This is a genomic window from Pseudomonas pseudonitroreducens (assembly GCF_021603645.1).
Taxonomy (GTDB): Bacteria; Pseudomonadota; Gammaproteobacteria; order Pseudomonadales; family Pseudomonadaceae; genus Pseudomonas; species Pseudomonas pseudonitroreducens.
This window is the reverse complement of record NZ_BQHJ01000002.1, coordinates 454,196-567,610: the sequence shown is the minus strand read 5'-3', so window position 1 is coordinate 567,610 and position 113,415 is coordinate 454,196. Positions and strand designations below refer to the sequence as shown.

Genomic DNA, 113,415 nt, shown 5'->3' with positions numbered 1-113,415 from the left:
CAGGAGGTGCCCTGCCAGTTGTCGCGGATGTTCTGCTCTTTCTCGCGCAGGGCTTCAGGGTGGTTGCTGTAGTACTCGATGCGATCGGCCCAGCCCATCACATCTAGCGGGTGGATGTAGTCGGGGAACGTGCCGCCGATTTCGCGCAGCGGTTCGACATCCGACGCCAGGCACAACTTGCCGTAACTGAGGCCTTCGGGCATCGGCAGGCTCCAGCCTTCATAGAAGCTGGGCAACATGGTGAAGAGGCAATTGCGATACAGCGCATCCAGTTCGGCATCGCTGGGCGACAGGACCAGGAGCTTGCCGGCCACGCGAGGGTCGCGCTTGATGGTGTCGATCAGGTCGCCCGTACGCCACCCCGGCTTGCCGGCGAAGACCATGGTGGGCAGGTTCTTGGCGCCGCGCTCGATGAGCGACACATAAGCCTTGTAGAGCGTGTCGTGGTTCTTGCGCACCTCCACTGTGCCGACGGTGAGTATGAACGGGCCTTCGATGCCAATGCTCTTCAGCAGTTGCTGGTCGTCGCCATCGCCGGTCTTCTTGGTGAGATCGGTACCGCCGTAAGGAATGGCGATACTAGCCGGCGTCGGCCAGCCGAATTTCTTCTGGTAGTACTCGCCATCGCGCTGCGGGCTGCGGCCGCCATAAAGGATGAAGTCGCAGTTCTCCGAAATCCATTTGAAGTAGGTGCGGAAGCTTTCTTCTTCTTGGGGGCGATAGAGGTGGTGGGTGGATTCGCCCAGGAGGATGGTGTCGTAGCACATGTAAGCCAGTGCCACGCCCGGCTCGCGCTCCTTCACCTGGGTATAGAAACGCTCCTTGCCGCTGTCGAGCCAGCCTAGACAGACGACCAGGTCGCCGCTCTTGTACGGATAGCTGAGGGGGGCAACTGCCGACAGTGGAGCCGCAACTGGCGCAACGCTCTGAACCGGAGCACTGGGCAACGCTTTGCGTAGCAGACTGTAGCTGCGAATGGCCGCACCCAATGCCTTGCGCGGCAGCCAGCTCAGCGCGAGTCCGGTGGGTTGATAGCGATACGGCAGGGCACTGGCCGCTAGCAGCATCGCACGCTCAAGGCGCAGCGAGCGGCTAGGAGTCTCGGCCTTCAGGTTGGCCAGGTAGTTGTCTACTTTGCTGTTCTGTTCGGCCGCTTCTAGTTTGGCCAACTGCTGGCCTTTCTGGTTGCGCGTCTCAAGATATTTTTCGGCGACGTTGTGCTCGCCGTGGAGCCAAAGCAGTTCGCTTTTGGCGATCTCGACGAAACGTCCATTACTGAACATGCTGAAGCGCAGTTCCGGGAACTGCCGATTCAGTGCTGCGGCCACTTCAAGTTCCGCGCGCACGATTCCGACGACGCCACCAGGCCATTGCATGGAAGTAGTGATGTCCAGCCAAATGCTATTCGTGTTCAAAGTACGGTCCCGATTGTTTCTAGTGCTTTCCATGGATAGTGAATGAGCCGCTTTACTCGGTTGGCCTCAATTGGCTCAGCTCAGTCTCCAGCGATTCGATCTGCTCCAGTGCCTGGAGTCGCGCGCGGTCCAGATTCTCTGCGTAGTCCTGCACCTTTTTCAGCGCTTCCTCAAGGTCAGCGGAGTAACTTTGCAGGCGTGATACCGCGTTGTCATAGTCGGCGATCTGCTTTCGTGCTGCGTCGCCGTGATCGTTCAGAAGCTTGATGGCTCGGTCCTGATTGGCGATGTGGTCGCTAAGGCGCTGCAAAGTATCCTGCAGATTGAGGTTCTCGTTGAGCACCTCCGCACGGCGATCCAGCAAGCGCAATGCCACTCCGCGAATGTTGGCGGCCGCGCCGGACACAGACGTCCTGTCTTGATCCTGGATCTCGTCGATCATGGCGAAGATGGTCTGGATATCGCTGTAGGTGAAGCCGTTGGTCTTGAAGACGTTTGCGACCTCTTCCTCGATTTCGCGGAAGAGCGCGGCTTCCTCGGAGGTCAGCCGGATCAAAGGGGAGCGGCTATCCGAAAGATCGATATCGTTGATGCCTAGTGCGCGAAACTCCACCAGTTTGGCGTCACGATAGGCTGCGTCCTGGGAGAGGCGATCGATACTCAGGTCAAGATCGGCCTGTTGCCTGAGCTCAAGCTGTGCGTACAGCCAGAGTGCGAAGAACGCTCGGTAATTCTCCCGCCATTTTAGTGGGCTCCGCTCGGCCTGCGCGCGGGCAGTTCCCAGGTTTTCGCTAGCGGGCGGATTAATTCTGCAAGAGGTCTTGATTGCCTGAAGCGCCGGCGGCAGGTGTGCCGCGCCGTAGATCAACTGGGTGGCTGCATCGAAGTAGTCGTTGATCTTGAACGACCACCATTGGCTGCGAGGTTCGCGCCAGAGATGCACATGTATACCGCCGAAGAGCGACTTGAATGCCTGCGGCTGGCCGAAGCTTCGACAGAACTGGAACATGGTCCGTGCGCGTGAGGCCTCAATCAGCGCTTGGTAGTAAGCCCGCTGGTCCGCGGAGAGTTCCTCGAGGAACAGATCGTCGAAGCAGAAGCTCTGTTTGAATAGTCCCCTCAGCGAGTCGCGAACCTCATGGAACTCCCAGAAGTAGGGCTTGCCGATGTCCGGGTGATGAATGTTACCGCCGTTGTTGGTTGTCACGGCGAGCAATGCCTCGGGCTTGTTGTCCAGCTCCAGGAGCCATTCGTTCTCCGGCTCCTGATAACACCAATAATTCCCAGTCCGCCGAAATACGTTGAACAGGTAGGTGCTGCCGGAGCGGAACAGCGAGTGGATGAAGATCGGGCTGTTATTCATGGCAAAGCTGCACGCTGGCAATGGCTTGAAGATCGGTCAGGCCCGCAAGAGCCGTGGAGCTTTCACTGCTGGTGACTCTGAACATCGCCACATCCACCCTTCTGTGAAGGAAATCGGTATCGGATTCGCTGGGGTCGCGAACGCCGCAGTTGATGTAGTAGATACCCGGCAGTAACGCAGCCTTGAATGCGAACTCCACCTGCACGGAACTACCCGCTCTGACGTCGCGAAGTTCCTGCTTGAGGAATGCTGAATCCGTTCCAAATATGGCGATTCCTTCTCTGGTTTTTACCAGGCAAGTGAATATGGGATTTCCAACGGCGTGATGGAAGTTCACGGTGAAGAGGATTTTCATCATCTCGTTGCACCGAAGGACATTGGCCCGGATACCCTCACTGTTTGCCAGCGCGACATCAGTGATCAAGGCCCGGCCATCGCCGTACGACAGCTCGCAGTCGCTTACCAGCGCGGCATCCACTACCGGTTGCGCCTGCGGGGGGGCAGCCTTTGCCGGTGTCCGGCTGAATAGGGCCTTTTCGTAGCGATCACAAACGGGTTTCGCCTCGCCGACCTCTACCAGCGCTCCCGCTTCGATGTGGACGGCGCGTTGGCAGATCTTCTTGATGCTCTCGATATCGTGGCTGACGAACAGCAGGGCCGTTCCCTGCTCGCAAAGCTCCTCAAGACGGCGGAAGCATTTGCGCTGGAAGGCGGCATCACCTACGGCGAGTGCCTCGTCGATGATCAGGATGTCCGAACGGAAGCAGGTGGCCACTGCAAAAGAGACACGCGATTGCATGCCGCTGGAATAGATCCTAACCGGCTGGTCGAAATACTCCCCGATATCCGCGAAATCCTGGATTTCATCAACGGCGGATTCAATCTGTTGCTGGGTGAAGCCCATCAGGCCCGCTGCGTGGAAGACATTCTGGCGGCCGGTGAGTTCAGGATTGAATCCCATGCCCAGTTCCAGAATCGCCGCCACACGACCATTCACGGTCACTGTGCCTTCGCTGGGTTGCAGCGTGCCGGTGATCATTTTCAGCAGTGTGCTCTTGCCGGCGCCGTTCTTACCGAGAATCCCTATCTTTTCGCCAGCGGACACTTCGAAATCGATGCCGCGAACAACCCAGTGCTCTTGTGCGGGCGTGGTGGGAATGCCAAACCAGCGGGCGAACCGCTGCCATTCGCTGCGGTACTGCCGATAGGATTTTCCGAGGTTGACGACAGTCAGGAGGCTCATAGCGAGTCCACGATTTCAGGCGCGGCGCGGCGGAAAATGAACAGGCCGAAAGCCAGCAGTCCGAGTGCGAACGCCAACAGGATCAGGGCGGTAGCGTCTAGTTGTGGCGGGGCATTGTAGAGAATGACCTGATGATAGGCGCCAATGATGTGGTAGAGCGGGTTGTATTCCACAAGGCCCTTCAAGCTTTCCGGAATGATGTTCACGGGATAGACGATCGGGGTGAACCAGAAAAGAATCTGCAGGAAGATTGGTACGACCTGTCCTATGTCCCGCACGAAGACGTTGAGGATGCCTAGCGTCAGGCCTGCGCCAACGGAGAGAGCAATCACTAGCAGGGTCAGCGGGACCAGCCAGAGCATTTCCAGGCCTGGCGGATGACCCAGCACAAAGAGTACGGCCACCATGGCGATTGCCAGCAACGCGTTATTGACCAGGCAGGCGCCGACGGCAATGGCAGGGAGCGTGATTCGGGGGAACAGCATCTTCTTAATCAGGTTTCCCTGATCGGTGAAAATGGTCAGGCAGCGACTAACTATTTCGGAGAACAGATTCCAGCCGAGCATCCCTGCCAGAAGGTAGATTGCGTAGGCATAGTGATTGCTGACGCCTGGCAGCTTTGCTGCCAGCACATTGGACAGCACCAGCGCATAAATTAGGACCTGGGTCAGCGGGTGGACCAGCATCCAGAGTGCGCCCAGTCGGCTTCTCGAGAAGCGGACCAGGAATTCGTTCTTGATTGAAGAAAGAATGAAGTGCCGGTAAAGCCAGATGTTCTTGAGTAGTCCGATCATTCTACGGGCCCAGCAAGGATCCGCATCGCCGTCCTGGAGTTCCCGTTACCGCAAGGGATGTCATGGTCAGGCTTGGATGCAAGGATGATCCTGTTCGATGAATGCAGAGCAGGCCAAGCGGCCTGCTCGGGGCGTTGCAATGGCCTGATCGCTGTGCGTTCGGTGCGCAGCGATCAGTGACTCGGATCAGCAGGGAGCGCGGCCGTAGTTGTCCTGGAAGCGCACGATGTCATCCTCGCCGAGGTAGTCTCCACTTTGCACTTCGATCAATACCAGATCGATCACGCCGGGATTCTCCAGGCGGTGTTTGTGGCCAGCAGGAATGAAGGTCGATTCATTGCTGTTGAGCATCATGGTGGTCTCGCCATTGACTACTTGCGCCATGCCGGTCACTACGATCCAGTGCTCGCTGCGGTGATGGTGCATCTGCAGCGACAGCGACGCCCCGGGCTTCACGACGATGCGCTTGATCTTGAAACGGTGGCCTTCCTCGAGGGTGGTATAGGTACCCCAGGGGCGGTGAACCGTACGATGTAACAGGTGTGCGGTGTGACCGTTCTTCTTCAATTGTGCGACGATCTGCTTGACGTCCTGGGTGTGCTCTTTGTGGGCGATCAGCAGGGCGTCGGGCGTATCGACCACGATCAGGTTCTGGACGCCAACCAGGGCCGCCAGGCGCTCCGGGCTATGTACGTAGTTATTGTTGGCGCCGTGGACTAGGACTTCCCCTTCGCAGCGATTGCCGTTCCCGTCTTCGACCGTCAGCTCGCTCAACGCGTTCCAGGAGCCGATGTCGCTCCAGCCCAGATTACAGGGAACGGTGGCGACCTTGTTGGAGCGCTCCATCAGTGCATAGTCGATGGAAATGTCGGGGACGCGCTTGAACAGCTCGCCTTCCAGGGAAAGGCAGCGATGCGACGGGGCCTCGGTCAGGCGGGACTGTGCCAGGGTGGCTGCCACGGCATCATGAACTTCTGGTGCATGAGTCTTCATTTCTTCCAGCAGGGTTCCCACGCGGAAGCAGAACATGCCGGAATTCCAGAAATAGTTGCCTGCGGCGAGGTATTCCTCGGCTTTCTCCAGGCTTGGCTTCTCGACGAAACGTTTGACTTTCAGGCCGCCATCGAGCACATCGCTGTCGCTTTCGATGTAGCCGAAGCCGGTTTCCGGGTACTGCGGCTGAATGCCGAAAGTCACCAGCCAGCCTGCGGCTGCCAGTCGGGTCGCGTTCGCAACCGCTTCGGCAAATGCATCGGTGTGCTTGATCAGGTGATCTGCCGGTAACACCAGCATCAGAGCTTCGGGGCCGTGAGCCTGATTCAGTTGCAGTGCGGCCGACAGGACAGCGGCAGCGGTGTTGCGGCCGAACGGTTCGAGCACATAGCTCAGGCACTCAGCCTGATGCTTGAGCGAACGGTACTCGTCCTCGGTCTTGAAGAACAATTCGCGGTTGGTGACGGTCATCACTTCCGACACGCCATCCAGGGCGACAGCACGGAGCAGCGTTTTCTGCAGGAGATTCTGCCCATCCGGAAGGGGCATGAAGGGTTTGGGGTGCGCCTCGCGCGAAACCGGCCACAACCGGCTGCCTGCGCCGCCGCAAATGATCACTGGGATCAGCATCTATGAAAATTCCTTTGCAAAAGTCGTCCTGCGCTGCGTCACCTGGCTGTGAGCCCCAATCCAGTGGATGGCGAAACTCGAACCTCCAGGCGAGCGAGTAAGATTACCGCAATGGCACCCGATGCTCATAGACCATCCGACCACTGAGCCGGTAATGCGCAGTTACTCCAAGTTTTGGAGTGCCCGGAAATGGTTCGGTTCAAAATGCAAAAAGCCCACCGACCGGTGGGCTTTCTTGAAGTTTGGTGCCGGCACCAGGAGTCGAACCCGGGACCTACTGATTACAAGTCAGTTGCTCTACCAGCTGAGCTATACCGGCAAGGAGGGCGGCCATTATATCTACGCCGTCCTTGGTGTAAACCACTGATTTGTCAGAATGATCCGACCGTTTCTGTCAGTGTCCTCCGGCTGCGGCAGCGCCGGGCTTGGCGCCGAAGGGCGGCTTGGCCAGGCAGATGATCACCAGCATGGCGAGGAACAGCCAGCCGAGCAGGGTGAAATAGTCGATGGTGCTGATCATGTAGGCCTGGCTTTCCACCATGCGCTCCAGCAGCGCAGCGCTGTGCTGGCCGGGGCCGCCGAGCTGTTCGACGGTGGCGCGTGTGGCCGGGTCGTACTGGCTGATGTTCTCGGTCAGGTAGGCGTGATGCATGGTGGCGCGGCGGTTCCAGATCCAGGTGGTGAGGGACGCGGCGAAGCTGCCTGCCAGCGTCCGCAGGAAGGTCGCCAGGCCGGAACCGTCGGCGATCTGGTCCGGCGGCAGGTCCGAGAGCAGGATGCTCAGGATCGGCATGAAGAAGAACGCCACGCCCAGGCCCATGAACAACTGCACCAGGGCGATGTGCATATAGTCGACTTCGGTGGTGAAGTCGGCGCGCATGAAGCAGGTCGCCGCCATTGCCAGGAAGGCCAGGCCGGCCAGCAGGCGAAGATCGAAATTGTTCGCGTAGCGTCCGACGAGCGGTGAGAGGAAGACCGGCAGGATGCCGATCGGCGCCGCCGCCAGTCCCGCCCAGGTCGCGGTGTAGCCCATCTGGGTCTGCAGCCATTGCGGCAGCAGCAGGTTCATGCCGAAGAAGCCGGCGTAGCCGCCGACCAGCGCCAGGGTTCCGACGGTGAAGTTGCGGTGCACGAACAGTCGCAGGTTGACGATCGGGTGCTTGTCGGTCAGTTCCCAGATCACGAAGACCGCCAGGGCGATCACCGCGATGACCGTGCCACCGATGATGAAGCCGGATTCGAACCAGTCCAGGTCGTTGCCCTTGTCGAGCACGATCTGCAGGGCGCCGACGCCGATCACCAGCATCGCCAGGCCCATGTAGTCCATGGGCGCGTGCTTGATCACCACCGGGCGGGCGCGCAACTGCTGGTAGACGACCATGGCGGCGAACAGGCCGATGGGCACGTTGATGAAGAAGATCCACGGCCAGCTGTAGCTGTCGGTGATCCAGCCGCCGAGGATCGGCCCGGCGATCGGTGCCACCACCGTGACCATTGCCAGCAGTGCCAGTGCCATCCCCCTTTTCGCCGGGGGATAGATGGAGATCAGCAGGGTCTGGGTGATCGGGTAGAGCGGCCCGGCGACAAAGCCCTGGATGGCGCGGAAGCCGACCAGCATGCCCATCTGCTGCGCTACGCCGCAGAGGAACGAGGCAATCACGAAGAGCAGGGTGGCGGCGATAAACAGGCGTACCTCGCCGACCTTGCGGCTGAGCCAGCCGGTGAGCGGCAGGGCGATGGCGTTGCTCACCGCGAAGGAGGTGATGACCCAGGTGCCCTGCTCGGAACTGACCCCGAGGTTGCCGGAGATGGTCGGCAGGGCGACGTTGGCGATGGTGGTGTCGAGCACCTGCATGAAGGTCGCCAGCGACAGGCCGATGGTCGCCATGACCAGGCTGGGCGGGCTGAAACTGCTGCTGTTGGGCTGGCTCATGGCGGCGGTCGGATCAGCGCTGCGCGGTGCTGTGGTTGGCGTCGGCCAGGTTGGCCTGGATCAGCTTCTCGATCAGTTGGTCCGCAGAGGCCAATTGTTCCTGGTAGATATCGGTGGAGAACACCGCCTCGTGCGGTGCCTGCTGCGCCAGAGCGGGGCCGCTCTGGTCGTGCAGGCTGACGTTGACGTCCATGGACAGGCCGATGCGCAGCGGATTCTTCGCCAGCTCCTCGGCGTTGACGCGGATGCGTACCGGTACGCGCTGGACGATCTTGATCCAGTTGCCGGTGGCGTTCTGCGCTGGCAGCAGGGAGAAGGCGCTGCCGGTGCCGACGCCGAGGCTGTCGACGGTGCCGGAGTACTTCACTTCGCTGCCGTAAAGGTCGGAGCGGATCTCCACCGGCTGGCCGATGCGCATGTGCTTGAGCTGGGTTTCCTTGAAGTTGGCGTCGATCCACACCTGGTCCAGCGGGATCACCGCCATCAGCGCAGCACCCGGCTGCACGCGCTGGCCGACCTGCACGGTGCGCTTGGCGACATAGCCGGTGACCGGCGCGATGATCACCGCGCGCGCGTCGTCCAGGTAGGCCTGGCGCAGCTTGGCAGCAGCGGCTTTGACGTCAGGGTGGGAGGCAATCACGGTGTCGTCGACCAGCGCGCGATTGGTGTCCAGTTGCTGTTCGGAGGTGGTCAGCGAGCTGCGTGCCGTGTCCAGCGCGTCGCGGGCGTGGGCCAGCTCCTCCTGGGAGATGGCGCCGTCGCTCGCCAGATGTTGGCGACGTTTGAAGTCCGCCTCGGCCTTGGTCAGCGCGACTTTCTTCGCGGCCACATCGGCCTTGTAACCGTCGACGTTGCTGAACAGCCCGCGCACCTGGCGCACGGTGCGGGCCAGGTTGGCTTCGGCCTGCTGCAGGGCGATATCGGCGTCGCTCGGGTCGAATTTCACCAGTACCTGGCCCTTGTGCACCAGGTCGCCGTCATCGGCGCCGATGCTGACCACGGTGCCGGTGATCTGCGGTGTGATCTGCACGATATTGCCGTTCACGTAGGCGTCATCGGTGTCCTCGTGCCAGCGGCCGTAGAGGATTTCCCAGGCGATGCTGGCGAGGCCGGCGAGGATGACGACGGCGAGCAGGATCAGCAGCCAGCGCTTGCGCTTGGGATTGCTGTTCGGGGTTTCTTGGGTGGCGGTGCTCATGTCGGGTGCCTCGTTCAGTGCGCGGCGGCCGCGTTCGCCTGGGCGAGCGGGGCGGGAGTGGAAGTAGTGTCGGGCTGGTAGCCACCGCCCAGGGCCTGGACCAGCTGCACCGAGAGATCGATGCGCTGGGCGTCCAGGCTGGCCAGTTGGCGCTCGGCGAGGAGCAACTGCTGCTGCACGCTGAGGGCGTCGAGGTAGTTGCCGACGCCTTCGCCGTAACGGCGCATGGCCAGGTCGAAGTTGGATTTGGCGATGTCGCGGGCATCGCGCTGGTCGTCGAGCTGCTGCTCCAGCGAGCGCAGCTTGCCGAGATCGTCGGCGACCTCGCCGAGGGCGTTGACCAGGGTCTTGTTGTACTGGGCGACGGCGAGGTCGTAGTCGGCGTCCTTCCCGGCCAGGCTGGCGCGCAGGCGTCCGCCATCGAAGATCGGCAGGGAGATCGCCGGGGCGATCTGGAAGAAACGGCTCGGCGCCTTCAGCACGTCGCTGGTGTGCAGGGCGGCCAGGCCAACCATCGCACCCAGATTCACGTTGGGGTAGAACTCGGTCTTCGCCGAGTCGATGCTTTTCGACGCGGCTTCGACCCGCCAGCGCGCGGCGACGATATCCGGGCGGCGCCCCAGCAGCTCAGCCGGCAGGTTCGACGGCAGGCTCAGTGCGCCGGGCTTGAGCGCCTGGGGGCGCTGCAGATCCAGGCCACGGTCCGGACCCTGGCCAAGCAGGACGGCGAGGGCAATGCGGTCGCTGGCGATGTCCTGCTCCGCGGCGGCCAGTTGCTGCTTGGCACTGGCGACCTGGGTTTGCGTCTGCTGCAGTTGGACCTTGCTGTCGAGGCCGGCGTCCATGCGTTTCTGGCTGAGCTGGAACAGATGCTGGGAGCGGTCCAGTTCGTCGCGGGCCAGGTCACGCGCAACGAAGGCGTGGGCCAGTTCGCTGTAGGCGCGGGCGACATTGGTCGAGAGGGTGATCGACGCGGCCTGGCGATCCACCTCGGCGGCGTTGGCCTGGCCGAGGGCCGCTTCCCAGGCGTCGCGCTGGCCGCCCCAGAGATCGAGGTCGTAGCTGAAGCTCATCGACAGGTACTTGACCGCCGAGTAGCGACCGCCCGTCGGTGCTGGCAGGACGCTCTCCGGCGCGCGGATACCGGCGTAGCTGGCGCTGCCCTTGACGCTGGGCATGCGTGCGGCGTCCTGCGCTTGCGCGGCGGCGATGGCCTGGTGGGCGCGGGCGCTGGCGATATCCAGGTCCGGGGTGCCGCGCAGTGCTTCGCCGATCAGGCTGTCCAGTTGCGGATCACCGAGGCTGGTCCACCAGTGCTCGCTGGGCCATGCGGCCGGCGATAGCGGAGTGCCGTCGAGGCTGACACCCGCCTTCAGGCTGGCGGGGTCGACGGCCTTGCCGCTGGTATCCAGGCCCGAGTAACTGACGCAGCCGGAAAGTCCCAGCATCGCAGCGAACACGGCGGCGGGCAGCAGGGCGATACGAAGGTGGTTCATGTTCATTTCTCCTGCGCCGCGCAATGGGCCGCGGCGCCGTGGGCGCGCAGGATCTTGTCGAGCAAGCCGGTGAGGGTCTGCAGTTCATCGCGGGAGAGGCCGCCAACCAGCTCGTTCATCGCGGCGGCGGCGATGCGCGGCGCTTCGTCGTTCACTGCCTCGCCCGCGTGGCTGAGGCTCAGGCGCACACTGCGGCGGTCGTTCTGGCAGGGTTCGCGAATGAGCAGGTCCTTGCGCGCCAGGCGATCAAGCATGCGGGTCATCGAGCCGCTATCGATGGACAGCTCGCGGCACAGCTCGGCCGAGGTGTTGGCGCGCCCCTGGCCAACGAAGAACAGGACCTTGAACTGGGCGGCGGTGATATCCAGGTGTGCCAGGTGCTTGTCCATCAGACGATCCTTGAGGATCGCCGTAGCGCCCAGCAGCTGGCCGATGGAGCCTTTGAACGGAAAGTCCGCGACGTTGTAGTGATTCATGTCAAAACAGAAAGCTGCTTAGGCAGTGAAATGTTTCGAAATGATACTGCCTAGGCAGCGATTGACAAGGCTCAATTGTCGCGATTACGCAACAATCCGTTCGACGAAGCGCTATTGGTTCAGGATTGGCAACACGAATAGCCGATTTCCTACACCGTCGACGGCTCTTTATGCACAAGCAGGAAGGCTATAGGGCGTAAATCGCATATGAGATGTGATAGCAATCACGCAATGCGATAACTATTTGTTTCTAAAGGATTAAAATCAGCTGTACAGAAAATGATCAGATTGTGGCGAGGCGGTCTAGGTGCCCGGCAAGAGGATGTTTTTCCCGGCTTACCAACAGAGTTATCCACAGGTGCTGTGAGTGAATCTCTGGAACGCCCGTCTCAGATGCGTTCGGCGAGCAACAGCAGGTTGCGTGGGGTCATCCGGGCGGCGCAGAAGGCCCCCAGGATGGCGCGATAGCCTTGCTCTTCGAGGAATAGTGCGCGGTCGAGCAGCAACCATAATTCCATGGGCCGGCGGAACAGTCCGCGCACCAGTTCCAGGTTGCGGACCTGAGCCAGTCGCTGCCAGCCCCTCGCCTCCAGGTCGTTCCAGTCTGCGTCGGTAGGCAGTTCGAGTCCCTTGAGCGCGGCGAGGTCGCGGCAATAGTCGGCGAACGGTTTGTCCAGCCAGGCCGGTGGTAATGAAGGGGTAGGCAGGTAATCGCCGCTGCGGCGGATATCTCGTTGCAGCAGGTCGAAGGCCAGTCGACGTGCCATCGAAGCGTCGCGCTGGCGGCGCACGCGGGCGCCGGCGGTCACGGTTTCGGCCAGCGGCAGGCGCAGGTCGTCCCGCGAGAGATGGAGGACGGAGCCTTGCGCGGCATGTGAAAGCGGCTGGTAGTGCTCGCTATCGATGCGGTTGTAGCAGCACGGCGCCACTGCAAGTTGCCGGCAGCCATGGCGGCTGGCGAGCTGCAACAGGCGTACGTGCAAGTCGCCGCAAGCGTGCAGGGCGACCGCGGTATGCCCGGCTTGCAGGTGCTCGTGGGCGCTCGGGGCGAGCACGTCCTGCTGGCGGTGGCGGGCCTGCAACTGAAGCCGGTCGCTCAGGCGCTGGCCGTCTTCCACCAGTGCGCTGTCGAACTCCAGGCTCAGCAGCGGCTTGCCGTCGCGGGCCAGCAGGCGGCCCAGATGGCCTTTGCCGGCGCACCAGTCGAGCCATTGCTGCGGCGCTTCGGTGAAACCCAGGCAACTGGCGAAGGCTTCGATCTGCTGCCATTTGCGGCCGGGAACATCGACGGTCAGCTGGTTTGGCAGCTTGCCCAGCGGCGTTGCCGGGAATGCCCCGATGGCGGAAAGCCTGGCCGCCGAGGCGGCCAGGGCGGGAAAGGGCGCAGGGGCGTCGAGATGCTCTGGCTCGTTGTGCACGGCGTCAGCGTCTTCGAGGCTGCGGCTGCGCAGCCAGACGGCCAATTCCGGGTGGTCGCGTTCCCAGGGTATCTCCTGCATCGTGAAGGGTTTCGGTCGCCACAGTGCCTGGTGTTCCAGCAGGAAGCTGTCCAGCGCGAGGAAGCGCTGGAGCAGGTCGGGGCCGGTGAGGAGAGTGTCGTTCGGAAGCACGATACGAAGCGGGGGCAAACCACGGGGCGCGCATTATAGCGGCCCCATGGGCGAGTGGTGCGCCGGTCAGCGGCCCTGCATGGAGTCGACCTTCAGCCAGCGTTCCAGCAGGCGGAAGATGCGGGTCAGCAGCAGGGTGATGACCAGGTAGAACACCCCGGCGAGGCAGAAGAACAGCATGGCCTCGTAGGTGCGCGCGATGATGGTGCGGGTCATGCCCATGATGTCGAACAGGGTCACGGTGTAGACCACCGCGCTGGCCTTGAGCATGAGGATCACCTCGTTGCTGTAGGCCGGCATGGCGATACGTGCGGCACGCGGCAGGATGATGTGGAACAGCGCCTGGCGGCGGGACATGCCCAGCGCGCGGGCCGCCTCTACTTCACCCACCGGGATGGCGTGGATGGCACCGCGCAGGATTTCGGCGATGTAGGCCGCGGTGTGCAGGGTCATGGTCAGCAGCGCGCACCAGTACGGGTCGCGCAGGTATGGCCAGAGCGGCCCCTTGCGCACGCTTTCGAACTGGGCGAAGCCGTAGTAAACGATGAACAGCTGCAGCAGCAGCGGTGTGCCGCGAAAGAAGAAGATGTAGGCGTAGGGCACGGCGCGCACGTACCAGTGCCGCGAGGCGCGGGCGATGCCCAGCGGTACGGCGAGGCACAGGCCGGCGACCACGGCGATGGCCAGCAGCTCCAGGGTCAGGGTGGCGCCCTGGAGCATCTTCGGCAGCCATTTGAGGATCAGCTCGAGATCGGTCATAGCTCGTTCCTCACGAAGCCACGGCCGGCGCGACGCTCGAGGAAGTGCAGGGCGGCCATGATGAAGACGGTCAGGCCCAGGTAGATGAAGGCCGCGGTCATGTAGAAGGTGAAGGGTTCCTTGGTCGCATTGGAGGCGACCTGGGCCTTGCGCATGATCTCATCGAGGGTGATCAGCGAGACCAGGGCGGTATCTTTCAGCAGGATCAGATAGAGGTTGCCCAGGCCCGGTAGCGCCACGCGCCACACTTGCGGCAGGACGATGCGCCAGAATATCCGTGGTGCGGAGAGGCCCAGCGCCTGGCCAGCCTCGCGATGGCCCTTGGGGATCGCCAGCAGCGCGCCACGGAAGACTTCGGTGGCGTAGGCGCCGAAGCACAGGCCCAGGGCGCAGGTGCCGGCGGCGAAGGGCGAGAGAGCGAATTCGGGGTAGCCGAACAGGTCACCGATGGCGTTGAGGCCGGCCACGGTGCCGAAATAGATCATCAGTACCCAGAGCGTCTCGGGTACGCCGCGCACCACGGTGGTGTAGAAGCCGCCGAGCATGCGCAGGAAGCTGTTGTTCGAGGTCTTGGCGACGGCGCCGAGCAGGCCGAGGATCAGTCCCACGCAGACTGCGGCGAGCGAGAGCTTGAGCGTCATCCAGGTGCCGGCGATCAACTGATCGCCAAAGCCGTGCAGGTCGAAAATCATGGGGAGTCACGCCTGAAGGCGCGCGCCGCCCGGCAATGGGCGGCGCGGCACGTGCATCAGTAGATGCTGAAGGGGAAGTACTTGTCGTTGATCTTCTTGTAGGTACCGTCGTCGACGATTTCCTTCAGAGCGGCGTTCAGCTTGTCACGCAGCGGGTCGCCCTTGCGCACGGCGATGCCGATCTTGTCGTTGTCGAACACCGGCTCGCCCTTGAACTCGAAGTCCTTGCCGGCATCGCTCTTCAGCCAGTCGTACTGCACGAACTTGTCGGCCAGCACGCCGTCGAGGCGGCCCGAGGACAGGTCGAGGTAGGCGTTTTCCTGGGTGTCGTACAGTTTGATGGTGACGGTGTCGGCCATGTTGTCCTCAAGCCAGGTACCGGCGATGGTCGCGCGTTGCGCACCGATCACCTTGCCCTTGAGGTAGCCCTTGTCGGTCTTGAAGTCGGTCGACTTCGGCGCCACGAACTGCAGCTTGTTGGTGTAGTAGGGGTTGGTGAAGTCGACGGCCTGCTTGCGCTCGTCGGTAATCGACATGGACGCGACGATGAAGTCGAACTTCTTGGCGTTCAGTGCCGGAATGATGCCGTCCCAGTCGGAGGTGACGACGTCGCATTCGGTCTTCATCTTGGCGCACAGCGCCTTGCCGATCTCGATGTCGAAACCGACGACCTGGCCGCTGGCGTCGATGCCGTTGAAGGGCGGGTAGGCGCCTTCGGTACCGATGCGCAGTTTGTCCGCGGCGATGGCCTGGCTCCCCAGTGCAAAGGTGGCCGCGATAGCCAGAACGATCTTCTTATAGTTGTTCATGCAGTGATGCTCCGTTAGCGGTGGCTGGACATGAATTGTTTACAGCGTGCCGATTGCGGGTTGTCAAATACCTGCTGCGGCGGTCCCTGCTCTTCTACCAGGCCCTGGTGGAGGAACACCACCTCGCTGGACACCTGGCGGGCAAAGTTCATTTCATGGGTCACCAGCAGCATGGTGCGACCCTCCTCGGCGAGCGCGCGGATAACGCTAAGCACTTCCTGGACCATTTCCGGGTCCAGTGCCGACGTCGGCTCGTCGAACAGGATGACCTTGGGCTGCATCGCCAGGGTGCGGGCGATGGCGGCGCGTTGCTGCTGGCCACCGGAAAGCTGTGCGGGGAAGCTGTGGCGCTTGTCGGAGATGCCGACCTTGGCCAGCAGGGCCTCGGCGATCTCGGTGGCTTCGGCCTTGGTCTTGCCCAGCACACGGCGCGGCGCCTCGATGATGTTGTCGAGGATGCTCATGTGCGGCCAGAGGTTGAAGTTCTGGAAGACGAAGCCCAGTTCGCTGCGCAGTCGGTTGATCTGCTTGCTGTCGGAGGCGATCAGCGAGCCGTCCTTGGACTTCTTCAGCTTGAGTTCTTCGCCGGCGACCAGGATCTGGCCCTGGTGCGGGTTTTCCAGCAGGTTGATGCAGCGCAGGAACGTGGATTTACCGGAACCGGAAGAGCCGAGAATGGAAATCACATCGCCGTCGCGGGCGGTCAGGGAAATGCCTTTGAGCACTTCCAGGTCACCGTAACGCTTGTGCAGGTTACGGATTTCCAATGCGGGTATGGCCGTGGCCATAGGGGGCTCCTCTATTGTTATTCGGACGCTTTCGCAGCAGGCTTTCACAGCAGTTCGCTGCAGAATCGGGGCCATCCTGGCGAGGGGCAACCTAACACGCACTCCGGGGTGCGCCAAGCGCCCATCTGCCGCGGTCGTCGGCTGTAGTGGCAAGTTGTCGCATTGCCGCTCGGCGTTGTCGCCTGGGCTGAACTAGCTGCGCCGGATCAGGGCGTCGGCTGATGGCGCGGGGGCGCGATAGTGCCAGTTTGGACCGACCAGTAAAAGCCCGGCGGCGCTGGGGCCGCCGGTTCGGTCACTGCATCATCTGTCGCAGTTGCGGGCTCGGGTCTTCGATCGCTTCGGCGGGGGTGATGTCGTCCTGGGATTCCGGAGGCTGGCTGGCCATAAGGTTCGGGTGCCCGGACAGACGCGGGATCGGCAGTGGCTTGGCGTCGGCCAGGCCGGTACCGCCAGCCTCGGTGGCATTGATCGTCGATTTGCGCGGCTGGGTCAGCACGTGGAAGTCGGTGATCTCGATGATGCCCTTGCCTTCGGCCAGCAGGTGGAAGGAGAAGGCCTTGCGCGCCTCCTCGTTGTCGAAGCCGAAGGTCACTTCCAGCGGCTGGTTGCGCTTGACCAGCGGGAGTTCGGGAATCTCGATCGGCACCGGCTTTTCGAAGGAGCGCGTCTTGAGCGTCACTTTCGCCCCATTGGCGTCCATCTGGATCGCGCGGATCTTCAGGCTCACGGTCGTGTGGGTGTTGGCCGGGAACTCCAGGTACTGCGCGCCGATCAGGTTGTCGGTGTACTCGTTGTCGATCTGCGGCTTCAGGCGGATGCGTTCCTTGGTCGCGAACTGGTATTCGCGGGCCGACTGCGCCTTGGTTACCGACTGGTCGAGGATATCGGCGCGGGCGGTCATCAGGCGGGCGTCACGGCCACTGAAGCGGCCGACGAACTTGGCGCTGTCGGCGATGAAACCGTCACTCTGGTAGCGCCGGCAGACCTGCTGGAAGTCGCACTCGGTGAAGTTGCCCTTGCCGTCGTGGTAACGCTGCATGCCGTTGGTGAAGGAGACCATCTCCCGTCCATTGGTGTATTCGCGGAACAGCGAGCGGCCGGCGATATCCTGCGGCGCCTTGATGGCGAAGTAGTCGAGCACCGAGGATTCCAGGTCGACGTGGCCGTAGACGCCAGCCTTCACGGGCGGCAAAGCGGCCTGTTCCGGTGCAAGGATCAGGTTCAGGCCCCAGGCCGAGGCAAGGCGCACGTTGTCGATGCCGTGGGATTCGTCGGAGGTGACGATCACCAGGGTGTCCTTCAGCACGCCTTTTTCTTCCAGGCCCTTGAGAAAGGCGTCGACAGCGTCGTCCAGGTAGGCGACGGCCGCCTGGCGTGGCGTCAGGTACTTGGCCAGGTATTCCGGGGTGGCCGAATACGGCTGGTGGGTGCCGACGGTGAGCAGGGTGAGCATCCACGGCTGTTTCTTCTGGCGTAGCTGGCCGACATAGTCCAGCGCCCCTTCGAAGAAGGCCTTGTCATCCATGCCCCAGGCGAATTCCAGGTAGGGCTTCTTCTTGAACCAGTCGCGGCCCAGGGTCTTGTCGAAGCCCATGACCGGCATCACCTTGTCCTTGGCCATGAAGCGCAGCCCTGCGCCTTGCAGGAAGTGGGTGCTGAAGCCGGCCTGGTGCATCTGCGCCGGCAGGCATTCGGCGGCACGGGTCGGATTGCCCAGCAGCTCGACGCCCTTGGGCGTGCCGTTGTCGAGCTTGCTGTAGTCACCGCAGAGCATGGCGTAGAGGCCGCGGATGGTCTGGTGGCTGTGCACCACGTAGTCCGGGGTGGTCATGGCGCGCTCGGCCCAGGTGCTCAGGCGCGGCATCATGGATTCTTCGTAACTGCTGCTCAGTGCGGCACGGTTGGTGGCCACGTAGGCGCCGGGAATACCTTCCATGGCGATGATCAGCACGTTCTTCGCCTGGCCGCGGCCGGCCAGCAGCGGAGTGCCGTTGAGGTCATGCTGGGTCAGGCCGGTGACGTCCGGGCGGACTTCCGGCAGGTCGCGGTCGCGCCAGTCCTGATAGGCGATCTCGCCGCTGGTGACAGCGCGGGAGACGAGTTGGTGCGGCAGGTTGAACTGCTTCCACATTTCCGCATCGCTGGGCTGGAAGTACTGCACCGCGGCATGGCTTGCCAGCAGAACCGCCGGCACGGCATAGGCGTAGCGCGGCAGCGGCTTCTCGCGGCGGCGCCAGAGCAATGCGCTGAGCAGGATGCCGGCGCCGATCAGGATCGCCAGGTGCAGGTGGTTGAGGCCGCCGCCCTCGGTGGAGTTGGCGACGAAGGTCGGGTCGGCGAGGAAGTGCAGGTCTTCCGGTGCGGGCATGCGGCCCACGGCGCTGACCAGCTCGGCGGTGCCGATTACCGACAGTGCCCAGACCAGCATGAGCGGAAGGGCGATGAACAGTCGACGGTTGTGCAGGGCGACGACCAGCAGTGTGCCGAGCGCCAGGTCCGACAGGTAGCCCAGCGGGGAGCCCCAGCCAAGGCTGTAGCGCCCGACCAGAGGGACCAGCAGGAAGAGGGCAGACAGGGAAACCAGGTTGCCCCGGGAATTCCACCAGCTAATGAGTTTGCGCACAGTGACTCCGCTACCAAACATCGAATCCCGGAGGGTATCCCACTGATGTGTGGAAATCGCCCGGATGGTCATGATTCTGAAAGATCGGTGTGCTATGTGCCAGTAGACACTGTACTTAGGCAAACATTCGATACGAATCGCGGGAGCGAGCCAGGGCGGGGGAGTGACTTGTTCGGACGGGAATGAAAAAGCCCCTGAAATCTCGCGATTTCAGGGGCTTTTCGGAAGGCTTGGTGCCCAGGGACGGAATCGAACCGCCGACACGGGGATTTTCAATCCCCTGCTCTACCAACTGAGCTACCTGGGCAACGTGGCGCGCATTAAAAGGGTTTTCGAAAAGGGTGTCAAGCGTGCCGCGAAAAAATTTTTCAAATAATACCGAAGCTTACGCGCTGGGCGGGACGTAGCCCTCGGCCTGTGCGTATTCCTCGCCGGAGAGGAACTTGTCCATTTCGGCGGTGAGGAACTTGCGATCCTCGGCGTTCATCATGTTCAGGCGACGCTCGTTGATCAGCATGGTCTGGTGCTTCTGCCATTCGTCCCAGGCTTTCTTCGAAACGTGTTCGAAGATGTCCTGGCCCTTGGCTCCGGGATAGGGCGCGCGATCGAGGCCGGGCAGCTCTTCTTTGAATTTGCGGCACATCACCAGTCGGGTCATGACATTTCTCCTGCGTTCAACACGTCGGCGGCTCGTTTGAGCAGCTTCTTCACCGGGGCGGCAAGGCCGAGCCGCGGCGGGGTGGCGAGGTTATACCAGAGCCAGTCGGCCTCGGCCACGGCGGGGGCTGCGTCCTCGACGCGCACCAGCCAGGGCTCGATGGCCAGCTGAAAGTGGCTGAAGGTATGGGTCAGGCCGGGCAGTTCGCGGCGCTCGCCCAGGCGCAAGGCGTGGCGCTGGGCCAGCGGGGCGAGGGCGGCCAGGTCGTCCAGCTCGGGGAAGCTCCACAGCCCCCCCCAGAGACCCGTCGACGGGCGGCGATAGAGCAGGATGTCGCCCTCGCGGTTGGCCAGGATCGGCATCAGCGTGCGCTTCTGCGGCAGCGCCTTGCGCGGCTTGGACACCGGGAAGTCGGTCTCGCGGCCGAGGAAGTGCGCACGGCAGCCCTCGCGCAGCGGGCAGAGCAGACAGCTCGGCTTGCTGCGGGTACAGAGGGTGGCGCCCAGGTCCATCATCGCCTGGGTGTAGTGGTTGACCCGCTCCTGCGGGGTGAAGCGCTCGGCGGCCTCCCACAGCTGCTTGGCCACCTTGGGCTCGCCCGGGTAGCCGTCGCAGGCGAGGTAGCGAGCCAGTACGCGCTTGACGTTGCCGTCGAGAATCGGCGCGCGCAGGCCCATGGAGATGCTGGCGATGGCGCCGGCGGTGGAGCGGCCGATGCCGGGCAACTCGGCGAGCTGCTCGACGTCACGGGGGAATTCTCCGCCGTGCTGTTCCATCACCGTCTTCGCCGTCTTGTGCAGGTTGCGGGCGCGGGTGTAGTAGCCCAGCCCGGTCCACAGGTGCAGCACTTCGTCTTCCGGCGCGTTGGCGAGATCCGCCACCGTCGGCAGCGCCGTCATGAAGCGGTCGTAGTAGCCCATCACGGTGCTGACCTGGGTCTGCTGCAGCATGATTTCCGAAACCCACACCCGGTAGGGCGTGATGTTCTGCTGCCAGGGCAGGTCATGGCGGCCGTGCGTGTCGAACCAGTCGAGCACGGCCGAATTGAAGCTTTGCGGGGTCACTTCTTGAACAGCCCTTTGAGTGCGTCTTTGAGTTCGGGACTGACCTTGTCGCCGAGCTTCTCTTCGAGTTTCTGGTTCAGCCGGTCCCCGGCCAACCGTGCGGCGATCTTGCCGATGCCGTCCTTGTCCAGGCGGCAGGCCTTGGCGCCCAGCTCCAGCGGGCCGCGGCAGCGTAGCGGCCATTCGATGCCGACGTAGCGCTTGTTCACTTCGCAGGCCGGGTCGGGCATGTCGCTCTTGTCACCTTCGATGGTCACGCCGACGCGATAGTCCATGCCCAGCACGCGCAGGTCGAGGTCGCCGTCAGCCTTGACGGTCAGGCCGGGGATGCTGGCCTTGAGGTCGGGGTTGCTGGCCACGCCGTTGCGGAAGGTGAGGTTGCCCTGCAGTTCGCGGAACGGCGTGTCCTTGCCGCCGTGCTCGGCGCTGAGCGACTTGCGGTTGAGCGTGGCGATGCCCTGGCACAGCTGTTGTTCCAGGTTGGCATTGAGCAGCACGCCCTGAGTCAGGACGATGCGCGCGGTGCCGTTGAGGTTGTCGATCCAGGCCTTTTGACTGTTGCCCTGGGTGCTGATGTCGGCATCCAGGTCCAGCAGGCCCTTCACCGGCGGCTTCTGGCCCTGGGATTCGAGCAGGCGCTCCACCGGCACGTCGGCGATATGCTTCTTCGCCTGCAGGGTCGGTACGTCCTGGCGCACGTCAAGCGTCGCGGTAGCGTTGAACTTGCCGTCGTAGAGCTCGCCGCGCAGGTCGTCGAGGTTGAGCAGGCCGCCCTGGCCGCGCAGCTTGAGCACGGCGTTGTCGATGGGCAGCTTGTCCAGGGTCAGTTGGCCTAGGGTCAGCCCGGCGTCCAGGTCCAGCGCGCGCAGGCGGGCGACAGGCAGCAGCGGGGCGTCGCTCCAGGCCTGCTGGGTCGGTTGGCTGGGCAGCGGGGTGTCGCCCTTGATGGCGCTTTGCTCGGTGCTGGCGACTTCTGCCTTGCGTGCGCTGTTGCTGGCGTTCTGGGCCTGCTTCACCTTGGCGGGCAGGTAGCGGTCGAGATTCAGCTTGTCGCCGGCCAGCTGCGCGCGGATTGCCTGCTTGCTGAAGTCGGCGAGGCCAAGGCTGCCGCTGAAGGTGCTGTCGTCCAGCTTCAGCTTGATATCGTTCAAGGCCAGGCTGTTGCGGGTGCCGCTGATGCGAGCGGCCAGCTCCAGCTTGGTCAGGGTGGTGGTGTCGGCCATTTCCGGCAGGGTCTGGCCAATGCCTTCAAGGAACTCACGCAGGTTGAATGGCGCCAGGGACAGGCCGCCATCGAACTTGGGCTCCTTGTCCAGTTCGCGGGCCTTGATCTCGCCCAGTGCGCGCAGCTGATTGACGCTGACTTTCAGGCCATTCCACTCGGCAACCTGGGCCGCCTGGTCGAGTACCAGCTGGCCCTGGGCGCTGTAGTTGGCGGTCTTGCCCTGGAACGGATCGCCGGAGACTTCGCCGGAAAGCTTGGCGTCTTCGAGCTGATAGCGCTTGAGCGCGCGGTCGAAGCGCAGGTTGCCGGTCAGCTCGGTGCGGGCGCGGATCACCGGCTGGTTGGTGCCCAGGTAGGCGCTGAGCTTGAGCGGGATGTTGCTGCCTTCGCGGATCGCGCCGGTGCTCAGCTCGATACCTTCAACGCTGTAGTTCTTGCCGCTCTGGGCGTCGGCGTAGTCGATGCGGGCGTTCTTTACGCTCAGGCTGTCGATATCCAGTTTCATCGCCTGGTGGGATTGCTGTGCGTCCGCCTTGGCCTGCTCGCTTGGCGCCGGAGCTGGCTGTGCCGCAGGGGTGGTGCCATTGGCAGGCGGCAGGGGCTTGCCGATACTTTCCCAGTTGCCGACGCCACTCTTGTCCTTGTTCAGGGAAAGCGTCAGGCCTTCGACGCGGATATCGCTCATCTGCACTTCCTTGCGCAGCAGCGGCAGCACGCGCACGGACATGGCCAGCAGCTGGGCGTCGGCGAATGGCTTGTCCGGCGCCTGCAGGCTCGCCACGCTGGTGTCATGCAGCTCCAGGCCGAGCCAGGGGAACAGGCTCCAGCCGATGTCGCCCTTGAGGTTCAGTTCGAGGTTGGCCTTGTCCCGGGCGAGCTGGCGGATCTCGTCCTTGTAGTCGTTCGGATCGAAGAAATGGGTCAGCACGAAGCCGGCGGCGACGATGAGCAGCAGCAGGACCAGGGCAATGATGCCGATGATTTTGCCGAACGCTTTCATGGACGGGTCCTTGTTCAGGCGGCGAATGGAATGGCGAGAAAGTATACCAATGACGGGCCGGCACCCCAGCCCGCAAGGCAAGGTGCCGCTACTGCGGGTTTGGAACGGGGACGCGGCGCTCGGTTCCCGCCCTGAGCGAGATCAGGTCGTTTCCAGTGTCAGGCCGAGATGCTCGGCAAAGGCAGCCACGTCGCGCTGGTCGTCCGGTGCTGTCAGCCGCAGTGCGGCGCCCTGCAGCACGGCCAGGCGCTGCGCTTCTTCGAGCAGGCGACGGGCCACGCCGCGATTGCGGGTGAGCTGGCGTACACAGAGGCGGGAAAGTCGCCAGGTATCGCTGTCACGCTCGATCCAGGCGGCACCGAGCAGGCGATCGTTGAAGCGCCCGCTGAACAGCCGGCCCTCGGCAAGCCCGCGCTCGACCAGTTCGGCGGCGTCGGCGAAGGGCGCCAGCAGCCATTGTGGCGCGTCGGCGTAGATCTTCAGCAGGTCCTGGCGGTCCTGGTCGCTGGGCTGGGTCAGGTGCTGGGCGACGACGGGCATGGGCGATCCTCGTGTTCGGGGCGCGCAGTTTAGGACCATCGGCCAGTGCCGACCACCGCCCGTAGCCGCGCAGCGCCCGGCGCGCCTATAATGCCGGCCCTTCTTATAATTACGTGCAGTGTTAGCTGTGGAGCTGGTGATGGCCGAACGCAAGGCATCCGTCGCGCGCGACACCCTGGAAACCCAGATCAAGGTTTCCATCGACCTGGATGGAACGGGCAAGGCCCGCTTCGATACCGGGGTTCCCTTCCTCGAGCACATGATGGACCAGATCGCCCGCCACGGCCTGATCGACCTGGACATCGAGTGCAAGGGCGACCTGCATATCGACGACCACCATACCGTCGAAGACATTGGCATCACCCTCGGCCAGGCCTTCGCCAAGGCCATCGGCGACAAGAAAGGCATCCGTCGCTACGGCCACGCCTACGTGCCGCTGGACGAGGCGCTGTCGCGCGTGGTCATCGATTTCTCCGGACGCCCCGGCCTGCAGATGCACGTGCCGTTTACCCGCGCCAGCGTCGGCGGCTTCGATGTGGACCTGTTCATGGAGTTCTTCCAGGGCTTCGTCAACCACGCCAACGTCACCCTGCACATCGACAACCTGCGCGGGCACAACACCCACCACCAGATCGAGACCGTGTTCAAGGCCTTCGGCCGTGCGCTGCGCATGGCCATCGAGCTGGACGAGCGCATGGCCGGCCAGATGCCGTCCACCAAAGGGTGCCTGTAATGCAGACCGTCGCCGTCATCGACTACGGCATGGGCAACCTGCACTCGGTGTCCAAGGCGCTGGAGCGCGTTGGCGCCGGGCGCGTGCTGGTGACCAGTGACGCCAACGTGATCCGCGAGGCGGACCGCGTGGTGTTCCCCGGCGTCGGCGCGATCCGCGACTGCATGGCCGAGATCAAGCGCCTGGGCTTCGACAGCCTGGTGCGTGAAGTCAGTCAGGACCGTCCGTTCCTCGGCATCTGCGTCGGCATGCAAGCGCTGATGGAGCGTAGTGAAGAGAACGACGGCGTCGACTGCATCGGCCTGTTCCCCGGCCAGGTACGCTTCTTCGGCAAGGACCTGCACGAGGACGGCGAGCACCTGAAGGTGCCGCACATGGGCTGGAACGAAGTGGCGCAGGGCGTCGACCACCCGCTGTGGCACGATATCCCGAACAACGCGCGCTTCTATTTCGTGCACAGCTATTACATCGAGGCGGGCAACCCGCGCCAGGTGGTTGGCCGCGGCCACTACGGGCGTGATTTCGCCGCCGCACTGGCCGATGGCTCGCGCTTCGCCGTGCAGTTCCACCCGGAGAAGAGCCATACCCATGGCCTGCAGCTGCTGCAGAACTTCGCCGCCTGGGACGGGCGCTGGTAAGCCATGGCTCGGCAGAAGGACAAGCCTGCGATCCTCGAGCTCGATGGCGCCCAGCGCCAGAGCGCGGCGCGGGCCATCCAGCGTTTTCTCGAAGACCGCTTCGAGCTGGATGTCGGTTCCTTCGAGGCCGAAGAGGCGCTGGATTTCTTCCTGCGCGAGTTCGGCCCGCTGTTCTACAACAAGGCGATCTTCGACGTGCAATCTCTCCTGAAAGACCGGTTCGAGAGCATCGAAAGCGACTTGTGGGCGCTCGAGAAGAGCTGACCCGACCCCATTCATCTTTGGATTCGAGCAGGTTCAACCCATGCTGATCATCCCCGCAATCGATCTGAAAGACGGCGCCTGCGTGCGCCTGCGCCAGGGCCTGATGGAAGACGCCACCGTCTTCTCCGACGACCCGGTATCCATGGCCGCCAAGTGGGTGGAGGGCGGCTGCCGCCGTCTGCACCTGGTGGACCTGAATGGCGCCTTCGAAGGCAAGCCGGTCAACGGTGAAGTGGTCACCGCCATCGCCAAGCGCTACCCGAACCTGCCGATCCAGATCGGCGGCGGCATCCGCTCGCTGGAAACCATCGAGCACTACGTCCGCGCCGGCGTCAGCTATGTGATCATCGGCACCAAAGCGGTCAAGCAGCCGGAGTTCGTCGCCGAAGCCTGCCGCGCCTTCCCGGGCAAGGTCATCGTCGGCCTCGACGCCAAAGACGGCTTCGTTGCCACCGACGGTTGGGCAGAAGTCAGCGAAGTGCAGGTGATCGACCTGGCCAAGCGCTTCGAAGCCGACGGCGTCTCCGCCATCGTCTACACCGACATTTCCAAGGACGGCATGATGCAGGGCTGCAACGTCGAAGCCACCGCCGCGCTGGCCAACGCCACGCGCATCCCGGTGATCGCTTCGGGCGGCATCCACAATCTGGGCGACATCCAGAAACTGCTGGACGCTCGCACGCCGGGCATCGTTGGCGCCATTACCGGCCGGGCGATCTACGAAGGCACCCTGGACGTCGCCGAAGCCCAGGCGCTGTGCGATAAGGCGGCAGGCGGCAAGCCATAGGCTGCAGGCAAGCGCTTACCTGAAGCCTGAAGCCTGAGGCCTAAAGCCGCTCTTGGAGAAAGCTATGACATTGGCTAAACGCATCATTCCCTGCCTCGACGTGGACAACGGCCGCGTGGTGAAGGGCGTCAAGTTCGAGAACATCCGCGACGCCGGCGACCCGGTGGAAATCGCCCGCCGCTACGACGAGCAGGGTGCGGACGAGATCACCTTCCTCGACATCACCGCCAGCGTCGATGGTCGCGACACCACTCTGCACACCGTCGAGCGCATGGCCAGCCAGGTGTTCATCCCGCTGACCGTGGGCGGCGGCGTCAGGACGGTGCAGGACATCCGCAACCTGCTCAATGCCGGTGCGGACAAGGTCTCGATCAATACCGCCGCGGTGTTCACCCCGGAATTCGTCGGTGAGGCCGCCGCGCGCTTCGGCTCGCAGTGCATCGTGGTCGCCATCGACGCCAAGAAAGTGTCGGCCCCCGGTGAAACCCCACGCTGGGAAATCTTCACCCACGGCGGTCGCAAGCCCACCGGGCTGGATGCAGTGGAGTGGGCGAAGAAGATGGAAGGCCTGGGTGCCGGTGAAATCCTCCTGACCAGCATGGATCAGGACGGTGTGAAGAGCGGCTACGACCTCGGCGTGACCCGCGCCATCAGTGAGGCTGTGGGCGTTCCGGTGATCGCTTCCGGCGGTGTCGGCAACCTGGAGCACCTGGCCGCCGGCATCATCGAAGGCAAGGCCGACGCGGTGCTCGCGGCGAGCATCTTCCACTTTGGCGAGTACAGCGTGCCGGAGGCCAAGGCCTACCTGGCCAGCCGCGGCATCGTCGTGCGCTGATCCCTTCCGGGCCGGGGTTCTCCCGGCCCAACGGCTCTATCGCGAGCCTTTCTCTCCTGCGTCCGGTGGCCGCATCTCTTTCCTGCGCACGAAGCTTGCTAGCCAAAGGCTCCAGTCAAGGTAATGGCGCATCCATGTCCCATTGCCATATTCATAGGGTTTATTGGCGTCAATTCTCCGAGTAAGCTCTGCGCCTTCTCAGAAATGTCATACGCAGGAAATATCTCGATGCTGAAGCGCATTCTGCTCGCATGGCTAGGCTGCGGCCTGCTTCTGGCCAGTGCGGCAAGGGCTGAAACGGATTCTTCGGACTACAGCGTGGTGCTGCTCACCGAGAACTTCCCGCCTTACAACATGGCCATCAATGGCAAGAACTTCGCCCAGGAAGACAGCATCGACGGCATCGCCGTGGATATCGTCAAGGAAATGTTCAAGCGCGCCGGCGTGCAGTACAGCCTGACCCTGCGCTTCCCCTGGGACCGCATCTACAAGCTGGCGCTGGAGAAGCCCGGCTACGGCGTATTCGTCACCGCGCGGCTGCCCGAGCGCGAAAGCCAGTTCAAGTGGGTCGGCCCGATTGGCCCGGACGACTGGGTCCTGCTGGCCAAGGCAGATAGCCCGATCAGCCTGAACAATCTGGATGAAGCGAAGAAATACCGCGTCGGCGCCTACAAGGGCGACGCCATGGCGCAATACCTGGGCGAGCATGGCTTCGAGCCGGTGCTGGCGCTACGTGACCAGGAGAACGCCGCCAAGCTGCGCGACGGCCAGATCGACCTGTGGGCCAGCGGCGACCCAGCGGGCCGCTACCTGGCCAAGCAGGTTGGCGTCACCGGTCTGAAGACCGTGCTGCGCTTCAACAGCGATCAGCTGTTCCTCGCGCTGAACCGCGAGACCCCGGATGCCGTGGTGCAGAAGCTGCAGGCGGCGCTGGACAAGATGCGCGCCGAAGGCTTCGTCGACGACGTGCTCAACAGTTACCTGTAACACCCGAAGGCCGGCCACTCGCCGGCCTTCGTGTTTGGCGTCGACACCCCTCGGCGCCGGTTTTGCCACGGAAGGCAGACGAGCGAAGTATTCCGTCCCCTCTGCAGGGATGCCGCAAGCCCAATAACGATAACCAAGCGAGCGGTATGACCATGCTGAAAGTCCTGATCAAGACCCTGACCCTGGGTCTGTTGCTGGGGGCCGCCACGGCCCGCGCCGAGTTGCCCGCCGATTACAAGATGGTGCTGCTCACCGAGAACTTCCCGCCGTTCAACATGGCGGTGGACGACAAGAACTTCGCCCGCGACGAGGGAATCGACGGCATCAGCGCCGACATCGTCCGCGAGATGTTCAAGCGCGCCGGCATCCAGTACAGCCTGAGCCTGCGTTTCCCCTGGGACCGCCTGTACAAGCTGACCCTCGACAAGCCGGATTACGGACTGTTCTCCACCACCTACACGCCCGAGCGCGTGCCGCTGTTCAAGTGGGTCGGCCCGATCGCCAAGACCAGTTGGGTACTGCTGGCGCCGCCGGGCAGCAGCATCAAGGTCAAGGACCTGAAGGACGCCGCCAAGTACAAGCTGGGTGCCTACAAGAACGACGCCGTCAGCCAGAACCTGGAGAGCCAGGGCATTCCGGTGCTCAACGCGTTGCGCGACCAGGAAAACGTGAAGAAGCTGACCACCGGCGAGATCGACCTGTGGGCCACTACCGATCCGGTCGGTCGCTACCTGGCCAAGCAGGAAGGCGTTTCCGGTCTGCAGACCGTGCTGCGCTTCAACGAGGCGCAGCTGTACCTGGCGATCAACAAGGACACGCCGGACGAGGTGGTAGCCAAGCTGCAGAAGGCGCTGGATGAGATGCGCGCCGATGGCTTTATCGAGCAGGCGACCAATAACTACCTCTAAGATCGGCTTATCGTTGTAGGAGCGAGCTTGCTCGCGAACCCAGCTTCCGCGGATTTCGGTGCCGGGCGCTGTTCGCGAGCAAGCTCGCTCCTACAGAAAGCCGATCCTGGCTACATCTATCGGTAAATCCCATCCCGGCCATGCCCCGCCATGGCGCGGTTGCCGCGCTCGGCGATCATCAGCGGTGGCTGCACCAGCTCGAAGCCCTGGGCCTTCAGCGTCGGCAGAACACGCTTGAGCACCGCCAGGGTCGCCGGTTTCGGGTGGCCGATCATCACCACGGTTCCTTGTTTGCGCGCCAGTTGCAGGCCGCGCTGCATCTGCTGCATCACCGCAGTCTCGCTCGGGTCGTCATCGAGGAATACGTCCCGTGACAGGCTGGCGAGTCCGATCTTCTGCGCCTCGGCGGCGGCCACGGTGGCGGCGCTGGTGCGGCTGTCGAGCAGGAACAGGTGGCGCCGCTGCAGCTCCGCCGCCAGCCAGGCCATGGCCGGGCGGTCGGCGGTCATGCGGCTGCCTTCGTGGTTGTTCAGGCCTTGCACATACGGAACTTTCGCCAGCGCGGCTTGCAGGCGGCGCTCGCGCTCCTGCTGGGTCAGCTCAGGGCTCCAGGCGTAGTCACCGCCGGCCGGGTCCATCGGCATGTGCAGCATCACGGTGCGCCCGCGCTGGTGCGCCTCGCGCGCAAGCTCGGCGGCGTGGGGCGTGTCGGGAATGATCGCCAGGGCGATGGCGGGGGAGATGTCGAGCACCTGGCGGTCGCGCGCCAGGTTCTGCCCGAGGTCGTCGATGACGATGCTGACCAGCGGCTTGCCGCCGTCCGGCCGGGGCGCGGCGGCCACCGGCAGGCACAGCAGCGCACCCAGGCACAGGCCGAACAGCAGCCGGGCCGGGCGCATCGGTCAGTTGTTGCCGCGGCTGACGCTGAGTCCTTTCAGCAGGCTGAGGGCTTGGCTGAGCTGGTAGTCGCCATCCTGCGGGCGATCCTCCGGCGCCTTGCCGGAGGCGGTCGGGCGATCCTGGCCGCCATTGCCGTTGGCCAGGTGGCCCTGCAGGTCGGCTTCCTTGAACCCGTCGAACTCGCTCTTCTCGCGGGTCACCTTGGCACGTTCCACCTCGATGTCCGGGGTGATGCCCTGGGCCTGGATGGAGCGCCCGTTGGGGGTGTAGTAGAGCGCGGTGGTGAGCTTCAGGGCGCGGTCGTTGTTCAGCGGCAGCACGGTCTGCACCGAGCCCTTGCCGAAGCTGTCGGTGCCCATGAGGATGCCGCGCTTCTGGTCCTGCAGGGCGCCGGCGACGATCTCTGCCGCCGAGGCGCTGCCGCCGTTGATCAGCACCACCAGCGGTACGCCGTCGCTCGGGTCGGCCGGGTCGGCGGAGAAGCGCAGCTCGGAGTTGGGGATGCGGCCTTTGGTGTAGACGATCAGCCCCTTGGTGAGGAAGGCGTCGGCCACTTCCACCGCCGACTGCAGCACGCCGCCGGGGTTGTTGCGCAGGTCCAGGATCACGCCCTTGAGCTTGCCCTTGTTGTCGTTGCGCAGCTTGGACAGCGCCTTGACGGTTTCCTCGCCGGTGTTGACCTGGAACTGGGTGATGCGCAGGTAGCCGTAGCCCGGTTCGAGCAGCTGGCTCTTCACGCTCTTGACCTTGATGATGGCGCGCTTGAGGGTGACGTCGAATGGCTTGCCGCCACCGCGCACGATGGTCAGGGTGATCGGCGAGCCGGCCTTGCCGCGCATGCTGTCCACGGCCTCGTTCATCGACTGGCCCTTGGTCGGCTTGCCGTCGATCTTGACGATCAGGTCACCGGGCTGGATGCCGGCGGTGGCCGCCGGAGTGTCGTCGATCGGCGAGATCACCTTGACGAAGCCGTCTTCGCTGCCGACCTCGATGCCCAGGCCGCCGAACTCGCCGCTGGTGCTTTCCTGCAGCTCGGCGAATTCTTCCGGGCCGAGGTAGGCCGAGTGCGGGTCGAGGTTGCTGAGCATGCCCTTGATGGCATTCTCCAGCAGCGTCTTGTCGTCCACCGGTTCCACGTAGGCTGCCTTGACCCGGTCCAGGACCTCGGCGAAGGTGCGCAGTTCGTCGAGCGGCAGCGGAGCCTCCTTGCCGTTGGCCGCAGGAGATGCGGCCGGCGCGTCGGCGGCCTGGACCGCACCGACGCCGAGCAGCAAGGCCAGGGCCAGGGTAGTGAGACGGAAAGCTTGCGACATGTTTGGCTCCTAATGCGTGTTCGCCGCTTATCCCTGCGTGCGACACCAGGTCGAAGGGTCCGCCGGGCGGCCCTGATGGCGAATGGCAAAATACACCGCCGGGGTACTCTGACCCCCGCTGGCTCCCACGGTTGCAATGGGATCGCCCGCTTTGACGGTATCGCCGGCGTCCTTCAGAAGACTCTGATTATGCCCATAAAGACTGAGGTAGCCACCACCGTGGTCGAGAATCACCAGCAGACCGGATCCGCGCAGCCAGTCGGCGAACACCACGCGGCCGCCATGCACGGCGCGCACGGTGCTGCCGGCGGAGGCGCCGATCAGCACGCCATCCCAGGTGGCGCGGGGGTCATCGCCACGTGGGCTGCCGTAGCGCGCGAGGACGCGGCCATCCACCGGCCAGGGTAGCTTGCCCTTGGTGGCGGCGAAGGCGCCGCCAAAGCCGGCGCCGCTGGAAACCAGCGGGCCGCTGTAATCGCTACGTTTGGAGGGTGTTTCGGGCTTCTCGCCGCGTTCGGCCAGCTCGCGCTCGCGTTTGACCCGTTCACGCTCGGCGGCGAGTGCGCGCTGGCGCGCCTCCTCGGCTTCGCGGGCCTGGCGGGCAAGGGTTTCCTCGATGGTCTTGAGGACCTTGTTGAGGTCTTCCTGGCTCTGTTCGCGGTCCTTGAGCTTGCTGCTGCCGTCCTTCAGGTCGCTGTTGAGCTTGGCCAGGGTCTCCTGGCGCGCCTTGCGGGCATCGGCCAGCTCCTGGCGGCGTGCCTCGAGGGCGCTCTGCTGGGCAACCTGCTCGTCCTTCTGCGAGGTGATTTCCTGCTCGACGTTGTTCAACTGGCGCAGGGTCTCGTTGAAGGCCGAGAGCTGCTCCAGGCGCGCCTTGTTGATGTAGTCGTAGTAGGTGAGGGTGCGGCTGAATTTCTCCGGGTGCTCCTGGTTCAACAGGAGCTTGAGATATTCCTCGCGGCCGCTCTGGTAGGCGGCGCGCGCCTGGATGGCGATCAGGCGCTGCTGCTCAAGGCGTGCGCCCTGGAGTTTTTTTTTCTCGGAGTCGAGGCGCTGCAGCTCTTCCTCGTTCTTCTTCATCTCGTCCTGGATCTGGCGGATCTGCTTTTCCAGGTCGCCCATCTGGGTCTCGGTGGACTTGAGCTGCTTCTGCACCCCGGACTTCTCGTCCTGGATGTTCTTCAGGTTCTTCTTCAGCTCGTTGATGTCTTTCTGCGTCTGCTCCAGCTGACGTTGGGCGTCGGCGCGTTCGTCGGCAACGACCGCGAGCGGGCTCAGGAGGCAGATCAGCAGCAACGGAAGGAGGGCGCGAGGCATTGGGCGGCGGGGACCTGAAGTCTGGACGGCCTAGTATGCCCGTGGCGGGCATTAAAAAAAACGCCCCAGGCCGCATGGCGTGGGGCGTTTGCTCTGACCGGCGGGAGCTGGCTCACGTTCCCGCCCAATCGATACCTATTAAAGCAGGGTGACGATCGATTTCCCGGTCATCTCTTTTGGCTGTTCCAGACCCATCAGGTTCAGCAGGGTCGGGGCCACGTCGGCGAGCACGCCACCCTCGCGGATGCTCAGCTTGCGCTTGCCGACATAGACGAAGGGCACCGGCTCGCAGGTATGCGCGGTGTGCGCCTGGCCGGTCATGGCGTCTTCCATCTGCTCGACGTTGCCGTGGTCGGCGGTGATCAGGGCTTCGCCGCCGACCTTGTCCAGCGCCTCGACGATCCGACCGACGCAGGTATCCAGGCACTCGACGGCCTTCACTGCGGCCTCGAACACGCCGGTGTGGCCGACCATGTCGCCGTTGGCGTAGTTGACGATGATCACGTCGAAACGCTGGTTCTCGATGGCGTCGACGATCTTGTCGGTGACTTCCGGCGCGCTCATTTCCGGCTGCAGGTCATAGGTGGCGACCTTGGGCGAAGGGATGAGAATGCGCTCTTCGCCTTCGAACGGCTCTTCACGGCCGCCGGAGAAGAAGAAGGTCACGTGGGCATATTTCTCGGTCTCGGCGATGCGCAGCTGGGTCTTGCCGTTCTTCGCCAGGTATTCGCCCAGGACGTTGTCCAGGGACTCGGGCTTGAACGCGCTGGGTGCCGGGATGCTTGCCGCGTATTGGGTCAGCATCACGTACTCGGCCAGGTGCAGCTCGCGCTGGCGCGGGAACTCCTTGAAGCCCGGCTCGACGAAGGCCCGCGAGAGCTCGCGGGCGCGGTCGGCGCGGAAGTTCATGAAGACCACGGCGTCGCCGTCTTCCACGCGCACCTGCGCGCCGATACGGGTGGCCTTGACGAATTCGTCACTCTCGCCGCGCTCGTAAGCGGCGTTCAGTGCGGCCACGGCGGAATCGGCGGTGAATTCGGCGGTGCCGTCGGTGATCAGGTTGTAGGCGGCTTCGACGCGGTCCCAGCGGTTGTCGCGGTCCATGGCGAAGTAGCGGCCGATGATGCTGGCGGTGCGGCCCTTGCCGATGCGGGCGAAGGCGTCGTCGAGCAGCTTCAGCGAGGGTTCGGCGCTCCTGGGCGGCGTGTCGCGGCCGTCGAGGAAGGCATGCAGGTAGATTTTCTCGGCGCCACGCTGGGCGGCCAGCTCGGCCATGGCGATCAGGTGGTCCTGGTGGCTGTGCACGCCGCCATCGGAGAGCAGGCCGAGGATATGCACGGCCTTGCCGGCGCTCGCTGCCTTGTCCACGGCGGCGGTCAGCACGGGGTTCTGGAAGAACTCGCCGTCGCGGATGGCCTTGGTGACGCGGGTGAAGTCCTGGTAGACGACACGGCCGGCGCCCAGGTTCATGTGACCCACCTCGGAATTGCCCATCTGGCCGTCGGGCAGGCCGACGTCCATGCCCGAACCGGAGATCAGGCCGTGCGGCTGGCTTGCCAGCAGGCGGTCCCAGTTGGGCTTCTTGGCGGCGTAGATGGCGTTGAATTCAGGGCTATCGCTATGGCCGAAGCCGTCCAGAATGATCAGGACCAGCGGTTTGCGCGTTGCAGTCATAGGTACGGCTCTTTCCGAGAATAGGGGTCAGAAAAGGACACACATTTTACCTTTTGGTGCCGACAGACGCCATGATCCCTAGGGTTCAGCCGTCAGATACGCGCGTGTATACTGGCCGGCATTTTTACGTCTGGATGTCCTGCGCATGTCTTCGTTTCTTCCTCGTCTGATCGAATTCGCCACCCACCACTACCTGCTGGTCGGTGCCCTGGTCATCCTGCTGGTGCTCCTGGCCCTGCACGAAATGCGCAAGGGCGGCCGCGCGCTGTCCACCCGCGAGCTGACCGCCATGGTCAACGCCGAACAGGCCGTGGTGCTGGATATCCGCCCGGCCAAGGAGTTCACCACCGGCCATATCGTTGGTGCGCTGAATATCCCGGCGGACAAACTGAACGCCCGCATGAGCGAGCTGGACAAACACAAGGCCAAGACCATCATCGTGGTCGACGGCATGGGCCAGCACTCGGGCACCTGGTGCAGCGTGCTGCAGAAGGCCGGCTACACCGCTGCCAAGCTCTCCGGCGGCATCGGCAGCTGGCGTGGCGATAATCTGCCCCTGGTGAAGTGAGATGCCGTCGACCTTGATCTACACCAGCGCGTGGTGCCCTTATTGCATCCGCGCCAAGGCCCTGCTGGACAAGAAGGGTGTCGCCTACGAGGAAATCTCCGTGGACGGCAAGCCTGGCGTTCGCGCCGAGATGGCCAGCAAGGCGGGCCGCACTTCGGTGCCGCAGATCTGGATCGACGGAACCCACATCGGCGGCTGCGACGATCTTTACGCGCTGGAACGCGCGGGCAAGCTGGATACGCTGCTCTCGGCGTGATCCCTCATTCTGAAACGATGCACAAGAAGGTCCCGAAATGACTGAACAAGCCAGCAACGGCGCAGCCGAACAAGACAACAACCCGCAGTTCTCGCTGCAGCGCATCTACGTACGCGACCTCTCCTTCGAGGCCCCCAAGGCTCCGGAAATCTTCCGCCAGGAGTGGCAGCCGGCCATTTCGATGGACCTCAACACCCGTCAGAAGCAGCTGGACGGCGACTTCTACGAAGTGGTCCTGACCGTTTCGGTGACCGTGAAGAACAACGAGGAAACCGCTTTCATCGTTGAAGTTCAGCAGGCCGGCATCTTCCTGATCAAGGGCCTGGACGCTTCCAGCATGAGCCACACCCTGGGTGCCTTCTGCCCGAACATCCTCTTCCCCTACGCCCGCGAAACCCTGGACAGCCTGGTTGTCCGTGGTTCTTTCCCGGCGCTGATGCTGTCCCCTGTGAACTTCGATGCGCTGTACGCGCAGGAAATCGCCCGCATGCAGGCTTCCGGCGAGATCCCGGCTCAGTAATCGCTGACGCCCGACGAGAAAGGCGCCTTCGGGCGCCTTTTTCTTTGTCTGTAATCTGGTTTGTACGAAATTTGAACAGTCGTGCGAACGCCATGCTCAGCCTGCTGTTGAGCTGTTTATCCACAGACTGTTCCAGCAATTGCTCAAGCCTGTTGTGGGTAAGTGTGCGGGCTCTTTTGTAGGAGCGAGCTTGCTCGCGAAGCGCTTTTGCCGGTGGCGCTGGTGCCATGGCTGTTCGCGAGCAAGCTCGCTCCTACAGGAAGGGAATGCGGGCTGAGCGTTCAAGTTTGGTGCATGCGCACTAGCAGGGCGCAGGTGCAGCGACACTCAACGCGCCGGGAAATGCCTGGGGAGCGCTGCCGTCAGCGCGTTCCAGTTATCGGGCGAAAATCGCTGAAAGCCTTATGTAGCAATGCCTGTAGAGGTTTTCCGTGTTGTGCCTCGGCTCACCGGAAAGGCTCAGGGCGGGTTTTGGCACGCCCTCTGCAATACCCCTGACAACAGCGATTTCAGGGGCCTCGGTACAGGCAGGCTGGGGAACCCCTCTTTTACATCTTGCGAGCGTGTCGCCCGAAGCGGTGGCCGTCGCGGCCGGTTCGGGGGTCCTGGTACAGGCAGGCCGGGAAAGCCCCCTTTTTTATGCCAGCAGGCGTGCCACGGCGCCCTGCGCACCCGTTAGGGGTCCTGGTACAGGCAGGCCGGGGAAACCCCTCTTTTTTGCCCACGCCCCTCCTCTGCGGAGCGGCGTCTCCCGCTTCGGGGCCCCGGACCAGGCAGGCCGGGAAAACCCCGCTTTTATTCGGGCCGCGCGCTGATGTTCAGCCGCCACCGGCCCTGGACTTCACTGCTGTCCCAGGTGCCTTGCAGGCGTCGGGTCGACAGCAGCGTCAGCACAACACCTTTATCCTGTGGCTGCAGTTTCCAGCGCGCCGGTGCATCGCCGATGCGCAACTGGCCCTGTTGCGCCTTGCCGCTGGCGTCGATCTGCAATGCCAGTGCACCGTCCAGATGCCCGGCGCGGACAGCAGGCTGCGCATCCAGAATGAGTACCAGGCCATTCTCCGAAGGCTCTATCCCGAGAATTTGCGCTGGCCCCTCGTGCGCGGGATTGACCAGCCGGCCGATCATCAAACCCAGCAGCAGGCCGAGCACGCACAGTGAAAGCATGACCTTGAGCCACGGCCTGGGCCGCATTTGCTCCTGCGCGGAGGTAGAATGCCCACCGTTCTCAGGCTCGGAGCGCTGCATGTTCCACGTAATCCTTTTTCAACCGGAAATCCCACCCAACACCGGCAACATTATCAGGCTGTGCGCCAACGCGGGCGCAAGCCTGCACCTGATTGAGCCGCTGGGCTTCGAGCTGGACGACAAACGCCTGCGCCGCGCCGGCCTGGACTACCACGAGTACGCCAGCGTGCGCCGCTACGCGAGCCTCGAGGAATGCCTGCAACAGCTCGGCCAACCGCGCCTGTTCGCCTTTACCACCAAGGGCTCGCAGCCATTCCATGAGGTGGCCTATGAGCGCGGCGACGCCTTCCTGTTCGGCCCGGAAAGTCGCGGCCTGCCGGAGGAGGTGCGTGATGCCCTGCCGCCGGAGCAGCGTGTGCGCCTGCCGATGCGTCCGGGCTGCCGCAGCCTGAACCTGTCCAATACCGTTGCCGTAACCGTCTATGAAGCCTGGCGTCAGCACGGCTTCGCCATGGATTGAGCGTTTTTTGTACGGCTCGCGCAAACCCGCGTGGGCTGTGAAGCGCAGCGGCTTGCCCCAAGCTTATCCACAGGCGGGCGCACAGCCGATGTGGGCAACCGACAAATTCCTGCACAGAAACCGAGCAAACCCCCAGACCGCGCATGCTCTGGGCTGTAGCACGTTCCTTCCCCGTTCCGTGCACAGTGTTATCCACAGGTTCTGGGGATGGATGTTGCCGGGAAGTGACCGCGCCTTGCTGACGCTGATCGCGGACGGAGTCCGCTCCTACACCTGACCCCGAGCGTAGGAGCGGACTCTGTCCGCGATTGGCCAAAGCCGGCACGGTGCTCACGGTGATGCAAGAAAAAAGGGCCTTCCGGCCCCTTTTTAATCGCAGGACCTCAGTCGTCGCCGTCCTCGTCCGGGCCGTCGATCTTCATGCCCAGCTCCTTGATCTTGCGGGTCAGGGTATTGCGACCCCAGCCCAGCAGTACCGCGGCATCGCGACGGCGGCCGGCGGTGTGCTTGAGTGCAGTCTCGATCATGATCCGCTCGAAGGCCGGCACGGCGGTGTCCAGCAGGTTCGACTGCCCGCGTCCCAGCGCCTGGTCCGCCCAATGGCGCAGGGCCTGTTCCCAGTTGGCGGCGGGCACGCTGTCCTGCGGCTGGGTCATCAGCTCCGGCGGCAGGTCGTCGACGTGCACTTCGCGGCCGGACGCCATGACGGTGATCCAGCGGCAGGTGTTCTCCAACTGGCGCACGTTGCCCGGCCAACCGAGGTTCTTCAGGTATTCCTCGGTTTCCGGCTTGAGCAGCTTGGGCTCGACCGCCAGTTCCTGCGCCGCGCGGGAAAGGAAGTGCCGGGCCAGGGCCGGGATGTCTTCGCGACGGTCGGCCAGGCGGGGGATATGCACGCGGATGACGTTCAGGCGGTGGAACAGGTCTTCGCGGAATTTGCCCTCGCGCACCAGGTTTTCCAGGTTCTGGTGAGTCGCGGCAATGATCCGCACGTCCACCTTCACCGGCGTGTGGCCGCCCACGCGGTAGAACTCGCCGTCGGCCAGCACCCGCAGCAGGCGGGTCTGAGTGTCCGCTGGCATGTCGCCGATCTCGTCGAGGAACAGCGAGCCGCCGTCAGCCTGCTCGAAACGCCCGCGGCGCTGGTTGGCCGCGCCGGTGAAAGCGCCTTTCTCGTGGCCGAACAGCTCGGACTCCATCAGGTCCTTGGGAATCGCCGCCATGTTCAGTGCGATGAACGGCGAAGCCGCGCGCGGGCTGTGGCGGTGCAGGGCGTGGGCAACCAGCTCCTTGCCGGTACCCGATTCGCCGTTGATCAGCACGGTGATGTTGGAGTGGGAGAGGCGGCCGATGGCGCGGAACACCTCCTGCATCGCCGGCGCCTCGCCAATGATTTCCGGGGTGCGTGTCTGGTTGGCCGGCGCTTCCAGCCCCTGCTGTTCCTGGGCGTGCTGGTTGGCGCGCTTGACCAGGGACACGGCCTCGTCGACGTCGAATGGCTTGGGCAGGTATTCGAAGGCGCCGCCCTGGTAAGAGGCCACGGCGCTGTCCAGGTCCGAGTGCGCGGTCATGATGATCACCGGCAGGCGCGGGTGCACCTCGCGGATCTGCGCCAGCAGGTCCAGGCCACTGGCGCCGGGCATGCGGATGTCGGAGATGATCACGTCCGGCTGCTGCCGGCCCAGGCGGCTCATCACGCTGTCGGCGCTGTCGAAGCTGACAGTGGTCATGCCTTCCTGCTGCAGGGCTTTTTCCAGTACCCAGCGGATGGAGCGGTCGTCGTCGACGATCCAGACGGTCTCTGATCGGCTCATGGTCAATGCACTCCTTGGTCCAGGGGCAGGAACAGACTGAATACGGTGTGGCCTGGATGGCTGTCGCATTCGATCAAGCCCTGGTGCTGGCTGATGATGTTCTGGGTGATGGCGAGGCCCAGGCCGGTGCCGTCGGCACGGCCGCTGACCATGGGATAGAAGATGGTGTCCTGCAGTTCGCTCGGGATGCCCGGGCCGTTGTCGATAATCTCCACCTTGCACACCAGGCGGTGGCGCGTATGGCCGATGGTGAACTGGCGCAGGGTACGGGTGCGCAGGGTGATGCGGCCCAGCTTGAGTTCATTTTGCGCGGCGATCGCCTGCATGGCGTTGCGCACGATGTTGAGCACCGCCTGGATCATCTGCTCGCGGTCGATCAGCAGGTCGGGGATGCTCGGGTCGTAGTCGCGTACCAGCGGGATGCTGCCCTGGGTCTCGGCCTCCACCAGGCTGCAGACGCGCTCCAGCACTTCGTGGACGTTGGTCACCGACAGTTGCGGCAGCTTGTTGGAGCCGAGCATGCGGTCCACCAGGTTACGCAGGCGGTCGGCTTCTTCGATGATGACGTTGGTGTAGTCCTTCAACGATTCGTCCGGCAGCTCGCGGGAGAGCAGTTGCGCCGCACCGCGAATGCCGCCGAGCGGGTTCTTGATCTCGTGGGCCAGGCCGCGCACCAGTAGCTTGGTGGTTTCCTGCTTGGACAGCTGCGCCTCTTCCTTGGTGATCCGCAGCAGTCGGTCGCGCGGGTGGACCTCCAGCAGCAGCAGGGTGTTGCGGCGGTCAAGGATCGGCGTCACCGCGTAGTCCACGGTGATGGTCTGGCCGGTCAGCGAGGTCAGCGTCGCTTCGCGCTTGGTGAACGGGTGTGCCTCCTCCACCGCCTGGCGCAGCGACTGCAGCGCTTCGGGGGACTCGGTGAACAGCTCGCTGATGAACTGCCCGTGGCTGCGCTGGCCACTGACCGCCAGCAGCATCTCCGCCGCCGGGTTCATGTACTCCAGGCGCAGCTCGGCATTGAGCAGGATCACCGCCGTGGTGAGGTTGTCGAGCAACAGGCGGAGCTGGGTTTCTGTAGGCATGGCGTAAGAGATGTCCCAAGACTGTGCGGGAAAATGCAAAAAACAAACCAGGCCCTGAAAAGACGCGTATTTCCGCCGGTTGCGCTGATTTGCGGTGCGCACGAGGCTGATCCGGTCAGGGGGAATGACCCGAAATGGGGAGAGTATAGAAAGTGGTGCAGGCATATGCACCGTAATGGTGCATTTGTGCCTGGCCGCACGCCGGGTCAGCGGCCGGCGGCGGTTAGCGTTTGGGAGGTGTCGAGGTCGGCCGAGTCGGCCACCGAAACGCGGAACATGTGGAAGGGCTGGCTGGGTGTCTGCTCGATGGTGCGGCCGAGGGTGTCGACGATCTCCACCGACAGCAGGTGGGTGCCACGCTCGATGTTGTCCAGTGGGAATACCGGGCTGCGGCCGGGCTCGCCGACGGGTTTTCCGTCGAGCAGCAGGCGGTAGAGGTGGCCGGGCAGCAGGGCCGGGTCGCTGGTGGCGGAAACGATCAGTGCGCCGTCATTGGCGCGCACGGTGGCATCGGGCTCCGGCACGATGATGCGCAGCAACTGGTAGGCCGGAGGCCCCGGCGGCAGCGCCGGGGTGGCCGGCGCATAGAGCGGCGGCGGCATGCGCACGCCATGCGGCGACTTCTGTGGGTCGTTGCGCGGGGTCATGTCGAGCTTTTGCGCGTTGCCGCGCGGCGGCTGGTCGGTGAAGACGCGATTGCCGTCCTTGTCGATGTAGGTGTAGACCTCGGCGCTGGCCGACAGGCAGGTCAGTGCCGACAACAGGAGCGCCAGTGAGAGAGTCAGTAGATTACGCATCGTCAGCCGCCCGTCGTGGGGTGAACCCTGGGGCGCTGCGGGCTGTTGGTGCTGATGCGCTGCAGGGTGAAGCTCACCGGTGCACTGGCCTGGATCACGCGGCTACCTTGCAGGACCTGGACTGCCAGGGTGTGCTCGCCACGGTCGAGGTTCTGCACGCCGATACCGGTGCTGCTGGTCGGGTCGCCATAGGGCTGGCCGTCGAGCACCAGCTGCAGCTGATGGTCCGGCGCCAGGGCTGGCTGCACGACGACGTTGACGATAAAGGTGCCGTTGTTCTGGCGTAGCGATTCGTCATCGGGCAGGTTGCTCAGCGCGAGAATCGCGTAGGCCTTGGCGGCCTGATTCTGCGTGCCGCTGGTGGCGGGGGCGGCGGCCGGTTGCTGCGGGCCGACGGTATTGGTCGGCGGCAACTCCACGGGCTTGGCATCGACATTGGTCGGCGGCTGGTTGGTGAACACGGTTTTGCCGTTGGCGTCGGTGTATTTGTAGATCTGCGCGCTGGCTGGCAATGCGGCGGCGAGCAGCAGGGCGGTGAGGATCAGGCGCATGACGAATCTCCGGATAGTCCTGCCAAGCCTTGCACTGCCGACGGCAGCTGGCAAGTTGCCTATTGTCTTTCAGCAGGGTGCCGTGCGTTGTGCGCTGCTGCTCGTGCGGGGACCTTTCCTGCGCAGGACGGGTCCGAGCCTGGCGCCAGCGTCTGTATGATGCGGGCGAGTGTGATTTTCCATCGTGGTGGGGTATGCCTGTGAGTCTGATTCGTTACCTGCTTCGTCAGTGGCTGCTGCTGTGCTGCCTGGGCCTCGGCTTGTCCGTCGCCGGGCCTGCGCTGGCGGCGCTTCCCGGGCCGCTGGCCGGGGTGACGGGCAGTGGCGAGAGCAAGGTCAGCGACGCCCAGCTGGAGCAATCGCTGAACCAGGTGATCAAGACCCTGGAGAACGATCAGCAGCGGGCCGACCTGCTGAAGAAGCTCAAGCAATTGCGCGACGCGACGCAGAAAGGGGCGGAGGAGCAGGGCGGCGTCCTGGGGCTGATCGGCGACACCCTGGGCAGCCTCGAGAAACAGTTCGAAGGGGCCAACAGCCCGATGGTGCGCTGGGCCGACCTGTTCCAGGGCGCCGGCTACGAGCTGGATGCGCGCACGCCGTCGCTGGCCGAGTGGCCCGGAATGATCCTCGACTTCGCCCTGGTCATCCTTATCTGGGCCTGCGTCGCCCTCGGCCTGCGCTGGATCGCCGGGCGCATGCGCAAGCGTTTTGGCCTGGAGGACGAACTGCCGCAGCACCCCAAGACCCGCGACCTGCTGCTGTTCGCCCTGCGCAAACTGGGGCCCTGGCTGGTCGCCTTCCTGATCACCGTCTACCTGTCCGTCGTGCTGCCCAGCTCGCTGGGCAAGCTGGTGGCGATGGTGATCGCCTATACCCTGGTGTGCGGCACGCTGTTCTCCGCGCTGTGCGTGATCTCCCTGTCGTTGCTCAGCGGCCCGCACCGCATGCGTGCGCTGGACATCCTGAGGCGTCGCGCCTTCCGCCCGCTCTGGCTGATTGGCAGCCTCGCCGCGCTGGGCGAAGTGATGCACGACCCGCGCGTCATCGAGAGCCTGGGGCAGAACATCTCGCTGTTCGTCGGCTCCGTGGCGAACATCTGCGCGGCGCTGCTCACCGCGCTGTTCGTCCTGCAGTTCCGCCGACCGATCGCCCACCTGATCCGCAACCAGCCGCTTGAACGCCGCTTGAAGCGCCGGGGCCTGAGCGATCTGGTGGAGCTGATCGGCTCGATCTGGTTCCTGCCGGTGCTGGTGCTGGTGGGCATCTCGCTGTTCGCCACCATCGTCACCGCCGGCGACAGCAGCTACGCCTTGCGTCGTGCCCTGGTCTGCGCCGCCGTGGCGGTGGTGGCAATGACCGTCAACGGCCTGATCCGCCGCGCGCACCAGCGCTCGGCCCGGCGGGGGGCGCGGCGTCACGCGCCGTATATCGAACAGTTGCAGAGCTTCGGCTATACGCTGCTGCACATCGCCAGCCTGCTGTTCTTCCTGGAGATCGGCCTGCGCGTCTGGGGCATGTCGCTGATCCGCTTCGCCGAAGGCGACGGCTCGCAGATCAGCCTCAAGCTGTTCAGCTTTGGCACGACCCTGCTGGTCGCCTGGCTGGTCTGGATTCTCACCGACACTGCCGTGCAGCACAGCCTCGGCCTGGGCGGCAAGAAGAGCGCCAACGCCCGTGCGCTGACCATGCTGCCGCTGATCCGCAACGTGCTGTTCGTGACCATTGCGGTGATCGCGCTGATCGTCGCCCTGGCCAACATGGGCATGAACGTCACGCCGCTGCTCGCCGGTGCCGGTGTGATCGGCCTGGCCATCGGTTTCGGCGCCCAGTCGCTGGTGGCCGATTTGATCACCGGCCTGTTCATCATCATCGAGGACTCGCTGTCGATCGACGACTACGTCGATGTGGGCGGCCACCTTGGCACGGTGGAGGGCCTGACCATCCGCACAGTGCGTCTGCGCGACCTCGACGGCGTGGTGCACACCATTCCGTTCAGCGAGATCAAGAGCATCAAGAACTACTCGCGGCAGTTCGGCTACGCCATGTTCCGCTGGCCGGTGCCGGCCAGCATGCCGATCGACGATGCGCTGGCGCTGGTCAAGGAAGTCTCCGGCGAGCTGCGCACCGACCGCACGATCAACCGCGCCATCTGGTCGCCGCTGGAAATCCAGGGCATCGAAAGCTTCGACGCCGGCCAGGCGATCCTGCGTTTCCGCTTCAAGACGGCGCCGATCCGCCAGTGGGAAGTGCAGCGCGCGTTCAACCTGCGCCTGCGGCAGAAGCTCGACAAGGCCGGCCTGGAACTGTCGATGCCGCGCCTGAACGTGCAGCTCTCACGCATGCGCAAGTCGCGCCGCGAGGACGACGAGGAGCACGGCGTGCCGGCGGACGGCGGGATCTGAAACCGGCCTTCCTGTAGGAGCGAGCTTGCTCGCGAATGAGTTATCCGCTGGCTCCGGTGCTGTGCGATTCACGAGCAAGCTCGCTCCTACAGGCACAGGCACAGGTACAGGCGCCAGCGGTTTCTCCAGCCCATAAAAAAGGCCTCCCGAAGGAGGCCTTAATGCTGTCGCTATTTATAGGTATTCGTGGATCAGACGCTGTAGTACAGGTCGTATTCCAGCGGGTGCACGAAGGTGCGCACCTTGATTTCTTCTTCCGACTTCAGCTCGATGTAGGCATCGATGAACTCGTCGGTGAACACGCCGCCCTTGGTCAGGAACGCACGGCCCTTGTCGAGTTCTTCCAGCGCCTCTTTCAGGCTGCCGCAAACCTGCGGGATTTCCTTCGCCTCTTCCGGCGGCAGGTCGTACAGGTTCTTGTCGGCGGCATCGCCGGGGTGGATCTTGTTCTGGATGCCGTCCAGGCCCGCCATCAGCAGCGCGGCGAAGCACAGGTAGGGGTTGGCAGCCGGGTCCGGGAAGCGCGCTTCAATGCGGCGGGCTTTCGGGCTGGAAACGTACGGGATACGGATCGAGGCGGAACGGTTGCGGGCCGAGTAGGCCAGCATGACCGGAGCTTCGAAGCCCGGAACCAGACGCTTGTAGGAGTTGGTCGCCGGGTTGGTGAAGCCGTTCAGCGCCTTGCCGTGCTTGATGATGCCGCCGATGAAGTACAGGGCGGTGTCGGACAGGCCGGCATAACCTTCGCCAGCGAAGGTGTTCTTGCCATCCTTGGAGATGGACATGTGCACGTGCATACCCGAGCCGTTGTCGCCGTACAGCGGCTTCGGCATGAAGGTCACGGTCTTGCCGTAGGCGTCGGCAACGTTGTGCACGCAGTACTTCAGGGTCTGGACTTCGTCAGCCTTGGCAACGAGGGTGTTGAACTTCACACCGATCTCGTTCTGGCCAGCGGTGGCCACTTCGTGGTGGTGAACTTCCACGACCAGGCCCATTTCTTCCAGGGCGTTGCACATGGCGGTACGGATTTCGTGGTCGTGGTCGACCGGCGGTACCGGGAAGTAGCCGCCTTTCACGCCCGGACGGTGACCTTTGTTGCCGGTCTCGATGTCGGCGTCGGTGTTCCAGGAAGCCTGCTCGGAGAAGATCTTGAACATCGAGCCGGAGATGTCGGACTTGAACTTCACTTCGTCGAAGATGAAGAACTCCGGCTCCGGGCCAACGAATACGGTGTCACCGATACCGGTGGACTTCAGGTATTCCTCGGCGCGCTTGGCGATGTTGCGCGGGTCGCGCTCGTAGCCTTGCATGGTGCTCGGCTCGATGATGTCGCAAACGATGATCAGGGTCGGCTCTTCGGTGAACGGGTCGAGCACGGCGGTGCTGTCGTCCGGGAGCAGGATCATGTCGGAGGCTTCGATGCCCTTCCAGCCTTCGATGGAGGAACCATCGAACATCTTGCCGGCTTCGAAGAACTCGTCGTCCAGCGCGTCGCGGGCGGGCATGGTGACGTGCTGCTGCTTGCCTTTGGTATCGGTGAAGCGCAGGTCAACCCACTTCACGTCATGATCTTTGATCAGTTGTTGCGACTTGTACGACATGCTGTCCTCCAGGAGGGATTAGAGCTGGGAGCTTTTTTGTGCCCCAGTATCGGGTGATGCCGGCCGGAATACTCCGCCAGGGCAACCTGCCTCACAAGAGAGCAAGTTGCGTGCCAGTGCCCGTAAATGGGCAGAAGCCCAGAAATCACGGGCTGTGGCGAGTGTTACGGAGAATTGCGCGATAATAGTGCACTGCTTTGGTGCTCGATCATGGTGCATGAGTCCATTTTGGTGCACCAAAAAGAAAGTCTCCGATTTCTGCTCAAGTCTTGAGCAATTTCGGATATAATTCCGCCCCTTTTTTTCAGTCCCATGGCAATCGCCCGATTCGCATGAAACTCATCGTCAAGGTCTTCCAGGAAATCACCATCAAGAGCCGGCCGGTGCGCAAGCGCTTCATCCGCCAGCTGGCGAAGAACATTCGCACGGTGCTCCGCGACCTCGACCCCGAGCTGCTGGTCGAAGGCGAGTGGGACAACCTCGAGGTCGAGAGCAGGGTCACTGACGCCAAGGTCCTGCGCGAGATGATCGAGCGCCTGACCTGCACGCCGGGCATCGGCCATTTCCTCGAAGTGCACGAATATCCGCTGGGCGACTTCGACGACATCCTCGAGAAGTGCAAGGCGCACTTCGGCGACAAGCTGCCGGGCAAGGTCTTCTCCATGCGCTGCAAGCGCGCCGGCAAGCACCCCTTCACCTCTATAGATGTGGAGCGTTACGTCGGCGGCGGCCTGCGCCAGCATTGCGGCGCGGCGGGCGTCTCGCTGAAGAACCCGGAAGTGGAAGTGCGCGTGGAAATCCGCCATGACCGCCTCTATGTCATCCATGCCCAGCACGATGGCCTCGGCGGCTACCCGCTGGGTGCGCTGGAACAGGTGCTGGTGCTGATGTCCGGTGGCTTCGACTCCACCGTGGCGGCCTACCAGATGATGCGCCGCGGCATGATCAGCCACTTCGTGTTCTTCAACCTCGGCGGCCGTGCCCACGAACTGGGTGTGATGGAAGTCGCGCACTACCTGTGGAAGAAGTACGGCAGCTCCCAGCGCGTGCTGTTCGTCAGCGTGCCCTTCGAGGAAGTGGTCGGCGAGATTCTCACCAAGGTCGACGACAGCTACATGGGCGTGACCCTGAAGCGCATGATGCTGCGCGCCGCCAGCCGCGTGGCCGAGCGCCTGGAAATCGACGCACTGGTGACCGGCGAGGCGATCTCCCAGGTTTCCAGCCAGACGCTGCCGAACCTCTCGGTGATCGACCGGGTGACCGATACCCTGGTCCTGCGCCCGCTGATCGTCAGCCACAAGCAGGACATCATCGACACCGCGACGCAGATCGGCACTGCCGAGTTCGCCAAGCACATGCCCGAGTACTGCGGCGTGATCTCGGTGAACCCGACCACCCAGGCCAAGCCGCACCGCGTCGATTACGAAGAAACCAAGTTCGACATGGCCGTGCTCGACCGCGCCCTGGAGCGCTCCACCCAGATGACAGTCGATCGGGTGATCGACGAACTGGGCAAGGACCTCTCGGTGGAAATGGTCGACGAAGTGCTGGCCGGCCAGATCGTCGTGGACATCCGTCACCCCGATGCCCAGGAAGATGAACCGCTGGCCATCGAGGGCATCGAAGTCCTGTCCATGCCGTTCTATGCGATCAACAGCAAATTCAAGGAACTGGACCCCAACCGCCAGTACCTCCTGTATTGCGACAAGGGCGTGATGAGTCGCCTGCACGCCCACCACCTGGTCAATGAAGGGCACACCAATGTGCGGGTCTATCGACCCGAGCCGCAGGCAGCAGGCGGCAAGCTGCAAGAGAAGAGCTAGCCTGCATGATCCTGTGCCGCATTAGCCGAAACGCAACCTGGCTTAGGCATCCTCCAGACGCCTGGGCCTGAACCGGAATTTCGCCTGCCTGCCGCCTGCGGCTTGCAGCCTGAAGCTTTATTTACTGAGACTGACACTGTGATCGAAAAACTGCGCAACATCGCCATCATCGCCCACGTCGACCATGGCAAGACCACCCTCGTAGACAAGCTCCTGCGCCTGTCCGGCACCCTCGACCGCAAAGAAGCGGAAAACGAGCGCGTGATGGACTCCAACGACCAGGAAAAAGAGCGTGGCATTACCATTCTGGCGAAGAACACCGCGCTGAAATGGAACGACTACAGCATCAACATCGTCGACACCCCCGGCCACGCCGACTTCGGCGGCGAGGTTGAGCGCGTGATGTCGATGGTCGACTCCGTACTGCTGGTGGTCGACGCCCAGGACGGCCCCATGCCGCAGACCCGCTTCGTGACCCAGAAGGCTTTCAAGGCCGGCCTGCGTCCGATCGTCGTGGTGAACAAGATCGACCGTCCGGGCGCGCGTCCTGACTGGGTCATCGACCAGATCTTCGACCTGTTCGACAACCTCGGCGCCACCGACGAGCAGCTGGACTTCCCGATCGTCTACGCCAGTGCCCTGAACGGCATCGCCGGCATGGACCACGAGAAGATGGACGACAACATGGACGCGCTGTTCCAGGCGATCATCGACCACGTCCCGGCGCCGAAAGTCGACGTCGACGGCCCGTTCCAGATGCAGATCTCCCAGCTGGACTACAACAGCTTCCTCGGCGTGATCGGCATTGGCCGTATCGCTCGCGGCAAGGTCAAGACCAACACCCCGGTCGTGGCCATCAGCGACGACGGCACCAAGCGCAACGGCCGTATCCTGAAGATCATGGGCCACTCCGGCCTGCAGCGCATCGAAGTCGCCGAAGCTGAAGCCGGCGACATCGTCTGCGTTTCCGGCATGGACGAGCTGTACATCTCCGACACCCTGTGCGACCCGCAGAACGTCGAAGCGCGCCCGCCGCTGACCGTTGACCAGCCGACCGTGAGCATGACCTTCCAGGTCAACGACTCGCCGTTCGCCGGCAAGGAAGGCAAGTTCGTCACCAGCCGCAACATCAAGGACCGTCTGGACAAGGAACTGCTGCACAACGTGGCCCTGCGCGTCGAGCAAGGCGACAGCCCGGAGAAGTTCAAGGTCTCCGGCCGTGGCGAACTGCACCTCTCGGTGCTGATCGAAACCATGCGCCGTGAAGGCTTCGAGCTGGCCGTCGGCCGTCCGGAAGTGGTCATCATCGAGACCGCCGAAGGCGAGAAGCAGGAGCCGTACGAGAACGTCACCATCGACATCGAAGAGCAGCACCAGGGCTCGGTGATGGAGCAGATGGGCCTGCGCAAGGGCGATCTGACCAACATGATCCCCGACGGCAAGGGCCGCGTGCGCCTGGAATACACCATCCCGGCGCGTGGCCTGATCGGCTTCCGTAACAACTTCCTGACCCTGACCTCGGGCACCGGCATCCTGACCTCGACCTTCAGCCACTACGGCCCGATCAAGGCCGGCGAAGTGACCAACCGTCAGAACGGCGTACTGGTCTCCATGGCCACCGGCACCGCGCTGACCTACTCGCTGGAAACCCTGCAGAGCCGCGGCAAGCTGTTCCTCGGCCCAGGCGACGAGATCTACGAAGGCCAGCTGGCCGGCATCAACAGCCGTGACAACGACCTGGTGATCAACCCCACCAAAGGCAAGAAGCTCGACAACATGCGCGCTTCGGGCAAGGACGAAGTCATCGCCCTGGTTCCGCCGATCCGCTTCACCCTGGAGCAGGCGCTGGAATTCATCGCTGATGACGAGCTGGTGGAAGTGACGCCGAAGTCGATCCGTCTGCGCAAGAAAATGCTGAACGAGAACGACCGCAAGCGCTACGAGCGCGCCAAGGTCTAAGTCGACCAGCAGTACGAGAAAGCCGGGCTTATGCCCGGCTTTTTTTTGCCCGTCTTCCAGGCAGTTTCACCCGTTGCTGTAGGAGCGAGCAAGCTCGCTCCTACAGCAACGGGTGTGTCGTAGGAAGCGTCCGATTTTTCCTCGGAGCGTGGCTGAAAGGTAGTCTCGCGACGTCTGACCATTCGAAGCTGTGAGATCGTGGACGCAGGCCAGGGAGCCGGGCCGATATACTCAGCTGTCCGGGCGTAAGCGTCCGGATCGGGATGGATTCGCACAGAACCTCAAGGATTCGAAAGCATGCAATGGATTTTCATGCTGGTCGGCCTGGTCATCGGCGCCGCTGCGGGCGAGTCGATTACCGGGGCGGTGTTGGGCGCAGTGGTCGGCCTCGCGCTGGGGCAGACCTTTGCACTGCACAGCCTGCAGCGGGAGAACGCCAGCCTTCGCAGTGAGCTGAAGGCCTTTGGCGAGCGCTTCGACCAGGGTACCAAGGCCCTGTATGAGCGGTTGCTGCAGGTGGAGCGTGGCGCTGCCGGGCAGGCTTCGGCGACGGCGAGCGTTGAGAGCGCCGCGACGGAAATGCCGGTCGCTGCTCCGGCAGCCGAGCCTGAGGTGGAGGTGGCCATCAGCGAACCCGCTGCCACCGAGCTGGAGTGGAGTATCGAGCTGCCCACCGACGAGCTGGCGCCGGCCCCGGCTGCTGCTGCGCGGGTGGAGGCCCCCATCGAGTGGTCCGACCTGGTGCTCGAGCCGATGCAGAAACCTGCGGCTCAGGCCCGCGTCGAGGAGCCCGAGGTTCAGCCTCAGCCGGCGCCTGCCGCACCGCCGCTGCCGCCGTCTGCGCCGGTTCCTTCCTTGTTCGACCGCGCCTTCGGTGCCGCCCGTGACTGGCTGCTGGGCGGCAATACCGTGCTGCGTGTCGGTGTGCTGCTGCTGTTCCTCGGCCTGGCTTTCCTGCTGCGCTACGCCACCGAAGGCATGACCATGCCGCCGCAGGGCCCGTATATCGGCACAGCCGCTGCTGCCCTGGCATTGCTCGGCCTGGGTTGGTGGCTGCGGCATCGGCGCCCGGCCTATGCGCTGATTCTCCAGGGCACCGGCATCGCCGTGCTCTACCTGACGGTGTTCGCCAGCATCAAGCTGTACCCGGCGATGAACCATGGCGAAGTGCTGGTCGATGCGCAGGCCGGTTTCGTCCTGCTGGTAGCGGTCACGCTGTTCTCGGCAATCCTCGCCATCCTTCAGGACGCACTGGGCCTGGCCGCCGCGGCGGCGCTGGGCGGATTCGCCGCACCGATCCTGGCCTCGACCGGTGGCGGTAGCCACGTTGCGTTGTTCAGCTATTTCGCCCTGCTCAATGCCGGCATCTTTGCCATCGCCTGGTTCAAGGCCTGGCGCCTGCTCAATCTGATCGGTTTCTTCGGCACCTTCGGCATCGGCCTGGCATGGGGTCTTCGCTCCTATACCCAGGATCGCGCGCCGGAGCTTTTCGCGACGACCGAGCCGTTCCTGATCCTGTTCTTCCTCACCTATGTCGCCATCGGCCTGCTGTTCGCCCGTCGTCGCCTGCGCGAAGCGGCAGGGGCGCCGGAGGATGATTCCCGCGAGGCGCTGCTGCGCTGGTCGGCGCGGCAGACCGACTATGTCGACGGCACCATCCTGTTCGGCACGCCGCTGGCGGGCTTCGGCCTGCAGTACGGGATCATCCGGCACCTGGAGTTCGGCGCGGCATTCAGCGCGCTGGCGCTGGGCCTGTTCTACATGGTCCTTGCCCGTGTGCTGGCGGGGCGCACCGCCGGCCGCGCGTTGCTGCTGGTGGAAACCTGCCTGGCGCTGGGCGTGGTGTTCGGCACCCTGGCGATCCCGCTGGGCTTGGACGCACGCTGGACTTCCGCTGCCTGGGCGGTGGAGGGCGCCGGTATCTTCTGGCTCGGCCTGCGCCAGCAGCGTCCGCTGGCACGGATCTTTGCCCTGTTGCTGCAAGTAGGCGCAGCGCTGGCATTCCTCGCCGGGCTGCATGCCGACCCGCAATCGCTGACGTTGCTCGACGGCGCACCACTGGGCGCGCTGATGCTGGGCGTGGCGCTGTTGTTCAGCTTCTGGAACCTGCGCAATGCCGATCCGCAGGCCCTGCGCAGTTGGGAGCCGAATGCCCGGCCTGCCCTGGCGGGCATCGGCCTGGCATTCCTCTATCTGATCGCGCCGCTGTGCCTGGGCGCGGACGGCACCGCCATTGTCTGGGCGGTCGCCGGCCTGGCCACGCTGTTCGCTGCGCTGCGCCTGCGTTCACGGACCTTCCTGGCCTGCGCCTTTGCGGTGCAGTTGCTCGGCGGGGCGGTATTCCTCCTGCACCTGCAAGGCGCGCAGGAGGGGAGTGGTGTGCTCGGCTCGGGTTGGCGCGGCCTGGTGACGGCCTCGCTGATCGGCCTGGCGCTGATTGCCGGCATGCTGATCGCCGCGCGCGATTCCCTGGTGCGTGACGACCGCCGGCTGATGCTCGGCCTGAGTGTGGTCCTGCTGCTGGGGCTGGCCTTCATCAACCTTGCCGTGCTGTTCGTGCTGCCTTGGCAAACAGCGGCAGCGGTGTGGGCGGGCAGCGGCTTGCTGATCCTCTGGCTGAGCCTGCAATTGCAGCAGCGCGCGGCCTTCGTCTTCGGCCTGGTGCTGCAGGTGATTGGCGCGGGCGCCTTCCTCTTCGGTGGCGCCGCGCTGTTCGGCGATCTGCCCAGCGAGGGCCTGAAGCCGTTGGCGCACATGGGCTTCTGGACGCCGGCGGTGCTGGCGCTGGCCGCGATGATCGGTGCCTGGCGCCTGCAGCGGGCCAGTGAACGCGAGCGTCACCTGGCACTGGGCGGCCTTGGACTTCAGCAGCTATCGCAGTTGCTGCTGGTCTGGGGAGCCGGCTGGTGGGCATTGACCGCGCTGTGGGAGATTGCCCGCTTCGTGCCCGGCGAGATGCGTGAGCACGTGGCGCTGCTGGTAGCCGCTGTCAGCGTCGGACTCTGGTCATTGCTGGCGCGCCGCGAGCAGTGGCGCGCGTTGGCGCTGCTGTGCCTGGCGCTGGTGCCGGTGTCGCTGGTCGCGCTGGGCAGTGCCTGGCACCTGCGCTACCACCCGCTGGCGGAACTGGGCTGGCTCGGCTGGCTGGCGGTGTTCGCGGTGCACTTCTTCACCCTGCGCCGGCTCGCTGCATTGCTGCCGCACCGTGCCGCACAGGCGGCCCATGTGCTGGGCTGCTGGTTGATCCTTGGCGTGCTGGCGCTGGAGCTGCGTTACCTGTTCTTCGCCCTGGCCGAGCACTACAACGCCTGGCGCTGGCTGGGCTGGGCGCTGGTACCGAGCCTGTTCCTCATCCTCATGGGCGGCGTGCGCCGCTTGCCGTGGCCGGTGGCCGCCTTCGAGCGCGAGTACCGCGCCATCGCCGCCGCGCCGGTGGCCCTGGCGCTGCTGGGCTGGTTCTGGCTGGTCAACCTGTTCAGCAATGGCGCGGCCGACCCGCTGCCCTACCTGCCGCTGCTGAACCCGCTGGAACTGGGCATGCTCATCGTGCTCGCGGCGGTCTTCCAGTGGACGCGCCTGGGCCTGCCGCAACTGGGCGTGGCCGAGTCCACCCTGCGCCTGCCGGTGCAGGCGGTACTGGGCGCTTCGCTGTTCGCCCTGCTGACCATGGCCGTGTGCCGTACCGCGCATCACTGGGGTGGAGTGGCGTTCGAGTTCGATGCCCTGAGCCAGTCCATGCTGGTGCAGGCCGGGCTGTCCATCGTCTGGGCGCTGATCGCACTGGGCCTGATGATTGCCGGGCACCTGCGCGGCCGCCGCGACTTCTGGCTGGTCGGCGCCGTGTTGCTGGTCGTGGTGGTGATCAAACTGTTCCTCGTCGATCGCGCCAGCGGCGGCAGCCTGGAACGCATCGTTTCCTTCATCGGCGTCGGCGTACTGATGCTGATCGTCGGCTACTTCGCACCGCTGCCGCCGCGCCGGCCGATGGCCGAAGAGCAACCGCAACAGGAGCAACCCTCCGCATGAAGCTCACTACTCTCGTCCTGCTCGTCGGCGCGTGCCTGCTGGGCAACCAGGCCGGTGCGGCGCCCGTTCCGGCGGATTTCGCCAGCCGCGTGCCGTTGGAAGTTTCCGGCAATGGCCCGTGGTATCGCGTGCAACTGCCCATCGACGTGCTGTTCGCGGCGCGCCATGGCGACCTGCGCGACCTGCGCATCTTCAATGCCGAAGGCGAAGCGCTGCCCTATAGCCTGCGCACCGGCGCGGCCAGCGAGAAGCAGGTGCGCAGCGAAGTGCAGGCGCGCATCTTCCCATTGCGCGGTACTGCCGGCAGCGCAGCCGGCGACAACCTGAAGATCGTCCGCAGTACCACCGGCACCATCCTCGAAATCACCCCCAATGCGCCGGCGCAGGACAAGCCCCAGGTGCTGCGTGGCTGGTTGCTGGAGACCGGCTCCGGCGATCTGCCGCTGGATCGCCTGCAGCTTGACTGGACCGCCGACGGCGACGGCTTCCAGCGCCTGCGAATCGAAGCCAGCGACGACCTGGAGCACTGGCGCTCGCTGGGTGAGGGGCAACTGGCGCGGCTCGATTTCAATGGCCAGCGCATCGAGCAGAACGATATTGCGCTACCCGGCCAGACAGCGCGCTACCTGCGCCTGTGGTGGGAGTCGCCGGAGCAGGCGGCGCAACTGGTTGGCGCCACGCTCAGCGGTAGCCGCAGCAGCACTGGCCCGATCCCGATGCTCTGGTCCGAGCCGTTGGCGGCCAAGGCCGACAGCAATGGCGACTTCAGCTGGAGCCTGCCGCTGGCGTTGCCGGTGGAACGCGTGCGGGTTCCGCTGCAGCAGGACAACACCCTGGCGCCAGTGGTGATCTCCGGTCGCCATGACGGCAATGTGCAATGGACGCCGCTGGCGCGCGGTGTGCTGTATCGCCTGCCGGGGCAGGGCGGCGAGATCGCCCAGGAGGAGCTCGAGCTGCCCGGCAACACGCTCGGCCAACTGCGGCTGCAAGTGGATTCGCGCGGCGGTGGCCTTGGCGGTTCCACTGCGCACCTGAGCGTGGGGGTTCGCGCCACGGAACTGGTATTCCTCGCCCGTGGCGGCGCGCCCTATGAGCTCGCGGTCGGCAACGACGCCATCAGCGACGGCAGCCTGCCGCTGACCACCCTGGTTCCCGGCTACGAGCCCAAGCGCCTGGCGGGCATGGGCGAGGCGCGGCTCAAGGGCACTCTTCAGGCTCCCGTCACGCAAACGACGGCCAAGGAAGCGAAGGCCGATACAAACTGGAAACGCTATGGCCTGTGGGCGCTGCTGCTGGCGGGCGTCGGTCTGCTCGGGCTGATGGCGCTGAGCCTGCTGCGGAGTAATCGCCAGGCCGGTTGATCGCCGCGGATGGCCGCAAGATAGGGGTATCGCCGCTAGAAATTCTGATACTGTCTGGGTTGTTCTGATTACCGAATAACAACAAAGCATGGAGTAGCAGAATGATCAGAAAGGCGCTCACCCCGCTGGCGGCTGCGTGCGCGATGGCCATTGCCGCACAGGCCTCCGCAGCCCCTTCGCCGTATTCCACCATGGTCGTCTTCGGCGACAGCCTGAGTGATTCCGGCCAGTTCGCCGATGCAGGCGGCCCTGCCGGCGCCAGCACCCGCTTCACCAACCGCGTCGGCCCGACCTACCTGGACGGCAGTGGCGAGGTATTCGGTCCCACCGCGCCGATGATCCTCGGGGGCAAGCTGGGCATCAATCCTGCCGACCTGAATCCGTCGACCTCCCTGGTCCCCGGCACTGTGGACGGCAACAACTGGGCGGTCGGCGGCTACCGCACCGACCAGATCTACGACTCGATCACCGCTCCTGACGGCTCGGTGGTGACCTCCGGTTCCACCAGCCGTACCCGCGACGGCTATCTGGTGAACAACCGCGCCGACCCGAATGCGCTGTATTACCTCACCGGCGGCGGCAACGACTTCCTCCAGCTGCGCATCACCAACGACCCGACCGCCCGTGCTGCAGCCGGCCGCCTGGTGGATAGCGTGGATGCGCTGCACAATGCCGGCGCGCGCTACATCATGGTCTGGCTGCTGCCGGACCTGGGCCAGACCCCGGCCACCAACGGTACGGCCCTGCAGGGGATCGGTACTCAGTTGTCCGGTATCTTCAACGAAGAGCTGGTCAGCCAGCTCGCCGCGAGCAATGCCAACGTCATCCCGCTGAACATTCCGGCGATGTTCAAGGAAGTCCTGGCCAACCCGGGCGCCTATGGCCTGGCCACCGGCCAGAATCTGGTCGGCACCTGCTTCAGCGGCAACAGTTGCACCGAGAATCCTGTGTATGGTCGCCACGGCACTAATCCGGATCCGACCAAGCTGATTTTCAACGACGGCGTCCACCCGACCATCGCTGGCCAGAGCATGATCGCCGACTACGCCTACTCGGTGCTCTCCGCGCCGTGGGAAGCGACCATGCTGCCGGAGATGGCGCTGGGCACCTACAACGCCTACCAGGACCAGCTGCGCAGCCAGTGGCTGGCGGACTGGGAGAGCTGGCAGGGTGTGAATCAGTGGCGCGGTTTCGTCACCGGTGGTGCGCAACACCTGGACTACGACGACCAGGACAGCGCCGCGGATGGCGACGGCTACGGCGCCAACCTGACCCTGGGTACCAGCTATCGCCTCGACGATGCCTGGCGCGTCGGCGGCTCGCTGGGCTTCTACCGGCAGAAGCTGGAGCTGGGTGCCGAAGATTCCGACTACAAACTCAACAGCTACCTGGGCAGCCTGTTCGTGCAGTTCCAGCAGAACCGCTGGTGGGCTGATGCTTCCGTGACTGGCGGCAAGCTCGACTTTGATGACGCCAATCGCAAGTTCTCCATCATCAACCACGAGGTCGAGGAGAAGGCCGACACCGACGGCAGCCTGCTGGCCTTCAGCGGTCGCCTGGGTTACGACATTGCCCAGGGCGGCGAGAACTGGCACCTGTCGCCCTTCGTCAGCGCCGACTGGGCGCGGGTGAAAGTGGACAGCTACGAAGAGGGCAGCGGTCGCTCTACCGCGCTGGCCTATGACGAGCAGGACCGCTACTCCCGCCGCCTCGGCGTTGGTCTGCAGGGCAAGCTGGACCTGTCGCAGGAAACCCAGCTGTTTGGCGAGGTCGCAGTGGAGCGCGAGTACGCCGACGACACCCAGAACGTCGGGATGAACTTCACCAGCCTGCCGGACGTCGGCTTCAGCCTGCAGGGCTACACCCCGCAGAGCCACCTGCAGCGCGCCACCATCGGCTTCGCCCAGAAGCTGACTCCGGAGCTGTCGCTGCGCGGCGGCTACAGCGCGCACCGCAGCAGCGATGACCTGGCCCAGGGCGTGAACCTGGCGCTGAGCCTGGACTTCTGATCGGCACGGGGTGAGGGCGAGGTCTGGTGCCAGACCTTGCCCTCACCCCAGCCCTCTCCCTCGGGGATAGGGGGCTGATCGGCGCGTCTGGCTATCACCTGCCCAGCTTCGCTCCGGCCGCTGTGGAAGGACGGCGCCCAAGTCAGGCTTCGCTCCGGACGACGCCCTCTCCCTTGGGGATAGGGCTGGGGTGAAGGGGTTGGCCCCGTGCCAATACCCGAAGCCCGCGGTAATACCCCGCTGTTACCCCGCCCGATCCATCCGCACATACACTGCCGGTCCGTTTCACGAGGACCCGTCATGACCTTCACCACCGAACTGCAACCCGGCGTCTGCGCCGAGCCCGAAGCCGTCACCCAGGACTACGTGTTCAACCACACCATGCTGCGGGTGAAGAACCCCGAGCCGTCACTGGACTTCTACAGCCGCGTGCTGGGCATGCGCCTGCTGCGCCGCCTGGACTTCGAGGAAGGGCGTTTCTCGCTGTACTTCCTGGCGCACACCAAGGGCTGTGACGTACCGGACGAGACCAGCGCGCGCCAGCGCTACACCTTCGGCCGCGAGTCGGTGCTGGAGCTGACCCACAACTGGGGTAGCGAGTCCGACGACAGCCAGTACCACAACGGCAACAGCGAGCCGCGCGGCTTCGGCCACATCTGCTTCAGCGTGCCGGACATCCACGCCGCCTGCGCGCGCTTCGAGGCGCTCGGCGTGCCGTTCGTCAAGCCGCTCACGCGTGGCATGAAGAACGTCGCCTTCATTGCCGACCCCGATGGCTACTGGGTGGAAATCGTCCAGGCCGATCTCAACGGCGAGCTGGCGCGCGGCTGAAGGTCGCAATGCCCGGAGCGGGTGGGGAACTGCCCGCCACCGGCGGGCTCCAAGCATTCGGCGAGCCTTTGCGCAAGGAGGCGTCGCGAGCGTTTCCACGCTAGAATGCGCCCTGATTTTTTCCATCTTCTCCCCTGGAGCCTTCCATGTCCCGCGTTACCCTGAGTCGCTACCTGATCGAGCAGACCCGCAGTCACAATACCCCGGCCGACCTGCGTCACCTCGTGGAAGTGGTGGCGCGCGCGTGCAAGGAGATCAGTCACGCCGTTTCCAAGGGCGCGCTGGGTGGCGTGCTGGGCAGCATGGAAACCGAGAACGTGCAGGGCGAGGTGCAGAAGAAGCTCGACGTGCTCTCCAACGAAATCCTCCTGGAAGCCAACGAGTGGGCCGGTAACCTGGCCGGCATGGCCTCCGAGGAAATGGACCACCCCTACCAGATTCCGGGCAAATACCCGAAGGGTGCGTACCTGCTGGTGTTCGACCCGCTGGACGGCTCCTCCAACATCGACGTCAACGTCTCGGTCGGCACCATCTTCTCCGTACTGCGTTGCCCGCAGGAGTACCTGAGCCAGAACGACAGCCTGCGCGAGGAAGCCTTCCTGCAGAAGGGCACTACCCAGGTTGCCGCCGGCTACGCCATCTACGGCCCGCAGACCATGCTGATCCTGACCCTGGGCAACGGCGTCAAGGGCTTCACCCTGGACCGTGAGCTGGGCAGCTTCGTGATGACCCACGACAACATCACCGTGCCGACCCAGACCGCCGAATTCGCCATCAACATGTCCAACCAGCGCCACTGGGAAGCCCCGGTGAAGCGCTACGTCGACGAGCTGCTGGCCGGCAAGGAAGGCCCGCTGGCGAAGAACTACAACATGCGCTGGATCGCCTCCATGGTGGCCGACGTGCACCGCATCCTGACCCGCGGCGGCGTGTTCATGTACCCGCGTGATTCCCGTGAGCCGGAGAAGCCCGGCAAGCTGCGCCTGATGTACGAAGCCAACCCGATGTCCTTCATCATCGAACAGGCCGGCGGCGCCGCCACCAACGGCCGCCAGCGCATCCTCGACATCCAGCCCGACAGCCTGCACCAGCGCGTCGCGGTGTTCCTCGGCTCGAAGGAAGAAGTCGAGCGCGCCACTGCCTACCACCAGGAAGGCTGATGGCCACCGCGCCCTGGCAGTCGCTGCTCGACTGGTGGTTCGGCACTGCGCTGGACGCCAATGAGGTGGCCGAGCAGCGCAATGCGCTGTGGTTCGGCAAGAGCGCCTGCCAGGACGTGGACTCGGAAAACCGTTTCGGCGGCCTGGTGCGCCAGGCCCTGGACGGCGGGCTGCAGGAATGGGAACGCGAGCCGCAGAGCTGGCTGGCGCTGATCCTGCTGCTGGACCAGCTGCCGCGGATGATCTTCCGCGATACCCCGCGCGCCTACGCCGGTGATCCCCGCGCCCAGCAACTGGTGCGCCAGGGCCTGGCTGCCGGTTTCGACCGCCAGCTGCCGCGCATCGAGCGGGTGTTCGTCTACATCGTGCTGGAACACGCCGAAGACCTGGCCAGCCAGGATGAGGCGGTACGCCTGTACGAAGCATTGCAGGACGAATCCAGCGACAGCGAGAAAGTGCTGTTCGCCGGTTACCTCGCCTATGCACGCAAGCACCAGGTGGTGATCGACCGCTTCGGTCGCTTCCCGCACCGCAATCTCATTCTGGGCCGTGACTCGACGGCTGAAGAAGCACAGTTCCTCACGGAACCTGGCTCACGTTTCTGACTCCAACCCGGCGGCCGAACCGGTCGCCCTGTGCCAAGCTTGTTGGCCTGCCCCCCAAACAATGGAGTTGTCGATGTCCTTCCGCCGCCTCGCGCTCGTCGCGTTCTGTGTCGTCCTGGCCGCTTGCAGCAAAGTGAACCAGGAGAACTATTCCAAGATCAAAACCGGCATGAGCAAGGCCGAGGTGGAAAGCCTGCTCGGCAAGCCTGCCGAATGCTCCGGCGCACTGGGGGTTTCCAGCTGCACCTGGGGAGACGAGAAGGCTTTCATCAGCATCCAGTACGCTGGCGACAAAGTGCTGCTGTTCTCCGCCCAGGGCCTGAAGTAAGCCCTGGGGGCGGGGCGGGCAGCCAAGGAGCAACGCAATGCGTCGATCCCTTACCTGGCTGGCCTGCCTCGCCGCGTTGAGCGGTTGTGCCGGGTCTTCGCCGCAACCGCCGCAGACCGTGCAGGTCGACCTCAAGCGCTACGAGGGCACCTGGTACGAGCTGGCGCGCAAGCCGATGTTCTTCCAGCGCCACTGTGCGCAATCCGAAGCCCACTACCAGCTGCAGCCTGACTCCAGCATCGCGGTGACCAATCGCTGTCTGACCACTGACGGTGAGTGGGACCAGGCCACCGGCCGCGCCGAAGCGCAGGTGCCGGGCCGCACCGACAAGCTCTGGGTGCGTTTCGACAATACCTTCACGCGGATCTTCCCGGGGCTCGCCAAGGGCGACTACTGGGTGCTCTACGTCGACGACGATTACCAGACCGCGCTGGTGGGCAATCCGAATCGCGAATACCTCTGGCTGCTGTCGCGCAAGCCGGTGGTGCCGGATGCGACGCGCGAGAAGCTGCTGGAGCTGGCCCACGCGCGTGGCTACCAGACGGATGACCTGATCTGGCGGGCAGCCGATTCCAGTTCAACGGCCCAATGAAAAAACGCCCCTCGGGGCGTTTTTCATTGGGCTATTTCGCGCGGTATTGCCGGCATGGGCTTGTCGTAGGAGCGAGCTTGCTCGCGAACAATCTCCGCAGCGGGGCTGGTTCGCGAGCAAGCTCGCTCCTACAGGTTTGGTCCCTGCGTCGTAGGATGGGTGGAGCGCAGCGATACCCACGCTGCATGCGCATGGGAATTGATGGGTATCGCTGCGCTCCACGCCATCCTACAAACGCTGTCAGTTCAGCAGCTCGCGAAGGACGCCAGAGAACTCGTGGGCGCTTTGCTCTTCAAGCGCGTGCCTGCCATCACGCACGCGCCATTGTCCGGCGACCATCACATCGCGTACCTGGCGGTCGCCGCCGGCGAACAGCCAGCGGTTGAGAATGGCGTCGCCACGGGCGGTCTGCAGGTAGGGGTCGCTACCGTCGAGCACCAGCAGGTCGGCGCGCTTGCCGACCGCCAGTTCCCCCGTGGGCTGGCCAAGCGCCTGGGCGCCGCCGCTGAGGGCGGCATCGAACAGGGTGCGGCCAATCATCGGCTGGTCCTTGCCGTAGAGGCGATTGCGGCGCTGGTCGCGCAGGCGCTGGCCATATTCCAGCCAGCGCAGCTCCTCGACCACGCTCAGCGATACATGGCTGTCCGAGCCGATGCCGAAGCGGCCGTTCTGGGCGAGGTAATCCACTGCCGGGAAGATGCCGTCACCCAGGTTCGCCTCGGTGGTCAGGCAGAGCCCGGCGACCGCGCCGCTGCGCGCCATAGCGGTGACTTCGTCGGCTTCGGCGTGGGTGGCATGGACCAGGCACCAGCGTTCGTCCACCGCGACATTCTCATACAGCCACTGCAGCGGACGGCGACTGCTCCAGGCCAGGCAGTCGTCGACTTCCTTCTGCTGCTCGGCGATGTGGATATGCACCGGGCAGCCGCTGGAGTTGGTGCCCAGCACCTCGGCGATCTGCTGCGGCGCCACCGCGCGCAGGGAGTGGAAGCACAGGCCGAGGCCCTGCTGCGGCCGGTCTGCCAGGTGTGCGCGCAGCCCGTCGATCAGTTTCAGGTAGCTGTCCGTGCTGTTGATGAAACGGCGCTGGCCTTCGCTCGGCGCCTGACCGCCGAAGCCGGCGTGGGAGTAGAGCACCGGCAGCAGCGTGAGGCCGATGCCGGCATCCGTCGCCGCCTGGCTGACGCGCAGCGCCAGTTCCGCCGGATTGGCGTAGGGCTGGCCGTCGACGTCGTGGTGCACGTAATGGAATTCGGCGACGCCGGTGTAACCGGCCTTGAGCATCTCGATGTACAGCTGGCGGGCGATCACTCCGACCTGCTCGGGTGACAGGCGACCGACCAGGCGGTACATCAGGTCGCGCCAGGTCCAGAAGCTGTCGTTGGGGTTGCCGGCGACTTCCGCCAGGCCCGCCATGGCGCGCTGGAAGGCGTGCGAGTGCAGGTTCGGCATGCCCGCCAGCAGCGGCCCGGAAACCCGTTCGGCGCCCTCTGCGCTGGCGTCCGGGGTGATCGCGGTGAACAGGCCCGCGGCATCGATCTCGAAGCGGACGTTGCGTGCCCAGCCGGTGGGCAGCAGGGCGGTTTCAGCGAACAGGACGGACATGCACAGGGCCCTCGCAGGCTTCTTGGAATTTGTATATACATATACAGACGTTTGCCGGGACCGTAAACTGCGAGGCAACCCGGCGGTCGTCAGAGGACTTGTATGCACGGGTCGAATCCGGTACATGCCGGAGTCAGACCGCAGTCGCCCTTCAAAGAAAGAATACCGTCGCCACGACAAGGAGTTTCCCGTGCCCGCATCGCCCACGCCTACCTCGCCCGCCGAGGGTTCGTCGCTCGCCGCGCAGATGGGGGAAATTCCCGCGCCGTTGTATGCCCGCGTCAAGCAACTGATCATCCAGCAGATCCAGTCCGGCACCTGGCCGCCGCACCACCGCGTGCCGTCCGAGGCGGAACTGGTTGACGAGCTGGGCGTCAGCCGCATGACCATCAACCGTGCGCTGCGTGAACTGACTGCCGACGGCCTGCTGGTGCGCATGCAGGGCGTGGGGACCTTCGTCGCCGAGCCCAAGGGCCAGTCCGCGCTGTTCCAGGTGCAGAACATCGCCGAGGAAATCACCGCCCGCGGGCACAAGCACCATCTCGTGGTGATCAGCCTGGTGGAAGAACTGGCCAGCGCCGAGCGCGCGCTGGCGCTGGATGTGCGCGAGGGCCAGCGCATCTTCCACTCGGTGATCGTGCACTACGAGAACGATATCCCGGTGCAGATCGAAGACCGCTACGTCAACGCGGCCGTGGCGCCGGACTACCTGAAGCAGGATTTCACCGGGCAGACGCCCTTCGCCTACCTCACCCAGGTCGCGCCGCTGAGCGAGGGTGAGCACGTGGTCGAGGCGGTGCTGCCCAGCCCCGAGGAATGCAAGCTGCTGTCCGTCGACCGCCACGAGCCGTGCCTGCTGATCCGCCGGCGCACCTGGTCGGGACGCAATACCGTCACCAGCGCGCGCCTGCTCTATCCGGGTTCGCGCTACCGCCTGGAAGGACGCTTCAGTTCATGAGTGACGTGCGAATTCTGCGTGCCGCCGACTACCCGGCGATGCCCTGGAAGAACGGCGCGGGCACCACCCGCGAGATCGTCCGCGATGCCGGCGATGGCCTGGAAGGTTTCGGCTGGCGCGTGTCCATCGCTGATGTCGGCGCGCCGGGGCCGTTCTCCGCATTCAGCGGCTACCAGCGCGTCATCAGCGTGCTGGAGGGCGAGGGCATGCGGCTGCAGGTCGACGGTGTCGATTCCCGCGCTCTGAAAGCGCTCGACGCTTTCGCCTTCGATGGCGCCAACGCGGTGGAGTGCACGCTGCTCGGCGGGGCGATCCGCGATTTCAACCTGATCTATTCGCCCGCTCGCTACCGGGCGCGTTTGCAATGGTTGAAGGTCGACGGCGCGGCGCACTTCTTCAGCAACGCTTCCACGGTGCTGTTGTTCAGTGCGGACGAGGGCGTACATGCCAGCCTGAACGGGGAGGCCGCCGGTGTGCTGGGCCTGCACGACACGCTGATTGCCGAGGGCGATGGTGCGCTGCGGGAGTGGCGCTTGTCTGTGGCGGGCAAGGCGGATATCTGTGTGATCGAACTCGAATCACGCTGAGCAGAAAAGGGTGCCAGAAGGCGCCCTTTTCAATCAAGGGGCCGGTGGAATGCTGCAAGTAGGATGGCGTGGAGCGAAGCGATACCCATCAATTGTCGCGCGGAATCCGCATGGGTATCGCTCCGCTCCACCCATCCTACGGCCATGGTTGCCGAAGGCGATGGCGCGCTGCTGGAGTGTCGGCTGGCGGTGACGGGGAGTGCGGATATCTGTGTGATCGAACTCGACTCACGCTGAGCAGAGAAGGGCGCCGGAAGGTGCCCTTTTCAATCAAGGGGCCGGCGGAATGCTGCGAGCAGGATGGCGTGGAGCGAAGCGATACCCATCAATTGTCGCGCGGGATCCGCATGGGTATCGCTTCGCTCCACCCATCCTACGGCCATGGTTGCCGAAGGCGATGGCGCGCTGCTGGAGTGTCGGCTGGCGGTGACGGGGAGTGCGGATATCTGTGTGATCGAACTCGAATCACGCTAAGCAGAAAGGGCGCCGGAAGGCGCCCTTTTCAATCAAGGGGCCGGCGGGATGCTGCGAGTAGGATGGCGTGGAGCGAAGCGATACCCATCAATTGTCGCGCGGAATCCGCATGGGTATCGCTCCGCTCCACCCATCCTACGGCCCTGGTTGCCGAGAGCGATGGTGCGCTGCGGGAGTGGCGCTTGTCTGTGGCGGGCAAGGCGGATATCTGTGCGATCGAACTCGAATCACGCTGAACAGAGAAGGGTGCCGGAAGGCGCCCTTTTCAATCAAGGGGCCGGCGGGATGCTGCGAGTAGGATGGCGTGGAGCGAAGCGATACCCATCAATTGTCGCGCGGAATCCGCATGGGTGTCGCTGCGCTCCACCCATCCTACGGCCCTGGTTGCCGAGGGCGATGGTGTGCTGCGGGAGTGTCGGCTGGCGATGACGGGGAGTGCGGATATCTGTGTGATCGAACTCGAATCACGCTGAGCAGAGAAGGGCGCCGGAAGGTGCCCTTTTCAATCAAGGGGCCGGCGAAATGCTGCGAGTAGGATGGCGTGGAGCGAAGCGATACCCATCAATTGTCGCGCGGGATCCGCGTGGGTATCGCTGCGCTCCACCCATCCTACGGATGAGTTACGAATACAACCGCGAACAACCGATCCACCGACTCATCACCCCTTCCTCCACCCACGCCCGCGCGGCGGCGATGTCCGGGGCGAAGTAACGGTCCTGCTCGTAGTGCGGTACCTGGCTGCGGATCAGCGTGCGCACTTCCTGCAGTTGCGGCGAGCTTTGCAGCGGTGCGTGGAAGTCCACTCCCTGCGCTGCGGCAAGCAGTTCGATGGCGACCACGCCGGCGCTGTTGGCGGCCATGTCCTGCAGGCGGCGGGCAGCGAAGGTGGCCATGGACACGTGGTCTTCCTGGTTGGCCGAAGTCGGCAGGCTGTCCACCGAGGCCGGGTGCGCCCAGGTCTTGTTCTCCGAGGCCAGCGCCGCCGAGGTGACCTGGGCGATCATGAAGCCGGAATTCAGCCCGCCTTCCTTGACCAGGAACGCCGGCAGGCCGGACATCGCCGGGTCTACCAGCTGGGCGATGCGCCGCTCGGACAGCGCGCCGATCTCCGAGATCGCCAGTGCCAGCACGTCGGAGGCCATGGCCACCGGCTCGGCATGGAAGTTACCGCCTGACAGAACATCGCCGTCAGCGCTGAATACCAGCGGATTGTCGGAAACCGCATTGGCCTCGCGCAGGAAAACGCTGGCGGCGAAGCGCAGGTGATCCAGGCACGCGCCCATCACCTGCGGCTGGCAGCGCAGCGAGTACGGGTCCTGCACGCGCTTGCAGTCGATGTGCGAGTGGTTGATCGGGCTGTCATGCAGCAACTCGCGGTACAGCGCGGCGACCGCGATCTGCCCCGGCTGGCCGCGTACTTCCTGGATGCGCGCATCGAACGGCACGAAGGAGCCTTTCAGCGCTTCCACGCTCAGGCTGCCGGCCACGACTGCCGAGATGAACAGTCGCTCGGCCGCGAACAGCCCACGCAGGGCCAGCGCGGTGGACACCTGGGTGCCATTGATCAGCGCCAGGCCTTCTTTCGGTCCCAGCACCAGCGGTTCGGCGCCGGCAATGGCGAGGCCTTCGCTGGCTTCGAGGATGCGCCCTTCATGGCGCACCTGACCGACGCCCAGCAGGGTCGCGGACATGTGCGCCAGCGGCGCGAGGTCGCCGGAGGCGCCCACCGAGCCCTGGGACGGAATGCATGGGTAGACCCGCGCGCGGTAGAGCTTGAGCAGCGTCTCGATCACCGCCGGGCCGACGCCGGAGAAGCCACGCGCCAGCGAGCCGATCTTCAGCGCCATGATCAGCGCCACGCTGGCATCGTCCAGCAGCGGGCCGGTGCCGGTGCAGTGGGAAAGGATCAGGTTGCGCTGCAGCGTGGCAAGTTGCGCCTCGGGAATCGAGGTGCGCGCCAGCAGGCCGAAACCGGTATTGATGCCGTACACGGTGCGCTGGTCGGCGATTATCTGGCTGACCGTCTGCGCACTGCGCAGGATGGCTTCGCGGCATTCATCCGCCAGTTGCAGGTCGGGTTGGTGCTGGTAGATGGCGCGCAGCTGGTCAAGATCGAACTGGCCGGGCGTCAGGAGCAGGGTGTCGGGCATGTCAGCATCCTGGATTCGGTGAAGTGTTACCGTGGATTGTTCCTGTATATACAGGTATAGCAATCACTGTGCCATGGTCGGCTGGCGCCTGCTCCACGGTGGCCCACCCCGCTGTGCGGCGGTTCAGGGATGAGTGAATATCACCGCCGGTGGCATTTCCAGTCCGATGGTCGTGGGCAAACCGTGCCTTGGCGGCTAAACCCTAAGGACACCAACGCGCCCGGAGTCGCCCATGTCCGCCCCCCGTTGCCTGCTCGCGCTGCTGCTGGCCTTCGGCCTGTGCGCGCAGACCCTTGCCGCTGGCTGCCCCTATCCGAAACCCGTGGTGTTCGCCGGGCTGAACTGGGAGAGCGGCATGTTCACCACCGAGGTGCTGCGCTTCATCCTGGAGAAGGGCTACGGCTGCCAGACCGATGCCGTGCCGGGTAACACCGTGACCATGGAGAACGCGCTGAAGCAGAACGACATCCAGGTCACCGGCGAGCAGTGGGCCGGGCGCAGCACCGTGTGGCAGCGAGCGGAGCAGGCCGGCCAGGTGTTCTCCGTGGGCGAGACGGTGAAGGGCGCCAGCGAAGGCTGGTGGGTGCCGGACTACGTGGTGCACGGCGATGCCAAGCGCGGGATCAAGGCCTCGGCGCCAGACTTGAAGTCCGTGAACGATCTGCCGAAGTACAAGGCCCTGTTCAAGGATGACGAGGAGCCGGCCAAGGGCCGCTTCTACAACTGTCCCACCGGCTGGACCTGCGAGATCGTCAACACGCAGAAGCTCAAGGCCTATGGGCTGGACGACAGCTATGTGAACTTCCGCACTGGCGCCGGCCCTGCGCTGGACGCGGCGATCACGTCGGCCATCGCCCAGGGCAAGCCGGTGCTCTTCTATTACTGGGCGCCGACGCCGCTGCTGGGCCGCTTCAAGCTGGTGCAACTGGAGGAGCCGCCGTTCGACGAGGCGGCCTGGAAGACCCTGACCGACCCGAACAACCCCAACCCCAAGGGCTCGCGCTCGCTGCCGGCGAAGATCAGCATTGGCGTTTCGCGCGACTTCCACGACAAGGCGCCGCCACTGGTGCAGGTGTTCGAAAAGGTCGAGCTGCCGCTGCCGATGTTCAACGCGCTACTGGCGGACATGGCGCAGCACCACCGGGACGTGGCGGATGTACGGGCGAAATTCTTCCGCGAGCACCGGGAGTTGTGGTCGAAGTGGGTGACAGCCGAGGCGGCGGGGAAGATCGATGCCGTGTTGAAATAGTCGCCAGGTTCGAAAGGGTTCGCGAGCAAGCTCGCTCCTACAGGCCGGCCACCACCGCGCTCTTTGTAGGAGCGAGCTTGCTCGCGAACTGCACCGCTGCGGGCTGGCATTCCCCGCTCGGAAATACTTGTCTATACAAGCTGTGTCCCTTCGTAGCGAGCGGTGTTACCGAACGCAACGGAACGGTGCATGGAAGCCTTCTTCTGGTGCGGTTGTCTGTCAGGTGGCACTTTCCGTCATCCACTGCCGATCGCCTTTATTTCGTTTTTAATGCTTATAAATCAATAGTTTGATCTCAACTATTGGCGGCCGGAGCACGGCCTCAGCCAAGGTTGGCCTTTCCTTTGCTTATACTTGTACATACAAGCATAGACATGATGGTGACGAACCCCTCGGCACCGTCGAACGAACCGCCAGAGCCCTCACCGGCTTAACGATCCGAGCAAGCGAAGGAGCCCTCCGTGACCAAATTCCGTGATGTCGAAATCCGTGCCCCGCGCGGCACCCAACTGAACGCCAAGAGCTGGCTGACCGAAGCGCCGCTGCGCATGCTGATGAACAACCTCGACCCGGAAGTCGCCGAGAATCCGAAGGAACTGGTGGTCTACGGCGGCATCGGCCGCGCCGCACGCAACTGGGAGTGCTACGACAAGATCGTCGAGACCCTGAAGGAGCTGAATGAAGACGAGACCCTGCTGGTGCAGTCCGGCAAGCCGGTCGGTGTCTTCAAGACCCACGCCAACGCCCCGCGCGTGCTGATCGCCAACTCCAACCTGGTGCCGCACTGGGCCAACTGGGAGCATTTCAACGAACTCGACGCCAAGGGCCTGGCCATGTACGGCCAGATGACCGCCGGCTCGTGGATCTACATCGGCAGCCAGGGCATCGTCCAGGGCACCTACGAAACCTTCGTCGAAGCCGGCCGCCAGCACTACGACGGCAGCTTGAAAGGCAAGTGGGTGCTCACCGCGGGCCTCGGCGGCATGGGCGGTGCCCAGCCGCTGGCCGCGACCCTGGCCGGCGCCTGCTCGCTGAACATCGAATGCCAGCAGAGCCGCATCGACTTCCGCCTCGCCAGCCGCTACGTCGACGAGCAGGCCAAGGACCTCGACGATGCCCTGGCGCGCATCGCCAAATACACCGGCGAGGGAAAGGCCATCTCCATCGCCCTGCTGGGCAACGCCGCGGAAATCCTCCCGGAACTGCTCAAGCGTGGCGTACGCCCGGACATGGTCACCGACCAGACCTCCGCCCACGACCCGCTCAACGGCTACCTGCCGGCCGGCTGGACCTGGGAGCAGTACCGCGACCGCGCGCAGACCGAACCGGCTGCCGTGGTGAAGGCCGCCAAGCAGTCCATGGCTGTGCACGTGAAAGCCATGCTGGAGTTCCAGAAGCAGGGCGTGCCGACCTTCGACTACGGCAACAACATCCGCCAGATGGCCAAGGAAGAGGGCGTCGAGAACGCCTTCGACTTCCCCGGCTTCGTCCCGGCCTACATCCGCCCGCTGTTCTGCCGCGGCATCGGCCCGTTCCGCTGGGCCGCGCTTTCCGGCGACGCCGAGGACATCTACAAGACCGACGCCAAGGTCAAGGAACTGATCGCCGACGACGCCCACCTGCACAACTGGCTGGACATGGCGCGTGAGCGCATCAGCTTCCAGGGCCTGCCGGCGCGCATCTGCTGGGTCGGCCTGGGCCAGCGCGCCAAGCTCGGCCTGGCGTTCAACGAGATGGTCCGCCGCGGCGAGCTGAAGGCACCGATCGTGATCGGCCGCGACCACCTCGACTCCGGCTCGGTGTCCAGCCCCAACCGCGAGACCGAAGCCATGCGCGACGGCTCTGATGCCGTGTCCGACTGGCCGCTGCTCAACGCCCTGCTGAACACCGCCAGCGGCGCCACCTGGGTCTCGCTGCACCACGGCGGCGGCGTGGGCATGGGCTTCTCCCAGCACTCGGGCATGGTGATCGTCTGCGACGGCACCGATGAGGCGGCCGCGCGCATCGCCCGCGTGCTGACCAACGACCCTGGCACCGGCGTGATGCGCCATGCCGACGCCGGTTACCAGATCGCTATCGATTGCGCCAGGGAGCAGGGGCTGAACCTGCCGATGATCACCGGCAAGTGAGGGGCGCCGCCAATACAACGGCGGATAACGCTGGCGCGTTATGCGCCCTACGACGGGCAAACCATCGCGGGTAGCGAACCAGGACCAGGGAGAGGGCCGCCGCACGGCGTGGTGCGGCGGCCCGGTCCGTCAGCAATGCAGTACATCGACAGACAAGAATTCCCTTCGGGAGAACAATAACGATGTCCCAGGCCAGTGATAGCTCCAAACCCCTGATCGAGGTGCGCTCGATCAACTACATCCCCGAGGCCGAGCGCCACGGCAAGCTCTACAGCCAGTTCACCCTGTGGCTGGGCGCCAACCTGCAGATCACCGCCATCGTCACCGGCGCCCTCGCCGTGGTGCTGGGCGGCGATGTGTTCTGGTCGCTGATCGGCCTGCTCATCGGCCAATTGCTGGGCGGTGGCGTCATGGCGCTGCACGCAGCCCAGGGGCCCAAGCTCGGCCTGCCGCAGATGATTTCCAGCCGCGTGCAGTTCGGCGTCTACGGGGCGGCCATTCCAATCGTGCTGGTGTGCCTGATGTACCTGGGCTTCACCGCCACCGGCACGGTGCTCTCCGGCCAGGCGCTGGGCCAGCTGTTCGGCGTCAGCGACAGCGTCGGCATCCTCATGTTCGCCAGCGTCATCGTACTGGTGACCGTGCTCGGCTACCGGGTGATCCATGTCATCGGCCGCATCGCCAGCGTCATCGGGGTGATCGCCTTCGTCTACCTGTTCAGCCGCCTGATGAGCCAGACCGACGTCAGCGCGCTGCTGCAGATTCGCCATTTCAGCTGGAGCAGTTTCCTGCTGGCGGTATCCCTGGCTGCCTCCTGGCAGATCGCCTTCGGGCCGTATGTCGCGGACTACTCGCGCTACCTGCCGAGCCGGACTTCCTCGGTGAAAACCTTCCTCGCCGTGGGCGCTGGCTCGGTGATCGGCGCCCAGGTGGCGATGATCTTCGGCGTGTTCGCCGCGGCCGGGGCCAATGGGCAGTTCGCCGGCCATGAAGTGGCCTACATCGTCGGCCTCAGCGGCAGTGGCGCGGTCGCCGCGCTGCTGTACTTCAGCATCGCCTTCGGCAAGATCACCATCTCGACGCTGAATTCCTACGGCAGCTTCATGTGCATCGCCACGGTGATCAGCGGCTTCCGCGGCCACCTGGAAGTGAGCCGCGTGCAGCGCCTGGTGTTCGTCCTGCTGATCGTCGGCGCCGCGACCCTGATCGCGTTGCTGGGCCAGCATTCGTTCCTCGGCGCGTTCAAGTCCTTCATCCTCTTCCTGCTGGCCTTCTTCACCCCGTGGAGCGCGGTCAACCTGGTGGACTACTACTGCATCACCCGTGAGCACTACGACGTGCCGGCGCTGGCTGACCCCGATGGCCGCTACGGTCGCTGGAACATCCCCGGCATCAGCGTCTACGTGATCGGCGTGCTGGTGCAGCTGCCCTTCATCTCCACCAAGTTCTACACCGGCCCGCTGGTGGATGCCCTGGGTGGCGTGGATATCTCCTGGATCATCGGCCTGGTGGTCCCTGCGGTTCTCTATTACCTGGTCGCCCGCCGTGTCACGCGGGCAGTACCGGACCGGCTGATCCTGCCGGCCCGCACCTGAACAGACCGGCCCGGCCGCGCAGCCACAAGCCCGCGCGGCCCTTGCACTGCCCAACCTCATTCACGTTTAGGAGCATCAGATGAACAACACCAAGAAGACGCTGCTGGGCCTGTTCCTGTCCGCCGGCCTGCTGGCCGGCACCTCGGCCCAGGCCGCCGGCTGGTGCGAGAGTGGCAAGCCGGTGAAATTCGCCGGGCTGAACTGGGAGAGCGGCATGCTGCTCACCGACCTCATGCAGATCATCCTGAAGAACGGCTACGGCTGCGAAACCGACAGCCTGCCGGGCAACTCCATCACCATGGAACAGGCGCTGGCGAACAACGACATCCAGATCTTCAGCGAGGAATGGATTGGCCGTAGCGACGCCTGGAACAAGGCCGCCGCCGCCAACAAGGTGGTCGGCGTGGGCGCGCCCATCGTTGGCGCCACCGAGGGCTGGTACGTGCCGCGCTTCGTGATCGAGGGCGACAAGGCGCGCAACATCGAAGCCAAGGCGCCGAACCTGAAGGCCGTCACCGACCTGGCGCAGTACGCCGAAGTGTTCCGCGATCAGGAAGAGCCGGGCAAGGGCCGCTTCTACAACTGCCCGGCCGGCTGGACCTGCGAACTGGAAAACTCCGAGATGCTGAAGAAGTACGGCCTCGAGGACAAATACACCAACTTCCGTCCCGGCACCGGCCCGGCTCTGGATGCCGCCGTGCTGTCGAGCTACAAGCGCAAGGAGCCTATTCTCTTCTACTACTGGTCGCCGACGCCGCTGATGGGCCAGGCCGACCTGGTGAAGCTGGATGAGCCGGGCGTGAACAAGGACGTGAAGATCCAGGTCGGCCTGTCCAGGGCCTTCCACGACCAGGCCCCGGAACTGGTGGCCGTGCTGGAAAAGGTCAACCTGCCCATCGACCTGCTGAACCAGAACCTGGCGAAGATGGCCAAGGAGAAACTGACCTCCGAGCAACTGGCCAAGGCCTTCCTCAAGGAACACCCGGAAGTCTGGACCAGCTGGGTCAGCGAGGACGCTGCGAAGAAGGTCCAGGCCGCGCTCTGATGCCGCCGATTCCGGGGATGCCCAGTGTCCCCGGTGATGCCCACTCCTGACGAGTACGTGCCATGTTTCCCGAACGCTTCACCTTCTCCATCGCCGACTGGGTCAACGGTTGGGTCGATGCCCTGGTCACCAACTACGGCGACGTGTTCCGCCACATCTCCGACACCCTGCTGTGGGCCATCGTCAACCTGGAGAGCGTGCTGCGCGCGACGCCCTGGTGGCTGATGCTGGCCATCGTCGCCGGCATCGCCTGGCACGCCACGCGGCGCATCCTGCCGACCGTGGTGATCGTCGGGCTGCTGTTCCTGGTGGGGGCGGTGGGCCTGTGGGACAAGCTGATGCAGACCCTCGCGCTGATGATGGTCGCGACCATCATCTCGGTGCTGATCGGCATTCCGCTGGGCATCCTCGCCGCGCGCAGCGACCGCTTCCGCGCCGTGCTGCTGCCCCTTCTGGACATCATGCAGACCATGCCCAGCTTCGTGTACCTGATCCCGGTGCTGATGCTGTTCGGCCTGGGCAAGGTGCCGGCGATCTTCGCCACGGTGATCTACGCCGCGCCGCCGCTGATCCGTCTCACCGACCTGGGGATTCGCCAGGTCGACCGCGAGGTGATGGAAGCCATCACCGCCTTCGGCGCCAACCGCCGCCAGCAACTGTTCGGCGTACAGCTGCCGCTGGCGCTGCCGAGCATCATGGCCGGCATCAACCAGACCACCATGATGGCCCTGTCGATGGTGGTCATCGCCTCGATGATCGGCGCCCGCGGGCTGGGCGAGGACGTGCTGGTGGGCATCCAGACGCTCAACGTCGGCAAGGGTCTGGAGGCGGGCCTGGCCATCGTCATCCTCGCCGTGGTCATCGACCGCATCACCCAGGCTTACGGCCGCTCGCGCCACCATGAGGCCAGCAAATGAGCAAGATCCAGGTCAAGAACGTCTACAAGATCTTTGGTGCCAAGGCCGACGCCGCCCTGGCGATGATCCGCCAGGGCAAGAGCAAGGCCGAGGTGCTCGCCGCCACCGACTGCGTGGTTGGGGTGAACGACCTCTCGCTGTCCATCGAGGCCGGGGAAATCTTCGTCATCATGGGCCTCTCCGGTTCCGGCAAGTCGACCCTGGTGCGCCACTTCAACCGCCTGATCGACCCTACCAGCGGGCAGATCCTGGTGGATGGCGAGGACGTGCTCGGCTACGACGCGGCCGCGCTGGAGAACTTCCGCCGGCGCAAGATCAGCATGGTGTTCCAGAGCTTCGGTCTGCTTCCGCACAAGAGCGTGCTCGACAACGTCGCCTACGGCCTGAAGATTCGTGGCGAGAGCAAGGCGCTGTGCCAGGAGCGCGCGCTGCACTGGATCGCCACGGTGGGCCTGAAGGGCTACGAGAAGTCCTACCCGCACCAGCTCTCCGGCGGCATGCGCCAGCGCGTCGGCCTGGCCCGCGCACTGGCCGCCGACACCGACATCATCCTCATGGACGAAGCCTTCAGCGCCCTCGACCCGCTGATCCGCGCGGACATGCAGGACCAGTTGCTGGAACTGCAGAAGACCCTGCACAAGACCATCGTCTTCATCACCCACGACCTCGACGAAGCCGTGCGCATCGGCAACCGCATCGCCATCCTCAAGGACGGCCAGCTGATCCAGGTCGGCGCGCCCAGCGACATCCTGCACAAGCCCGCCGACGAATACGTCGACCGCTTCGTCCAGCGCCGCGTCGCCGCGATCTAACGCCATTCACCGGCGGGGAAGGGGGCTTCCCCGCCTACAGGAGTCCTGCATGTCGTCCTCTTCCACCATCACCCTCGGCAACGGCCCGCTGCGCTGGCAGGACCTGGTCGCGGTGGCGCGCCATGGCGCGCGCCTGCAACTGGCGCCGGCCGCCTGGGCGCGCATCGACAATGCCCGTGGCATCGTCGAACGCATCGTCAGCCGGGGCGAGCGCGCCTATGGCATCAACACCGGGCTCGGTGCTCTGTGCAACGTGGTGCTGCAGGGCGAGCAACTGGCGCAGCTGTCGCGCAACACCTTGCTCAGCCATGCCTGCGGCGTCGGCGAGCCGCTGCGGGACGAGCAGACCCGCGCAATTATTTGCGCGGCCATCACCAACTACAGCCACGGCAAGTCCGGCCTGCATCGCCGCGTGGTGGAAGCGCTGGTCGCGCTGCTCAACCACGGCATCACCCCGCGCGTGCCGTCGCAGGGTTCGGTCGGTTATCTGACCCACATGGCCCATGTCGGCGTTGCCCTGCTGGGCATCGGCGAAGTGAGTTATCGCGGCGAAGTCGTCCCGGCCTTCCAGGCGCTGGCCGCCGAAGGCCTGGAGCCGGTGCAGCTGGGCGCCAAGGACGGGCTCTGCCTGGTCAACGGCACACCCTGCATGACCGGCCTGAGCTGCCTCGCGCTGGACGACGCCACGCGCCTCGCACAATGGGCCGACGTCATCGGCGCCATGAGCTTCGAAGCCCTGCGCGGGCAGATCGACGCCTTCGATGCCGAGATCATCGCGCTCAAGCCGCATCCGGGCATGCAGAAAGTCGGCGCCAACCTGCGCGCCCTGCTCGAAGGCAGCGAAGTGATCGCCGCCAGCAAGGGCATCCGCACCCAGGACGCCCTGAGCATCCGTTCCATGCCGCAGATCCACGGCGCCTGCCGCGACCAGCTGGAGCACGTGGCGAAGCAGATCGAGACCGAACTCAATTCCGCCACCGACAACCCGCTGGTGCTGGGCACGCCGGATGATTACCGCGTGGTGTCGCAGGCCAACCCCCACGGCGAATCCGTGGCCATGGCCGCCGACCTGCTGGCGATTGCCGTGGCCGAGTTGGGCGGAGTGGCCGAGCGCCGCCTGGATCGCCTGGTCAATCCGCTGGTCAGTGGCCTGCCTGCCTTCCTGGTGAGCCAGCCGGGGGTCAACTCCGGAATGATGATTGCCCAGTACGTCGCCGCTTCCCTGGCCGGTGAGAACCGCCAGCTGGCGCAACCGGCGGTGCTGGACAACTTCGTCACCTCCGGCCTGCAGGAAGACCACCTGAGCCTGGGCACCAGCGCCGCGCTGAAGCTCGGCCGCGCCCTCGACAACAGCCGGCGCATCCTCGCCATCGAGTACCTGCTGGCCGCCCAGGCCTTCGAATTCCTCAAGCCGCAGCGTTTCGGCGCCGGCACCGACTGCGCCTGGAGCCTGTTGCGCGAGCAGGTGCCGGCCTACGACAGCGACCGCTGGCTGGCGCCGGATATCGACCGCACCACTGCGTTGCTGGCCGACCCGGCAGCGCTGGACAGCGTCGGCGCGAGTATCGGGAGATTGCAATGAAACACCTCTGGCAGCACTGCCACGCGGCGACCATGAAGAATGGTCGTTACGCCATCATCGAAGACGCCGCGATCATCACCGAGGGTGAACGCATCAGCTGGATCGGCCCGCGCGCCGAGCTGTCCGAGCGCCCCTTGCAGAGCACCGACCTGGGCGGCGCCTGGGTTACGCCCGGCTTCATCGACTGCCATACGCACCTGGTGTTCGGCGGTGACCGCAGCGGCGAGTTCGAGCAGCGTCTCAATGGCGTCAGCTATGCCGAGATCGCAGCGGCTGGCGGCGGCATCGCCAGCACCGTGCGCGCCACCCGCGAGGCCAGCGAGGAACAACTGCTGGCCAGCGCCATCAAGCGCGCCCGCCCGCTGCTGGCCGATGGCGTGACCGTAGTGGAAGTGAAGTCCGGCTACGGCCTGGACCTGGAGAGCGAACGGCGCATGCTGCGCGTGGCGCGCCGCCTGGAGCAGGAGCTGCCGGTGACGGTACGCACCACTTGCCTGTCCGCCCACGCGTTGCCGCCGGAATACGCCGGGCGCGCCGGCGAGTACATCGATCAGGTCTGCAACCAGATTCTCCCGGCGCTGGCCGAGGAAGGGCTGGTCGACGCGGTGGACGCCTTCTGCGAACACCTGGCGTTCTCCCCAGCGCAGGTCGAGCGGGTATTCCAGGCCGCGAAGCGACTTGGCCTGCCGGTGAAGCTGCACGCCGAGCAGCTGTCCTCGCTGCACGGCTCCAGCCTTGCCGCGCGCTATGGCGCGCTGTCTGCCGACCACCTGGAGTTCATGGACGAAAGCGATGCCATCGCCATGGCCGAAGCCGGCACCGTGGCCGTGCTGCTGCCAGGTGCCTTCTTCGTCCTGCGCGAAACCCAGCTGCCGCCGATGGATGCCCTGCGCAAGCACGGCGTGAACATCGCCATCGCCAGCGACCTCAACCCCGGAACCTCGCCCGCGCTGTCGTTGCGGCTGATGCTGAACATGGCCTGCACCGCCTTCCGCCTGACTCCGGAAGAAGCCCTGGCCGGCGTGACGCTCAACGCCGCGCGCGCGCTGGGCATGGCCGACAGCCACGGCAGCCTGGAAGCGGGCAAGGTCGCCGACTTCATCGCCTGGGACATCCAGCGCCCTGCCGAACTGGCCTATTGGCTCGGCGGCGACCTGCCCAAGCGCGTCATTCGTCACGGCGAAGAGCTGTGAAACGCGACATTGACAGTGTTCTTGCAGGAGCGAGCTTGCTCGCGAACCCAGCTCCCCAGCGGGGCAGTTCGCGAGCAAGCTCGCTCCTACAGGACAGCCTTCGCCGGATACGGAGATAGCACCTCATGGATAACGTTCTCGAATTCAAGCGCGGCCGCGTGCCGTTGCTGATCAGCATGCCGCACCCCGGCATCCGCCTGACCCCCGCCGTGGAAGCCGGCCTGGTGGACGAGGCCCGCGAGCTGGCCGACACCGACTGGCACATTCCCCGGCTTTACGCCTTTGCCGAAGAGCTGGGCGCCAGCACGCTGGCCGCTGGCTACTCGCGCTACGTCATCGACCTCAACCGCCCGGCCGACGACAAGCCGCTGTACAGCACTGCCACCACCGGCCTCTACCCGGACACCCTGTTCGACGGCCGCCCGCTGTTCAAGGAAGGGCAGGCGCCCTCCACGGAAGAGCGCGCGCGTTACCTCAAGGAAGTCTGGACGCCGTATCACCAGACCCTGGCCGACGAGCTCGCACGGCTGAAGGCCGAGTTCGGCTACGCACTGCTGTGGGATGCCCACTCGATCGCCTCGGTCATCCCGCACCTGTTCGACGGCAAACTGCCGGATTTCAATATCGGCACCAACAGCGGCGCGAGCTGCGATGCTCCGCTGGCCGAGCGACTGGTCGCAGTGTGCGCCGAGGCTCCAGCCTATCGCCACATCCTCAACGGCCGCTTCAAGGGTGGTCATATCACCCGCCACTACGGCCAGCCGCAGGACAACGTGCACGCGGTGCAGCTTGAACTCGCGCAGTGCAACTACATGGATGAGCACGCGCCCTTCGGCTACCGCGAAGACCTCGCCGCGCCGACCGCCCAGGTGCTCCGGCGCCTGCTGGAAACCTTCATCGCCTGGGGCCGCGAGCGCTACGGCCGCTGAGTTTTACACAGCCTCCTGCCGCGCCGGGGCTTGTCGGCGCGGCGCCACCGGACCACGCATCCCGGCGGCGCTTCCCCGTTGTGGCAGGGAGCTGTCTTTTATTCGATGTGATGTTGTGCCAGTTGTCCTTCGGCATGCCGCACCAGCATTTCCAGCAGCAGCGCCTGGGTGTGCGGAGGCGTCTCATCGGCGCGGGTCAGGGCGTGGAGCGTGACCTTCACCGGAGGCGACAGCGGGCGCAGTGCGGTGAGTCTTTCGTCCGCGCCCAGTGCCGTGAAGGGGTCGACCAGCGCCAGCCCCGTCCCGGCCTCCACCAGCGTGCGCGCCAGCGCGTAGGTCTGTACTGAAATGCGCACGCGTGGCGGTGGTTCGACGTTCGCCAAGTGGCTTTCCAGGCGCGCGGATAGCGGGTCGGAGGTGGACAGCCCGATCATCGGCTCGCCAGCCAGCTCGTCCAGCGTCAGCGCCTTGCCCAGACGGTCTTCCGGCCAGTGGCCGCGCGGCGCCAGGGCGACCAGTGGGCCGCTGGCGATGACCTGCGAGCGCAGGCCGGGGTGGTCGGTCTGTTGCAGGGTCAGGGCAAGGTCGAGCTCGCGCATCAGCAGGTTCTGGATCAGCTCGCGGGAATGCTGGGTCGCCAGTTCGCAGCTGCTCTGCGGATAGCGGTCGGTCCATTCGCGGATCACCGGCGGCAGCAGCGACAGCGCCAGGGCCGGCGTGGCGCCCACGCGCAAGCGGTTCTCCGGCTGGCCGCGCAGGCTCTGCGCCAGGCGGCGCACGCCCTGCAGGCTTTCCGTCACCTTGGCAACTTCGCGCTCCAACTCCAGCGCCTCGGGGGTCGCCTGCAGTTTGCCGCGCACGCGCAGGAACAGCGGGAAGCCCAGCTGCTGCTCGGCGTGCTGCAGCACCTTGGTCACTGCCGGCTGGGAGACGTGCAGCAACTGCGCGGCGCCGCTGACCGAGCCGGTCTCGCGGATGGCCTGGAACACTTCGATGTGGCGCAGGCGCATGGGCGTCTCCCCTGATGTGAACAACGCGCGCGTATAACCCGAGGTTATGGATTGCCCATGTTTATTCATTGTTCGCCGCCTGTCACCCGGCCCTAAGGTCGAGGCCTGGAATCGATTGGCAGTGAGACGGCAATGGCACAGCGGGTTTGCATCATCGGCGCGGGTGTGGTTGGGCTGGCCACGGCGCAGGCGCTGGTCCAGGAGGGCTTCGACGTCAGCGTGCTGGAAGCACGGGATGCGGCCGGGCTGGAAACCAGCTTCGCCAACGGCGGCCAGCTGTCCTACCGCTATGTGGCGCCGCTGGCCGATGCCGGCGTGCCGCAGCAGGCTCTGGGCTGGCTGCTGCGCGGCGACTCGCCGCTGCGCCTGCGCCCGCGTCTGGACCTGGCGCAGTGGCGCTGGCTGCTGGAATTCACTGCGGCCTGCCGACGCTCGGTGAACCAGGCCAATGCGCAACATTTGCTGCGCCTCGCGCTGTTCAGCCAGAGCACCCTGGCGCAGTGGCGGGAGGATGGTCTGGACGGCTTCGACTGGCGCCGCAACGGCAAGCTGGTGGCCTTCCGCGATGAAGGCAGCTTCCGCAGTGCGCGGCAGAACCTGTCCGATCCTGCCGCGCAATTTGTGCTCTCGGCACAGCAATGCCGCGAGCTGGACCCGGCGCTGGCGCGTGCGCCCTTCGTCGGTGGCATCCATACGCCGGACGAAGAGGTCGCCGACTGCTTCCTGTTCTGCCAGCGGCTGGCCGAGCGGCTCCAGACGTCCGGCCGTTGCCGCCTCGTCTACGGGCATCCGGCATCGAGGCTGGTCCTGCGCCATGGCGCCGTGGCCGGCGTAGAGGCGGGCGGCCAGACGTTCGAAGCCGATCACGTCGTGCTTGCCGCCGGCTACCGCAGCGCCGCGCTGCTGCCGGGCGGCCCGCGCCTGCCGCTGTATCCGCTGAAGGGCTACAGCCTGACCGCGCCAATCCGCGTCGAGGACCACGTGCTGGAAGTGAGCCTCACCGACTACGACCGCAAGGTGGTCTATGCGCGCATCGGCGAGCGTCTGCGCATCGCTGCCATGGTCGATATCGTCGGCTTCGACCCGCGCCTGGAGCCCAAGCGGCTGGCGCTGATCCGCCAGCAGGCGGCGGGTACGCTTCCGGACGCCTGCGATTACGGCGCCGCCATCGAATGGGCCGGCATGCGTCCGGCCACGCCCACCGGCGTGCCGCTGGTGGGAGCCTGCGGGCCACGTGGCCTGTGGCTGAATCTCGGCCACGGCGCGCTGGGCTTCACCCTCGCCTGTGGCAGTGCGCAACTGATTGCCGCGCAGATCGCCGGGCGTCAGCCGGATATCGACACGACCGGCCTGACGCCCGCGCGATTGGCCGGCTGATTCAATCGGATCAGGAGACTCACCATGCAACTCACACGCATCGCCACCAACGACCGCCTTTCCGGCGCTATGGTCTTCGGCTCGCTGGTGTTCCTCTCCGGGCAGGTGCCCGGGCAGGCCACCGACATCCAGGGTCAGACCCGCGAAGTGCTGGCGAAGATCGACGCGCTGCTGGCTGAAGCCGGCACCGGGAAGGCGAACATCCTCAGCGCGACCATCTACCTCAAGGACATCGCCGCCGATTTCGAGGCCATGAACGGCGTCTGGTCCGCCTGGCTGCCGGAAGGCTGCGCACCGACCCGCACCACGGTACAGGCGCTGCTGGCGCGCCCGCAGGTTCTGGTGGAAATCACGGTGATTGCCGCGCGGCCCTGAACCCCGACCCGACCCACAACAACAAGAAGGATCGCACCGATGAAACGATTTGCACTGGGAATACTGGCAGCGTCCAGCCTGGTCTGCGCGCTGGCGCAGGCCAACGAGGCACTGGATGGCACGCTGAAGAAAGTTGCCGAGCGCGGCACGATAACCCTGGGTTATCGCGACGCCTCGGTGCCGTTCTCCTACCTGGGCGACAACAGTGGCCAGCCCATGGGCTACTCGGTGGACCTGGCCGGCAAGGTGGTCGAGCGCATCAGGCAGAAGCTCGACAAGCCCGATCTCAAGGTGAAATACAACCTGGTGACCTCGCAGACGCGCATTCCGCTGGTGCAGAACGGCACCGTGGACCTGGAATGCGGTTCCACCGGCGTCACCGCCGAGCGCATGAAGCAGGTCGCCTTCTCCTACGGCTTCATTTACGTCAAAGGCCAGTTGCTGACCGCCAGGGACAGCGGCATCCAGGACTTCGCCGACCTCGAGGGCAAGAACGTGGTGACCACCGCCGGCACCACCAACGAGCGCTACCTCAAGGCCTACAACGCCGAGCACAAGCTGGGCATGAACGTGGTCAGCGCCAAGGACCACGGCGAGGCCTTCCTCATGCTGCAGTCGGGCCGCGCGGTGGCCTTCTACATGGACGATGCGCTGCTCTACGGCGAAAAGGCCAAGGCCCGCGACCCGCACCAGTGGGTGGTGGTGGGCGAGCCGCAATCGCGGGAAATCTACGCTTGCATGGTGCGCAAGGACGATCCGCAGTTCCTCGCCCTGGTCAACCAGACCCTGGCCGAGCTGTATTCCTCCGGCGCGATCAAGGGCATCTACCAGCGCTGGTTCGAGCAGCCGATCCCGCCGAAGAACCTCAACCTGGAATTCCCCATGACTGCCGAGCTGCAGGCGATCATCGCCAGGCCCACCAGCGAACCGGTGCAGTAACGCCGCTAGCGTTGCAGGCCGAGGTGGCGGATCAGTGGCTGCGCCTCGGCCAGGCGTTCCCAGACGTCGTCGAGCAATTCGGCGGGGTAGTAGGAAGGCAGGCGCGGCAGTTCCTGGCGCGGTATCCAGGCGACCTCGCGGATATCGAACTCGTCGCCGCCCAGGCCGCGCAGGTTGTCCAGGCTGACCCGGCCATCCCAGGCGTCGACGCGATAGAACAGCTCCATGTGGAAGCGCCCGGCCACTGGCTCGGCGAATTCGCGCACGTAGACCAGTGGGCCGACTTCCACGGCCAGCCCGGTTTCCTCGCGGCACTCGCGGCGCACGGTGTCGCGGGTGGACTCGTCCTTGTCCGACTCGAAGCCGCCGCCCGGCGGGATCCAGTACTCATTGCCGGCGACCGCATGACGCACCAGCAGGATTTCGTCGTTGCGTAGCAGCAGCCCGGCAGCGCGGATGCGGTGTTGCAGGGGGGACGTCATTGCCAGTCGAGCCTCGCCAGTTTCCAGTCGGCGCCGTCGCGCCACCATTCCAGCTTCACGGAGTAATGCCCGGCGCTGTCGGGGATGAAGTTCTCGGCGCCAGTGAGGGCCACCTGCGCGTCAGTGTGGCCGCGATTGGCGTAGGTCGGGTCGAGCCTGCTTTCGCTGCTGAGCAGGATCACCTTGACCTGCTGGTGGCGCAGGAACATCAGCGTCATGGTGCGCCTGGCCCAGTCGCGATCGAATTCGCCGTTGGCGCGGAAGTCGCCGGCCAACTGATCGATCACGGCCCCGCTATTCTTCGCTTCGAGGTTGTCCTGCAGTTGCTTGACCGCGGCATCCAGCTGCGCGCGCGGATCGTCCCGGTCGCAGCCGGTCAAGGCGAACAGCAGCAGGAATAGAGAAAGAAACAACTTCCGTGGCATGGCTCACTAACTCCCTTATGGGTTTTTCGCTGGCCCGAGTATCATGCCCGACACCGTGGGGTCCGAAGACTTTCGATGGAAGTCGTGCCGCGACAACGCGACTTTCTATAAGTAGGCGACAGGCCCTAGGATGGTTACTGGTCCGGGAGCGACCGTACGCACTGATCCAGGAGCGAGCCATGCAAACTTTGTATCCGGAAATCAAGCCTTACGCGCGCCATGAACTGGCCGTCGAAGCGCCGCACGTCCTCTATGTGGACGAGAGTGGCACGCCCGACGGACTGCCGGTTCTGTTCATCCATGGTGGTCCGGGCTCCGGTTGTGATGCCATGTCGCGGCGCTTCTTCGATCCCAACCTCTACCGCATCGTCACCTTCGACCAGCGCGGTTGCGGCCGCTCCACGCCCTACGCGAGCCTGGAGAACAACACCACCTGGCACCTGGTGCAGGACATCGAGCGAATCCGTGAGCACCTGGGCATCGACAAGTGGGTGCTGTTCGGTGGCTCCTGGGGCTCGACCCTGTCGCTGGCCTATGCCCAGGCCCATCCCGAGCGCGTGCTGGCGCTGATCGTGCGCGGCATCTTCCTCTGTCGTCCGCAGGAAATCCGCTGGTTCTACCAGGAAGGCGCGAGCCGCCTGTTCCCCGATTACTGGGAAGACTACCTGGCGCCGATCCCTGCCGACGAGCACGGCGACCTGCTGAACGCCTTCCATCGCCGCCTGACCGGTCCGGACCAGATTGCCCAGATGCACGCGGCGCGTGCCTGGTCCACCTGGGAAGGCCGCACCGCCACGCTGCGACCGAACCCGGCGGTGGTCGAGCGCTTTGCCGATCCGCACCGTTCGTTGTCCATCGCCCGCATCGAGAACCACTACTTCGTCAACAATGGCTTCCTGGAGCCCGACCAGTTGCTGCGCGACATGCACAAGATCGCCCACCTGCCGGGCGTGATCGTGCATGGCCGCTATGACGTGGTCTGCCCGCTGGACAACGCCTGGGCGCTGCACAAGGCCTGGCCCAACAGCGAACTGCAGATCGTCCGCGATGCCGGCCATGTGGCCGGCGAGCCGGGCATCACCGATGCGCTGGTGCGAGCCACCAACGAGATCGGCCGCCGCCTGCTGAACCTGCCGCCGGAGGCCGAATGAAGGGGCTGATCCAGCGGGTGCGCGGTGCCCGTGTCGAAGTCGACGGCGAAATCGTCGGCGCCATCGACCATGGGCTGCTGGCCCTGGTGGGGGTCGAACCCCAGGATGATGAGGCTTCCGTGAACCGTTTGTTGCACAAGCTGCTTAACTATCGAGTGTTTGGCGACGATGAAGGTAAAATGAACCTTTCATTGAGCGATGTCGGCGGCGGCCTGCTGCTGGTCTCGCAGTTCACCCTGGCCGCAGATACCCGAAAGGGGCTGCGACCGAGCTTTTCCAGCGCGGCGTCACCTGAAAAGGGCGCCGCGTTGTTCGATCTACTCGTGGAACAGGCGCGAGAGCGTCATTCGCTGGTCGCCACTGGCCGTTTTGGCGCCAACATGCAGGTCCACCTGGTCAATGACGGCCCGGTGACCTTTCTACTGGAGGCTTGAACGCGCGGCAGCTTGTCATATCGCCGTGGGATGATGGTTAGGGCTTATGCACTTAGAACAATGCGCCTCCGGGAGCCAGAAGTACCCGTGGAAAAAATCGGGGAATCATTCAGGCTCACCGGGGTCGGAATTCAATCGCCGGCAATTTGGCATCGCCTTTGCTGGCTTTAATCGTTTTGTGTTCACGGACGAGGGGGACTCGTGATTTTCCGTTCCGTTCAACAACCGCTTTCGCGCCACATCCTTCGCGGACTGGTCGGCTCCGCCCTGTTGGCGTTGAGCGCTACCCATGCCTGGGCCTTCAATCTCGACGACGTTGGCGAACAGGCCAAGGCGCTGGCAGCTGAGAAGTACAGCGCACCGACGAGCAACCTGCCATCGGAATTCAGCGAAATGAAGTTCGCCGATTACCAGCAGATCCGCTTCCGTAACGAGAAGGCTTACTGGGCCGACGAGAAAACCCCCTTCAAGATCAGCTTCTATCACCAGGGCATGCACTTCGACACCCCGGTGAAGATCAATGAAGTCACGGCGACCGACGTCAAGGAGATCAAGTACGATCCCTCTCGTTTCGACTTCGGTTCCCTGAAGTTCGACGCCAATGCCACCAAGGATCTGGGCTACGCCGGCTTCCGCCTGCTGTACCCGATCAACTCGCCCGACAAACAGGACGAGATCGCCACCTTCCTGGGCGCGAGCTACTTCCGCATCATCGGCAAGGACCAGTGGTGGGGCCTGTCCGCCCGCGGCCTGGCGCTGGACACCGCGCTGCCGTCGGGTGAGGAGTTCCCGCGCTTCCGCGAGTTCTGGATCGAGAAGCCCAAGCCCAAGGACAAGCACCTGGTGATCTTCGCGCTGCTGGACTCGCCCCGTGCGACCGGCGCGTACCGCTTCACCATTCGCCCGGGCAATGACACCGTGGTCGATGTGAAGGCCCGCGTGTTCCTGCGCGACAAGGTGAGCAAGCTGGGCCTGGCGCCGCTGACCAGCATGTTCCTGTTCGGCTCCAACCAGCCGTCGGCGGAGCACAACTTCCGTCCGGAGCTGCATGATTCCGCCGGCCTGCAGATCCATGCCGGCAACGACGAGTGGATCTGGCGCCCGCTGAACAACCCGAAACACCTGTCCGTCAGCGCCTACAGCGTCGAGAACCCGAAAGGCTTCGGCCTGCTGCAGCGTGGCCGCGAGTTCTCCCGCTACGAAGACCTGGACGATCGCTACGACCTGCGTCCGTCCGCCTGGGTCGAGCCGCAGGGTGACTGGGGCAAGGGCACCATCGAGCTGGTGGAGATCCCCACGCCGGACGAGACCAACGACAATATCGTGGCCTTCTGGAACCCCGAGAAGCGCCCGGAAGCCGGCGAGCCGCTGGACTTCGCCTACCGCATGCGCTGGACCAAGGACGAGGAAGCCCTGCACGACGCCAAGAACGCCTGGGTCATGCAGACCCTGCGCTCGGTCGGCGACGTCAAGCAGAAGAACCTGATCCGCCAGCCTGACGGCAGCGTGGCACTGGTCGTCGATTTTGTCGGCCCGACCCTGAAGGCTCTGGCCGGCGATGCCCCGGTAAGCACCCAGGTAAGCACCGACGACAACGCTGAAGTGAAGGAAAACAGCCTGCGCTACAACGCAGTGACCAAGGGCTGGCGCCTGACCCTGCGGATCAAGGTCAAGGATCCGAAGAAGCCGACGGAAATGCGTGCTGCGCTGGTAAACGGCGGTCAGACCATCTCCGAAACCTGGAGCTACCAGCTGCCTGCCGATGAATAACTCCACCGCTACCACCGCGCCGGTGGCCGACTACCTCGCGCACCTGCCCCTTTCGGCGCAGGAGCGCGAGAAGCTGGCCCAGGCCGGTTCCTTCAGCGAGCTGCACGAGCAGCTCGCTGGCGATGTCCAGGGTGATGACGCTGCGCTGGCTTCGGTCGGTGCGCGGCTGCGCCACGGCTACGGCCAGGACCTCGAGGACGCCCAGATGCTGGGCATGGACGACAACGGCCGTACCTACCTCAAGGCCGCGCCGCCGATCCAGCGCACCAAGGTGATTCCCGAACCCTGGCGCACCAACCCGATCATGCGCGGCTGGCGTCGCCTGACCGGTCGCAGCAACCCCGCCAAGCCTGCCCGCGACCTGCCCAAGGCGCGCTGGCAGCGGGTCGGCTCGTTGCGTCGATTCATCCTGGTCCTGCTCATGCTCGGCCAGACCACCGTCGCCACCTACTACATGAAAGGCATCCTGCCCTACCAGGGCTGGGCCTTCGTCGACCTCGAAGAGATCAACCGCCAGACCTGGCTGCAGACCCTGGAGCAGGTGCTGCCCTACGCCATCCAGTTCGGCGTGCTGGCGCTGTTCGCCATCCTTTTCTGTTGGGTGTCGGCGGGTTTCTGGACCGCCCTGATGGGCTTCTGGGAACTGCTCACCGGCCGCGACCGCTATCGCATCTCCGGCAGTAGCGCCGGCAGCGAGCCGATCGCCGCCGATGCGCGCACCGCCATCGTCATGCCGATCTGCAACGAAGATGTGCCGCGCGTGTTTGCCGGCCTGCGGGCGACCTATGAGTCGGTCGAGGCGAGTGGCGAACTGGATCGCTTCGACTTCTTCGTGCTCAGCGACACCAACCAGCCCGATATCGCCATGGCCGAAGAAAAGGCCTGGATCGAGCTGTGCAAGGAAGCCCTGGGCTTCGGTCGCATCTTCTACCGCCGCCGCCGGCGCCGGGTGAAGCGCAAGAGCGGCAACATCGACGACTTCTGCCGTCGCTGGGGCGGCCAGTACAAGTACATGGTCGTCATGGACGCCGACAGCGTGATGAGCGGCGATTGCCTGACCAAGCTGGTGCGCCTGATGGAGGCCAATCCCGAGGCTGGCATCATCCAGACCGCGCCCAAGGCGTCGGGCATGGACACCCTCTATGCGCGCATGCAGCAGTTCGCTACCCGCGTCTACGGCCCGCTGTTCACCGCCGGCCTGCACTTCTGGCAGCTGGGCGAATCCCACTACTGGGGCCACAACGCGATCATCCGGGTGAAACCCTTCATCGAGCACTGCGCCCTGGCGCCGTTGCCGGGCAAGGGCTCCTTTGCCGGTGCGATCCTCTCCCACGACTTCGTCGAAGCCGCGCTGATGCGCCGCGCCGGCTGGGGCGTGTGGATCGCCTACGACCTGGAAGGCAGCTACGAGGAATTGCCGCCCAACCTGCTGGACGAGCTCAAGCGCGACCGTCGCTGGTGCCACGGCAACCTGATGAACTTCCGCCTGTTCCTGGTCAAGGGCATGCACCCGGTGCACCGCGCGGTGTTCCTCACCGGCGTGATGTCCTACCTGTCGGCGCCGTTGTGGTTCTTCTTCCTGGTGCTGTCCACCGCGCTGCTGGCAGTGCATCAGTTGATGGAGCCGCAGTACTTCCTCGAGCCGCGCCAGCTGTTCCCGATCTGGCCGCAGTGGCACCCGGAAAAGGCCATCGCGCTGTTCTCCACCACCCTGACCCTGCTGTTCCTGCCCAAACTGCTCAGCGTCATGCTGATCTGGGCCAAGGGCGCCAAGGGCTACGGTGGCGTGATCAAGGTGACCCTGAGCATGCTCCTGGAGATGTTCTTCTCCGTGCTGCTCGCGCCAGTGCGCATGCTCTTCCACACCCGCTTCGTGCTGGCCGCGTTCCTCGGCTGGGAAGCCCAGTGGAAGTCGCCGCAGCGTGACGATGATGACACCCCGTGGAGCGAGGCGATCCGTCGCCACGGCCTGCAGACCCTGCTGGGCCTGTGCTGGGCGCTGCTGGTGGCATGGCTGAACCCGCGTTTCCTGTGGTGGCTGTCGCCCATCGTCGGCGCGCTGATGCTGTCCATCCCGGTCTCGGTGATCAGCAGCCGGGTCAAGCTGGGCCTGGCCTCGCGCGACGAGAAGCTGTTCCTCATCCCCGAGGAATACGACACCCCGCGCGAGCTGCGCGCCACTGACGAGTACACCTACCAGAACCGCTGGCAGGCGCTGAAGGACGGCTTCGTCCGTTCCGCTGTCGACCCGGTGCTGAACGCCCTGGCCTGCGCCATGGGCACCGCTCGCCACGGCCAGTCCGCCGCCATCGAATCAACCCGCGCTGCGCTGGTCGAGAAGGCGCTGGAAGCCGGTCCCGAGCAGCTCGACGGCAACCGCAGGCTGGCACTGCTGAGCGACCCGGTGGCGCTGTCGCGCCTGCACCTGGCGCTCTGGCAGGGGGACAAGGAACAGTGGATCGGTCCCTGGCGGCAATCGCTGAAAGCCGATGCCCATGCCCCGGCCGTGCCTCTGGCTCCGGTTGCGGAGCAGGGCGCCATGGCATTGCCCGCCGCGCAATCCTGAGCGCACGCCGCCCCCGTCCCGCCCGGGACGGGGGCGACCTGCCGGTTTCCGCTGTTTTCCCCGCGCACCGCTGCTGGTACCCTTCGCCAGCTATCCAGAAAAGATTGAGATATCCGCCGCATGGGGTACGCTTCGCACCCTTCTGCGCAAGGCCTGCTGTTGCGCGCCCGGTTCGATCGCTGGAAAAAACAACAAGTTCTTTCACTTGCTTGGGAGTATGGGGATGAAAAAGTACCTGGCATCGCTGGTGATGGGCGTTTGCGCCCTGGTCAGCGTGAGCGCGGCTCAGGCCGGCGCCATCGATGAAGCGGCCAAGCGCGGCACCCTGCGCGTGGGCATGGACCCGACCTACATGCCGTTCGAGATGACCAACAAGCGTGGTCAGATCGTCGGCTTCGAAGTGGACCTGCTCAAGGCCATGGCCAAGTCCATGAACGTCAAGCTGGAGCTGGTTTCCACCGCCTATGACGGCATCATCCCGGCCCTGCTCACCGACAAGTTCGACATGATCGGCTCGGGCATGACCCTGACCCAGGAACGCAACCTGCGCCTGAACTTCTCCGATCCGTTCATCGTGGTTGGCCAGACCCTGCTGATCCGCCAGGAACTGCAAGGCGATATCAAGTCCTACAAGGACCTGAACGACGCCAAGTACCGCATCACCTCGAAGATCGGCACCACCGGCGAATTCGTCGCCAAGAAGCAACTGTCCAAGGCGCAGTACCACGGCTTCGACAACGAGCCGGAAGCAGTCATGGACGTGGTCAACGGCAAGGCCGACGCGTTCATCTACGACTCGCCGTACAACGTCGTTGCCGTCGGCAAGTTCGGCGCCGGCAAGCTGGTGCACCTGGACCAGCCGTTCACCTACGAGCCGCTGGCCTTCGGCCTGAAGAAGGGCGACTACGACTCGATCAACTTCATCAACAACTTCCTCAAGCAGATTCGTGAGGACGGCACCTACGATCGTCTGCACGACAAGTGGTTCAAGAGCACCGACTGGCTCAAGGACATGGAATAATCCACGTCTGACGCTGGTTGACCCGACGCGCAGGCCCCCGGCCTGCGCGTTCGCATTTTCACGGTAGAGATTCGTGGCTAGAACGAAACGCGCAACCTGGCCCTGGCATGGGCTGACCGGTCTGATCCTTCTGTTGATCGGCCTGGCCATCTGGTACTCCACTTCGCTGATCTCCTACGAGTGGCGCTGGAACCGCGTCCCGCAGTACTTCGCCTATCAGGCTGAAGAACCGCTGCGTGCGGACAGCATCTCGCGGGTGGAGAAGATCGAGCCGCAGGGCAGTGATGCCCGTGTCACGCTTGTGGACGAGGATGGCAAGCAACAGGTGCTCACCGTTGCGGCGGACAGCCTGCAGTTCTCCGAAAACGACGATGTCGCCGAGGGTGATGTAGTTGGCGCGACCCGCCACTGGGCGGCCGGCCCGCTCGCCTGGGGCCTGTGGACCACGCTGTGGATCTCCTTTGTTTCCGGCGCGTTCGGCCTGTTCATCGGCCTGTTCACCGGTCTCTGCCGCCTGTCGAAGAATCCGACCCTGCACGACCTCTCGACCCTCTACGTCGAGCTGGTGCGCGGTACGCCGCTGCTGGTGCAGATCTTTATCTTCTACTTCTTCATCGGCACCGTGCTGAACCTCTCCCGCGAGTTCGCTGGCGTGGCGGCGCTGGCGCTGTTCACCGGCGCGTATGTGGCCGAAATCGTCCGTGCCGGCGTGCAGTCCATCGCCCGTGGCCAGGACGAGGCGGCGCGCTCCCTGGGCCTGAACGCCGCGCAGTCGATGCGCCACGTGATCCTGCCGCAGGCCTTCAAGCGCGTGCTGCCGCCGTTGGCGGGGCAGTTCATCAGCCTGGTGAAAGACACTTCCCTGGTCTCGGTGATCGCCATCACCGAACTGACCAAGAGCGGCCGCGAGGCGATCACCACCTCGTTCTCCACCTTTGAGATCTGGTTCTGCGTCGCCGCCCTCTACCTCGTGATCAACCTGCCGCTGTCGCATCTGGCGGGGCGCCTGGAGCGGAGGCTCGGCCAAAGTGATTGAAGTCCGTAATCTGACCAAGGTCTTCGATACCCGCGGGCAAGTCGTGCGCGCGGTGGATGACGTCACCACCGGCGTGGCCAAGGGCGAAGTGGTGGTGGTAATCGGCCCATCCGGCTCGGGCAAGTCCACCTTCCTGCGTTGCCTGAATGGCCTGGAGGAGTTCGACTCCGGCTCGGTGAGCATCGACGGCCTCGACCTCGCCAACCCGAAGACCGACGTCAACGCCTACCGCCGCGAAGTCGGCATGGTGTTCCAGCATTTCAACCTGTTCCCGCACATGACCGTGCTGGAAAACCTCTGCCTGGCGCAGAAAGTCGTGCGCAAACGAGGCAAGGCGGAGCGCGAGGCCAAGGCCAGGGCGCTGCTGGATAAGGTCGGCATCGGCCAGAAGGCCAACGAATACCCGTCGCGTCTCTCCGGCGGCCAGCAGCAGCGCGTGGCCATTGCCCGCGCGCTGTGCATGGACCCGAAGGTGATGCTGTTCGACGAACCGACCTCGGCGCTCGACCCGGAAATGGTCGGCGAGGTGCTGGACGTGATGAAGACCCTGGCCGTGGAAGGCATGACCATGGTCTGCGTGACCCACGAGATGGGCTTCGCCCGCGAAGTGGCGGACCGCGTGCTGTTCTTCGATCACGGCAAGCTGCTGGAGGATGCCGCGCCAGCGGAGTTCTTCGCCCAGCCGAAGGATGCGCGCGCGCAGAGCTTCCTGCGGCAGGTGCTGTGAGGTTTTCGCTGTCGTGAAAGAGCCGCCTTCGGGCGGCTTTTTTGTGTCTGGAGAGGTGGGTAGGAACAACTGTCTTTTCCTGGGGAGTCCGTACCAATGCATCCCCCTCACCCCAGCCCTCTCCCTCAGGGAGAGGGGGCAGCCCGAGCCGGCTGACACTGAGCTTTCATCCTGCACCTAACGGTTCCCTCTCCCCTTGGGAGAGGGTTAGGGTGAGGGCCGACCCGAGCGCAGAACTTTCACGTAGGCTCCGGCGACAAATCCCGGACAAAAAGAAACCGCCCCGGAGGGCGGTTTCTTCTGCAGCGTCAGTCGCGGTTGCGGGTCAGCAGCGCGGGACGCTCGGTCTTGCGGCGCGGTTCCAGCTCTTCCAGTTGCTCCGGCGTCGGGAAGCGGTCGGTGCGGACCAGATCGCGCTTGTTGATTACTACCGGCTGGCGGGTCGGCTTGGCGGCGCCGTATTCGCTCGGCTCGCGCAGCGGGGCGTCGTTCATGCGCGAGGCCGGAGCCTTGCCACCGCGCTTGCGCTGGCCTTGCCCCTGACCCTGCTTGCCCTGGCCGTTGCTGCCATGACCACGAGCGCCGCTGCCATTGGGCTTCTTCGCGGCCTTGCCCTGGCCTTGTCCTTGACCCTGGCCACGGCCTTGGCCGCCCTGGCCGGCGCCCTGACCACCCTGGCCGCGCGGACGCTGCTGGCCCTGGCCCTGATTCTGGCCTTGAGCCTGGCCCTGGCCTTGACCGCCACGGCGGCGCTGGCTGCGTTGCTGGTCCTTGTCCGGGAACGGGCTGACGTAATCGGCACGGTTGCCGAAGTTGTCGAAGTCGTCGTCGAGGAATTCTTCCGGATCGCGGTTACCGTCGACCTTCGGCGCGCGGGCTGGCTTGGCCTGCTGCTGGCGGCCCTGATCCTGCTGGCGCGGTTGACGGGGCTCACGCGGCTCGCGCGGTTCACGAGTCTGCGCGTTAGCGTTCGGCTGAGCATCGCCGCCCTGGCCGTCGCCCTTCTTCTTGCCGCGACCGCCACGGCGGCGGCGCTTGCCGGCAGGCTTGTCGCCCTCGGCGGACTCACCTTCAGCGGCGGGCGCAGCGGTCTGCGCTTCTTCGCCCTGGGCCTGCTGCGGCTTGTCCTTGTTGCGGTCCTTGCGCTCGCCACGCTTGGCCTTGTCCTTGCGCGGCTGGCGCTGGGTGGCTTCCTTGGGTTCGGGCTGCTGGACTTCCGGCAGCACGCTGTCCGGGTCGAAGCCCTGCATGTCGCCATCGGGGATGCGCTGCTTGGTCAGGCGCTCGATGGCCTTGAGCAGCTTGTCCTCGTCCGGCGCCACCAGCGAGATGGCTTCACCGGTGCGACCGGCGCGGCCAGTACGGCCGATGCGGTGGACGTAGTCTTCCTCGACGTTGGGCAGCTCGTAGTTGACCACGTGGGGCAACTGATCGATGTCCAGGCCGCGGGCAGCGATGTCGGTGGCGACCAGGATGCGCACGTCGTTGGCCTTGAAGTCGGCCAGGGCCTTGGTGCGCGCGTTCTGGCTCTTGTTGCCGTGGATCGCGGCGGCCGGCAGGCCGTGCTTGCTCAGGTACTCGGCGAGACGGTTGGCGCCGTGCTTGGTGCGGGTGAACACCAGCACCTGTTCCCAGGCACCCACGGTGACCAGGTGCGCCAGCAGGGCGCGCTTCTGCACCGACGGGATGCGGAACACGCGTTGTTCGATACGCTCGACGGTGGTGTTCGGCGGAGTGACCTCGATGCGCTCCGGGTTGTGCAGGAGCTTGTTGGTGAGGTCGATGATGTCTTTCGAGAAGGTCGCCGAGAACAGCAGGTTCTGGCGCTTGGCCGGCAGCTTGGCGAGGACCTTCTTCACGTCGTGGATGAAGCCCATGTCGAGCATGCGGTCGGCTTCGTCGAGAACGAGGATTTCCACGCGGGACAGGTCGACGCTGCCCTGACCGATCAGGTCGAGCAGGCGGCCAGGGCAGGCAACCAGGACGTCGACGCCCTTGGACATGGCCTGCACCTGCGGATTCATGCCGACGCCGCCGAAGATGCAGGCGCTTTTCAGCGGCAGATCGCGGGCGTAGACCTTGAAGCTGTCGTGTACCTGGGCAGCCAGTTCGCGGGTCGGCGTCAGCACCAGTACGCGGGTCTGGCGCGGGCCATGACGGTGTTCGCGGTCCGGGTGGCCTTCGGGGAACAGGCGCTCGAGCACCGGGAGGGCGAAGCCGCCGGTCTTGCCGGTGCCGGTCTGGGCAGCAACCATGAGGTCGCGGCCTTGCAGTACGGCGGGGATGGCGCGTTCCTGAACGGGAGTGGGGCGCGCGTAGCCGGCGGCTTCAACGGCGCCAGCCAGGGCCTCGGAGAGACCGAGGGAAGTAAAGGACATGCGGGGTTCCTGTAGGCCGGCAACCTGCCGGCTCGAGGGCGCGTGATTTCAAGCTCGGGGCGAGCGCTCAGCCTTGGGCTGGGAGCACTCCGCCCACGATACGCCGGCGTTGCGCTGGCCGGGATCGCGGACGGTAAGCCCGGAGCAATGATCCTCAGCGGGGGAGCTTGAGGTTGTTCCAGAGCGCCAGGCTGGGTTCAGCCTGGTTCAGGGTGTAGAAATGCAGACCGGGAGCGCCGCCTTCCAGAAGGCGTTCGCACATTTCGGTAATGACCTGCTCACCAAAGGCCTGGATGCTGGCGATATCGTCGCCGTAGGCTTCCAGCTGCTTGCGAATCCAGCGGGGGATTTCCGCGCCACAGGCGTCGGAGAAGCGTGCCAGTTTGGTGTAGTTGGTGATCGGCATGATACCCGGTACGACCGGGATGCTGACACCGAGTTTCTCCGCACGCTCGACAAAATGGAAGTAGCTGTCGGCGTTGAAGAAGTATTGTGTGATGGCAGAGTCGGCGCCGGCTTTGACCTTGCGCACGAAATTCGCCAAATCATCCTCGAAATTGCGCGCTTGCGGGTGAACTTCCGGATAGGCGGCAACTTCGATGTGGAAGTGATCGCCGGTTTCGGCGCGGATGAATTCCACCAGTTCGTTGGCGTAGCGCAGTTCGCCGCTGGCCATGCCCATGCCCGAGGGCAGGTCGCCACGCAGGGCGACGATGCGCCGGATGCCGGCGTCCTTGTAGTGGGCCAGCAGGGCGGAAAGCTCGGCCCTGGTGTCGCCGACGCAGGACAGGTGCGGCGCGGTGGGCACCTGCACGTCGCCGTCCAGTTGCAGCACGGTGGTCAGGGTACGGTCGCGAGTGGAGCCGCCGGCACCATAGGTGCAGGAGAAGAAGTCGGGCTTTTTCGCGGCCAGCTGGCGCGCGGTGCCCAGCAGTTTTTCATGGCCGGCTTCGGTCTTGGCGGGGAAGAACTCGAAGCTGAAACGGCGTTCTTTCTGACTCATGGTCGTTCCTTCGGCGCCGCGTCATCGCGTGGCTGCCGGCATGTGCCGTCGACTTCAGAAGTAACGGCGGTAGTTGTCTATCTTCGTGCGCAGTCGCTCGGCGCTGGGGCCGTGAACGTGGCCGAGGCTGGCCAGGATTCGCTGCGACTCCCCATGGTATTCGCTGATCTTGCTCCGCGCCCAGGTCGAGGGTGGCGGCTGCAGGTTGGTGATCCGGTCGCACAGCTTGACGATCGCATACTGCACGGGTCCCGTCGCCAGCCGTTCGAGGTAAGTGTCGAAGGGCAGTTTCTCTCCATCGACAAGCTTGCTCAGGGCTTCGGCGCCGTTGGCGACGAATTCACCGAAACGGTTGTGCAACTCCTGCAAGGGCACCGCAGTGTCTTCGAGTACGTCGTGCAGCAGTGCAATCTGGACGGTTTCCGCCAGGCGCAGGATGGGCGCTTCGCGGTCGGCCGCCATCACTTCGTTGGCCACCATTGCCAGGTGCACCGCGTAGGGCAGCGTCGAGGCCGTCAGCGTCTGCCCGGCGTGCGCGCCGGCGGCGAAGAGCCAGGCCTGGTTGTAGCTGTCCTGCAGGTCCATGCAAGGTTTCCCGATGGCGCCCAATGGCAAAGAGGGCAGACGATTGCTCGTCTGCCCTCTGGCACATCAGTAGCGGTAGGTGTCCGGCTTGAACGGGCCTGCCACGGTCACGCCGATGTACTCGGCCTGTTTCGGGGTCAGCTGGGTGACGACGCCACCGAAGCCTTTGACCATCTCCAGGGCGACTTCTTCGTCCAGTTTCTTCGGCAGTACTTCGACGGTCAGGCGTTCGGCTTTCTTCTCGGCGGAGAGGTCGGCGTACTTCTGCTCGAACAGGAAGATCTGCGCCAGTACCTGGTTGGCGAAGGAGCCATCCATGATGCGGCTCGGGTGGCCGGTGGCGTTGCCCAGGTTCACCAGGCGGCCTTCGGCCAGCAGGATCAGGTAGTCGTCGTTGGCCGGATCGAAGTCGCCGGCGCCGGTGCGGTGGATCTTGTGCACCTGCGGCTTGACCTCTTCCCAGGCCCAGGTCTTGCGCATGAAGGCGGTGTCGATCTCGTTGTCGAAGTGACCGATGTTGCACACCACGGCGCGCTTCTTCAGCGCTTTCAGCATGCCGGCGTCGCAGACGTTGACGTTGCCGGTGGTGGTGACGATCAGGTCGATCTTGCCCAGCAGGGCGGCGTCAACGCTGGCTTCGGTGCCATCGTTCAGGCCGTTCTTGTACGGGGAGACCAGCTCGAAGCCGTCCATGCAGGCCTGCATGGCGCAGATCGGGTCGATTTCGGAGACCTTCACGATCATGCCTTCCTGGCGCAGGGACTGGGCGGAGCCCTTGCCCACGTCGCCGTAGCCGATCACCAGCGCCTGCTTGCCCGACAGCAGGTGGTCGGTGCCGCGCTTGATGGCGTCGTTCAGGCTGTGACGGCAGCCGTACTTGTTGTCGTTCTTGCTCTTGGTGACCGCGTCGTTGACGTTGATCGCCGGGACTTTCAGGGTGCCGGCCTTGAGCATGTCGAGCAGGCGGTGTACGCCGGTGGTGGTTTCCTCGGTCACGCCGTGGATACGTTCGAGCATCTGCGGGTATTTCTTGTGCAGGATCTCGGTCAGGTCACCGCCGTCGTCCAGCACCATGTTGGCGTCCCACGGCTGGCCATCCTTGAGGATGGTCTGCTCGATGCACCACTCGTATTCCTGCTCGGTTTCGCCCTTCCAGGCGAACACCGGGATGCCGGCGGCGGCGATGGCAGCAGCGGCCTGGTCCTGGGTGGAGAAGATGTTGCAGCTCGACCAGCGCACTTCGGCGCCCAGCGCAGTCAGGGTCTCGATGAGGACGCCGGTCTGGATGGTCATGTGGATGCAGCCGAGGATTTTCGCGCCCTTGAGCGGCTGGCTGGCGGCGTACTTGCGGCGCAGGCCCATCAGCGCCGGCATTTCGGACTCGGCAATGATCAGCTCACGGCGGCCCCAGGCAGCCAGGGAAATGTCGGCGACTTTGAAGTCGGTAAAACCGGCAGGCGTCATGACAGCGCTCATGCGTAACTCTCCATTCGTTGTCTGCGAATGGGCGCCGTTGATGCGTTTGGCGATCGGCGGTTGCCGACCGTGACGCGCCCCATCCGAGCCTGACAAGCCGAAGCGAATCGACCTGCTGCAGCGCCCCTCGGACGGGTGGCGGGAACGACCGGACAGCGCCGGCCGTTATTGAAGCTTGCGGATTATAGCCATGGCGCATGACAAGCCAAAGGCTTTTGGTCGTGTTCGCGCATTGGATCGCGGCCGGGATCCCCGCCGCGCCCGCGCCAGGGGCCGTGAAAACCCTGGCGCGGGCGTCGTTTCGGGGATCGGTGGCACCTGCCGGGGCAGGCGCCGATATTCAGCCGTAGGGCGCATAAAGCGGCACGCTTTATCCGCCAACCCCTGGTGGGTGGATCGACGGGCGGCGGATAACGCCCGAGGCGTTATTCGCCCTACAGGTGGTTCGCCGTTCGGCGGGGAACGTCAGATGACTCCGCCGTCGCGTAGCTTGCCTATCGCGGCCTGGTCCAGGCCGAGTACGCCTTCGAGGATTTCCTGCGTGTGCTGGCCGAGGGTCGGCGGGGCGTTGCGGTATTCGACCGGGGTCTCGGACAGGCGGATCGGGCTGGCCACCTGCGGCACTGTGCTGGCCAGGGGATGTGGCAAGTCCACGCGCAGGCCTCGGGCGATCACCTGCGGGTCGGCGAAGACTTGTGCAAGATCATTGATCGGCCCGCAGGGCACGCTGGCCTGCTCCAGTACGGCGATCCACTCGGCGGTGGTGCGCATCACGGTGGACTGGCGGATAAGCGGGATCAGCACCTCGCGGTGCGCCACGCGTGCCTTGTTCGTCGCGAAGCGCTCGTCGCTGGCCCATTCCGGGTGGCCCGCCAGTTCGGCGAACTTGCGGAACTGGCCGTCGTTGCCGACGGTGAGAATGAAATCGCCGTCGGCGGTGGGGAAGTCCTGGTACGGCACGATGTTCGGGTGCGCGTTGCCCAGGCGACGCGGCGGGTTGCCGGTGGTCAGGTAGTTCAGGGTCTGGTTGGCCAGGCAGGCGACCTGCACGTCCAGCAGCGCCATGTCGATGTGCTGACCGATGCCGCTGACATCGCGGTGGGCGAGGGCGGCGAGGATCGCGGTGGACGAGTAGAGGCCCGTCAGAATGTCGGTCAGTGCCACACCGACCTTCACCGGGCCGGCGCCTTCCTCCGCGTCGGAACGTCCGGTCAGGCTCATCAGGCCGCCCAGGCCCTGGATCATGAAGTCGTAGCCGGCGCGCTTGGCGTAGGGGCCGAACTGGCCGAAGCCGGTGATCGAGCAGTAGATCAGCTTCGGATTGAGGGTCTTCAGCGACTCGTAGTCCAGGCCGTAGGCCTTGAGCCCGCCGACCTTGAAGTTCTCCAGCACGATGTCGGCCTTGGCGGCGAGCTCGCGCACCAGGCGCTGGCCTTCGGGCTGGGTGAAGTCGATGGTCAGGGATTTCTTGTTGCGGTTCGCCGACAGGTAATACGCCGCTTCGCTGGTGTCGCGGCCGTCGCTGTCCTTGAGGAACGGCGGGCCCCAGGCACGGGTGTCGTCGCCGCTGCCAGGACGCTCGATCTTGATCACTTCCGCGCCAAGGTCGGCGAGGATCTGCCCGGCCCAAGGGCCGGCGAGAACGCGGGAGAGGTCGAGGACACGGATGTGCGAAAGGGCGCCGGACATAAAAACTCCTGGGGCTGCAGGCGACAGGCTGCAGGCCTCAGGCGGAGCTGTACTTGCCTGCCGCCTGAGGCCTGTCGCCGAAGGCCGATTTTAGAAGAACGCCTGGATGCCGGTCTGCGCGCGGCCGAGGATCAGCGCGTGGACGTCGTGGGTGCCTTCGTAGGTATTCACCACTTCCAGGTTGACCAGGTGGCGGGCGACGCCGAACTCGTCGGAGATGCCGTTGCCGCCAAGCATGTCGCGGGCCATGCGCGCGATGTCCAGGGCCTTGCCGCAGCTGTTGCGCTTCATGATCGAGGTGATTTCGACAGCGGCGGTGCCTTCGTCCTTCATCCGGCCCAGGCGCAGGCAACCTTGCAGGGCGAGGGTGATGTCGGTCTGCATGTCGGCCAGCTTCTTCTGGATCAGCTGGTTGGCGGCCAGCGGGCGGCCGAACTGCTTGCGGTCCAGGGTGTACTGGCGAGCGGTGTGCCAGCAGGCTTCGGCGGCACCCAGGGCGCCCCAGGAGATGCCGTAGCGGGCGGAGTTCAGGCAGGTGAACGGGCCACGCAGGCCGCGCACGTCCGGGAAGGCGTTTTCTTCCGGGCAGAACACGTTGTTCATCACGATCTCGCCGGTGATCGAGGCGCGCAGGCCGACCTTGCCGTGGATCGCCGGGGCGGACAGGCCTTCCCAGCCTTTTTCCAGGACGAAACCACGGATCTGGCCTTCGTCATCCTTGGCCCAGACCACGAAGACGTCGGCGATCGGGCTGTTGGTGATCCACATCTTGGCGCCGGTCAGGCGATAGCCACCATCGACTTTCTTGGCGCGGGTGATCATCGAGCCCGGATCGGAGCCGTGGTCCGGCTCGGTCAGGCCGAAGCAGCCGATGTATTCGCCGCTGGCCAGTTTCGGCAGGTATTTCTGTTTGGTGGCTTCGTTGCCGAACTCATTGATCGGCACCATCACCAGGGAGGACTGCACGCTCATCATCGAGCGGTAGCCGGAATCGATGCGCTCGACTTCACGGGCGATCAGGCCGTAGCACACGTAGTTCAGGCCGCTGCCGCCGTATTGTTCGGGGATGGTCGCGCCGAGCAGGCCGGTCTCGCCCATCTCGCGGAAGATCGCCGGGTCGGTCTGCTCGTGGCGGAAGGCTTCCAGCACGCGTGGGGCCAGCTTGTCCTGGGCGAATTGCTGGGCGCTGTCGCGCACCATGCGCTCTTCTTCGGTGAGTTGCTGATCCATCAGCAGCGGATCTTCCCAGTTGAAGCTTGCTTTGGTCGCCATGGAGAAACCTCGAACGCAGACAGTGAAAGACCCGCACAAGTCTAGGCGGGCTCGGTGTGGGTCATCCTAGTCAGCCGTCGGGAAGCCGGGCAACCGACTAATTCGCACGCTGTTGTGCTATTTTGTCACTCCGTAATCGCATGCTTGGCACTTGGCTTCTCGCCATCGCCTCTATTTAAGCTGTCTTCAGCGATTCCTGCGCATCACGATATTCCGAAGAGGCATTCGATGCGACGCAAGATCCCGACCACCGCGGCGCTGGTCGCCTTCGAGTCCGCCGCCCGCCACGAGAGCTTCACCAAGGCCGCCGACGAGCTGTCGCTGACCCAGAGCGCGATCTGCCGGCAGATCGCCACGCTCGAGGAGTTCCTCGGCGTCGAGCTGTTCCGCCGTTCGCGGCGCGGGGTGAAACTGACCGAGGCCGGGCTCAATTACAGCCGCCGCGTCGCCCAGCGCCTGGACGCCGTGGAGCGCGACACCCTGGCGGTGATGGGTCAGCAGGGCGGTGGCACGCTGGAGCTGGCGGTGGTGCCGACCTTTGCGACCCAGTGGCTGCTGCCGCGACTGAAGGACTTCAAGCGTCTGCACCCGGAAGTCACGGTGAACCTGACCAACCGCACCCGGCCCTTCCTCTTCGCCGACACCGAGTTCGACGCGGCGCTGTATTTCGGCGACGGCGTGTGGTCCGGCACGGTGGCCAACTTCCTCATGCACGAGAACCCGGTGCCGGTGTGCAGTCCCGAGCTGCTGGGTGGGCGTCGAGAACTGTCTGCCGCGCAGATTGCCGAGCTGCCGTTGATGCAGCAGACCACCCGGCCCTACGCCTGGCGCCAGTGGTTCGGCTCGCTGGGCATGAGCGTCGCGCACGACATGAGCGGCACCCGCTACGAGCTGTTCTCCATGCTTGCCCAGGCGGCAATGCACGGCATGGGCGTGGCGCTGATTCCGCCGATGCTGATCCAGCACGAGCTGGCCGATGGGCGGCTTATCGTGCCCATGCAGCATGCCTATTTGAGCGAAAATGCCTATTACCTGATGATTCCCGAACGCAAGGTGGAATCGGCGACCCTCGGCGCTTTCCGCGACTGGCTGGTGGATGAGGCCGCACGATACCGCGTCGAAGCCTGCCTCGGCTGAACATCTGCTGCGCGTCGGCATAACCGCGTTGGAAACAGGCTGAAAAATGCTCATTTACAGAACGTAAACTCCGCTTTTTCAGCCTGTTTCCGCCTTGTTCTGCTCTAGCTCGCAAGATGTTGAACAGGTTCTGAGCCATGGCAAGGTGCCTGGCGCCGGCCTAGTCCAGAATTGCTTAGCCGGCGGGGCTTTCCCCGTCATCGCGCTCACGAGGCGCAACCTCCCAAGAAGGAGCTTCCATGAATTTCCACACCCGCAAATGGGTCAAGCCTGAAGACCTCAACCCGAACGGCACCCTGTTCGGCGGCAGCCTTCTGAAATGGATCGATGAAGAAGCAGCGATCTACGCCATCATCCAGCTGGGCAACCAGCGCGTGGTGACCAAGTTCATCTCGGAGATCAACTTCGTCAGCTCCGCGCGCCAGGGCGACATCATCGAACTGGGCATCACCGCCACCGAGTTCGGCCGCACCTCGATCACCCTGACCTGCGAAGTGCGCAACAAGATCACCCGCAAGAGCATCCTCACGGTCGACAAGATGGTCTTCGTCAACATCGGCCCAGATGGCCAGCCGGCGCCCCACGGTCGCACCGAGATCAAGTACATCAAGGACCAGTTCAAGGACGATGCCATTCCCCAGCCCTGATGGCTGGCCCGCGAGGGTGATTGCCAGCGTGCCCGGAGCCAAGCCGAACCGCGGCGAAAACCTTTGCATTTGCGTCGATTGAATGTGAGCCTGTGCCCGCCCACGGCGGGCATGGGCCGACGCACGCTCCCCGCCGATCCAGCAGTTCATTCCCAGGGAATGCAACTGCAAAACAATGACCGGGGAGAGACCATGTACACCACCTTCGCATCCGCGCTGCGCCAACTGGCCGTGGCCACCTGCGCCAGCCTGTTGCTGGCCGGCGCCGCACACGCCGCATCGATCAAGGCCGACACCAAGCCCGAGGCCGGCACATTCAAGATGGGCATGCAGCCCTGGCTGGGCTACGGCCAGTGGTACGTCGCCGAACAGGCCGGCGCCTTCAAGGCCAACGGCCTGGAGCAGGTCGAACTGGTCAACTTTACCGAAGACAAGGACATGAACGCCGCCCTGGCCAGCGGCCAGATCGACGGCGGCAACCTCGCCACCCATACCGCCATGGCCATGGTCGCTGCGGGCCTGCCGGTGAAGATCGTCCTGCTGCTGGATCAGAGCACCAGCGCCGACGCGCTGATCGTCGATCCGTCGATCAAGACCCTGACCGACCTCAAGGGCAAGCAGGTCGCCTATGAAGAAGGCACCACCAGCGACATCCTCCTGCACAGCGCTCTGCGCAAGGCCGGCCTGACCATCGCCGATGTGCAGCCGGTGCCGATGCCCGCCGCCAACGCCGGCAGCGCGCTGATCGCCGGCCAGGTTCCGGCCGCCGTCACCTACGAACCGTACCTTTCCGCCGCCAAGCAGCAGAACCCCAAGGTCAACCTGCTGTACAAGGGCTCGGATGACCCGGGCATCATCAGTGACGTGTTCGTCGTTCGCGACGAAGTCCTGAAGGAGCGTCCCGGCCAGGTGCTGGCGCTGATCAAGAGCTGGGAAGCGGGTCTGAAGCACTACAACGAGAAGAGCGCCGAAGGCCGCGCCGCCATCGCCAAGGGCGTGGGCGCCGACGAGTCCGAACTGACCAGTGCCTTCGACGGCGTGCACTTCTACTCGGTGAAGGAGAACCAGGCCGAACTGAAGGGCGCCTTCCAGAAGGGCTCCTTCGAGCATATCCAGAAGGCCGCCAGCGAAGCCGGCATCCTGCAGCAGCCGGTCACCCCGGCGCAGGCCATCGACGCGCGTTTCGTCGAGGCGCTTTGAGCCGCTGACGTTCCGGCACTGATCTGCTGATACCTGGCGCGCGCCGGCCCTGAGCCGGCGCGCGTCTTTCCCCGTTCGACGAGCCCGACATGAAAGCCCGCAAATCCAACCCGCTGTTCACCATCGGCAAGCCGATCGCGCAGCGTCATTTCCTGCTCATCGGCGGCGCCGTGTTCGTCCTGCTGGCGCTGCTCTGGTGGCTGGCCGGCGCCAGTGGCGCGGTGCCGAAGATATTCCTGCCGGCGCCCGGCGACGTCTGGGCGCGCATGCTCAAGCTGGCTGCCGATGGCACGCTGTGGTCGGACCTGAAGGTCAGTGTGTACCGCATCGCCGTGGCCTTCCTGGTGTCCTCGGCGATGTCCATCGTGATCGGCGTGTTCGCCGGTTGTTACGGCTTCTGGAAGGCCGCCACCGAGCCGCTGGTGGACTTCGTGCGCTACATGCCGGTGGTCGCCTTCGTCCCGCTGACCATCCTCTGGGCGGGTACCAGCGACTTCCAGAAATTCCTCATCATCTGGATCGGCACCTTCTTCCAGCAGGTGCTGATGGTGATGGACGCGATCAAGCGCGTGCCGGCGGACTTCGTCGGCCTCGGTCGCACGCTCGGCATGCCGGATCGCCGCATTCTCCTGAAGATCGTCCTGCCCAGTGCGTTGCCGGGGATCTGGGATGCCCTGCGGATCAGCCTCGGCTGGGCCTGGACCTGGCTGGTGCTGGCCGAACTGGTGGCCGCCACCTCCGGCCTGGGTTATCGCATCACCGTGTCCCAGCGCTTTTTCCAGACCGACACCATCATCGGCTACATCCTGCTGCTCGGCTTCCTCGGCCTGATCACCGACCAGGCCATGCGCGCCGGCGAGAAGGTCCTGTTCCGCTACAACCGGAGGCGCAACTGATGGCGACTTTGGAAATCTCCGGCCTGAACAAGAGTTTCGCGGTCGGCAAGGACCGCCGCGAGGTGCTGCGCAACATCGACCTGACGCTGGCGGACAATGAGTTCGTGTCCATCGTCGGCACCTCCGGCTGCGGCAAGAGCACGCTGCTGTCCATCGCTGCCGGCCTGGAAGAGTTCGACAGCGGCAGCGTGAAGGTCGACGGCGTGCCGATCACCGGGCCGGGCCTGGACCGTGGCGTGGTGTTCCAGTCGTACACCCTGCTGCCCTGGCTCACCGCGCGACAGAACGTCGAGTTCGCCCTCAAGGCCGCCGGCCTGTCCCGCGCGCAGTGCCGCGAGATCGCCGACGAGCACCTGGAACTGGTGAAGCTGACGAAGTTCGCCGAGGCCTACCCGAACGAGTTGTCCGGCGGGATGAAGCAGCGCGTGGCGATCGCCCGGGCGCTGTCCTACCGGCCGAAGATCCTGCTGATGGACGAGCCCTTCGGCGCGCTGGATGCGATGACCCGCCACCAGATGCAGGAGTTGCTCACGCGCATCTGGGAAACCCACCGGCTGACGGTGATGTTCGTTACCCACGACGTGGAAGAGGCGGTCTACCTGTCCGACCGCATCGTGGTGATGGGACTCGGGCCGGGGCGGATCAAGACCACCTTCGACGTGAAGCTCGGCCGCCCACGCCACGAGGACATGGCCGCCAGCGCCGAGTTCATCGACCTGCAGCGCCAGGTGCTGCGCTCGATCCGCGAGGAAGAGCAGGGCGTTTCCGCCCTCTGAGGGCTCTGCATTACCAGCGGCCGGAGGCCCCGCCGCCGCCGCTGGAGCCACCGCCGCCACGGAAACCTCCGCCACCGCCGCCACCCCCGCGCCCGCCACGACCGATCGAGCTGATGATCGTCATGAGCAGTTGCAGCACGCCCATGGTCAGCCACATCGGCGGCAGGAAGAAGATGTACAGCACCAGCGGGATCGAGAAGGCGCCAATCATCTGTTGTTGCAGCGCCGCGGGATTGGCTTCGCTGACCAGCAGCACGCCGGCGGCGATGCCCCCCACCAGCACACTGCACAACAGGTAGCGGCCCATGCTGCGCTGGCGCATCCACGACACCGGCAGCAGCATGCCCAGCATCGGTACGCCGACCAGCAAGCCGAGCAGCGCCGCGAGACGGGTGGGCGGGATTTCCTCGGCCGCCGTCGCGTTGCGGTTGGAATAGGCGTCGCTGTAGTTCTCTGCCGGGCCTGTGCGCGGCAGTTCGTCATCGGCGCTGCCCGCAGTGGCGGCGTTGGCTGGTGGCTCGATCAGTGCGATCAGACTGTCGACGCCGGCCTGGATGCCGCCGGCAAAGTCGCCCTTCTGGAAGAAGGGCACGATCTGTTCGCGGATGATCCGGCCGGCCTGCACGTCGGTGATGGTGCCTTCCAGCCCGTAGCCGACTTCGATTCGCAGCGTACGGTCATTCTTCGCAACCACCAACAGCACGCCGTCATCCACGCCCTTGCGGCCCAGCTTCCATTGCTCGAAAGCGCGCACCGCGTAGTCCTCGATGCTGTCCTCACCGATGGTGGGCACCAGCAGCACGGCGATCTGCGCGCCTTTGCGCTGCTCCAGGCCGGCGAGCTGGCTTTCCAGCTGCGCGCGCTGCCCGGCATCGAGGGTCTGGGTGAGGTCGGTGACGCGGGCGCTGAGCGGTGGAATGGCGACCGGCGCCGCCTGCAGCACGACCGCCCAGCACAGCAGCAGGGCGGTCAGCAGCCAGCGCGGCAGGGTCATTGCGCGGGCTGCGCCGGCGCGTTGCCGAAGTCCACTTTAGGCGCGGTGGAAATGGCAGCTTCGTTCTCGACGCTGAAGTTGGCTTTGGGTTTGTAGCCGAAGATCTTCGCGGTGATCACCTGCGGGAACTGGCGAATCATCACGTTGTACTCCTGCACAGCCTTCACATAGCGGCCGCGGGCCACGGTGATGCGGTTCTCGGTGCCTTCGAGCTGGGTCAGCAGGTCCTTGAACAGGCCGTCAGCCTTGAGCTGCGGGTAATTTTCCGAGACCACCAGCAAGCGCGACAGCGCCGAACTGAGCTGCCCCTGGGCCTGCTGGAAGCGCTTGACCGCTTCCGGGTCGTCGAGCTGGTCGGCGTTCAGAGTGGTGCTGCCGACCTTGGCGCGGGCCTCGGTGACCTGGGTCAGCACGCTGGCTTCATGGGCGGCATAGCCCTTCACGGTGCTGACCAGGTTGGGGATCAGGTCGGCGCGGCGCTGGTACTGGTTGAGCACTTCCGACCAGGCGGCCTTCACCCCTTCATCGCCAGATTGCATGGCGTTGTAGCCGCAGCCGGAGAGCAGGGTGACGAGGATGTAAGCGGTCAGGAATTTGATCAGGCGTGGCATGGCAGAGGCTCGTGCTGGCGAAAAGGCCCAGTCTAGGCCAGTTATGGCTGAGGAGGCAGTTGGAAATGTCCGAAACAGCCAGCGCTTGCCGGCCATGGGGTGGCTCGGGGTAGAATTGTTCTGGTCTATACCAGGAGTTCGTTTTCGTGCTCGCCACTACCCTGGTGCTGCTGGCCGCCCTGCTGCACGCCACCTGGAACACCCTCGTCAAGTTCAGCAACGACCGCCTGCTGGTGGTTGCCTGCATGGACATGGTCGGCCTCGCCGCCGCGCTGGCGCTGCTGCCCTGGATCGAGCTTCCACCCGCCGAGGTCTGGCCATGGCTGCTGGCCGCCGTGTCGCTGCAACTGGTCTATCGGGTGCTGCTGATCCAGGCCTACAAGGTTGGTGACCTGGGACTGGTGTACCCGCTGATGCGCGGTTTGTCGCCGTTGGTGGTGCTGGCGCTGACCCTCTACTTCGGCGGCGAGCACCTGAGCGACAAGCAGATCCTCGGCATCCTGCTGATCCCGGTCGGCATGCTGTTCCTGCTCAAGGGGGGTGGCGGCTCGAAGCTGCCGTGGATCGCCTATCCCACCGTGCTGCTGATGGGCCTGTGCATCGGCAGCTACACCTGGACCGACGGCAACGCGCTGAAGCTCTGGCCGAAGCCGCTGGACTACCTGGTCTGGCTGTCGCTGCTGTCCGGTCTGCCGTTCCCGCTGGTGGCGCTGGTCGGGCGTACTCGCGCGTTTGCCAGGTTCTGGATCAACGACTGGAAGCTGGGTATCAGCGTCGGCTTCTGCGTGCTGCTCAGCTACGGGCTGGTGCTCTGGGCCATGCAGTTGGGCTCCATCGCCGAGGCCGCCGCGCTGCGCGAGACCAGCGTACTGCTGGTGGTGCTGTTCGGCATGCGCTTCCTCAAGGAGCCCTTCGGCCTGCCGCGCCTGGCCGCGTGCAGCCTGGTGCTGGCGGGCATGCTGGTGATGAAGCTCTGAGGATTGGCTCGCGCTACGAAGCGCGCCGCCAGGTCGGTCAAGGACGCGGGCGTGGCCATGCCCTAAGCTGCGCGCTTTCCCCTCGACGAGTCTTCCACCATGCCCATTGCCTTCTGGTGCGTCCTGATCGCGATCTTCCTGCCCTATGTCGGCACCAGCATCGCCAAGTTCACCGGCGGCGGTTTCGGCCCCCGGCAGAACCATGACCCACGCACCTTCCTCGCTACCCTGGAGGGCTACCGCAAGCGCGCCAACGCCTTCCAGATGAACAGCTTCGAGGTCACCCCGGCCTTCGCCGCGGCGGTGATCATCGCCTACCTGGTGAACAACGCCGAGCCCGCCACCATCGACCGCCTGGCCATTGCCTGGGTCACCAGCCGCCTGCTCTACCTGATCTTCTACATCGCCGACCTGGCGCTGCTGCGCTCGCTGGCCTGGTTCCTCGGCATGGCGCTGATCATCGCGATCTTCGTCGTTTCCGCCTGACCTGTGCGTGCCTGAACGGCAGCTGAACGAATGAGTCGGCGCTGCGGCGGATGGCCGCAGCGACCGGCACGCAGTCTGGATCATTCGGGGAACGGGGCGGATAATCCGGCGCTTCCGTGTCTAGCCGTCCTACAAGAGTCCCCCATGAAGTTGAAGACCCTGCTCGTTCTGCTGCTGGCCGGCACCGCGCTTGCCGGCTGCCATCGCCTGGACCCCAACTCGCCGGAGTACAAGCGCCAGGCGGTGTTCAAGGAGATGCTCAAGACCAGTGAGGACATGGGCGGCATGCTGCGCGGTCGAATTCCGTTCGACGGGGACAAGTTCCGCGCCAACTCGACCAAACTGAGTGAGCTGGCCGACAAGCCCTGGCAGTACTTCCCCACGACCCAGCCGCCGGCTGACAAGGTGGAAAGCGACGACACCCGTGCCAAGGCGGAAATCTGGCAGCGCCAGCTGGAGTTCCAGGCCGACGCCAAGACCTTCGAGCAAGCGGTTCGCGCCCTGGGCGAAAACACCCGCAACGCCGCGCCGACACCCGAAGGCGTGCGCAAGGACTTCGCCGCGGTGGAAGACGCCTGCGAAGCCTGCCACAAGAAGTTCCGCGCGCTTTAAGGCGCCCGGTCCCCGTAGGAGCGAGCCTGCCCGCGAACACACTCCGTCGCGGAGCTGTTCGCGAGTGAGCTCGCTCCTGCAGGTTCACTCCTCCAGTTCGCGCTTGGCCTGCTCCAGCTCGGCGCGGGCCTCGGCCAGCTTGTCCTTGTGCTTCTCGATCTTCTCCGCGTCGCCCTTGTTCATCGCCTTGCGCAGATCCTTCTCGCGCTGGGCGACTTCCTTCTCCGCATCCAGCACGTTCTGCTTGCGCTCCTGCGTGAGGCTGGCGTCGGTGCAATAGGTCTTCACCTTCTCCAGGGCGGTCTGCAGGCCGGCGACGCGGTTGCCGTTGCCCTGGGCCTTGGCGTGTTCGAGCTGGGTTTCGATGGCGGCACGCTTGGCGGCGCAACCGGTCAGCGGTTGCTGGGCGGCATCGGCAGCAAACAGCGGGCTGGCGCAGCCGAAGGCGAGAACGGTGGCCATCAGGACAGAGCTTCGGAACATTTTCGGAATCCTTGGTTACCAAACACTATGACGTTGGAGTCGACGGCTAGAGTTTGCCATGGACGACCGGACGAGGGGCTGCCCCAGGACAATCGCCTCCGAACCAGGCCGGGACTCGCAAGGCCCGCCGCGCGGGCAAGGAGAAGCTGTATGCGGGTGGCTATGCGGATCGTGCAGGCACTCATCGCGCTGCTGGTGCTGGCGCTGCTGGTCGGCGGCTGGTGGTATGTGCCCGGTGAACTGACGTTGCAGCCGGTGCTGAGCGGCAGCAGCGAGGATGCCTCGGTGCGCCAGGGCGAACGGCGGCGCAGCTATGTGCTCTATGTGCCGCAGAAGCTGGCCGAGCGCCCGGCGTTGCTGGTGGTGCTGCACAGTTCGCAGAGCAACGGCGAGCGCATGCGCCGCGATAGCGGCTACCGCTTCGATGCCCTGGCTGACCGCGATGGCTTCCTGGTTCTCTACCCCGATGGTTTCGAGGGGCACTGGAATGACTGTCGGCGGGCCGCCTCCTACAGCGCACGGCGTCTGAATATCGACGATGTCGGCTTCCTCTCGCAAATGATCGAAAGTCTTCAGCGCGAGCGCGGTGTCGATCCTGAGCGGGTGTTCGTCACCGGCTACTCCAATGGCGGACAAATGGCGCTTCGCCTGGCCGCTGAGGCGTCGGACAAGGTCGAAGGCGTCGCCGCCGTCGCCGCCAGCCTGCCGACTGGCGACAACGATGCCTGCCGTCCCGCCGGGCAACCCAAGGCCGCGTTGTTGATGAATGGCACGCGAGACCCGATCAATCCCTACGCGGGGGGGCGGGTCACCCTGTTCGGCTTCGGTGATCGCGGCAACGTGCTTTCCGCCGAGGAATCCGCTCTGGCACTGGCACAGCGTAACGGCCAGGGCGGTAAGCCGCAGGTGGACAAGCTGACCCAGCCCGGCCCGGTATGGACACAGCGGCAGCGCTGGGCCGACGGTGGCGGTCCGCCTGTCGAACTGGTGACGGTGTTCGGCGGCGGCCATCTGATTTCACAACCGCTCTACCGGCCGCCGCGAATGCTCGGGCAGGTCGACCCGCAACTCGATGGCCCGGCCGAAATCTGGCGCTTCTTCAGCGAGCTTTCGCGTTAACGATCGGGGCGCTGGAGCTCGATGACCCGGCAGGGATCGAAGCCGCTGTCCTCGCCCGGATAGGCGCCGGGGTTGGCGACCACGCGGCCTTTGTCGACACGGTAGTCCAGGCATTCGTGAACATGCCCGTGGATCCACAGGTCGCAGCGTTCGACCAGGCTTTCAAGGTTCGAGGCAAACGCGGGGGATAACGCATCGCCGACGTAGTAGGCGGGGATCGAATGGGCACTGGGAGCGTGGTGGGTGACGACCACGGTCGGTCCGGCGAAGGGGCGGGCCAGTTCCGCTTCCAGCCACTCGCAGGTGGCTTCGCACAACTCGCGGCTCATGTCCGGCGTGAAGGGCCGGGTGAAGTAGTCCACGGTGTTGAAGTCCGGCATCAGCAACCGCGCCTGATCGCAGGCCAGCTCTGCTGCGCACTTGCCATAGAGCTGGAAGTCGGTCCATAGCGTCGCGCCGAGGAAGCGGACACCGTCGAGGATCACCGCGTCCTTTTCCAGGAAGTGGATATCCAGCGTCCGCGCCAGATTGCGCATGGCCTGGGTCAGTTCGGGCAGGTCGGAGTGATAGAACTCGTGGTTGCCGGCGACGTAGATGATCTCGCTGTCGGGAAATTCTTCGCGGGCCCAATGCAGGCCTTGCAGGTGCTCGTGAATGTCTCCAGCCAGAACGACGACATCCGCCGCCGCTTGCGGCAATGCGCGACGGCCGTTGGGGAAATGTTCGTGGTGAAGATCGGAAAGAACTCGCAGGCGCATGGCGTGTAACTGGCATTTAGGAATCTGCCGAGAATAACGAAGGACGCTGCGTTTGACATGGGTCATGGCATTGCCAATGCCTGGCTAAAGACCCTTCGAAATTAAGGGATGATTCAGAAGGTTCCTTCAGCTTCCGCTTGGGCCCGCTGCTTTGGCGCCCCAAGGAGGACTCATGAAACTTATCTGGATCGTACTACTGGCCGTGGCGGCCACCTTTGGCCTGGCGCTGTTCGTCGACCCGCCGGCCACGCTGGACATCTGGGTTCTGCGCAAGCAGGCCATTCTCTTCACGGGTGTCGCGTCCTTTGCGCTGATGTCGTTGATCATGCTGCTGGCGGTGCGCCCGGTGTGGCTGGAGAGGCCTCTCGACGGCCTCGACCGCATGTACCGCGCGCACAAGTGGGCGGGCATCCTGGCCATCGTGCTCGGTCTGCTGCACTACCTGATGGAGCTGGGCGGGCCGCTGCTTGCCGAGTTCATTGCCAAGCCGGCGAAGGGGCCGCGGGTGGAAACCTTCCTCGACGTCTTCCGCGGTTCGGCCAAGGACCTGGGCGAGTGGTCGGCCTGGCTGCTGGCGGCGATGCTGGTCATCACCCTCTGGCAGCGCTTCCCCTACCACCTGTGGCGTTACGTCCACAAAACCCTCGCAGTGGTCTACCTGGTGCTCGCCTTCCATGGCGTGGTGCTGGCGCCGGCGGGCTACTGGGCGCAGCCGATCGGATGGCTGGTGGCGTTCTGCGCGGCGGTGGGCAGCCTGTGCGCGCTCTGGTCGCTGGCCGGGCAGATCGGCCGTCGGCGCACCCACCAGGGCGTCGTGGTGGCGCTCGAGCGTCCCGGCGAACGCATGCTGGAAGTGACTTGCAAGCTGCAGGGCCGCTGGCAGCATCGTGCCGGCCAATTTGCCTTTCTGACCTGTGATCGCCTGGAGGGGCAGCACCCCTTCACTATTTCCAGCGGCGATCTGGGCAATGGCGAGGTGCGTTTCAGCATCAAGGCACTGGGGGACTACACGCAGCGCCTTCAGAACGGACTGAAGGTCGGTGATCCGGTGAAGGTGGAAGGCCCTTATGGTCGCTTCGACTTCCGCCGTGACAAGGGCGAGCGGCAGGTGTGGATCGCCGGTGGTATCGGCATCACGCCGTTCCTGGCCTGGCTCGAGTCACTGCAGGGGCGGCCGGAAGACTGCCCGGAAGTAACGCTGCTGTACTGCGTGCGCTCACCGTCCGACGCCATATACGCCGGGCGTCTGCGCGAGTTGTGCGCGAAGCTGCCTCGCATCGACCTGCGCGTGCACTACAGCGAGAGCGAGGGCTACCTGCAGGCGGCTGATCTGGGCCTGCAGCCCGGCGCGCAGGGGCGCTGGCCGAGCGTGTGGTTCTGCGGCCCGCAGGCGCTGGCCGAGCTGTTGCGTCGTGACCTGCGTCGCCAGGGCATGCCAAGCAACCGCTTCCACCAGGAAGCCTTCCAGATGCGCTGAGGCGCTCAGAAACCGGTGACACCGAGGTCGTGCAATTGCCCGCGCAGTTGCACGACTTCCTCCGCCTGGAAAAAAGCTTCCAACTGCGCCGCGCGAACCTTGCCGATGCCGGGTCTGGCCTGCCATTGCTGGGCGCTGTGGGCGGCCAGCGCAGACCAGTCGGCTGCCGCTGGGTGGGCATCGACGGCGGGCGCGCCGAGAGCGCGTAGCCAGGTGCTGAAGGGGCGTTGGCGAGCGAGCTGGAACTGCTGATGCAGGCTGGCAGCGCTACGCTCGCCCAGGCCGGGGACCTGGCTCAATTGCGCTGGCGTCAGCGTCATCCAGTCGAGCAGCCCCGACAGCAGGCCGGCCTCGTGCAGGCGTCGCCAGGTACCTGCGCCGACGCCGGAAAGCCCCAGGCCGTTCTTGCCACCCAGCCATTCCAGCCGGGCCAGGAACTGTTCGTTGCAGCCTTCCGTGGGGCGCCAGCAGGAGAGCGCGTTGAATTGATTGTCCACTGGTGCGGCCAGTTCGACGCGATTCGGTGTGCGCCAGACCACGCCGTCCAGGCGAGGAATGGTCAGTCCGGCGAGGGCCACGGCGACCTGGTCGCCGGGCCGGATGTCGAGGCTGCGCCAGCGCTTGAGCGAGCCAATGCCGACGCGCTGGATGGTACGCCCATCCAGCTCCACTGGAGCCAGGTGCAGCACGGGTGTGACCCGCCCGCTGCGTCCGACCTTGAACTCCACGCGGCGAACTTCGGCCAGTGCCTGTTGATGCGGATATTTCCACGCCACCGCCCAGCCCGGTGCCTGTGCGCTCCAGGCCTTGCCCGGTGGCCGGCGGCCCTGGCGGATGACGATGCCGTCGCTGGCGAAGGGAAGCGGCTGGCGATACCAGCGTTCGCGCCAGGCCTCGATTTCAGCTTGACCAGTCACCGGCTTGGTCAGTTCGGCACTGTCGCCGAATCCCAGCTGGCGCAAGCGTGCCAGGCGTTCGGGCATTTCCAGCGGGCCATCCGGCAACTCCCAGACGAACAGGCCGATCTGTGCTCCTTCGTCGCCCAGTTCCTTGCGCGCCATCAACCCGGCGACCTTGCCGCGTGCCCCGGCGCCCCCGTGCATGGCCTGTACATGCTGTGGCTGGCGCCAGTACAGCTCGCCTTGCAGGACCCGCTGGCCGTGCTCGCCGGGCAACTGTCCGGGGATTGCTGCAATCCGTTGCGCATTGGCGGACCAGTCCTGGCCAGTGCTGCCGTCGCCGCGGCTGATCGCCTGGGCGAAGCGACCATCGCGGTAGATCAGCGTGACCGCTACGCCGTCGACCTTTGGCTGCACCCAGAGATCGCTGCGATGGGCCAGCCAGTTGCGCACCGCCGAGGCGTCAGGGAGCTTGTCCAGGCCGGTGTGAACGAACGGGTGGCGGGCTTCTCCGGCGCTACCGGCCAGGGGTGTCGCGGGGGCGATCAGGGCTTGCGGAAAGCAGGCCTGCCACTGCCGTAGTCGCTCGCGGGCCTGGTCGTAGAGTTCGTCGGCGACCGGGGATCGCCCGTCGCGATGATAGGCGTCATCCCACTGATTGAGCTGGGCGCTGAGTGCTTCGAGCTGCAGCTGCGCCTGATCGGTGGGCCAGCTTGGGCAGGCCTGGACGGTGGAGACAAGACAAAGCAACAGGGCGACGATCAAGCGTGGCATGGCAGCCTCCGCACGGGGCAATGAGGCGCAGCCTAGAAGCGCTGCACGTTGACCGATGCCGAGGGATGGGTGGGACGCTTCGCTGTGCTGTGTCGGACGTTGGAGATGATGGGCGAGCGCGCGGCGCCCCCTGTAGGAGTGAGCTTGCTTACGAACCTCTCAACCCCATCGTCCGGGCCGTTCGCGAGCAAGCTCGCCCCTGCGAAAAGCTACTGGGCCGGAAACGAAAAAGCCCCGCCGAGGCGGGGCTTTTCCTGCATCCGGGCCTTACAGGCCGGCGGCGTCACGCAGGGCGGCAGCCTTGTCGGTGCGCTCCCAGGTGAAGGCGGTGAAGGTGTCACCGTCGTAGGTCATTTCGAACGGGTTGCGACCGAAGTGGCCGTAGGCCGCGGTCGGCTGGTACATCGGGTGCAGCAGGTCGAGCATCTTGGTGATCGCGTACGGACGCAGGTCGAAGTGCTCGCGGACCAGTTGGACGATCTTCTCATCGCTGATCTTGCCGGTGCCGAAGGTGTTGATCGAGATGGAGGTCGGCTGGGCCACGCCAATGGCGTAGGACACCTGGATCTCGCAACGCTCGGCCAGGCCGGCGGCAACGATGTTCTTGGCCACGTAGCGGCCGGCGTAGGCCGCGGAACGGTCAACCTTGGACGGGTCCTTGCCGGAGAACGCGCCGCCGCCGTGACGGGCCATGCCGCCGTAGGAGTCGACGATGATCTTGCGACCGGTCAGGCCGCAGTCGCCCACCGGGCCGCCGATGACGAAGTTGCCGGTCGGGTTGATGTGGAACTGGGTGTCCTTGTGCAGCAGTTCGGCCGGCAGTACCTGCTTGATGATCAGCTCCATCACGCCTTCGCGCAGGTCCTTGTAGCTGACTTCCGGGTTGTGCTGGGTGGACAGGACGATGGCGTCGATGCCGACCACCTTGCCGTTTTCGTAGCGGCAGGTGACCTGGGACTTGGCGTCCGGG

The 113,415-nt window shown here is 64.8% G+C and carries 99 protein-coding genes, 2 tRNA genes and 1 riboswitch (2 of these 102 only partly in view); of the genes, 53 read left to right on the top strand and 48 right to left on the bottom strand.

What is annotated here, in order from left to right:
* The 21 genes from L6D89_RS06670 to L6D89_RS06570 form a co-directional block, all read right to left on the bottom strand.
* A protein-coding gene (locus L6D89_RS06670; protein WP_236199165.1) for a glycosyltransferase crosses the window boundary here: on the bottom strand, positions 1-1,376 show its 5' portion. 1,591 nt of this gene lie to the left of the window's left edge; the window shows 1,376 of its 2,967 coding nt (coding positions 1-1,376); the start codon lies at positions 1,374-1,376; its stop codon lies beyond the left edge, outside the window.
* 91 nt (positions 1,377-1,467) lie between these two features.
* Positions 1,468-2,778, bottom strand: coding sequence for a hypothetical protein (locus L6D89_RS06665; protein WP_236199164.1), 1,311 nt, complete (start codon positions 2,776-2,778; stop codon positions 1,468-1,470).
* Positions 2,771-4,021 (bottom strand): ABC transporter ATP-binding protein, encoded by a 1,251-nt coding sequence (locus tag L6D89_RS06660; protein ID WP_236199163.1) that lies wholly within the window; start codon positions 4,019-4,021, stop codon positions 2,771-2,773. Before L6D89_RS06660 ends, L6D89_RS06665 begins: the two co-directional genes overlap by 8 nt.
* The gene (locus L6D89_RS06655) at positions 4,018-4,815 is read right to left on the bottom strand and encodes an ABC transporter permease (RefSeq protein ID WP_236199162.1); all 798 of its coding nucleotides are present in this window, start codon (positions 4,813-4,815) and stop codon (positions 4,018-4,020) included. The genes L6D89_RS06660 and L6D89_RS06655 overlap by 4 nt, the downstream gene beginning before the upstream one ends.
* A 186-nt stretch (positions 4,816-5,001) precedes the next feature.
* Positions 5,002-6,438, bottom strand: a complete 1,437-nt coding sequence (locus L6D89_RS06650; RefSeq protein ID WP_236199161.1) for a mannose-1-phosphate guanylyltransferase/mannose-6-phosphate isomerase — start codon at positions 6,436-6,438, stop codon at positions 5,002-5,004.
* A 243-nt stretch (positions 6,439-6,681) separates the two neighbouring features.
* Positions 6,682-6,757, bottom strand: a tRNA-Thr gene (locus tag L6D89_RS06645).
* Between the two features lie 75 nt (positions 6,758-6,832).
* The gene (locus tag L6D89_RS06640; RefSeq protein ID WP_236199160.1) at positions 6,833-8,371 is read right to left on the bottom strand and encodes a DHA2 family efflux MFS transporter permease subunit; all 1,539 of its coding nucleotides are present in this window, start codon (positions 8,369-8,371) and stop codon (positions 6,833-6,835) included.
* Between the two features lie 13 nt (positions 8,372-8,384).
* The gene (locus L6D89_RS06635) at positions 8,385-9,569 is read right to left on the bottom strand and encodes an HlyD/EmrA/EmrK family protein (RefSeq protein WP_236199159.1); all 1,185 of its coding nucleotides are present in this window, start codon (positions 9,567-9,569) and stop codon (positions 8,385-8,387) included.
* A gap of 14 nt (positions 9,570-9,583) precedes the next feature.
* On the bottom strand, positions 9,584-11,071 hold the full coding sequence (locus L6D89_RS06630) for an efflux transporter outer membrane subunit (RefSeq protein WP_236199158.1): 1,488 nt from the start codon (positions 11,069-11,071) through the stop codon (positions 9,584-9,586).
* Positions 11,068-11,541, bottom strand: coding sequence for a MarR family winged helix-turn-helix transcriptional regulator (locus L6D89_RS06625; RefSeq protein WP_236199157.1), 474 nt, complete (start codon positions 11,539-11,541; stop codon positions 11,068-11,070). Before L6D89_RS06625 ends, L6D89_RS06630 begins: the two co-directional genes overlap by 4 nt.
* 389 nt (positions 11,542-11,930) lie before the next feature.
* Positions 11,931-13,151 carry a methyltransferase gene (locus L6D89_RS06620; protein ID WP_236199156.1) on the bottom strand — a complete coding sequence of 407 codons (1,221 nt, stop codon included), beginning with the start codon at positions 13,149-13,151 and terminating at the stop codon, positions 11,931-11,933.
* 66 nt (positions 13,152-13,217) lie between these two features.
* Positions 13,218-13,910, bottom strand: coding sequence for an ABC transporter permease (locus L6D89_RS06615; RefSeq protein WP_024762234.1), 693 nt, complete (start codon positions 13,908-13,910; stop codon positions 13,218-13,220).
* Positions 13,907-14,602 (bottom strand): ABC transporter permease, encoded by a 696-nt coding sequence (locus tag L6D89_RS06610; protein WP_169935796.1) that lies wholly within the window; start codon positions 14,600-14,602, stop codon positions 13,907-13,909. Before L6D89_RS06610 ends, L6D89_RS06615 begins: the two co-directional genes overlap by 4 nt.
* Before the next feature lie 56 nt (positions 14,603-14,658).
* Positions 14,659-15,411 (bottom strand): ABC transporter substrate-binding protein, encoded by a 753-nt coding sequence (locus tag L6D89_RS06605; RefSeq protein WP_236171132.1) that lies wholly within the window; start codon positions 15,409-15,411, stop codon positions 14,659-14,661.
* 14 nt (positions 15,412-15,425) lie between these two features.
* Positions 15,426-16,199 (bottom strand): ABC transporter ATP-binding protein, encoded by a 774-nt coding sequence (locus tag L6D89_RS06600; RefSeq protein WP_236171133.1) that lies wholly within the window; start codon positions 16,197-16,199, stop codon positions 15,426-15,428.
* 295 nt (positions 16,200-16,494) lie between these two features.
* Positions 16,495-18,825: an LTA synthase family protein gene (locus L6D89_RS06595; RefSeq protein ID WP_236199155.1), complete on the bottom strand. Its 2,331-nt coding sequence runs from the start codon at positions 18,823-18,825 to the stop codon at positions 16,495-16,497.
* A gap of 231 nt (positions 18,826-19,056) precedes the next feature.
* A tRNA-Phe gene (locus L6D89_RS06590) sits at positions 19,057-19,132 on the bottom strand.
* A 78-nt stretch (positions 19,133-19,210) separates the two neighbouring features.
* Complete coding sequence (locus L6D89_RS06585) at positions 19,211-19,483, bottom strand: oxidative damage protection protein (RefSeq protein WP_236171135.1); 273 nt, start codon at positions 19,481-19,483, stop codon at positions 19,211-19,213.
* Positions 19,480-20,547, bottom strand: coding sequence for an A/G-specific adenine glycosylase (mutY, locus tag L6D89_RS06580; RefSeq protein WP_236199154.1), 1,068 nt, complete (start codon positions 20,545-20,547; stop codon positions 19,480-19,482). Before mutY ends, L6D89_RS06585 begins: the two co-directional genes overlap by 4 nt.
* Complete coding sequence (locus L6D89_RS06575; protein WP_236199153.1) at positions 20,544-22,772, bottom strand: AsmA family protein; 2,229 nt, start codon at positions 22,770-22,772, stop codon at positions 20,544-20,546. The genes mutY and L6D89_RS06575 overlap by 4 nt, the downstream gene beginning before the upstream one ends.
* A gap of 141 nt (positions 22,773-22,913) precedes the next feature.
* Entirely contained in the window at positions 22,914-23,312 is a 399-nt protein-coding gene (locus L6D89_RS06570; protein ID WP_236199152.1) for an acetyl-CoA sensor PanZ family protein, read from the bottom strand.
* A 139-nt stretch (positions 23,313-23,451) separates the two neighbouring features.
* Between L6D89_RS06570 and hisB the strand changes: the two genes are divergently transcribed.
* From hisB to L6D89_RS06535, 7 genes are all read left to right on the top strand, one after another.
* On the top strand, positions 23,452-24,045 hold the full coding sequence (gene hisB / locus L6D89_RS06565) for an imidazoleglycerol-phosphate dehydratase HisB (protein WP_015479330.1): 594 nt from the start codon (positions 23,452-23,454) through the stop codon (positions 24,043-24,045).
* Positions 24,045-24,683 carry an imidazole glycerol phosphate synthase subunit HisH gene (gene hisH, locus L6D89_RS06560; protein ID WP_024762242.1) on the top strand — a complete coding sequence of 213 codons (639 nt, stop codon included), beginning with the start codon at positions 24,045-24,047 and terminating at the stop codon, positions 24,681-24,683. Before hisB ends, hisH begins: the two co-directional genes overlap by 1 nt.
* A 3-nt stretch (positions 24,684-24,686) precedes the next feature.
* Positions 24,687-24,947, top strand: a complete 261-nt coding sequence (locus L6D89_RS06555; protein ID WP_236199151.1) for a DUF2164 domain-containing protein — start codon at positions 24,687-24,689, stop codon at positions 24,945-24,947.
* Positions 24,948-24,987: 40 nt separating this feature from the next.
* On the top strand, positions 24,988-25,734 hold the full coding sequence (hisA, locus tag L6D89_RS06550; protein ID WP_236199150.1) for a 1-(5-phosphoribosyl)-5-[(5-phosphoribosylamino)methylideneamino]imidazole-4-carboxamide isomerase: 747 nt from the start codon (positions 24,988-24,990) through the stop codon (positions 25,732-25,734).
* Between the two features lie 64 nt (positions 25,735-25,798).
* Positions 25,799-26,569, top strand: a complete 771-nt coding sequence (gene hisF / locus L6D89_RS06545; protein ID WP_236199149.1) for an imidazole glycerol phosphate synthase subunit HisF — start codon at positions 25,799-25,801, stop codon at positions 26,567-26,569.
* 231 nt (positions 26,570-26,800) lie between these two features.
* Entirely contained in the window at positions 26,801-27,556 is a 756-nt protein-coding gene (locus L6D89_RS06540; RefSeq protein ID WP_373874934.1) for a substrate-binding periplasmic protein, read from the top strand.
* Between the two features lie 152 nt (positions 27,557-27,708).
* A complete protein-coding gene (locus L6D89_RS06535) occupies positions 27,709-28,464 on the top strand; it encodes a substrate-binding periplasmic protein (RefSeq protein WP_236199285.1) in 756 nt (251 codons plus the stop codon).
* Between the two features lie 116 nt (positions 28,465-28,580).
* Here L6D89_RS06535 and L6D89_RS06530 read toward each other — a convergent pair whose 3' ends face one another.
* From L6D89_RS06530 to gpmI, 4 genes are all read right to left on the bottom strand, one after another.
* Positions 28,581-29,363, bottom strand: a complete 783-nt coding sequence (locus L6D89_RS06530; protein WP_236199147.1) for a divergent polysaccharide deacetylase family protein — start codon at positions 29,361-29,363, stop codon at positions 28,581-28,583.
* A gap of 3 nt (positions 29,364-29,366) precedes the next feature.
* Positions 29,367-30,677, bottom strand: coding sequence for a S41 family peptidase (locus L6D89_RS06525; protein WP_236171142.1), 1,311 nt, complete (start codon positions 30,675-30,677; stop codon positions 29,367-29,369).
* Positions 30,678-30,704: 27 nt separating this feature from the next.
* A complete protein-coding gene (locus tag L6D89_RS06520; protein ID WP_236199146.1) occupies positions 30,705-31,994 on the bottom strand; it encodes a murein hydrolase activator EnvC family protein in 1,290 nt (429 codons plus the stop codon).
* Positions 31,995-32,132: 138 nt separating this feature from the next.
* On the bottom strand, positions 32,133-33,668 hold the full coding sequence (gene gpmI / locus L6D89_RS06515; RefSeq protein ID WP_236199145.1) for a 2,3-bisphosphoglycerate-independent phosphoglycerate mutase: 1,536 nt from the start codon (positions 33,666-33,668) through the stop codon (positions 32,133-32,135).
* Between the two features lie 145 nt (positions 33,669-33,813).
* Between gpmI and L6D89_RS06510 the strand changes: the two genes are divergently transcribed.
* From L6D89_RS06510 to secB, 3 genes are read left to right on the top strand one after another with little or no spacing between them, the layout of a single operon-like run.
* Positions 33,814-34,236, top strand: coding sequence for a rhodanese-like domain-containing protein (locus tag L6D89_RS06510; protein ID WP_236171145.1), 423 nt, complete (start codon positions 33,814-33,816; stop codon positions 34,234-34,236).
* Position 34,237: 1 nt separating this feature from the next.
* Entirely contained in the window at positions 34,238-34,492 is a 255-nt protein-coding gene (gene grxC / locus L6D89_RS06505; protein WP_024762249.1) for a glutaredoxin 3, read from the top strand.
* 37 nt (positions 34,493-34,529) lie between these two features.
* Complete coding sequence (gene secB, locus L6D89_RS06500; protein WP_024762250.1) at positions 34,530-35,012, top strand: protein-export chaperone SecB; 483 nt, start codon at positions 34,530-34,532, stop codon at positions 35,010-35,012.
* 795 nt (positions 35,013-35,807) lie between these two features.
* Here secB and L6D89_RS06495 read toward each other — a convergent pair.
* Positions 35,808-36,260: a hypothetical protein gene (locus L6D89_RS06495; RefSeq protein WP_236199144.1), complete on the bottom strand. Its 453-nt coding sequence runs from the start codon at positions 36,258-36,260 to the stop codon at positions 35,808-35,810.
* Between L6D89_RS06495 and trmL the strand changes: the two genes are divergently transcribed.
* On the top strand, positions 36,259-36,720 hold the full coding sequence (trmL, locus tag L6D89_RS06490) for a tRNA (uridine(34)/cytosine(34)/5-carboxymethylaminomethyluridine(34)-2'-O)-methyltransferase TrmL (RefSeq protein WP_236171147.1): 462 nt from the start codon (positions 36,259-36,261) through the stop codon (positions 36,718-36,720). The two genes, L6D89_RS06495 and trmL, sit on opposite strands and share 2 nt — an antisense overlap.
* A 383-nt stretch (positions 36,721-37,103) precedes the next feature.
* Here trmL and ntrC read toward each other — a convergent pair whose 3' ends face one another.
* The 4 genes from ntrC to L6D89_RS06470 form a co-directional block, all read right to left on the bottom strand.
* The gene (gene ntrC / locus L6D89_RS06485) at positions 37,104-38,534 is read right to left on the bottom strand and encodes a two-component system response regulator NtrC (RefSeq protein ID WP_236199143.1); all 1,431 of its coding nucleotides are present in this window, start codon (positions 38,532-38,534) and stop codon (positions 37,104-37,106) included.
* A 2-nt stretch (positions 38,535-38,536) separates the two neighbouring features.
* The gene (gene glnL / locus L6D89_RS06480; RefSeq protein WP_236171149.1) at positions 38,537-39,613 is read right to left on the bottom strand and encodes a nitrogen regulation protein NR(II); all 1,077 of its coding nucleotides are present in this window, start codon (positions 39,611-39,613) and stop codon (positions 38,537-38,539) included.
* A 206-nt stretch (positions 39,614-39,819) separates the two neighbouring features.
* On the bottom strand, positions 39,820-40,410 hold the full coding sequence (locus tag L6D89_RS06475; RefSeq protein ID WP_236199142.1) for a DUF4124 domain-containing protein: 591 nt from the start codon (positions 40,408-40,410) through the stop codon (positions 39,820-39,822).
* 2 nt (positions 40,411-40,412) lie between these two features.
* Positions 40,413-40,961, bottom strand: coding sequence for a DUF4124 domain-containing protein (locus L6D89_RS06470; protein ID WP_236171151.1), 549 nt, complete (start codon positions 40,959-40,961; stop codon positions 40,413-40,415).
* A gap of 194 nt (positions 40,962-41,155) precedes the next feature.
* Between L6D89_RS06470 and L6D89_RS06465 the strand changes: the two genes are divergently transcribed.
* A complete protein-coding gene (locus tag L6D89_RS06465) occupies positions 41,156-43,363 on the top strand; it encodes a mechanosensitive ion channel family protein (RefSeq protein ID WP_236171152.1) in 2,208 nt (735 codons plus the stop codon).
* A 191-nt stretch (positions 43,364-43,554) separates the two neighbouring features.
* On the opposite strand, the gene glnA is transcribed toward L6D89_RS06465, so the two are convergent.
* Complete coding sequence (gene glnA, locus L6D89_RS06460) at positions 43,555-44,964, bottom strand: glutamate--ammonia ligase (RefSeq protein ID WP_017517179.1); 1,410 nt, start codon at positions 44,962-44,964, stop codon at positions 43,555-43,557.
* Between the two features lie 332 nt (positions 44,965-45,296).
* On the opposite strand from glnA, the gene thiI reads away from it, so the two are divergent.
* The 10 genes from thiI to L6D89_RS06410 all read left to right on the top strand — a co-directional run bounded on the left by thiI (position 45,297) and on the right by L6D89_RS06410 (position 59,658).
* Complete coding sequence (thiI, locus tag L6D89_RS06455; protein ID WP_236199141.1) at positions 45,297-46,787, top strand: tRNA uracil 4-sulfurtransferase ThiI; 1,491 nt, start codon at positions 45,297-45,299, stop codon at positions 46,785-46,787.
* Positions 46,788-46,925: 138 nt separating this feature from the next.
* On the top strand, positions 46,926-48,746 hold the full coding sequence (gene typA, locus L6D89_RS06450) for a translational GTPase TypA (RefSeq protein WP_024766660.1): 1,821 nt from the start codon (positions 46,926-46,928) through the stop codon (positions 48,744-48,746).
* A gap of 297 nt (positions 48,747-49,043) precedes the next feature.
* On the top strand, positions 49,044-52,772 hold the full coding sequence (locus tag L6D89_RS06445) for a DUF2339 domain-containing protein (RefSeq protein WP_236199140.1): 3,729 nt from the start codon (positions 49,044-49,046) through the stop codon (positions 52,770-52,772).
* A complete protein-coding gene (locus L6D89_RS06440; protein ID WP_236199139.1) occupies positions 52,769-54,133 on the top strand; it encodes a DUF3999 domain-containing protein in 1,365 nt (454 codons plus the stop codon). Before L6D89_RS06445 ends, L6D89_RS06440 begins: the two co-directional genes overlap by 4 nt.
* Positions 54,134-54,234: 101 nt before the next feature.
* Positions 54,235-56,142 carry an esterase EstP gene (gene estP, locus L6D89_RS06435; protein WP_236199138.1) on the top strand — a complete coding sequence of 636 codons (1,908 nt, stop codon included), beginning with the start codon at positions 54,235-54,237 and terminating at the stop codon, positions 56,140-56,142.
* Between the two features lie 300 nt (positions 56,143-56,442).
* Positions 56,443-56,973: a lactoylglutathione lyase gene (gene gloA, locus L6D89_RS06430; protein WP_236171157.1), complete on the top strand. Its 531-nt coding sequence runs from the start codon at positions 56,443-56,445 to the stop codon at positions 56,971-56,973.
* 146 nt (positions 56,974-57,119) lie between these two features.
* On the top strand, positions 57,120-58,133 hold the full coding sequence (locus L6D89_RS06425) for a class 1 fructose-bisphosphatase (RefSeq protein ID WP_054911293.1): 1,014 nt from the start codon (positions 57,120-57,122) through the stop codon (positions 58,131-58,133).
* Entirely contained in the window at positions 58,133-58,738 is a 606-nt protein-coding gene (locus L6D89_RS06420) for a DUF924 family protein (protein ID WP_236199137.1), read from the top strand. The genes L6D89_RS06425 and L6D89_RS06420 overlap by 1 nt, the downstream gene beginning before the upstream one ends.
* Before the next feature lie 73 nt (positions 58,739-58,811).
* Positions 58,812-59,066, top strand: a complete 255-nt coding sequence (gene bamE, locus L6D89_RS06415; protein ID WP_024766664.1) for an outer membrane protein assembly factor BamE domain-containing protein — start codon at positions 58,812-58,814, stop codon at positions 59,064-59,066.
* A gap of 37 nt (positions 59,067-59,103) precedes the next feature.
* Entirely contained in the window at positions 59,104-59,658 is a 555-nt protein-coding gene (locus tag L6D89_RS06410; RefSeq protein ID WP_236199136.1) for a lipocalin family protein, read from the top strand.
* A gap of 240 nt (positions 59,659-59,898) precedes the next feature.
* Here the strand turns inward: L6D89_RS06410 and L6D89_RS06405 are convergent, their stop codons facing one another.
* Positions 59,899-61,263 carry a formimidoylglutamate deiminase gene (locus L6D89_RS06405; RefSeq protein WP_236199135.1) on the bottom strand — a complete coding sequence of 455 codons (1,365 nt, stop codon included), beginning with the start codon at positions 61,261-61,263 and terminating at the stop codon, positions 59,899-59,901.
* A gap of 247 nt (positions 61,264-61,510) precedes the next feature.
* Here L6D89_RS06405 and hutC point away from each other — a divergent pair, with 247 nt between their 5' ends.
* Positions 61,511-62,221, top strand: a complete 711-nt coding sequence (hutC, locus tag L6D89_RS06400; RefSeq protein WP_045216884.1) for a histidine utilization repressor — start codon at positions 61,511-61,513, stop codon at positions 62,219-62,221.
* The gene (locus tag L6D89_RS06395) at positions 62,218-62,808 is read left to right on the top strand and encodes a HutD/Ves family protein (RefSeq protein WP_236199134.1); all 591 of its coding nucleotides are present in this window, start codon (positions 62,218-62,220) and stop codon (positions 62,806-62,808) included. The genes hutC and L6D89_RS06395 overlap by 4 nt, the downstream gene beginning before the upstream one ends.
* Before the next feature lie 1,094 nt (positions 62,809-63,902).
* Here L6D89_RS06395 and hutH (L6D89_RS06390) read toward each other — a convergent pair.
* Positions 63,903-65,432: a histidine ammonia-lyase gene (gene hutH, locus L6D89_RS06390; protein WP_236199133.1), complete on the bottom strand. Its 1,530-nt coding sequence runs from the start codon at positions 65,430-65,432 to the stop codon at positions 63,903-63,905.
* A gap of 232 nt (positions 65,433-65,664) precedes the next feature.
* Here hutH (L6D89_RS06390) and L6D89_RS06385 point away from each other — a divergent pair, with 232 nt between their 5' ends.
* The 9 genes from L6D89_RS06385 (at position 65,665) to hutG (ending at position 76,883) form a co-directional block, all read left to right on the top strand.
* Entirely contained in the window at positions 65,665-66,681 is a 1,017-nt protein-coding gene (locus L6D89_RS06385) for an ABC transporter substrate-binding protein (RefSeq protein ID WP_236199132.1), read from the top strand.
* Positions 66,682-67,142: 461 nt separating this feature from the next.
* Positions 67,143-68,810: a urocanate hydratase gene (hutU, locus tag L6D89_RS06380; protein WP_236199131.1), complete on the top strand. Its 1,668-nt coding sequence runs from the start codon at positions 67,143-67,145 to the stop codon at positions 68,808-68,810.
* A 182-nt stretch (positions 68,811-68,992) separates the two neighbouring features.
* Positions 68,993-70,405 (top strand): purine-cytosine permease family protein, encoded by a 1,413-nt coding sequence (locus L6D89_RS06375; RefSeq protein ID WP_236199130.1) that lies wholly within the window; start codon positions 68,993-68,995, stop codon positions 70,403-70,405.
* Between the two features lie 79 nt (positions 70,406-70,484).
* Entirely contained in the window at positions 70,485-71,450 is a 966-nt protein-coding gene (locus L6D89_RS06370; RefSeq protein WP_236199129.1) for an ABC transporter substrate-binding protein, read from the top strand.
* A gap of 62 nt (positions 71,451-71,512) precedes the next feature.
* Complete coding sequence (locus L6D89_RS06365) at positions 71,513-72,367, top strand: ABC transporter permease (RefSeq protein WP_236171167.1); 855 nt, start codon at positions 71,513-71,515, stop codon at positions 72,365-72,367.
* Positions 72,364-73,179, top strand: a complete 816-nt coding sequence (locus L6D89_RS06360) for a quaternary amine ABC transporter ATP-binding protein (RefSeq protein ID WP_236199128.1) — start codon at positions 72,364-72,366, stop codon at positions 73,177-73,179. The genes L6D89_RS06365 and L6D89_RS06360 overlap by 4 nt, the downstream gene beginning before the upstream one ends.
* Before the next feature lie 49 nt (positions 73,180-73,228).
* A complete protein-coding gene (gene hutH / locus L6D89_RS06355; protein ID WP_236199127.1) occupies positions 73,229-74,761 on the top strand; it encodes a histidine ammonia-lyase in 1,533 nt (510 codons plus the stop codon).
* Complete coding sequence (hutI, locus tag L6D89_RS06350) at positions 74,758-75,954, top strand: imidazolonepropionase (RefSeq protein ID WP_236199126.1); 1,197 nt, start codon at positions 74,758-74,760, stop codon at positions 75,952-75,954. The genes hutH (L6D89_RS06355) and hutI overlap by 4 nt, the downstream gene beginning before the upstream one ends.
* A 125-nt stretch (positions 75,955-76,079) precedes the next feature.
* Positions 76,080-76,883: an N-formylglutamate deformylase gene (gene hutG / locus L6D89_RS06345; protein ID WP_236199125.1), complete on the top strand. Its 804-nt coding sequence runs from the start codon at positions 76,080-76,082 to the stop codon at positions 76,881-76,883.
* 98 nt (positions 76,884-76,981) lie between these two features.
* On the opposite strand, the gene L6D89_RS06340 is transcribed toward hutG, so the two are convergent.
* Positions 76,982-77,962 carry a LysR family transcriptional regulator gene (locus tag L6D89_RS06340; protein ID WP_236199124.1) on the bottom strand — a complete coding sequence of 327 codons (981 nt, stop codon included), beginning with the start codon at positions 77,960-77,962 and terminating at the stop codon, positions 76,982-76,984.
* Between the two features lie 63 nt (positions 77,963-78,025).
* Here L6D89_RS06340 and L6D89_RS06335 point away from each other — a divergent pair, with 63 nt between their 5' ends.
* The 3 genes from L6D89_RS06335 to L6D89_RS06325 are packed head-to-tail and all read left to right on the top strand — an operon-like array spanning position 78,026 to position 80,584.
* The gene (locus L6D89_RS06335) at positions 78,026-79,270 is read left to right on the top strand and encodes a D-amino acid dehydrogenase (RefSeq protein ID WP_236199123.1); all 1,245 of its coding nucleotides are present in this window, start codon (positions 78,026-78,028) and stop codon (positions 79,268-79,270) included.
* A gap of 24 nt (positions 79,271-79,294) precedes the next feature.
* A complete protein-coding gene (locus L6D89_RS06330) occupies positions 79,295-79,645 on the top strand; it encodes a RidA family protein (RefSeq protein WP_054910854.1) in 351 nt (116 codons plus the stop codon).
* 39 nt (positions 79,646-79,684) lie between these two features.
* Positions 79,685-80,584, top strand: a complete 900-nt coding sequence (locus L6D89_RS06325) for a transporter substrate-binding domain-containing protein (protein ID WP_236199122.1) — start codon at positions 79,685-79,687, stop codon at positions 80,582-80,584.
* A 5-nt stretch (positions 80,585-80,589) separates the two neighbouring features.
* On the opposite strand, the gene L6D89_RS06320 is transcribed toward L6D89_RS06325, so the two are convergent.
* On the bottom strand, positions 80,590-81,066 hold the full coding sequence (locus L6D89_RS06320) for an NUDIX domain-containing protein (protein WP_236199121.1): 477 nt from the start codon (positions 81,064-81,066) through the stop codon (positions 80,590-80,592).
* On the bottom strand, positions 81,063-81,491 hold the full coding sequence (locus tag L6D89_RS06315) for a hypothetical protein (protein WP_236171175.1): 429 nt from the start codon (positions 81,489-81,491) through the stop codon (positions 81,063-81,065). Before L6D89_RS06315 ends, L6D89_RS06320 begins: the two co-directional genes overlap by 4 nt.
* 179 nt (positions 81,492-81,670) lie before the next feature.
* Here L6D89_RS06315 and pip point away from each other — a divergent pair, with 179 nt between their 5' ends.
* From pip to L6D89_RS06280, 7 genes are all read left to right on the top strand, one after another.
* Entirely contained in the window at positions 81,671-82,642 is a 972-nt protein-coding gene (gene pip, locus L6D89_RS06310) for a prolyl aminopeptidase (RefSeq protein WP_236171176.1), read from the top strand.
* Positions 82,639-83,076, top strand: coding sequence for a D-aminoacyl-tRNA deacylase (gene dtd / locus L6D89_RS06305; protein ID WP_236199120.1), 438 nt, complete (start codon positions 82,639-82,641; stop codon positions 83,074-83,076). Before pip ends, dtd begins: the two co-directional genes overlap by 4 nt.
* A gap of 201 nt (positions 83,077-83,277) precedes the next feature.
* The gene (locus L6D89_RS06300; RefSeq protein ID WP_373874929.1) at positions 83,278-84,846 is read left to right on the top strand and encodes a glucan biosynthesis protein G; all 1,569 of its coding nucleotides are present in this window, start codon (positions 83,278-83,280) and stop codon (positions 84,844-84,846) included.
* Entirely contained in the window at positions 84,839-87,412 is a 2,574-nt protein-coding gene (gene mdoH / locus L6D89_RS06295) for a glucans biosynthesis glucosyltransferase MdoH (protein WP_236199119.1), read from the top strand. Before L6D89_RS06300 ends, mdoH begins: the two co-directional genes overlap by 8 nt.
* A 223-nt stretch (positions 87,413-87,635) precedes the next feature.
* Positions 87,636-88,433 carry a transporter substrate-binding domain-containing protein gene (locus L6D89_RS06290; RefSeq protein WP_236199118.1) on the top strand — a complete coding sequence of 266 codons (798 nt, stop codon included), beginning with the start codon at positions 87,636-87,638 and terminating at the stop codon, positions 88,431-88,433.
* A gap of 73 nt (positions 88,434-88,506) precedes the next feature.
* Positions 88,507-89,469 (top strand): amino acid ABC transporter permease, encoded by a 963-nt coding sequence (locus tag L6D89_RS06285; protein WP_169935888.1) that lies wholly within the window; start codon positions 88,507-88,509, stop codon positions 89,467-89,469.
* Positions 89,462-90,196, top strand: coding sequence for an amino acid ABC transporter ATP-binding protein (locus L6D89_RS06280; protein WP_233297439.1), 735 nt, complete (start codon positions 89,462-89,464; stop codon positions 90,194-90,196). Before L6D89_RS06285 ends, L6D89_RS06280 begins: the two co-directional genes overlap by 8 nt.
* Before the next feature lie 308 nt (positions 90,197-90,504).
* On the opposite strand, the gene L6D89_RS06275 is transcribed toward L6D89_RS06280, so the two are convergent.
* The 6 genes from L6D89_RS06275 to L6D89_RS06250 all read right to left on the bottom strand — a co-directional run bounded on the left by L6D89_RS06275 (position 90,505) and on the right by L6D89_RS06250 (position 98,599).
* Positions 90,505-92,574, bottom strand: a complete 2,070-nt coding sequence (locus L6D89_RS06275) for an RNA helicase RhlE2 (RefSeq protein ID WP_236199117.1) — start codon at positions 92,572-92,574, stop codon at positions 90,505-90,507.
* A gap of 154 nt (positions 92,575-92,728) precedes the next feature.
* Positions 92,729-93,577 (bottom strand): methylenetetrahydrofolate reductase [NAD(P)H], encoded by an 849-nt coding sequence (metF, locus tag L6D89_RS06270; protein WP_236171180.1) that lies wholly within the window; start codon positions 93,575-93,577, stop codon positions 92,729-92,731.
* Positions 93,578-93,631: 54 nt separating this feature from the next.
* Positions 93,632-94,162: an HD domain-containing protein gene (locus L6D89_RS06265; RefSeq protein ID WP_236199116.1), complete on the bottom strand. Its 531-nt coding sequence runs from the start codon at positions 94,160-94,162 to the stop codon at positions 93,632-93,634.
* A 66-nt stretch (positions 94,163-94,228) separates the two neighbouring features.
* Complete coding sequence (gene ahcY / locus L6D89_RS06260) at positions 94,229-95,638, bottom strand: adenosylhomocysteinase (RefSeq protein ID WP_236199115.1); 1,410 nt, start codon at positions 95,636-95,638, stop codon at positions 94,229-94,231.
* Between the two features lie 22 nt (positions 95,639-95,660).
* A riboswitch (S-adenosyl-L-homocysteine riboswitch) is annotated at positions 95,661-95,773 on the bottom strand.
* Positions 95,774-96,103: 330 nt separating this feature from the next.
* Positions 96,104-97,327, bottom strand: a complete 1,224-nt coding sequence (locus L6D89_RS06255; RefSeq protein ID WP_236199114.1) for a CaiB/BaiF CoA transferase family protein — start codon at positions 97,325-97,327, stop codon at positions 96,104-96,106.
* Between the two features lie 90 nt (positions 97,328-97,417).
* Positions 97,418-98,599: an acyl-CoA dehydrogenase gene (locus tag L6D89_RS06250; protein WP_236171184.1), complete on the bottom strand. Its 1,182-nt coding sequence runs from the start codon at positions 98,597-98,599 to the stop codon at positions 97,418-97,420.
* A gap of 228 nt (positions 98,600-98,827) precedes the next feature.
* On the opposite strand from L6D89_RS06250, the gene gcvA reads away from it, so the two are divergent.
* From gcvA to L6D89_RS06225, 5 genes are all read left to right on the top strand, one after another.
* The gene (gcvA, locus tag L6D89_RS06245) at positions 98,828-99,736 is read left to right on the top strand and encodes a transcriptional regulator GcvA (protein ID WP_236199113.1); all 909 of its coding nucleotides are present in this window, start codon (positions 98,828-98,830) and stop codon (positions 99,734-99,736) included.
* Between the two features lie 239 nt (positions 99,737-99,975).
* Positions 99,976-100,383: an acyl-CoA thioesterase gene (locus L6D89_RS06240; RefSeq protein ID WP_169935900.1), complete on the top strand. Its 408-nt coding sequence runs from the start codon at positions 99,976-99,978 to the stop codon at positions 100,381-100,383.
* 192 nt (positions 100,384-100,575) lie between these two features.
* Entirely contained in the window at positions 100,576-101,583 is a 1,008-nt protein-coding gene (locus L6D89_RS06235; RefSeq protein WP_236199112.1) for an ABC transporter substrate-binding protein, read from the top strand.
* Positions 101,584-101,672: 89 nt separating this feature from the next.
* A complete protein-coding gene (locus L6D89_RS06230; RefSeq protein WP_045215900.1) occupies positions 101,673-102,479 on the top strand; it encodes an ABC transporter permease in 807 nt (268 codons plus the stop codon).
* On the top strand, positions 102,479-103,255 hold the full coding sequence (locus tag L6D89_RS06225; protein WP_236199111.1) for an ABC transporter ATP-binding protein: 777 nt from the start codon (positions 102,479-102,481) through the stop codon (positions 103,253-103,255). The genes L6D89_RS06230 and L6D89_RS06225 overlap by 1 nt, the downstream gene beginning before the upstream one ends.
* Before the next feature lie 10 nt (positions 103,256-103,265).
* Here the strand turns inward: L6D89_RS06225 and L6D89_RS06220 are convergent, their stop codons facing one another.
* Positions 103,266-104,249 carry a TPM domain-containing protein gene (locus L6D89_RS06220; RefSeq protein ID WP_236199110.1) on the bottom strand — a complete coding sequence of 328 codons (984 nt, stop codon included), beginning with the start codon at positions 104,247-104,249 and terminating at the stop codon, positions 103,266-103,268.
* Positions 104,246-104,860 carry a LemA family protein gene (locus tag L6D89_RS06215; protein ID WP_037011389.1) on the bottom strand — a complete coding sequence of 205 codons (615 nt, stop codon included), beginning with the start codon at positions 104,858-104,860 and terminating at the stop codon, positions 104,246-104,248. Before L6D89_RS06215 ends, L6D89_RS06220 begins: the two co-directional genes overlap by 4 nt.
* 146 nt (positions 104,861-105,006) lie before the next feature.
* Between L6D89_RS06215 and L6D89_RS06210 the strand changes: the two genes are divergently transcribed.
* The 3 genes from L6D89_RS06210 to L6D89_RS06200 all read left to right on the top strand — a co-directional run bounded on the left by L6D89_RS06210 (position 105,007) and on the right by L6D89_RS06200 (position 106,935).
* Positions 105,007-105,837 carry an EamA family transporter gene (locus tag L6D89_RS06210; protein WP_236199109.1) on the top strand — a complete coding sequence of 277 codons (831 nt, stop codon included), beginning with the start codon at positions 105,007-105,009 and terminating at the stop codon, positions 105,835-105,837.
* 99 nt (positions 105,838-105,936) lie between these two features.
* Complete coding sequence (locus L6D89_RS06205) at positions 105,937-106,323, top strand: MAPEG family protein (protein ID WP_236199108.1); 387 nt, start codon at positions 105,937-105,939, stop codon at positions 106,321-106,323.
* Positions 106,324-106,467: 144 nt separating this feature from the next.
* Positions 106,468-106,935, top strand: coding sequence for a c-type cytochrome (locus tag L6D89_RS06200; RefSeq protein ID WP_236199107.1), 468 nt, complete (start codon positions 106,468-106,470; stop codon positions 106,933-106,935).
* A gap of 84 nt (positions 106,936-107,019) precedes the next feature.
* Here L6D89_RS06200 and L6D89_RS06195 read toward each other — a convergent pair whose 3' ends face one another.
* Positions 107,020-107,418: a DUF1090 domain-containing protein gene (locus tag L6D89_RS06195; RefSeq protein WP_236199106.1), complete on the bottom strand. Its 399-nt coding sequence runs from the start codon at positions 107,416-107,418 to the stop codon at positions 107,020-107,022.
* Positions 107,419-107,568: 150 nt separating this feature from the next.
* Here L6D89_RS06195 and L6D89_RS06190 point away from each other — a divergent pair, with 150 nt between their 5' ends.
* Complete coding sequence (locus L6D89_RS06190; protein ID WP_236199105.1) at positions 107,569-108,537, top strand: CE1 family esterase; 969 nt, start codon at positions 107,569-107,571, stop codon at positions 108,535-108,537.
* Here L6D89_RS06190 and L6D89_RS06185 read toward each other — a convergent pair.
* Entirely contained in the window at positions 108,534-109,295 is a 762-nt protein-coding gene (locus L6D89_RS06185; RefSeq protein WP_236199104.1) for a metallophosphoesterase family protein, read from the bottom strand. The two genes, L6D89_RS06190 and L6D89_RS06185, sit on opposite strands and share 4 nt — an antisense overlap.
* 172 nt (positions 109,296-109,467) lie before the next feature.
* Here L6D89_RS06185 and L6D89_RS06180 point away from each other — a divergent pair, with 172 nt between their 5' ends.
* The gene (locus tag L6D89_RS06180) at positions 109,468-110,772 is read left to right on the top strand and encodes a ferredoxin reductase family protein (RefSeq protein WP_236199103.1); all 1,305 of its coding nucleotides are present in this window, start codon (positions 109,468-109,470) and stop codon (positions 110,770-110,772) included.
* 5 nt (positions 110,773-110,777) lie between these two features.
* Here L6D89_RS06180 and ligB read toward each other — a convergent pair whose 3' ends face one another.
* Together ligB and metK are read right to left on the bottom strand one after the other, a co-directional pair.
* Complete coding sequence (ligB, locus tag L6D89_RS06175) at positions 110,778-112,445, bottom strand: NAD-dependent DNA ligase LigB (protein WP_236199102.1); 1,668 nt, start codon at positions 112,443-112,445, stop codon at positions 110,778-110,780.
* Between the two features lie 267 nt (positions 112,446-112,712).
* A protein-coding gene (metK, locus tag L6D89_RS06170; RefSeq protein WP_236171197.1) for a methionine adenosyltransferase crosses the window boundary here: on the bottom strand, positions 112,713-113,415 show its 3' portion. 488 nt of this gene lie beyond the right edge of the window; 703 of the gene's 1,191 nt are visible here — the last part of the coding sequence; the start codon falls outside the window, past its right edge; its stop codon occupies positions 112,713-112,715.

Excerpts from the sequence above, each read along its gene's own strand:
- L6D89_RS06665 (WP_236199164.1), bottom strand. The coding sequence starts at position 2,778 with ATGAATAACAGCCCGATCTTCATCCACTCGCTGTTCCGCTCCGGCAGC.
- L6D89_RS06660 (WP_236199163.1), bottom strand. The coding sequence starts at position 4,021 with ATGAGCCTCCTGACTGTCGTCAACCTCGGAAAATCCTATCGGCAGTAC.
- L6D89_RS06655 (WP_236199162.1), bottom strand. The coding sequence starts at position 4,815 with ATGATCGGACTACTCAAGAACATCTGGCTTTACCGGCACTTCATTCTT.
- L6D89_RS06650 (WP_236199161.1), bottom strand. The coding sequence starts at position 6,438 with ATGCTGATCCCAGTGATCATTTGCGGCGGCGCAGGCAGCCGGTTGTGG.
- L6D89_RS06640 (WP_236199160.1), bottom strand. The coding sequence starts at position 8,371 with ATGAGCCAGCCCAACAGCAGCAGTTTCAGCCCGCCCAGCCTGGTCATG.
- L6D89_RS06635 (WP_236199159.1), bottom strand. The coding sequence starts at position 9,569 with ATGAGCACCGCCACCCAAGAAACCCCGAACAGCAATCCCAAGCGCAAG.
- L6D89_RS06630 (WP_236199158.1), bottom strand. The coding sequence starts at position 11,071 with ATGAACATGAACCACCTTCGTATCGCCCTGCTGCCCGCCGCCGTGTTC.
- L6D89_RS06625 (WP_236199157.1), bottom strand. The coding sequence starts at position 11,541 with ATGAATCACTACAACGTCGCGGACTTTCCGTTCAAAGGCTCCATCGGC.
- L6D89_RS06615 (WP_024762234.1), bottom strand. The coding sequence starts at position 13,910 with ATGACCGATCTCGAGCTGATCCTCAAATGGCTGCCGAAGATGCTCCAG.
- L6D89_RS06610 (WP_169935796.1), bottom strand. The coding sequence starts at position 14,602 with ATGATTTTCGACCTGCACGGCTTTGGCGATCAGTTGATCGCCGGCACC.
- L6D89_RS06605 (WP_236171132.1), bottom strand. The coding sequence starts at position 15,411 with ATGAACAACTATAAGAAGATCGTTCTGGCTATCGCGGCCACCTTTGCA.
- L6D89_RS06600 (WP_236171133.1), bottom strand. The coding sequence starts at position 16,199 with ATGGCCACGGCCATACCCGCATTGGAAATCCGTAACCTGCACAAGCGT.
- L6D89_RS06585 (WP_236171135.1), bottom strand. The coding sequence starts at position 19,483 with ATGACCCGACTGGTGATGTGCCGCAAATTCAAAGAAGAGCTGCCCGGC.
- L6D89_RS06575 (WP_236199153.1), bottom strand. The coding sequence starts at position 22,772 with ATGAAAGCGTTCGGCAAAATCATCGGCATCATTGCCCTGGTCCTGCTG.
- L6D89_RS06570 (WP_236199152.1), bottom strand. The coding sequence starts at position 23,312 with ATGCCCGTCGTCGCCCAGCACCTGACCCAGCCCAGCGACCAGGACCGC.
- hisB (WP_015479330.1), top strand. The coding sequence starts at position 23,452 with ATGGCCGAACGCAAGGCATCCGTCGCGCGCGACACCCTGGAAACCCAG.
- hisH (WP_024762242.1), top strand. The coding sequence starts at position 24,045 with ATGCAGACCGTCGCCGTCATCGACTACGGCATGGGCAACCTGCACTCG.
- L6D89_RS06555 (WP_236199151.1), top strand. The coding sequence starts at position 24,687 with ATGGCTCGGCAGAAGGACAAGCCTGCGATCCTCGAGCTCGATGGCGCC.
- hisA (WP_236199150.1), top strand. The coding sequence starts at position 24,988 with ATGCTGATCATCCCCGCAATCGATCTGAAAGACGGCGCCTGCGTGCGC.
- hisF (WP_236199149.1), top strand. The coding sequence starts at position 25,799 with ATGACATTGGCTAAACGCATCATTCCCTGCCTCGACGTGGACAACGGC.
- L6D89_RS06535 (WP_236199285.1), top strand. The coding sequence starts at position 27,709 with ATGCTGAAAGTCCTGATCAAGACCCTGACCCTGGGTCTGTTGCTGGGG.
- L6D89_RS06530 (WP_236199147.1), bottom strand. The coding sequence starts at position 29,363 with ATGCGCCCGGCCCGGCTGCTGTTCGGCCTGTGCCTGGGTGCGCTGCTG.
- L6D89_RS06525 (WP_236171142.1), bottom strand. The coding sequence starts at position 30,677 with ATGTCGCAAGCTTTCCGTCTCACTACCCTGGCCCTGGCCTTGCTGCTC.
- L6D89_RS06520 (WP_236199146.1), bottom strand. The coding sequence starts at position 31,994 with ATGCCTCGCGCCCTCCTTCCGTTGCTGCTGATCTGCCTCCTGAGCCCG.
- gpmI (WP_236199145.1), bottom strand. The coding sequence starts at position 33,668 with ATGACTGCAACGCGCAAACCGCTGGTCCTGATCATTCTGGACGGCTTC.
- L6D89_RS06510 (WP_236171145.1), top strand. The coding sequence starts at position 33,814 with ATGTCTTCGTTTCTTCCTCGTCTGATCGAATTCGCCACCCACCACTAC.
- grxC (WP_024762249.1), top strand. The coding sequence starts at position 34,238 with ATGCCGTCGACCTTGATCTACACCAGCGCGTGGTGCCCTTATTGCATC.
- secB (WP_024762250.1), top strand. The coding sequence starts at position 34,530 with ATGACTGAACAAGCCAGCAACGGCGCAGCCGAACAAGACAACAACCCG.
- trmL (WP_236171147.1), top strand. The coding sequence starts at position 36,259 with ATGTTCCACGTAATCCTTTTTCAACCGGAAATCCCACCCAACACCGGC.
- L6D89_RS06495 (WP_236199144.1), bottom strand. The coding sequence starts at position 36,260 with ATGCAGCGCTCCGAGCCTGAGAACGGTGGGCATTCTACCTCCGCGCAG.
- ntrC (WP_236199143.1), bottom strand. The coding sequence starts at position 38,534 with ATGAGCCGATCAGAGACCGTCTGGATCGTCGACGACGACCGCTCCATC.
- glnL (WP_236171149.1), bottom strand. The coding sequence starts at position 39,613 with ATGCCTACAGAAACCCAGCTCCGCCTGTTGCTCGACAACCTCACCACG.
- L6D89_RS06475 (WP_236199142.1), bottom strand. The coding sequence starts at position 40,410 with ATGCGTAATCTACTGACTCTCTCACTGGCGCTCCTGTTGTCGGCACTG.
- L6D89_RS06470 (WP_236171151.1), bottom strand. The coding sequence starts at position 40,961 with ATGCGCCTGATCCTCACCGCCCTGCTGCTCGCCGCCGCATTGCCAGCC.
- L6D89_RS06465 (WP_236171152.1), top strand. The coding sequence starts at position 41,156 with ATGCCTGTGAGTCTGATTCGTTACCTGCTTCGTCAGTGGCTGCTGCTG.
- glnA (WP_017517179.1), bottom strand. The coding sequence starts at position 44,964 with ATGTCGTACAAGTCGCAACAACTGATCAAAGATCATGACGTGAAGTGG.
- thiI (WP_236199141.1), top strand. The coding sequence starts at position 45,297 with ATGAAACTCATCGTCAAGGTCTTCCAGGAAATCACCATCAAGAGCCGG.
- L6D89_RS06445 (WP_236199140.1), top strand. The coding sequence starts at position 49,044 with ATGCAATGGATTTTCATGCTGGTCGGCCTGGTCATCGGCGCCGCTGCG.
- L6D89_RS06440 (WP_236199139.1), top strand. The coding sequence starts at position 52,769 with ATGAAGCTCACTACTCTCGTCCTGCTCGTCGGCGCGTGCCTGCTGGGC.
- estP (WP_236199138.1), top strand. The coding sequence starts at position 54,235 with ATGATCAGAAAGGCGCTCACCCCGCTGGCGGCTGCGTGCGCGATGGCC.
- gloA (WP_236171157.1), top strand. The coding sequence starts at position 56,443 with ATGACCTTCACCACCGAACTGCAACCCGGCGTCTGCGCCGAGCCCGAA.
- L6D89_RS06425 (WP_054911293.1), top strand. The coding sequence starts at position 57,120 with ATGTCCCGCGTTACCCTGAGTCGCTACCTGATCGAGCAGACCCGCAGT.
- L6D89_RS06420 (WP_236199137.1), top strand. The coding sequence starts at position 58,133 with ATGGCCACCGCGCCCTGGCAGTCGCTGCTCGACTGGTGGTTCGGCACT.
- bamE (WP_024766664.1), top strand. The coding sequence starts at position 58,812 with ATGTCCTTCCGCCGCCTCGCGCTCGTCGCGTTCTGTGTCGTCCTGGCC.
- L6D89_RS06410 (WP_236199136.1), top strand. The coding sequence starts at position 59,104 with ATGCGTCGATCCCTTACCTGGCTGGCCTGCCTCGCCGCGTTGAGCGGT.
- L6D89_RS06405 (WP_236199135.1), bottom strand. The coding sequence starts at position 61,263 with ATGTCCGTCCTGTTCGCTGAAACCGCCCTGCTGCCCACCGGCTGGGCA.
- hutC (WP_045216884.1), top strand. The coding sequence starts at position 61,511 with ATGGGGGAAATTCCCGCGCCGTTGTATGCCCGCGTCAAGCAACTGATC.
- L6D89_RS06395 (WP_236199134.1), top strand. The coding sequence starts at position 62,218 with ATGAGTGACGTGCGAATTCTGCGTGCCGCCGACTACCCGGCGATGCCC.
- hutH (WP_236199133.1), bottom strand. The coding sequence starts at position 65,432 with ATGCCCGACACCCTGCTCCTGACGCCCGGCCAGTTCGATCTTGACCAG.
- L6D89_RS06385 (WP_236199132.1), top strand. The coding sequence starts at position 65,665 with ATGTCCGCCCCCCGTTGCCTGCTCGCGCTGCTGCTGGCCTTCGGCCTG.
- L6D89_RS06375 (WP_236199130.1), top strand. The coding sequence starts at position 68,993 with ATGTCCCAGGCCAGTGATAGCTCCAAACCCCTGATCGAGGTGCGCTCG.
- L6D89_RS06370 (WP_236199129.1), top strand. The coding sequence starts at position 70,485 with ATGAACAACACCAAGAAGACGCTGCTGGGCCTGTTCCTGTCCGCCGGC.
- L6D89_RS06365 (WP_236171167.1), top strand. The coding sequence starts at position 71,513 with ATGTTTCCCGAACGCTTCACCTTCTCCATCGCCGACTGGGTCAACGGT.
- L6D89_RS06360 (WP_236199128.1), top strand. The coding sequence starts at position 72,364 with ATGAGCAAGATCCAGGTCAAGAACGTCTACAAGATCTTTGGTGCCAAG.
- hutH (WP_236199127.1), top strand. The coding sequence starts at position 73,229 with ATGTCGTCCTCTTCCACCATCACCCTCGGCAACGGCCCGCTGCGCTGG.
- hutI (WP_236199126.1), top strand. The coding sequence starts at position 74,758 with ATGAAACACCTCTGGCAGCACTGCCACGCGGCGACCATGAAGAATGGT.
- hutG (WP_236199125.1), top strand. The coding sequence starts at position 76,080 with ATGGATAACGTTCTCGAATTCAAGCGCGGCCGCGTGCCGTTGCTGATC.
- L6D89_RS06340 (WP_236199124.1), bottom strand. The coding sequence starts at position 77,962 with ATGAATAAACATGGGCAATCCATAACCTCGGGTTATACGCGCGCGTTG.
- L6D89_RS06335 (WP_236199123.1), top strand. The coding sequence starts at position 78,026 with ATGGCACAGCGGGTTTGCATCATCGGCGCGGGTGTGGTTGGGCTGGCC.
- L6D89_RS06330 (WP_054910854.1), top strand. The coding sequence starts at position 79,295 with ATGCAACTCACACGCATCGCCACCAACGACCGCCTTTCCGGCGCTATG.
- L6D89_RS06325 (WP_236199122.1), top strand. The coding sequence starts at position 79,685 with ATGAAACGATTTGCACTGGGAATACTGGCAGCGTCCAGCCTGGTCTGC.
- L6D89_RS06320 (WP_236199121.1), bottom strand. The coding sequence starts at position 81,066 with ATGACGTCCCCCCTGCAACACCGCATCCGCGCTGCCGGGCTGCTGCTA.
- L6D89_RS06315 (WP_236171175.1), bottom strand. The coding sequence starts at position 81,491 with ATGCCACGGAAGTTGTTTCTTTCTCTATTCCTGCTGCTGTTCGCCTTG.
- pip (WP_236171176.1), top strand. The coding sequence starts at position 81,671 with ATGCAAACTTTGTATCCGGAAATCAAGCCTTACGCGCGCCATGAACTG.
- dtd (WP_236199120.1), top strand. The coding sequence starts at position 82,639 with ATGAAGGGGCTGATCCAGCGGGTGCGCGGTGCCCGTGTCGAAGTCGAC.
- mdoH (WP_236199119.1), top strand. The coding sequence starts at position 84,839 with ATGAATAACTCCACCGCTACCACCGCGCCGGTGGCCGACTACCTCGCG.
- L6D89_RS06290 (WP_236199118.1), top strand. The coding sequence starts at position 87,636 with ATGAAAAAGTACCTGGCATCGCTGGTGATGGGCGTTTGCGCCCTGGTC.
- L6D89_RS06275 (WP_236199117.1), bottom strand. The coding sequence starts at position 92,574 with ATGTCCTTTACTTCCCTCGGTCTCTCCGAGGCCCTGGCTGGCGCCGTT.
- metF (WP_236171180.1), bottom strand. The coding sequence starts at position 93,577 with ATGAGTCAGAAAGAACGCCGTTTCAGCTTCGAGTTCTTCCCCGCCAAG.
- L6D89_RS06265 (WP_236199116.1), bottom strand. The coding sequence starts at position 94,162 with ATGGACCTGCAGGACAGCTACAACCAGGCCTGGCTCTTCGCCGCCGGC.
- ahcY (WP_236199115.1), bottom strand. The coding sequence starts at position 95,638 with ATGAGCGCTGTCATGACGCCTGCCGGTTTTACCGACTTCAAAGTCGCC.
- L6D89_RS06255 (WP_236199114.1), bottom strand. The coding sequence starts at position 97,327 with ATGTCCGGCGCCCTTTCGCACATCCGTGTCCTCGACCTCTCCCGCGTT.
- L6D89_RS06250 (WP_236171184.1), bottom strand. The coding sequence starts at position 98,599 with ATGGCGACCAAAGCAAGCTTCAACTGGGAAGATCCGCTGCTGATGGAT.
- gcvA (WP_236199113.1), top strand. The coding sequence starts at position 98,828 with ATGCGACGCAAGATCCCGACCACCGCGGCGCTGGTCGCCTTCGAGTCC.
- L6D89_RS06240 (WP_169935900.1), top strand. The coding sequence starts at position 99,976 with ATGAATTTCCACACCCGCAAATGGGTCAAGCCTGAAGACCTCAACCCG.
- L6D89_RS06235 (WP_236199112.1), top strand. The coding sequence starts at position 100,576 with ATGTACACCACCTTCGCATCCGCGCTGCGCCAACTGGCCGTGGCCACC.
- L6D89_RS06230 (WP_045215900.1), top strand. The coding sequence starts at position 101,673 with ATGAAAGCCCGCAAATCCAACCCGCTGTTCACCATCGGCAAGCCGATC.
- L6D89_RS06225 (WP_236199111.1), top strand. The coding sequence starts at position 102,479 with ATGGCGACTTTGGAAATCTCCGGCCTGAACAAGAGTTTCGCGGTCGGC.
- L6D89_RS06220 (WP_236199110.1), bottom strand. The coding sequence starts at position 104,249 with ATGACCCTGCCGCGCTGGCTGCTGACCGCCCTGCTGCTGTGCTGGGCG.
- L6D89_RS06215 (WP_037011389.1), bottom strand. The coding sequence starts at position 104,860 with ATGCCACGCCTGATCAAATTCCTGACCGCTTACATCCTCGTCACCCTG.
- L6D89_RS06205 (WP_236199108.1), top strand. The coding sequence starts at position 105,937 with ATGCCCATTGCCTTCTGGTGCGTCCTGATCGCGATCTTCCTGCCCTAT.
- L6D89_RS06200 (WP_236199107.1), top strand. The coding sequence starts at position 106,468 with ATGAAGTTGAAGACCCTGCTCGTTCTGCTGCTGGCCGGCACCGCGCTT.
- L6D89_RS06195 (WP_236199106.1), bottom strand. The coding sequence starts at position 107,418 with ATGTTCCGAAGCTCTGTCCTGATGGCCACCGTTCTCGCCTTCGGCTGC.
- L6D89_RS06190 (WP_236199105.1), top strand. The coding sequence starts at position 107,569 with ATGCGGGTGGCTATGCGGATCGTGCAGGCACTCATCGCGCTGCTGGTG.
- L6D89_RS06185 (WP_236199104.1), bottom strand. The coding sequence starts at position 109,295 with ATGCGCCTGCGAGTTCTTTCCGATCTTCACCACGAACATTTCCCCAAC.
- L6D89_RS06180 (WP_236199103.1), top strand. The coding sequence starts at position 109,468 with ATGAAACTTATCTGGATCGTACTACTGGCCGTGGCGGCCACCTTTGGC.
- ligB (WP_236199102.1), bottom strand. The coding sequence starts at position 112,445 with ATGCCACGCTTGATCGTCGCCCTGTTGCTTTGTCTTGTCTCCACCGTC.